This is a genomic window from Roseateles sp. P2_H4 (assembly GCF_056403315.1).
This window is the reverse complement of sequence record NZ_JBFUFR010000021.1, coordinates 1-111533: the sequence shown is the minus strand read 5'-3', so window position 1 is coordinate 111533 and position 111533 is coordinate 1. Positions and strand designations below refer to the sequence as shown.

The following is a 111533-nucleotide window of genomic DNA, read 5'->3' as shown; positions in this document are numbered from 1 at the left end:
CATCTCGTCGCCCATGCCGCCGCGACCGAATCGCTGCCGGTGTTCAAGGCCATTCCCTGCGACGACGGCGTGACGCTGAACTGATGGCCAAGCGTCCATCACAAACCGTCTACGTCTTCCAGGGCGGCGGTGCCCTGGGCGCCTACCAGGCCGGTTTTGTCGAGGCGCTGGAGGATGCGAACCTGCCGCCGGACTGGCTGGTGGGCACGTCCATCGGCGCCATCAATGCCGCGCTGATTGCTGGCAACGCGCCCGCCGACCGGCTCAAGGCGATGCGCAGCTTCTGGGACCGCGTGACGCGGCCGGCCCTGTCCGCACACCTGCCGCCCAATCCCTTCATGGCGCTCTGGCAACAGGGCCTGCAGACCTGGCAGACGCTGACCAGCGGCGTGCCCGGTTTCTTCAAGCCGCGCGGCCCCCAGTCCTGGGACATGAGCCGCCGCGCGCCGCTGACCGAACTGGGTTTCTACGACACCGCGCCGTTGGCCGCGACGCTGCGCGAGCTGGTGGATTTCGAGCGCATTGCCAGAGCCGAGACGCGGCTGACGCTGTGCGCCGTCGATGTGCGCAGCGGCGCGCTGGCCCTGTTCGACAACCGCGACGGCAAGACTCGCATCGGCCCCGAGCATGTGATGGCCAGTGGCGCGCTGCCGCCCGGTTTCGCGCCGGTGCAGATCGGCAAGCAGGCCTATTGGGACGGGGGCATCTACTCCAACACGCCGCTGGACGTCGTGCTGGACGACAGCGAGCGCCGCGACACGCTGTGCTTCATGGTCGACCTGTGGGACGCCAGCGAGGCCGCGCCGCAGACCATGGCGCAGGTGCTGGCGCGCTACAAGGACATCCAGTACGCCAGCCGCATCTTCGAGCATTTGGGCGACCATGAGCGCCTGCAGAACCTGCGCCGCGCGCTGCGCCTCGTCGGCCGCAAGGTCGACGCCAGGACCGCCGCCGAGCCGGCCGTGAAGGAGCTACTGGCGCTGGGCTGCGACTCGCGCATCGACATCGTGCATCTCGTCATGCGCTCCCTGGAGGGCGAGGACTCCTGGCGCGACATCGACTTCAGCGACGCACGCCTGCGCGCCCGCTGGAGCACCGGCCTCAAGGATGGCCGGCGCATGCTGGCCAAGGCCCCCTGGAAGGAGCCCGCGCGCGAGCGCGTCGGCATGCGGGTGCACACGCTGGACGGCGCAGACTGAGCGTCAGGCCTGGGCGAGCGCGTTCAGCTTCTGGACGGTCGCCCAGTTGCGCGTCGTGCCGCGCTCGCCCAGCTTCTTCAGCAGTGCGACGGCGGCCTTGCTCTCGAGGATGCCGTTGCCGCACCACAGATAAGCCGCGTCGGCCGTCACGACGAATTGCTCGCCGCTGTCACCGGCGATATCGGCCACGGTTTGCAGCGCGGCGGCATCCTGCGTCATCGCAACGAGCAGGCGGCTGTGGTCGTCGGCTCCGTCAATGCCGTGCTCCGCAGCGATGGCGGCCCACTCGGTGGCCGTCTTCAGGATGACGGCGGCATCGACGCCGAGCTTGTCGAGCACCGCGGCGCGGATCTTGTCGGCGCCGAGCTTCTTCTTGCAGTCGAAGACCGCATTGCCGCTGTTCAGCAGCGTCGAGACATTCGTCGCACCCAGTTCGGTGAGCAGGACCTTGAGGTCGGCCATCGCCAGGCGCTTGGCCTTGCCGACGTTGATGCCGCGCCAGAGGGCGATGTAGCGCATGGTCAAGGCTCCCGAGTGAAGACGAGCTTGCCGCCGACCCAGGTCTGCCACACGCGGGTCTTCAGCAGCGCCGCGGGCGACGAGGTCAGCGGATCGCGGTCGACCAGGATGAAGTCGGCACGGTGGCCGGGCGTCAGCGAGCCGAGGTCCTTCTCCGCATGGGCGGCGAAGGCGGCGCCGCGCGTGAAGCAGTCCAGGGCCTGCACCGGGTTGAGCGCCTGCTGGCGGTACCAGCCGCCGATGGGCTTGCCGGCGGCGTCCTCGCGCGTGACGGCGGCATACAGGCCCGCCCATGCGCTGGGCTCCTCGACCGGAAAGTCCGAGCCGCAGGCCAGGCGGGCGCCGCTCTTGAGCAGGCGCTGCCAGGCATAGGCGCCCTGGATGCGCTGCGCACCGACGCGGTCCTCGGCCATGTTCATGTCGGACGTCGCATGCGTGGGCTGGATGGAGGCGATGACCTGGCCCTTGGCGAGGCGCGGGATGTCGGCCGGCGCAATGACCTGGGCGTGCTCGATGCGGTGGCGCATCTGCGTGCTGCGCGCGCCCATCTCCTTGGCCAGCGCCTCGAAGCCGGCCAGCACCTGGCGGTTGGCCGCGTCGCCGATGGCGTGGACGTTGACCTGGAAGCCCGCCTTGGCCGCAGCGCGCATCTGCGCCAGCAGCTCGGCGTCGGCGCGGAACAGCAGGCCGCGCGTCTGGGGCGCGTCGTTGTAGGGCGCGAGCAGGGCGGCACCGCGGCTACCGAGTGCGCCGTCGGCAAACAGCTTCACGGCACGCAAGGCGTAATGGCCGTCGCCCAGGTCCAGCAGCGGGCCACTGGCGCGCAGCCGCGTCATGAAGGCCTCGTCACTGCCGCGGGCCATGCCGTAGATGCGGAGCCTGAGCTGGCCGGCAGAGGCGCGCTGGCGCAGCAGTTGATCGGCGGCAGCGGAGACGCCGGCGTCATGGGTGCTGGTGATGCCCAGCGACAGCAGCTCGCGTTCGGCGCTTTCAAGGTTGGCTGCAAGTTCGGTTGCGTCCTCGGCCGGCACCTGGCGCTCGACCAGGCCCATGGCGGCATCGACGAGCACGCCGGTGGCCTCGCCGTGGGCATCGCGCTCAATACGGCCACCGGCCGGGTCGGGCGTGTCGCGCGTGATGCCGGCCAGTTGCAGTGCGCGGCTGTTGGCCCAGCCGGCGTGGCCGTCGACGCGGGAGAGGAAAACGGGGCGTTGGCTTTCGGCCGTCTCCAATTCGGCGGCGGTCGGAAAGCGGCCCAGCTTCCACGCGGCCTGGTTCCAGCCGCCGCCGGTGATCCAGGCGGCCTCGGGGCGGGCCTCGGCATGAGCCCGGACGGCGGCAAGCGCGGCGCCGAGATCGGCCGTGGCGCGCAACTGCAGGCTGCGCCGCGCGGCGCCCAGTGCCAGCACATGGCCGTGGGCATCGATGAGTCCGGGCATCAGCACGCGGCCGCCGGCATCCAGGCGCGCACCGTCGCCGCTAGGCAGCTCGTTGAGCTTGCCGATCGCCACCACGCGGCCATCAGCGCCGATCTGCATCGCGTCGAAGCGGATGACGCGGCCCTGCTCATCCAGGGTCAGGCCGCGGGCGTTGTGGACGAGAAGAGCCTGGGCGCAAACGGCGCCGCCGCCAAGCGAGAGCAGGGCGGCGGCAAAGAGAGAGTGAAGTCGCATGCCCGCAGTCTCGACGACCAGGGGCCGACGGGCATCAGTTCATGCCCGGAGCCGCGGCGGGCTCACTTGCCGAGGCAGCTGGCGTTGTAGGCCTCTTCGGCAGCGGCCTTGTTGAGGCGCTCGGTCTCGTTCTCGACGCGGCGGTTGCGCAGCGAATCGCGAATCGCGACGCACTTCTCGCGCAAGCGATCGGCATCCTGGCGCGCGCGCTCGGCCTCGTTGCGCACGGCCTGCTGGCCTTCACGCTCCTTGCGCCGGGCGTCGCTGGCCTGGCGGCGGGCGTACTGGTCGTCCTCGCTGCACTTCTGCTCGTACTCGCGGCGCAGGTCGTTGACCGTGGCGTAGCCGACGCCGCGCGAGGGCGCGGTGCGGATGGCATCGCTGATTTCGGCGCAGCGCTGGCTGAGGTAGCGGTGGTGTTCGGGCGCCTGCTCCATCGTGGGCGTGCGCGGCTGGTAGGACGCCGATGTCGTGCGGGCCGGCCCGATGGAGCCCATCGGCGGGGGGCTGGCGCCGACGCAGGGCTTGTCGGTCAGCACGACGCTGCCGCCCACTTCGCAACGGTAGGTCGCCGCGAAGGCGGCAGGCGTGACACAGAGAAGCGCGAACAGCGCCGGAAGGATTCGAAAGCTCATGGTTCAGTGGTCGTCCCTGAGCCTCGAATTGTCTCGGGCGGCGCGCGGCCCCAGCCACCCTCAAGCGGGTGGAATCCCATCGCCGCCACGCGAGCGTGCGACTTTTTTCGCGTTGTTCTCAGCTCATGCCTTGATGACGCAGCAGCGCGTCGATCTTGGGCTCGCGGCCGCGGAAGGCCTTGAAGTTGTCGATGGCATCGCGCGCGCCGCCTTGTTCCAGCACTTCGTTCAGAAAGCGCTTGCCGGTGGCGGCGTTGAACACGCCTTCCTCCTCGAAGGCGCTCCAGGCGTCGGCGCTCAGCAGTTCGGCCCATTTGTAGCTGTAGTAGCCGGCCGCATAGCCGCCCGCGAAGACGTGGGAGAAGCTGTGCTGGAAGCGGTTGAAGGCGGGCGGGATCAGCACGGCCACTTCGGCGCGCACCTCGGCGAGCACCCCGGCGATGTCCGAGCCGGGCTCGCCGTGGATGCGCATGTCGAACAGCGCGAACTCGATCTGGCGCAGCGTCATCAGGCCGCTCTGGAAGTTCTTGGCGGCCGTCATCTTGTCGAAGAGTTCGCGCGGCAGCGGCTCACCACTGTCGACATGGCCGCTCAACTGCTGCAGCACGGCCCATTCCCAGCAGAAGTTCTCCATGAACTGGCTGGGCAGTTCGACGGCATCCCATTCGACGCCGGAGATGCCGGACACGCCGAGGTCGTTGACCTGCGTCAGCATGTGGTGCAGGCCGTGGCCGAACTCGTGGAAGAGGGTGATGACGTCGTCGTGCGTCAGCAGCGCGGGCTTGTCGCCGACGGGCGACGCGAAGTTGCAGGTCAGCAGCGCGACCGGCGTCTGCTGTTCACCTGTAGGCTTGAGCCAGCGGCTGCGCACCTCGTCCATCCAGGCACCCGGGCGCTTGCCGGTGCGTGCATAGAGGTCGAGGTAGAACTGGGCGATCAACTGGCCGCCACGGCGCATCTCGTAGAACTTGACGGTCTCGTGCCAGACCGAGGCCTTGGCCTCGCTGATGGACACGTCGAACAGGCGCTCGATGATGGAGAACAGGCCGGGGACGACTTTCGTCGCCGTGAAGTACTGCTTCACCGTCTGGTCGCTGAAGGCGTAGCGGGCTTCCTTGAGTTTCTCGCTCCAGTAGGAGACGTCCCAGGATTCCAGCGGAGCGCCCTTGGCGAAGTCACGCAACTCGGCCAGATCCTTCTCGGCGAAGGGGCGTGCGCGCTTGGCGAGGTCGCGCAGGAAGGTCTTCACCTCATCCGGCGTCGAGGCCATCTTGGGCGCCAGCGACACCTCGGCGAAGCTCTTGTAGCCGAGCAGCTGGGCCTCTTCCTGGCGCAGCGCGACGATCTCGCGCATGGCGGCGGTGTTGTCCCACTCGGGCTTGCCCGACTCGCTGGCGCGGGTCACATAGGCGCGGTACAGCTTCTCGCGCAGCTCGCGGTTGTCGGCGTACTGCATGACGGGCAGATAGACCGGGAAATGCAGGCTCAGCTTGTGGCCGCCGTCGTCGAGGCGGGTGGCGTCCAGCACGTCCTGAGGCACGCCGGCCAGCTCTTCGGCCGTGGCGATATAGCTCCAGCCGTCGGTGGCATCCAGCACATGCTCGCTGAACTGCTGCTGCAGCTCGGCACTGCGCTCCTGGATGGCGGCGTAGCGCTCGCGGGCCGCACCCTGCAGCTCGGCGCCGGACAGCACGAAGTTGCGGATGGCGTGCTTGAGCACCTGCTGGCGTGGGGCGCTCAAGCTGGCGCCTTGAGCGGCGACCACGGCCTTGTACTTGGCAAACAGCGCCTCGTTGGCGCCCATGGCGGTGCTGAACTCGGTCACGGCCGGCAGCATGGCGTTGTAGGCCTCGCGCAGCGCGGGCGTGTCGGCCACGGCGTTCAGGTGGCCCACGGCACCCCAGGCGGCGCCCAGGTGCTCGGTGCTGGTGTCGAGGATGCGCGAGAGGACGTCGTAGTCGGCCGGCGTCTCGGGCTTGGTGGCTTCGTCGAGCGCCACCTGGGCCGCAGCGAGCAACTGCTCGATGGCGGGCTGCACATGCTCGGGCTGGATGGCCGCGAAGTCGGGCAGGGCGGCGGTGGAGAGCAGGGGATTCGTCATATCAGTTCGACTTGAGGCTGCGTTCGGCGGATTCAAGCGTGTTGACGAGCAACATGGCAATGGTCATAGGACCCACGCCGCCGGGAACCGGAGTGATCCAACCCGCCACGTCCTTGACGCCGTCGAAGTCCACGTCGCCGCAGAGCTTGCCCTCGTCGTTGCGGTTCATGCCCACGTCGATGACGACGGCGCCCGGCTTGACCATATCGGCCGTCAGCACATTGCGCTTGCCCACGGCAGCGACGATGACGTCGGCCTGGCGGGTCATCTCGCCCAGATTGGCCGTGCCGCTGTGGCAGATGGTGACCGTGGCGTTGGCAGCCAGCAGCATCATGGCCATGGGCTTGCCGACGATGTTGCTGCGGCCGATGACGACGGCGTGCTTGCCGCGCAAGTCCTTCATGCCGATGCTCTCCAGCATCTTCATGCAGCCATAGGGCGTGCAGGCCTTGAAGCCGGGCTCGCCGACCATCAATGCGCCGGCGCTGGCGACGTGGAAGCCGTCCACGTCCTTGGCCGGCGAGATGGACTCGATGACCTTGTGGTCGTCGATGTGCTTGGGCAGGGGCAGCTGGACCAGGATGCCGTGGATGCTGGGGTCGTTGTTCAGCGCGTCGACACGGGCCAGCAGCTCGGCTTCGGTCATCGTGGCGTCGTACTTTTCGAGCCGCGAATGGATGCCCGCTTCCTCGCAGGCCTTGACCTTGTTGCGCACATAGACCTGGCTGGCCGGGTTGTCGCCCACCAGCACGACGGCGAGGCCGGGTTGGTGGCCCTGGGCGGTCAGAGCGGCGGCGCGAGAAGCGGCTTCGCCGCGCAGTTGCTTGGAGAGGGCGAGGCCGTCGATCAGTTGGGCGGTCATGACAAGGCTGCTTTCTGCAATGCTGGAAATGCAAAAGGCCGCTGGAGTGCAGCGGCCTTTGAAAGGGAGTCGGGGATCAGGCCTTGGCGGTCGCGCCCAAGGCAATCTTGAGCAGGTCCGCCACCGTGTTGGCGTTGAGCTTTTCCATGATGTTGGCGCGGTGCGCCTCGACCGTCTTGATGCTGATGCCGAGGTCGTCGGCGATCTGCTTGTTCAGGCGGCCGGCGACGATGCGCTCCAGCACTTGCGCTTCGCGCGTCGTCAGGCGGGCCAGCAGGGCGTCGCGGCTGGCGGCTTCCTGGTGGCTGGAGAAGGCATCGCGGGCCTGGTCGAGCATGCGCTCCACCAGGGCCAGCAGCTCTTCTTCCTTGAAGGGCTTCTCGATGAAGTCCATCGCGCCCTTCTTCATCGTCTGCACGGCCATCGGCACGTCGCCGTGGCCGGTGATGAAGACGATGGGCAGGGGGCTCTTGCGCTCGATGAGGCGGTCCTGGAGTTCCAGGCCGGTCATGCCATCCATGCGGATGTCGGCAATCAGGCAGGCGACCTCGCGAGGGTCGTAGCGGGCCAGGAAGGATTCGGCCGAGTCAAAACACTTGACTCGGTAGTCCTTGCCTTCGAGAAGCCACTGCAGGGAGTCGCGGACCGCTTCGTCGTCATCGACAACGTAGACGTTGCCCTTCTTAGGGATCAAGCTCATGGTGCTGTGGGTTCTGTTCTCTGAGCGCTGCCGAGAATGCCCTGGGAGGCTTCCTGACGCAGGAGTTCTGAGGTGATGGTGACCGGAATCGTGAATGCAAATCGGCAGCCGACGACCAAGGAGCCATTGTAGAGGTTCTCGGCTTTTATCCGGCCCTGGTGGGACTCGACGATAGACCGGCATAACCCTAATCCGATGCCCAATCCGTCGGCTTTTGTCGAGAAAAACGCCTCATACATGCGGGCCAGCACTTCATCGGGCAAACCCGGCCCCATGTCGGTGACGGAGAACTCGATCTGGCCGCCCAGCTCGGCGCTGTGCTTGGGGATGACGCGCAGCTCGATGTGGCGGCGCGAGGTCGGCAGGGAGGCGTTGTCGATGGCCTCGGCGGCGTTCTTCAGCAGGTTCATCAGCACCTGCTCGATCAGGATGGGGTCCACCATCAGCTGCGGCAGGCGCTGGGCCACATAGGTGTGGATGGCCACGTTGCGGCGGCGCAGCTCGATGCCGGCCAGTTCCACCGCGTCCTCGACGATGTCCGCCGCGTTGGCGGGCTGGCGCTGCGGCTCGCTGCGCTTCACGAAGTTGCGGATGCGGTGAATGATCTGGCCGGCGCGTTCGGCCTGCTTGGCCGTCTTGGTCAGCGCGGCCATCAGCGCATCCTTGTCGATGCTGTCGTTGCGCACGCGGCTGACCATGCCGTTGCAGTAATTGGTGATGGCGGTCAGCGGCTGGTTCAGCTCGTGGGCGACGCTGGAGGCCATCTCGCCCATGGTCATCAGCCGGCTCGTGACCTGGGCCTTGTCGGCCTGCAGGGCGGCCTGGGCCTCGGCGTGGCGGCGCATGGTGATGTCGGTGGCGATCAGCATCTGCGCCAGGCGGCCGTCGGTCCACTGCAGATAGCGGGCGCGCACGTCGAACCACATGGCCAGGGACTCGACATAGACCTCGCGCGGGTCGGAGCCGGTCTCGGTCAGCGCCTCGGCGGGCAGGCCGGAGTAGTCGTCGACCTCGTCGACGCTATCGTCCAGGCCACCGCGGCGGCTGGTCGTGCCCAGCAGATGGCCACCGGCCAGCAGCGCGTGGCCGGCCGGGTCGGCACCGAACCAGAGGCGGTAGCTGCGGTTGGCGAACAGCAGCTCCGGTGGCTGCACGGACAGCACCGACACCGCCGCGTCCAGGCCTTCCAGCACGGTGGTGAAGCGCTCGTGCGAGGCCGAGAGCTGGTCGCGCACCCGCTTGGCCTCGGTGATGTTGGTCATCGAGGTCATCCAGCCGGTCTGCTTGCCCTTGGTGTCCACCAGCGGCGACACATAGACGCGGGCGTCGAACTGGCTGGCGTCCTTGCGCTGGATCTTCACTTCGACGCCACCCGAGGGGCTGCGGCCCTGCAGCTCCTGCTGCAGCAGGCGGGCGTTTTCCTCGCGCCGGTCGGCGGGCCAGAAGGGGTAGGGCGGCGTGCGGCCGATGAGGTCGGCTTCCGAGAAGCCCGTCATCGCGCAGAACGCCGGGTTCACATAGGTGATGCGCGTGTCCATGTCCATGGCGCGCATGCCGGTCAGCATGGAGTTCTCCATGGCACGGCGGAAATTGGTCTCCAGCGTCAGCGCGTTCTGGATCTGGGTGCGCCGGCGCATATGGCGCCAGGTGCCCAGCAGCATCCAGACTGTCATGCCGGCCAGGGCCAGCACCAGCCAGAACAGCGCGTTGTTGATGAGGCCGATGGAGGTGCGCCAGCCCTGGCCGCGCAGCACCAGGCCGTTCAGGGCCGGCGCCAGCGGCACGTCGTGCAGCAGGGAGGCGCGGCGCAGCACCTGGCCCGGCATGGGCGTGACGGTGCTGCTGACGATCTGGTCGCGCGCATCCAGCACGGCGATGCTGTGGCGGGTGGCGACCTCGCTGGGCACGTAATAGCGCAGCAGCGACTCGACGGTGTATTCGGCGATCAGCACGCCGGCAAAGCCGCCGCGGTCGATCAGCGGGATGTGCAGCTGGAAGACGGTGACGCCGTTGGCGTCGGAGAAGGGCGGCGAGTAGACCGGCTGGCGCCTTTCCTTGGCGGCCTCGAAGGCGATGGCCGCCGCGTTGGACTGGTTGACCATGGGCATGGACGGATCGTCACCGTCGGCCGACATCAGGCCGTCGGCCTGGAAGCCGGCGGCGCCCACGCTGCTGCGGCGCTCGCGCTTGGCGCTGAGCCAGGTCACATGCGTCAGCTCGGGCCGCTCGCGGGCGAAGGCCTGGGCCTGGGCGGAGAACTCGTGGGCGTCGATCTGCCGCGTGACGACCTCTCGCGCGATGCGCACCAGCTGCTCCTGGTTCTCGATCAGGCGCAGGCGGATCTGCTGCTGGGCGATCTCGGTGTCGCGCTTGACGGACTCGGTCTCGCGCTCGATTTCTTCGTTGCGCAGGTACCAGAAGGCCGAAATGATGGCCGCCAGGAAGAGCAGCACCGAGATCAGCGGCCCCAGCGTGGCCAGGCGGTCCTGGCGCGACGGCGATTGCCGGAACCACCAGGTCGCGACCAGGCGGCGCAGCGGCGCCAGCATGCGTTGGCCGCGGGAGCGGATCTCGGGAGCAGGGGAATCGGCGGACATCGGCAAATTATCCGGGTCGGACGGAAGTCGAATATTTCATATTAAGAAATCGATTCGCACCATTTGGGAATTGACTGGGCTTGTGAGACACTGCCGCCGCTCGCGGGCCAGCGCCTGCGCTTTGCACCTGTTAGAACAGCCACTTCCGCCCGCCAGAGGCGGATTTACCAGGAGACACGGCCATGTCAGCCCAGCCGCAAGAGTTTCTCGGCGCCGCCGCGAACGACCAAGACCCGCAGGAAACCCGTGAGTGGCTGGATGCCCTCTCGGCCGTCATCGATCGCGAAGGTGCCGAACGCGCGCACTTCCTGATCGAGGAGATGCTGGAGCACGCCCGCCACCACAGCATCGATCTGCCGTTCTCGGCCACGACGGGCTACGTCAACACCATCGAGTCTGACGCCGAAGCCCGTTGCCCCGGCAACATCCAGATCGAGAAGCGCCTGCGCGCCTATATGCGCTGGAACGCGATGGCCATGGTGGTGCGGGCCAACCGCCTGCACCCCGCCGATGGCGGCGACCTGGGTGGCCACATCGGCTCCTTCGCGTCGGTGGCCAGCATGTTCGGTGCCGGCTTCAACCACTTCTGGCATGCCGCCAGCGAAGACCACGGCGGCGACTGCCTCTACATCCAGGGCCACAGCGCGCCCGGCATCTATGCCCGCGCCTACCTGGAAGGCCGGCTCAGCGAGGAGCAGCTGGACAACTTCCGCCAGGAAGTCGACGGCAAGGGCCTGTCGAGCTACCCCCACCCGAAGCTGATGCCCAACTTCTGGCAGTTCCCGACCGTCAGCATGGGCCTCGGCCCGCTGATGGCGATCTACCAGGCGCGCTTCCTGAAGTATCTGCACGCCCGCGGCATCGCCAACACCGAGAACCGCAAGGTCTGGGCCTTCATGGGCGACGGCGAGATGGACGAGCCGGAAAGCCTGGGCGCCATCGGCCTGGCCGTGCGCGAGAACCTCGACAACCTCGTCTTCGTCGTCAACTGCAATCTGCAGCGTCTGGACGGTCCGGTGCGCGGCAACGGCAAGATCATCCAGGAGCTGGAAGGCGAGTTCCGCGGCGCGGGCTGGAACGTCATCAAGCTGATCTGGGGCAAGGGCTGGGACGAGCTGCTGGCGCGCGACAAGAGCGGCAAGTTGAAGCAGCTGATGATGGAGACGCTGGACGGCGACTACCAGGCCATGAAGGCCAACGACGGCGCCTTCGTCCGCAAGAACTTCTTCGGCAAATACCCCGAGACGGCCAAGCTCGTCGCCCACATGAGCGACGAGGAGATCTTCGAGTTGCGCCGCGGCGGCCACGAACCCGAGAAGGTCTACGCCGCGTTTGAGAAGGCCCACAACAACAAGACGGGCCAGCCCACCGTGCTGCTGGTCAAGACCGTCAAGGGCTATGGCATGGGCAAGGCCGGCGAAGGCAAGAACACCGTCCACCAGACCAAGAAGCTGACGGACGAGGACATCAAGTACATCCGCGACCGCTTCAACATCCCCATTCCCGACAGCGAGCTGGCCAAGATCCCCTACTACAAGCCGGCCGACGACACGCCGGAGATGCGCTATCTGCACGAGCGTCGCCAGGCGCTGGGCGGCTATCTGCCCAGCCGCCGCCCCAAGGCCGACGAGCAGTTCAAGGCGCCCGAGCTGGCCACCTTCCAGGCCGTGCTGGACCCGACCGCCGAAGGCCGCGAGATCTCGACGACCCAGGCCTATGTGCGCTTCCTGACGCAGCTGCTGCGTGACAAGGAAATCGGCCCGCGCGTCGTGCCCATCCTCGTCGACGAGGCCCGCACCTTCGGCATGGAAGGCCTGTTCCGCCAGATCGGCATCTACAACCCCAAGGGTCAGCTGTACACGCCGGTCGACAAGGACCAGGTCATGTACTACCGCGAGGACAAGGCCGGGCAGATCCTGCAGGAAGGCATCAACGAAGCGGGCGGCATGGCCAGCTGGATCGCCGCGGCGACGTCGTACTCGACGAACAACCGCGTCATGATTCCGTTCTACGTCTACTACTCGATGTTCGGCTTCCAGCGCATCGGCGACCTGGCCTGGGCGGCGGGTGACATGCAGGCCCGTGGCTTCCTGCTGGGCGGCACATCCGGCCGCACGACGCTGAACGGCGAAGGCCTGCAGCACGAGGACGGCCACAGCCACATCCTGGCCGGCACCATCCCCAACTGCATCAGCTACGACCCGACCTTCGCCCACGAAGTGGCGGTCATCATGCAGCGCGGCCTCAAGCGCATGGTCGAAGACCAGGAAAACGTCTTCTACTACATCACCCTGCTGAACGAGAACTACCCGATGCCCGGGCTCAAGGCCGGCACCGAGGAGCAGATCCTCAAGGGCATGTATCTGCTGGAAGAGGCGGATGCGTCCAAGCCCATCAGCGTCAACCTGCTGGGCTCGGGCACCATCCTGCGCGAAAGCCAGGTCGCCAAGATGCTGCTGGAGGAGGACTGGGGCGTGGGCGCCAATGTGTGGAGCTGCCCGAGCTTCAACGAGCTGGCCCGCGACGGCCAGAACGCCGAGCGCTGGAACCTGCTGCACCCGACCGAACTCGCCTGCGTGCCCTTCGTCACGCAGCAGCTCGGCCACACCAAGGGCCCGGTCATCGCGTCCACCGACTACATGAAGAACTACGCGGAGCAGATCCGCGCCTTCATCCCCAAGGGCCGTTCCTACAAGGTGCTGGGCACCGACGGCTTCGGCCGCAGTGACTTCCGCTCCAAGCTGCGCCAGCACTTCGAGATCAACCGCCACTACATCGTCGTGGCCGCGCTGAAGGCGCTGGCCGATGACGGCGCGGTGCCGATCGAGCGCGTGGCCGAGGCGATTGCCAAATACGGCATCGACGTCAACAAGATCAACCCGCTCTACGCCTGAGCCCCGGGGGAGACACAAACATGGCATTGGTTGAAGTCAAGGTTCCCGACATTGGCGATTTCGACGAGGTCGGCGTCATCGAGGTGCTGGTCAAGGTCGGCGACACCGTCAAGGTGGAGCAAAGCCTGATCACCGTCGAGAGCGACAAGGCATCGATGGAGATTCCGTCGTCGCAGGCCGGCGTCGTCAAGGAGATCAAGGTCGCCGTCGGCGACAAGGTCAAGGAAGGCAGCGTGCTGGTGATCGTCGAGGGCGAGGGCGCTGCTGCGCCGGCGCCTGCGGCCGCCGCCCCCGCGCCCGTTGCCGCTGCGCCGGCACCAGCAGCGCCTGCTCAGGCTGCTCCGGCCCCGGCCCAGAGCAGCGGCCCGGTCACCATCGAAGTCCCGGACATTGGCGACTTCGACGAGGTGGCCGTCATCGAGCTGCTCGTGAAGGTCGGCGACACCGTCAAGGTCGAGCAGAGCCTGGTCACCGTCGAGAGCGACAAGGCCTCGATGGAAATCCCGTCGTCGCATGCCGGCGTCGTCCAGGAGCTGCTGGTCAAGGTCGGCGACAAGGTCGCCAAGGGTTCGCCGCTGGCCCGCGTGGCCGCCACCGGTGGTGCACCCGCGCCCGCCGCGGCGCCCGCTCAGGCGCCGGCGCCTGCCGCGGCCGCACCTGCAGCCGCACCCGCCGAAGCCAAGGCCGCGGCACCCGCTGCCGCGCTGCCGGCCCACCAGCCGACCGCCCCGACAGGCCAACTGCCGCACGCCTCGCCCAGCATCCGTAAGCTCGCCCGCGAGCTCGGTGTGCCGCTGGCAGAAGTGAAGGGCAGTGGCGCCAAGGGCCGCATCGTCGAGAGCGACGTGCAGGGCTTCGTCAAGGCCGTCATGAGTGGCACGGTGCAGACCGCCGCGCAAAAGGCCGTTGCGCCTGCTGCTGCCGCTGGCGGCGGTACGGGTCTGAACCTGCTGGCCTGGCCCAAGGTCGACTTCGAGAAGTTCGGCCCCGTGGAGCGCAAGGAGCTGTCCCGCATCAAGAAGATCTCGGGCGCCAACCTGCATCGCAACTGGGTCGTCATCCCGCACGTCACCAACCACGACGATGCCGACATCACCGAGCTCGAAGCCTTCCGCGTCCAGCTGAACAAGGAAAACGAGAAGGCCGGCATCAAGGTCACGATGCTCGCCTTCATGATCAAGGCGGCCGTCGCGGCGCTGAAGAAGTTCCCCGAGTTCAACGCGTCGCTGGACGGTGACACGCTGGTGCTGAAGAACTACTTCCACATCGGCTTCGCGGCCGACACGCCCAACGGCTTGGTCGTGCCCGTCATCAAGGACGCCGACAAGAAGGGCATCTTCCAGATCGGCGCCGAGATGGGCGAACTGGCCAAGAAGGCCCGCGACGGCAAGCTGGGCCCGGCCGACATGAGCGGCGGCTGCTTCTCGATCTCGTCCCTGGGCGGTATCGGCGGCAAGTACTTCACGCCCATCATCAACGCACCGGAAGTGGCCATCATGGGCGTCTGCAAGAGCTCGATCGAGCCGGTGTGGGACGGCAAGGCCTTCCAGCCGCGCCTGATCCTGCCGCTGTCGCTGTCGTGGGACCACCGCGTCATCGACGGCGCGTCGGCTGCGCGCTTCAACGTCTACTTCGCGTCACTGCTGTCCGACTTCCGTCGGATTGCCCTGTAAGACCTTGCGGGACAGACCTCGCATAGCGAGCTCTGTCCCCAACTGATCAAACTGGAAAATTGCAATGGCAATCGTGGAAGTTCAAGTTCCGGATATTGGCGACTTCGACGAAGTCGGCGTCATCGAGGTGCTGGTCAAGGCCGGCGACGCAGTCAAGGTTGAGCAGAGCCTCATCACCGTCGAGAGCGACAAGGCGTCGATGGAGATCCCTTCGTCCGCCGCTGGCGTGGTCAAGGAGCTGCGCGTCAAGATCGGCGACAAGGTCGCCAAGGGCTCGGTCGTGCTGACGCTGGAGTCCGCTGAAGCTGCGGCCCCCGCGCCGGCTGCCGCAGCGCCTGCACCGGCACCTGTGGTCGCCGCCGCGCCGGCCCCTGCCGCCGCGACCTACTCGGGTAGCGCCGACCAGGCCTTCGACCTCGTCGTTCTCGGCGGCGGCCCCGGTGGCTATTCGGCTGCCTTCCGCGCCGCTGACCTGGGTCTGAAGGTTGCCATCGTCGAGCGTTACGCAACGCTGGGCGGCGTCTGCCTGAACGTGGGCTGCATCCCTTCCAAGGCGCTGCTGCACGTCGCGGCCGTCATGGACGAGGTCAGCCACATGGCCGACCTGGGTGTGGCCTTCGGCGAGCCGGAGGTCGACATCGACAAGCTGCGCGCCCACAAGAACAAGGTCACCGGCAAGCTGACCGGCGGCCTCGCGGCCATGGCCAAGATGCGCAAGGTGACCGTGCTGCGTGGCGTCGGCACGCTGCTGGATGCGCAGAACCTGAAGGTTGAAGCCACCGAGGGCGCTGTCGGCCAGGCCAAGACGGGTTCGTCGCAAACCGTCGCCTTCAAGCGCCTCATCATCGCGGCCGGCTCGCAGGCTGTGCGCCTGCCCTTCCTGCCCGAAGACCCGCGCATCGTCGACTCGACCGGCGCGCTGGAGATGCAGGTCGAGGCCGAGAAGATGCTCATCGTTGGCGGCGGCATCATCGGCCTGGAAATGGGCACGGTGTACTCCACGCTGGGCTCACGCCTGGACGTCGTCGAAATGCTGCCCACGCTGATGACAGGCGCCGACCGCGACCTCGTCAAGGTCTGGCAGAAGTTCAACGCCCACCGCTTCGACAACATCATGTTGAACACGAAGACGGTCGGTGCCGAGGCCAAGCCCGATGGCATCTGGGTCACCTTCGAAGGCGAGGGCGCGCCGAAGGAGCCGCAGCGCTACGACCTGGTGCTGCAGGCCGTGGGCCGCACGCCCAACGGCAAGAAGATCGGCGCCGAGAACGCGGGCGTCATCGTCGGCGACCGCGGCTTCATCCCGGTCGACGTGCAGATGCGCACCAATGTGCCCAGCGTGTTCGCCATCGGCGACATCGTCGGCCAGCCCATGCTGGCCCACAAGGCGGTGCATGAAGGCCATGTGGCGGCGGAAGTCATTGCCGGCGAACTGCTGGGCGACGACAAGCTCAAGAAGAGCCAGTTCGACGCCCGCGTGATCCCGAGCGTGGCCTACACCGACCCCGAGGTGGCCTGGGTGGGCATCACCGAAGACGAGGCCAAGGCCAAGGGCATCAAGTTCACCAAGGGGCTGTTCCCTTGGACGGCTTCGGGCCGCGCCATCGCCAATGGCCGCGACGAGGGCTTCACCAAGCTCATCTTCGACGACGAGAGCCACCGCATCATCGGCGGCGGCATCGTCGGCACGCATGCTGGCGACATGATCGGCGAGATCGCGCTGGCCATCGAGATGGGCGCGGACGCGGTGGACATCGGCAAGACCATCCACCCGCACCCGACGCTTGGCGAGTCCCTGGGCATGGCTGCGGAAGTGGCGCACGGCTCCTGCACGGACGTGCCGCCGGTGCGCAAGAAGTAAGCGCAGCGCGACCAGCAGATGGGCCGGCATTGCCGGCCCTTTTTCATGGCGATGAGGGACAAAGCCTAGACTGGCCCCTTCCCATCCGCCGGGAGTGCGTCGTGCCGCCCAGCCGCGAGATCCGTTTTTGCACCAGCGCCGATGGCGTCCAGATCGCCACGGCCGCCCAGGGTGAAGGGCCTCCACTGCTGCGTGCGGCCACCTGGTTGTCGCATTTGGATCGTGCTCCCGCCGGCATGTTGTATCCGGCGTTGACCGAGGTCTTCTCGGCCAGCCATCGCTACATCGAATACGACACCCGCGGCAGCGGCCTGTCGCAGCGCCGCGTCGACGAYATCTCCTTCGACGCCTGGGTGAGTGATCTGGAGGCCGTCGCGGACGCCCACGGGCTCGAACGCTTCGTGCTGCTGGCCTTCACCTGCGCAGCCGGCGTCGCCGTGGAATACGCCGCTCGCCATCCCGAGCGCGTCAGCCACCTGATTCTCTACGGCGGCTACGCGACCTCCTACTACAGCACCAGCCACCCCGACCCGGGCGTGCGCCGCGAGGGGGACATGCTCGCGCAGGTCGCCGAGGTCGGCTGGGGTGCGGCGAGCCCGGTGTTCCGTCAGGTCTTCGTTTCCAAATTCATGCCCGGCGCAACGCCCGAGCAGCAGCGCGTTTTCGGCCAGTTGCAGCGCGATTCGGCCACGCCGGAAGTCGCGGCGCGCTACCTGAGGGCGATGTATTGGCTCAACGTCAAGGCCGCCGCGGCGCGCGTGCGCTGCCCGACGCTGGTGCTGCATGCCCGTGGTGACCAGATGGTCCGCTTCGAGCAGGGGCGCCGGCTGGCGGCCTTGATTCCCGGTGCGGTTTTCGCGCCGCTGGACAGCGACAACCACGTGCCCTTCGCCTCCGAGCCTGCCTTCACGCAGATGGTGGACCGCATCCAGGGCTTCATCGGCACGCCGCTGCCGCGGCCGACGCTGACGCCCCGCCAGCTCACCGTGCTGCGTGCCGTGGCCGGTGGCCAGACCGACAAGCAGATCGCCCAGGCCCTACAGCTGAGTCCGCGCACCGTCGAGATGCATGTGTCGGGCGCGCTGCGCGCCCTGGGCTGCAAGACGCGGGCCGAGGCCGTGCATCACGCCGGCCAGCAGCGGCTGTTGCACTGAGACGGCACGGTCCCACTACCGTGTTCGCCGCTGCCCCGGGCCGTAGTTGGCCGAGATGCGCCGCGCGGCCTGGCGGGCCAGACTGGGCCATCGCTTTTTGGGGAGCCCACGATGGAAGCCGATCTCGACGACGGTCCCGCGCTGCAGGATGTGCTGCAGGTGCATTGCTATGGCTGCGGCGCGCTGAATGCGCGTGGCCTGCAGATCAAGAGCCGCTGGCTGGGGGACGAACTGGTCTGCCGCTGGCAGCCCGGGCCCCAGCACATCGGCTATCCGGGCTATGTCTTTGGCGGCACCATCGCCTCCGTCGTCGATTGCCATGCCGTCTGGGCGGCATTGGCCCGGTATTGCCGCGACAACGGCCATGACCTCGCAGCCGGCCCGCCGACCCAGACCTTCGTCACGGCCTCGCTGTCCATCAGTTTCCTGAAGCCGGCGCGCAGCAGTCAGGCGCTTGAGCTGCGCGCCTCGGTGCGCGAGGCCTCAGGCCGCAAGTACGCCGTCGTCTGCACGGTCGAGAGCGCAGGCCAGGTCTGCGCGCAGGCCGAAGTCCTTGTCGTGGCCGTGCCGGCGGAGAGGCTGCAGGCGGCCTAGGCGAAGCGCGCTGCTTCGCGTTCATCTGGCCTCTTGCAGCAACTCCTCGTGGCGACGCATTGCCGCGGCCAGCTCATGGTTGCCGTAGCGGGACAGGCCGGCATAGGCGTCGGCCCGCGCGTCGGCCGGATCACCCTGGCCCAGCTTGAACTGGGCGCGGGTGTCGAGGATGCGGGCACTGAAGGGCACGATGTACTGGGCCAGCTGTTCCAGCCGCGGCCCCATCTCGGCCGGCTGCCAGGGCTTGGGGAAGGGCGCTTCGACATGGGCGCTCAACAGATCCAGTGCACGCAGCAGTTGCTCCGGGCTGTCCTCGATGCGGACATCCAGCTCGAACTGGACGAATTCGTAGTTCCACGTCGGTGCATAGCGGCGGTTGCTCATCCAGCTGCTGGCGATATAGCCCTGCGCACCGGTGAAGCTGGCCAGCGCCCGCGGCTGGCGCTGCAGCATGGCGAACTGCGGGTTGCGGCGGGACAGATGGCCGATCAGATGGGCTTCGCCGCTGGCCGCATCGCGCTGCAGGATCAGCGGCAGCGGCGTGGCCAGCATGCGGCCTTCATCGGCGCTGACCAGGGTGGCCAGCGGAAAGTCGGCCACCACGCGGTCGATCTCGCCCGGGTTGGCGGGCTGGAAGGGCAGCTGTTCGTACATCGACATGGCGGGTTTTCTTGTGGTGCTGGGAAGGCCTTCAGTCTAGGAAGTGGCCGAGCCGTAAAAATGAGCAAATTTGCAAATCTTCATTGCAAAATTGCTGGCCATGACAGCCTCCGCCATCAACGACCTGAACTGGGACGACCTGCGCCTGTTGCAGCTGATTGCCCAGCACGGCGGCCTGGCCAAGGCGGCCGGTGCGGGCGGCTTGAGCCATGCCACGCTGTTCCGGCGGCTGCGCGCGCTGGAGCAGAAGCTGGACCTGCGGCTGTTCGAGCGCCTGCGCGGTGGCTATGTGGCCACGCGGGCCGGCGCCGAGCTGGTCGAGCTGTCGCGCCGCATGGGGCGTGAGCTGCATGTCGTGACCGAGAGCCTGCGCGGGCGCCAGGCCTGGCCGGGCGGGCTCTTGAGGGTGGGCGCGGCCGACACCTGGATGCAGGACCTGCTGCCGCCGCTGCTGGCCAGCTACCAGGCCCGGCATCAGGTCCAGCTGCAGGTGCGCAGCGGCAATGCGCTGCTGGACGTGCAGCAGGGCGAGACCGATGTCGCGCTGCGCTCCGGTGGTCCGCCGCCGGAGTCGCTGGTGGGGCGGCGCCTGGCGAAGGTCGAGGCGACGGTCTATGCGTCCCGCAGGCTGGGCGGGGTCAGCGCCGACACGCTGGACCTGCAGCCCTGGGTGGGCGTCGACGATGAGCTGGCCCACCTGGCCTCGGCGCGCTGGCTGGAAAGCCAGGGCCTGGGCCGCCAGGTGGCGGTGCGCACCAACAGCCTGGCCCAGGTGCGCCAGCTGGTGCGCGCCGGCATGGGCCTGGGCGCCTTGCCCTGCTATCTCGGCGATGCCGACCCCGAGCTGAAGCGCGTGTTCGACCCCCCGCGCGACTGGCGCAGCGAGCTGTGGCTGCTGACTCGCGTCGAGCTGCGCCAGGTGCCGCGCGTCAAGCAGCTGTTCGAGCATCTTTACCAAGGCACGCGCGCCCTGGTGCCGTTGATCGAGGGGCGCAACCCGCAACCTGGCTGACGCCACCCATGCCGTGTGTCACGGACGGGTTTTGCCTGCATGGGTTTTCCCGCCGTGACGAATCGCCGCGGGAGTCCAGCGGTGCGCCAATCGCGCCATGACGGCGCTGACCTCGAGACTGCAACGACTGGTGCTGCTGCGCCCTGGCGAGGGCCGCGCGCTGCTGTGGGCGGCCGGCTACTTCTTCTTCCTGCTGCTGAGCCTGTATCTGCTGCGGCCGGTGCGCGAGGCCATGGGCATTGCGCGCGGCGCCGACTGGCTGCCCTGGCTGATGACGACGACGCTGGTCGTCATGCTCGTCGTCAACCCGATCTATGCGGCCCTGGTGTCGCGCCTGCCGCGCAGACGCTTCATCCCCTTGGTGGCGCATTTCTTCGCGGTCAACCTGCTGGTGTTCGCCGCGCTCTTCCAGGCGCTGCCAGCGCATGGGGGCAGCCTGCTGGGATACGCGTTCTACGTGTGGCTGAGCGTGTTCAACCTCTTTGTGGTGTCGGTGTTCTGGAGCCTGATGGCCGACGTGTTCACCGAGGACCAGGGCAAGCGCCTGTTCGGCATGATCTCCATGGGCGGCACGCTGGGAGCGGTCGTCGGTGCTGCGGTGACCGAGGTGGCCAGCAGTGGCAGCTGGGGTTTCAAGCTGCCGGTCGCCGGCCTGATGCTGCTGGCCGTGCTGGGCCTGGAGCTGGCGGTGTTCTTCATGCTGCGCCTGGCCCGGCACTTCAAGCTGTCGTCGGGCGAAGGCCAGCAGGCGCGTGAACCGGGCCCGGACTTCAAGGCCGGGCTGAGCGCCATTGCCGGTTCACGCTATCTGCAGCTGATCTGCGCCTACATGCTGCTGTTCACCATCGCCTCGACCTTCCTCTATCTGATGCAAGGCGACATCGTGGCCAAGAGCTTTGCGAGCCCAGCCGAGCGCACGGCAGCCTTTGCCAAGCTGGACTTCTGGACCAATGTGCTGACACTGACCGTGCAGCTGCTGCTGACGAGCCGGCTGCTGCGCGGCATCGGCGTGTCCGGCGTGCTGCTGGTGCTGCCGCTGCTGACGACCGTGGGCTTCGGCGCGCTGGCGCTGTGGCCCAGCTTCCTGGCGCTGGCCCTGGTGCAGGTGCTGCGCCGCGGCATCCACTACGCCGTGGACCGGCCGGCGCGCGAGATCCTCTACATCCCGCTGGGGCCGGAGGAACGCTACAAGTCCAAGGCCTTCATCGACACCTTCGTCTTCCGCGGCGGCGACTTCCTCGGCGTCTGGGCGCCGACGCTGTTTGCCGCGCTGCTGGTGCCGGTCTCGCTCGCGGCGCTGGGCTGTGCCGGCGCCTGGGTCGCCATCGCGGGCTGGCTGGGCCGGCTCGTCAACCGTCGTCATCGCGAGCACGCCGAAGCCGCGCCGCTGCCCTTCCATCACAAGGAGACTCTCACATGAAGATCACCGTCTCACGCCGACAGGTCCTGCAGATGAGCACCACCCTGCTTCCCGGCGCCGCCTTCGCGGCGGCCGCGCCCGCGCCCAAGCGCATCCTCATCCTCGGCGGCACCGGCTTCCTCGGCCCGGCCATCGTCGAGGCGGCCGAGAAGCGCGGCCACACGCTGACGCTGTTCAACCGCGGCAAGACGCGGCCCGGCCTCTTCCCGCACATCGAGAAGCGCCAGGGCGACCGCGACCCGCTGAAGGGTGAAGGCATCAAGTCGCTGGAGACCGGCGAATGGGACGCCGTCATCGACGACTCGGGCTACTACCCGCGCATGGTCGGCGCCTCGGCCCAGCTGCTGGCGCCGCGGGTCAAGCAGTACATCTACATCTCCAGCATCAGCGCCTACAAGGAACCCAGCCCGATCAACGGCGACGAGAGCGCGCCGCTGGCCGTTCTGGCCGACCCCAAGGTCGAGGAGATGGGCAAGAACTTCGAGAACTACGGCGGGCTCAAGGCCGCCTGCGAAGCCGCCGCCGAAGCCGCGCTGCCCGGGCGTACGACGGTCGTGCGCCCGGGCTTCATCGTCGGCCCCGACGACCCGACGGGCCGCTTCACCTACTGGCCAGCGCGCTTCGACAAGGGCGGCGAGGTCGCCGTGCCCGGCGCGCCGACCGACCCGCTGCAGCTCATCGACGTGCGCGACCTGGCCGAGTGGCTGGTGCTGATGGTGGAGAACCGCACCATCGGCAGCTTCAACGGCCTCGGGCCCGAGAAGGCGATGACCTGGGGGCGGGTCATCGCCGCTTGCCAGAAGGCCACGCCCAATCCCAGCACCATCACCTGGATCCCGGGTGAGTTCGTCGCCAAGCAGGAGGGCATCGATTTCCCGATCTGGGCGCCCTATGCGGGTGACACCAAGGGCTTCCACACCTGGCAGAACGGCCGCGCCGTGAAGGCCGGCCTGCGCTTCCGGCCCGTCGAGCAGACGGTGGCAGAGACCCTGGCCTGGTACCAGGGCCAGCTGAAGGAGGAGAAGGGCCGCACCCGCATGGCCTTCACGCCCGAGCAGGAAGCCGAGATGCTGAAGCGCTGGAAGGCGGCCAAGGCCGGCTGACGGCCTGCGGGCTAACGTCAATCCTTGCGGGTGGAGGCTGTCGCGACAATGGCGGCATGACCTTTTTCTACTGGTTCATGGCGCTCGTGATGGCTGCCACCCTGTTCCCTTCGGCCCTCTACATGGGCATCTACGTCTTTACCGGGGCCGACGAGGCCCTGCATCGCGCGCGCAAGTTCTGGACCTTCCTGCGCCTCTTCACGCTGCTGGGCTTCAACCTGATGCTCTGGGGCCACGTCGTCGTCGCGGCCTGGCAGCTGTTCCACTGACGCCCGCAGTCGCGGCCCGTCAGAAGCGCGACGGATACATGCCCGGGCAGTTGGCCGTGCCGAAGCGGTCCACCGGCATGCGAAAACGCATGCCCACGCGCAACTGCTTCCAGTGCTCGGGGTCGAGGCGGCAGACCCAGGCGTGGTCCTCGCGGTCGCGCAGTTCGATCTCGAAGTAGGCCTCGCGCTGGCCCAGGCGCTCGCTGCCGGGCTGGCCGGGTGGGGCCATGCGCAGCGGCGGCCGCGGCCAGTCGGGGCGGTCGTCCGGGCCGCCCTCGTTCTTGATGATCCAGCTGCGGCGCCAGGCGAGCAGGTTGTAGCGGCAATGCTCGCTGGGCTCTGCGCGCTTGCCGGTCGGGTCGGCGATGGTGCGGCGGCTGATGTCGAAGGCGCCCTCGGGCAGCTCGTCGCACCAGTCGGAGCCGCTCTCGGAGCGCAGCCGCTCGACGATGATTTCCATGCGCCAGCTGCGCTTGGTCAGCTCGACGGCGACGCCGGAGGGGCCGAACACCCACCAGGCCAGCGTCAGCGCCGTCCCCACCACCATGATGGCGAGGACGACGACGCGCAGGCGGAGGGCTTTCACGCGGCGTCGAACTGCGCGGTGATGGCCTCTTCCCACTGGGCCAGCTCGTCCCAGCCGATGTGCAGCCAAGCCATCGCGGCCTGGTGGTGGCCGGCCCAGTCGGCGTCCTCGGGCAGGCCCTCGTGGCGGCGCATCAAGTGCTCGGCAATGAGACCAGCCGCCATCAGTGTGTGGATCTCGGGCTCGATGCCGTCGTGGCCCAGGGCCGTGAAGTCGTGGTGCAGGCGGATGGCGGCCATCAGCGGCGCCGGCAGGTTCCAGACCCGCACGACCAGGGCGCCGACGACGGCATGGTCGGTCTTGTGATTGGCGTTCTCGGTGGCGATATAGGGGCGGTCGATGCGCGCGCCGGCCTCCACCATGGTGGCCGCATAGCCGCGCACGCTTTGCATCAGCACGGGCATGCCGACATGCAGGAAGAGGCCGAAGCTGTGCGCCAGGTCGGGCGACAACCCCGGCAACTGCTGGGCAATGATGGCCATGGCGATGGCGCGCTTGGTGCTGCGTTCCCAGAAGCGCGCCAGCTGCGGCGCGTTGACGGGGATGGCGTGCTGGGCCAGGAAGCCCGTCATGACGRCCACGCTCTCGCGCAGGCCGATGCGCGTCATGGCCTGGCCGACGGTGGTGCAGGGCAGGCCGACGGGCTTGAACAAGGGGCCGTTGGCGATGCGCAGCAGCGTGGCAGCCATGGCCACGTCGCTGGAGGCGATGCGGCCGACGAGGTTGAGGTCGGGCTCGGGCTGGCTCATGGCCTGCTGGAGCTGGGCCAGCAGTTCGGGGCAGGGCGGGATCTGGATCTGCTGCAGGGGACCACGGCGGCGCGACTGGTCGAGGTCGTCGCGGATCTGCTGCGCCCGTGCGACGGGAGCGCGCGGGGCGTGGGAAGGTGCCGGGTTCTGCATAGCCAAAAATCTTAGAGGCGCTTCGGGCGCGTGCCGGCCGGGTACAGTGAATTCAATCGCAGCCCGCCGTCAATCTTGCCCACTTCCCCGCCCCGTGTCGCTTTTGCCCCCCGCCCGCGCCGGTGGTGGCTGGCCGCCCTGGTGGCGGGCCCGGTGCTGGCCTTGGCGGCCTATGACGCGTCCCGCGTGCTGGAAGCCGCAGCCGCCCGCGGCCCCCGCGTCGTCGAGCAGGCCCAGGCCCTGGTGCAGCAGATCGAGCGCAGTGGCACGGCCGAGGAGCTGCAGCGGCTCAAGGACATCAACGATTTCTTCAACCGCCGTCTGGCCTTCAAGGACGATGCCGTCGTCTGGAACCTGCCGGACTACTGGGCCTCGCCGCTGGAAAGCCTGGAAAAGCGCGCCGGCGACTGCGAGGACTACGCCATCGCCAAATACTTCGGCCTGGCGGCCACGGGCGTGCCGACGGCCAAGCTGCGCATGGTCTATGTGCGGGCGCGGCTGCAGGGCCAGTCGCTGGCGCACATGGTGCTGGCCTACTATGCCCAGCCGGGCGCCGAGCCGCTGATTTTGGACAACCTGCGGCCCGAGGTGCTGCCCGCGTCGCAGCGGACCGACCTGACGCCAGTGTTCAGTTTCAATACCGAGGGCTTGTGGCAGGGCGTGGGCCAGGTGACGGCGGGCGACCCGCTGGCACGGCTGTCGCTGTGGCGCGAACTGGTGGCCAAGGTCAGGGCAGAAGGGTTTCTGTAATGGGGAGTGAGACATGTCGTTGATGCGGCAGATCGCCTGGCTGGTGCTGGGCGTGGTGCTGGCCGCGCTGGTGGGCGCGGTCGGCCTGTCCGCGGTCTCGGCGCGCCAGCTGATGCTCACCCAGCTGGAGCTGAAGAACGCCGACAACGCGCAGGCGCTGGCGCTGGCGCTGTCTCAACAGCGGGGTGACCGTGAGCTCATCAAGCTGCTGGTGTCGGCCCAGTTCGACACCGGCGCCTACGAGTTCGTGCGCTGGCGCAGTGCCACAGGCGAGACCCTGTTCGAGCGCGCCGAGGCGCCGCGCCCCGGCCAGGCGCCGGCCTGGTTCCGCGCCATGCTGCCCATCGAAGCCGCGGCCGGCGTGGCCCAGCTGTCCAACGGCTGGAATGCCATCGGCGCCGTCGAGCTGAAGAGCCATTCCAGCTATGCCCATGACACGCTGTGGATCACCTCGCGTCGGCTGCTGGCGTGGTTGCTCATCGTCGGCATCGTGGCGGYCGTACTGGCCTGGGCGGGCCTCAGGCGCATCCGCCGCCCGCTGGACGCCGCCGTGGCCCAGGCCGAGGGCGTGCTGTCGGGCAGCTATGGCCAGGTCGTCGAGCCGCGCGTGCCCGAGCTGCAGCGCCTCACCCGCGCCATGAACGCCATGGTGCAGCGCGTGCGCGATCTCTTCGAAGCCCAGGCCGGCCAGCTGCTGGTGCTGCGCGAGCAGGTCCACCACGACCCGCTGACCGGCGTGTCCACCCGCAAGCATTTCCTGGCCGAGCTGGACGCCGCGCTGCGCCGCGACGACGGCCCGGCCGTGGCTGGTCTCGTGCTCGTGCGCCTGCGTGATCTGTCCGGCCTGAACGCCCGCCTGGGCCGTGGCGCCGTCGACGACGTGCTGTTGACCGTTGTGTCGGCCTTGCAGGCCTATCCGGAGTCTGTCGCTGGCTGCCGCGTTGGCCGAATGAACGGTGGCGACTTCGCCTTGTGGCTGCCGGCCGAGGGCGTGGCCGCCGAGACGGCCCACGCCTTGGCTGACGCGCTGCGCGCCAGCCTGCCGGCCTTCGGGCCCGGCGTGCAGGTGGCCCTGGGTGCCATCGAGCTGCCGCGCGAACGGCCGAGCAGCGTCTGGCTGGGCGAGGCCGATGCGGCCCTGGCCCGCGCCGAACACCAGAGCGAGGCGCGTGGCGGCTTCGTCGTCGAGATCGTGGCCGACCCTGGCGTCGGTCGCGAGCAGGGCGAAGGCCTGTGGCGGGCCCAGCTGCAGGAGGCTGTCAGCCAGCAGCGTGGTCGCTTGATCGAATTCCCGGTGCGCGACCGGGGCGGCCGTGTGCTGCATCTGGAATGTCCGTTGCAGCTTAAGCTCGATGAAGACTTCCAGCCGGCCGCGGCCTGGCTGCCTTTCGCGGTGCGTGCACGCATGACGGCCCAGGTCGACTTGCTCGCCGTGGATCTGGCCCTGCGGGCGATCGCGGCCGATGGCCAGGCGCGCTGCATCAATGTGGCGCCCGTGTCGCTGGCCGATGCTGCGTTTCTGCCGCAGTTGCGTGAGCTGCTGGCGCAATGGCCGCAGCCTGCGCGTGCCCTGCTGCTGGACCTGGCCGAGGCGGCGGCGACCGAGCATTTCGAGCGGCTGCTGGAGTTTGGGCGTCAGCTGAGGCCGCTCGGCGTCAAGCTGGGGCTGGAGCATGCCGGGGCTGGGTTGGCGCAGGTCGAGAAGCTCTATCAGGCCGGGCTGGACTACGTGAAGCTGGACGCCTCGGTGCTGCTGGGCGTGGCCGGCGAGGCGGGGCGGGCGGCGTTTGTGCGGGGCATGGTGATCATGCTGAGGAGCCTGGCGCTGAAGGTCTACGGCGAGGGCGTGGTCGACGAGATGGATGCGCAGGCGTTGTGGGACTGTGAGCTGGATGGGCTGACGGGGCCGTGGGTGACTTCGAGTTTGGGCTGATTGGTGATTGGGTTGGTTGCCTTTGCGTAGAGCGTGTCTGCTCGATGCATTGCCGGGAGTCCGTCCCGGCGGCCGGGTAACTTTCTTCTGCGGGGCCAGAAGAAAGTCACCAAAGAAGAGGCCCTGAACCGCACACGACCGCGACGCCGCGAAGAGCGGCTCGCGAAAACAGCCAGCGGCATTGCGACAAGAAGCGAACCGCTGCGCTCTCGCACACGACTTGTGACGAGCCCGATGTATCGCACCAGCACCCCGTTCGACGCGCGGCTGCACGCCGGGCTCATCAGGAAATACCGAACAGCCGCGTCGCTCGGGCGACGCTGCATTGGGCTGTYYTGATGAGCMCGGCGTGCAGCCGGCGTTAACTGGCCTGAAGGTCCGATCGCTKGCGYTCTTCACAAGTCGTGTGCGAGAGCGCAGCGGTTCGCTTGTAGGCCCGSGGCTACTCCGAGCTTGCGAGCGCCTGATCCCGCTCGAGTGCGGATTGCATTAGCGCTCCTCTTTTGGTGACTTTTCTCTGGCGCGTCAGAGAAAAGTTACCCGCCCTCGCGGGGCGGATTCCCGCGGCACTGCACGCGAGTCATGAGGACCGCGGCAAAAGCAACCCAGCCTCAAATCTTCATCTCCCACCGCAGTTGCCACTGCGTATAGCTCGGCCCCCCACTGCGCGACGTGATCACCTGATCCCCAGTCGCGATGACCGTGCCATTGAAGTAGTCCATCGCCGACAGATTCGTCGCCGACAGTCGCAGTGACTGCTCGGTGTTGATGGCCCACAGTGCGAAGGCGTCCACCACCGCCTTGCGGCTGGCCGTGGTCTCGGTGATCAGCGTCTGCTGGATGGTGGTCGATGGCGTCCAGTTCAACGAGGCGCCCAGCGTCAGTGGCAAAGACCGCAGCCGGTAGTCAGCCCCCAGGTTGGCCGTCCCTTTGGGCTGGCCGTCGATGTGGTTGTTCGGCCCCGGAATGCCTTCCACCTTCGACGTGAAGACGCTGAAGTTGCTGCGCACATTGATGGGCAGCGCGTCCTCGAAATACTCATCCAGGCGGAAGCGCGCTTCCAGCTCGACGCCGGCGGTGGAGGCCTTGCCGATGTTCTGCGGCCGCGCCACCCAGCGTTGGGTGGCGGCCCAGGGCACGGTCTCCAGCGCCGTCACGGTGCGCATCAGGTTGCTGATGCGACGGGCGAAGAAATTGGCGCTGAGCAGGCCGCCCTTGACCAGGTAGTGCTCATAGCCAATCTCGAAGCCGGTCGCCAGTTCGGGCTTGAGGTCGGGGTTGCCGGCGCGGTCGGGCGTGTTGGCCTGGTGGGGCACCTGGCTGTTGATCGTCGGCCGCGCGATCAGGTCCTGCAGCTGCGGGCTGCGATAGCTGCGCGTGAGACTCGCGCGGATCATGTCGCGGCCCTTGTCGTCGAGCTTGTAGCGGGCATGCGCCAGCGGCGTGAAGACGCTGGACTTGTTGCGCGCGTCATAGCTCGCCGCGCTGGACTTGGTGGTGATGCCTTCCCAGCGCAGGCCGGCGTAGAAGTCCCATTGCTTGCCGACATTCCACTCGTCCTGGGCATAGGCGGCGACGCGCGTGGACGAGGCATCGAGGTCGTCGCCGAAATCGTCCAGCCCAGGTTGAGGCAAGCCGTTGACCAGCGTGACGCGGTTGGTGTGCCGCGTCGTGCCTTCGCCCTCGATGCCGGAGACCAGGCTGTGGTCGCCGCCGAGGTTGTGCGACAGCTTGGCCAGTGCGCTCCAGCTGCTGTCGCGGCTGGTGTTGTCGTCCTGCTGCAGCCGCGAGGCCGCGCCGGCCAGACTTTCCTGGCGCAGGCTGTGGCTCTCGCCACGGGCACGGCCGAGGCCACCGCGCGCTTCGACGCGGGTGTCGGCGCTGAGCTTGCTTTGCCACTGGGCGTTCAGCCGTGCCATCGTGAAGCGGTTGTCGCCGTCGGTGTCGGCCTGGTCGAAGAAGCCGGGCGGCTTGACGGCAGGCGTGGGTGTCGTCGTCTGCAGCAGCTGGGAGTTGCTGCTGGACTTGGTCGACACGATGAAGGGCTGGATGGCCAGGCTGTCGGTCGCGTTGAGCTTGAACTGCACTCGGCCGGTCAGGTTCAGCGCCGTGCGCTCATCAGAAGTCCGCCCGCGCGAGGTCAGCAGACTGTCGCTGTTGGTGGCGACCGTGTGCGTCAGCGTGTCGTTGATGATGTTGTCGATGCGCTCGCCATGCAGGGCATTGACGGTCAGGTTGTAGGCGTGACCCTCGCCGAAGTTGTCGTTGCGCGTCCAGCTGATGCCGGGGCTGATCTTGCCGCGCTCGGTCGCGAAGCCGGCGCGGAACTCGTTGAGGCGTTTTTTGAGCGCCTCGCGCAGCACGACGTTGATGGTGCCGGCCACGGCGCGCGTGCCGTATTCGGCGGTGGGTGCGCGCAGCACCTCGATGCGCTCGACCTGCTCGGGCGGAAGCTGGTCCAGCGAGAAGCCGGGCGGCATGCGCTCGCCGTTGACGAGGATCTGCGTGTAGCCGCCGCCCATGCCGCGCATGCGGATGTCGCCACCGCGGCCGGGACGGCCGCCGGTCGTCACGCCGGGCAGGCGCTTGATCATCTCGCCCAGCGTCGAGTCACCGTATTTCTCGATCTCCTCGCGCGTGATGACGATCTTGCTGGCCGTCGAGGCCTTGCGGATGGATTCATCACTGGCGGTGCCGCTGATCTCGACGCGCTTGAGCTGCTCGGACTTGGCGGCAGGTTTGGTCGCAGGCGCGGAGGCTGCTGCTTCGGGCGGGGCGGGGCGAGTCTGGGCGACGGCGGCGAAGCTGCCGCAGGCCACCAGCATGGCGGCCGCGGAAACACGGGTGAGTTGCATGGCCGGCAGTTTGCCGCGCCACCCGGGCTGGCTTGTGGCCGAGTCGTTAACGAAAGCTTTCTTTACCGAGACTGCTGCGAATCACTCACCGACGTGACGATTTCGCGGTGCATGGGCGCCAGGCGCGCCAGCATGCCGTTCTGCGCGCTGAAGGGAATGCCCTTGGCGTCCATGGCCTGCTGCAGGATTTCCACCAGCGCATTGAAGTCGCGCCGGGCGATGTCCAGGTCCTGGTGCACCAGCTTCATCGGTGCGCCCTTGTAGACACAGGGGCCACCGGCTTCCTGGCAGAGCTGCTCGGTGAGTTGCGTGGCCAGGTTCTCGCGGTTGGTGGTCTTGAAGAAGGGGGCCGTGCGCGGGTCGGCGACCAGCCGCGGCACGAAGTCGTCCATGACGGCGCGGATGCCGGCCTTGCCGCCCCAGGCCTGGTAGATGCTGTCGTTGGCTGGTGGCGTCTGCGCAAAGGCGCAAACGCTGGCAAGCAGCAGGAAGGCAAGGGCGACAGGGCGCATGGTGATTCCTTCAGAGCGCAAATTGCGCCGACAGATAGCTGCCCGTCTGGCGCCTGGGCTGCACGGCCGGCGCGATGCGGCCCAGGTCCACCCAGGCCGCGGTCAGCGAGAAGTGCTTGCTGGGCGCCCAGGCGATGAAGACGTCCTTCCAGTCGTCTTCCTTCAGCGCGCCGGCGCCGAGGATGGAGTTGTTCAGGTTGTTGGGCTTGGCGCGGAACTCGACCCCGATGGCGAGGTCCTTGCGCAGCAGCTTGGCGATCGAGAACTCCGGCTGCAGCCGCAAGCCCTTGCCCTGGGCGCCGCCAAAGCCGAGCAGGCCGTTCTGGTTGGCCTTGGTGGCGCGCAGCGTCAGGTTGACGAGCACGCCGTCGGCCAGGAACAGCTTGGTGGCGCTGGCGTAGAAATCGGTGCCCGAGTCTTTGGCGCCCAGCGGGCCGAAGAGGGTGGGGCCGAGGTTGCCGGCATGGGTCCTCTTGTGTTCCAGGCCAATGGCGATCTGAGGCATCAGCGTGTCGCTGTCCAGCACGGCGTCGCCGGCGATGCGGACCTTGACGCCCAGGATGTCCTGTTTCAGGTGCAGGCCGTCCAGCCCCAGGGGGGCGAGGTTGCTCTCGGTGTCGAAGTCCTGCTTGGCCAGCGAGATCTCGACGCGGTCATGGAAGGCGACGGCCGCGCCATAGGTCAGCAGGCCGTAGTTGCCGGTCTTGGCGCGGGTGATGAAGGCGGTGGCGCCGACCTCGCCCGCCGTGGCGTAGCTGCCGGTCACCGCCCAGGGCGTCAGGCCACCGCCGGCCGCACCGTCGATGCTGGACACGCCGCCGGTCAGCAGCAGCTTGCCATTGGACTGGGCCAGGGCAGGGGCGCTGAGCAGGACAGTGGCAAGCAAAAGAACGGGACGGCGCATGAAATCTCCAACGGCAGTGCGAGGCCGCTTCACTCTACGCACAAACCCCGCCAACTGGATGCAAAAGCGCCGGCAGCTAGACTGCGCGCCCTGTTTCAGTGAACTCCTGCCGCCCATGACCGCGATCTCCGAAGCCACGCTGCGACCCCTGTTGCAAGCCGTCGTCGACCCCGGAACCGGCCGCGACCTGGGCGCGGCCAAAGCCATCAGGGCCGTTCAGGTCCAGGGCAGCGACGTCGCCGTCGAAGTCGAACTGGGCTATCCGGCGGCCAGCCAGCACCCGGCGTTACGTGCGGCCCTGGTGGCAGCGGCCAAGAGCCTGCCAGGCGTCGGCAATGTCAGCGTCGCCATCACGACCCAGGTCGTTGCCCATGCGGTGCAGCGCGGCGTGCAGCTGCTGCCGGGCGTCAAGAACATCATTGCCGTCGCCTCCGGCAAGGGCGGGGTGGGCAAGAGCACSACGGCCGCCAACCTGGCCCTGGCCCTGCATGCCGAAGGCGCCCGCGTCGGCGTGCTGGATGCCGACGTCTACGGCCCCAGCCAGCCGCTGATGCTGGGCGTCAGCGGCCGCCCCGAGACGCTCGACGGCAAGAACATGGAGCCGCATATCGCCCACGGCCTGCAGGTCAACTCCATCGGCTTCCTTGTCGAGGACGATCAGGCCATGATCTGGCGCGGCCCCATGGCCACGCAGGCCCTGGAGCAGTTGCTGCGCCAGACCCGCTGGCAGGAGCTGGACTACCTCGTCATCGACCTGCCGCCCGGCACCGGCGACATCCAGCTGACGCTGTCGCAGCGCGTGCCCGTCACCGGCGCCGTCATCGTCACGACACCCCAGGACATCGCGCTGATCGACGCCAAGAAGGGCCTGAAGATGTTCGAGAAGGTGGGCATTCCCATCCTCGGCATCGTCGAGAACATGGCCGTGCATATCTGCTCGAACTGCGGCCATGCCGAACATATCTTCGGGGCCGACGGCGGCCAGAAGATGGCGGCGCAGTACGGCACCGAGCTGCTCGCCGCGCTGCCGCTGGCCATGAGCATCCGCGCCCAGGCTGACTCCGGCACGCCGACCGTCGCCGCCGAGCCGGACGGCGAGGTGGCCGGGCTTTACAAGGCCCTGGCCCGCAAGGTCGCGGCCAAGATCGCCGCCCAGGGCAAGGACTACTCGGCCAAGTTCCCGAGCATCTCCATTTCCAAGACAACCTGATACCCGACTGATCCAGTCCACCAGGGTTGCCCTCCCTGGACAAGGGCTCTCCTTTGTGAAGAAATCACAGTGCGGTGGCCAACGATGGCTGCCCGTGTGATTCGTTCCTGCACAAGAGCGGGCGGTGCCCGCAGGAGACAGCCGAATGGACATGAACCGGAGGCAGTTCTTCCGGGTGAGCGGCGCGGGGCTGGCAGCGTCCAGCCTGGTGGCCCTGGGGTTCTCGCCGACGGCCGCCCTGGCCGAGGCGCGCAACTTCAAGCTCGCCCGGGCAACCGAGACCCGCAACACCTGCCCCTACTGCTCGGTGGGCTGCGGCGTCATCATGTATTCCCTGGGCGACAAGGCGAAGAACGTCACGTCGTCCATCATCCACATCGAGGGCGACCCTGACCACCCGGTCAACCGCGGCACCCTCTGCCCCAAGGGCGCCGGCCTGCTGGACTTCGTGCACAGCCCCAACCGGCTCAAGCACCCCGAGATTCGCGAGCCGGGCAGCAAGGAGTGGAAGCGCGTCGGCTGGGACGAGGCCATGGACCGCCTCGTCAAGTTGATGAAGGCCGACCGCGATGCCAACTTCGTCGCCCAGAACGCCGACGGCAAGACGGTGAACCGCTGGCTGACCACCGGCATGCTGTGTGCATCAGCCTCCTCCAACGAATCGGGCTACATCACCCACAAGGCGATGCGCTCGATGGGGATGCTGGTCTTCGACAACCAGGCGCGCGTTTGACACGCCCCGACGGTGGCCAGTCTGGCCCCGACGTTTGGGCGCGGTGCGATGACCAACCACTGGGTGGACATCAAGAACGCCGACCTCGTGCTCATCATGGGCGGCAATGCCGCCGAGGCCCACCCCTGCGGCTTCAAGTGGGTCATCGAGGCCAAGCACCACAACAAGGCCAAGCTCATCGTCGTCGACCCGCGCTTCACGCGCTCGGCCGCCATGAGCGACTACTACGCGCCCATTCGCGCGGGCGCTGACATCGCCTTCCTGGGTGGCGTCATCAACTATTTGCTGACCAACAACAAGATCCAGACCGAGTACGTCAAGGCCTACACCAACGCCAGTTTCATCGTCGGCGAGGACTACAAGTTCGAGGCCGGCATCTTCAGCGGCTACGACGAGGCCAAGCGCCGCTACGACAACAAGAGCTGGGGCTACGAGCTCGACGACAAGGGCTTTGCCAAGGTCGACCCGACGTTGGAACACCCGCGCTGCGTGCTCAACGTGATGAAGGCGCATTACTCGCGCTATTCGCCCGAGCAGGTCAGCAAGATCACCGGCACGCCCAAGGACAAGTTCCTCAAGGTCTGCGAAATGATCGCGGAGACCTCCAAGCCCAACAAGGTCATGACCATCATGTACGCCCTGGGCTGGACACAGCACAGCCAGGGCTCGCAGATGATCCGCACCGGCGCCCTCGTGCAGCTGCTGCTGGGCAATATCGGCCTGCCGGGCGGCGGCATGAATGCGCTGCGCGGCCACTCCAACATCCAGGGCCTGACCGACCTGGGCCTGCTCTCCACCTCGCTGACCGGCTATATGAGCCTGGCCCGCGACAGCGAGCAGGACCTCGAGACCTACTACAAGACCCGGGCGCTGAAGCCCCTGCGGCCAGGCCAGATGAGCTTCTGGCAGAACTACCCCAAGTTCTTCGTCAGCCAGCAAAAGGCCTGGTGGGGCAAGGCCGCCACGGCCGACAACGAATGGGCCTTCCACTACCTGCCCAAGTGGGACAAGGCCTATGACGTGCTGCAGGCCTTCGAGCTGATGGCCCAGGGCAAGCTCAACGGCTATATCTGCCAGGGCTTCAACCCGGTCGGCTCCTTCCCGAACAAGAAGAAGATCGTCGGTGGCCTGTCCAAGCTGAAGTACCTCGTCGTCATCGACCCGCTCAACACCGAGACGGCCGAGTTCTGGAAGAACTACGGCGAGCACAACGACGTGAGGAGCGAGGACATCCAGACAACGGTGTTCCGCTTCCCCAGCACCTGCTTCGCCGAGGAGGACGGGTCGCTGACCAACTCCGGCCGCTGGCTGCAATGGCACTGGAAGGGCGCCGAGCCCCCGGGCGAGGCCAAGGGCGACCCCGAGATCATTGCCCAGCTCTACACGCGCATGAAGGCGGCGTATGTGAAGGAGGGCGGCGCCTTCCCTGACGCCATCGTCAATCTGACCTGGCCCTATCTGCAGCCCACCAACCCCTCGGCCGAGGAGCTGGCCAAGGAGTACAACGGCAAGGCCCTGGCCGACGTCACCGACCCCAAGGACGCGACCAAGGTGCTGGCCAAGGCGGGCGAGCAGCTCAGCGGCTTCGGCCTGCTGCGCGATGACGGCAGCACGTCCAGCGGCTGCTGGATCTACGCCGGCGCCTGGACGCAGGCCGGCAACCAGATGGCCCGGCGCGACAACGCAGACCCCTATGGCATCGGCCAGACGCTGAACTGGGCCTGGGCCTGGCCGGCCAACCGGCGCGTGCTCTACAACGCCGCCTCCTGCGACCCGACCGGCAAGCCCTGGAACCCCAAGCGCAAGCTCGTCACCTGGAACGGCGAGCGCTGGGGCGGCTCCGACGTGCCCGACATCCGCCCCGACGCCAACCCGACGGATGCCGACGCGGTGCGGCCCTTCATCATGACGTCCGAGGGCGTGGCCCGCCTCTTCGCGCCCACCGGCATGGTGGACGGCCCGCTGCCCGAGCACTACGAGCCCTTCGAGACGCCGCTGGCCGCCAACCCCATGCATCCGGGCAACGCCAAGGCCAAGTCCAACCCGGCCGCGCGCGTCTTCAAGGGCGACATGGAGGCCTTCGGCACGCCCAAGGACTTCCCGTACGTGGCCACCAGCTACCGACTGACCGAGCACTTCCACTACTGGACCAAGAACGTGCTGACCTCGGCCGTGCTGCAGCCGCAGCAGTTCGTCGAGATCGGCGAGGAACTCGGCAAGGAGAAGGGCATCGCCAACGGCGACTGGGTCAAGGTGAGCAGCAACCGCGGCTTCATCAAGGCCGTGGCCGTCGTCACCAAGCGCATCGCGTCGCTGGACGTGGACGGCAAGCGCATCCACACCGTGGGCCTGCCCAACCACTGGGGCTTTGTCGGCGTGGCCAAGCCCGGCTATCTCGTCAACACGCTGACCCCCTTCGTGGGCGACGCGAACACGCAGACGCCGGAGTTCAAGAGCTTCACGGTCAATATCGAGAGGGCCTGAAATGTCATCACTTCAATCTCTCGATATCGCCAAGCGCTCCGCGACGACGACGCCGTCGACCCAGGCCCGCAAGCACGTCGCCGAGGTCGCCAAGCTCATCGACGTGTCCTCCTGCATAGGCTGCAAGGCCTGCCAGGTGGCCTGCATGCAGTGGAACGACCTGCGCGACGATGTCGGCGACAACCACGGCACCTACGACAACCCGCGCGACCTGACGCCCCAGAGCTGGACCGTCATGCGCTTCTCCGAGGTGGAGGTCGAGAAAGACAAGCTGGAATGGCTGATCCGCAAGGACGGCTGCATGCACTGCGAGGACCCGGGCTGCCTGAAGAGCTGCCCGGCGCCAGGCGCCATCGTCAAGTACACCAATGGCATCGTCGACTTCATCTCCGAGCACTGCATCGGCTGCGGCAACTGCGTGACCGGCTGCCCCTTCGATGTGCCGCGCATCAGCCAGGTCGACAGCAAGGCCTACAAGTGCAGCTTGTGCTCCGACCGCGTCGGCGTGGGCCTGGAACCGGCCTGCGCCAAGGCCTGCCCGACCGGCGCCATCCGCTTCGGCACCAAGGAGGACATGCTGGACTACGGCGCCGAGCGCATCGTCGACCTCAAGGAGCGCGGCTACGCCAACGCGGGCGTCTACGACCCGCCGGGCGTGGGCGGCACCCATGTCGTCTACGTGCTGCAGCATGCCGACAAGCCCGAGCTGTATCACGGCCTGCCGGCCGACCCCAAGATCAGCCCGCTGGTGTCGCTGTGGAAGGGCGTGGCCAAGCCGCTGGCCGTGGCGGCCATGATCGGCGCGGCGGTGGCCGGCTTCTTCCACTACACGCGTGTGGGACCCATCGAAGACCCGGACGATCCCGAAGCGGACCGCAACCTCGCCCGCAGCGATGCCCGCGACGATGTCGACCGCCCCACCGCCTGACAGGAGTGCACCATGGGAACCCGCCTTCTGCAGCGCTACAACGCTGGCGAGCGCACCAACCACTGGTTGATCGTGCTGTTCTTCCTCGGTGCCGGCCTGTCGGGCCTGGCCTTCTTCCACCCGGCCTTCTACTTCCTGACCGCTTTGTTCGGCGGTGGCACCTGGGCGCGCATCCTGCACCCCTTCATGGGCCTGGTGATGGCGCTGTGCTTCGTCGTCATGTTCATGAAGCTGTGGCGTCACAACCGCATGACGGACCTCGACAAGGAATGGATGAAGCACAGCGGCGACATGCTGCGCGGCGACAAGAGCCGCATGCCTCCGGTCGGCCGCTACAACGCGGGCCAGAAGGCGGTGTTCTGGGCCATGGCCATCAGCCTGTTTGTGCTGGTGCTGACCGGCTTCATCTTCTGGCAGCCCTGGTTCGCCAACAGCTTCCCCATCATTGCGCGGCGCATCGCCGTCGTGCTGCACGCGCTGTCGGCCACGGTGCTGATCCTGACCGTCATCGTGCACGTCTACGCGGCCATCTGGGTCAGGGGCACGCTGCGGGCGATGACGCGCGGCACGGTCACCGAGGGCTGGGCGCGTCAGAATCACGCGCTGTGGCATCGCGAAATGACCAATGACCGTCAGTAGCACCCAGAAGATCCTCAGCCCGGAAGAGATCGCCGTTCGCGCCGGCGAGCAACTGAGCTTTCTGCACCTGCCCGAGCCCGGCGTGTTTGCCGATCGCGCGCTGCGCCTGCGTGCGCTGGCCGACGGGCATGCCATGGGCGACTTCCTGCGCTTCGTCGCCGAGCTGGCCGACGCCCAGCACCGCGCACTGTCGGCCAAGGTCGCCGTGCCCCTGCCCACGCCGGACGACATCGACGCCGCCGCGCGTGACGGCGCGCCGCTGCTGCCGGCGGAAACCTGGCCGCGCGCCGCCGTCTGGCGCGACTCGCTGCGCGCCCTGCTGACCGACCTGGCCCGTGGCCTCGCTGACGGCCCCGCCAAGGCTGCCGCGCTGCAGCTCGCCGCCGCCAGCGATGAGCACCTGGAGACCCAGGCCGGCCGCCTGCTGTCCGGCGTCATGCTGGGGCTGGACCTGGCCAGCGCGCCCCTGATCGCTGCCGGCCTGCAGCTGCATTTCACGCGCCTCGTGCGGCAGACCTATGCCGAACACGCCGGCGCGCCCGTGCCGCCTTTCGGCCGCACCGACGACCCCACGCTCTGCCCCTGCTGCGGCTCCCACCCGGTCGCGTCGCTGGAGCGCCTGGGCGCCGAGGGTGCCCGCTACCTCGCCTGCGGCCTGTGCGCCACGCAATGGCATTACGTGCGCATCAAGTGCACGCATTGCCAGAGCACCAAGGGCATCTCACTGCAAAGCCTGGTCGCGGCCGACGACGCCTCGACCACCGCCGACGCCGTCGTGCAGGCCGAGTGCTGCAGCGAGTGCGGCCACTACCTGAAGCTCATGCACCCGGCACGCGACAACGGCGTCGAACCCGTCGCCGACGACCTCGCCAGCCTGACGCTGGATCTGCTGGTGGGCGAGGCCGGCCTGCACCCCCACGGCGTCAACCTGCTGCTGCTGCTCGGCGAGCCGGACGAGGCACCACCACCCGGACGAGAGCACTGATGGCCGCGCCCGACGAATCCGTGGTCCACGGTTCCAAGGCAAGTCCCAAAGACCTCCCGGCCCTGGACAGATTGCTGCGCGAAGCCGCGCCGCTGGTGGCCGAGCATGGCCACACGCTGGTGGCCAAGGAGGCGAGGGCGCTGCTTGAAGCGCTGCGCACCCAGGCCCTGGCCGGCGCGTTGACCCGCTCAGACCTGGACGGCCTGCCCGCCGCACTCGCCGCCCGCGTGCAGGCGCGCATGCAGCCCGCCATGCGCGCCGTGCTCAACCTGACCGGCACCGTCATCCACACCAACCTCGGCCGCTCCCTGCTGGCCGACGCTGCGCTGCAGCAGGTGCTGGCGCTGATGGGTTCGCCCAACAACCTCGAATTCGACCTCGCCGCGGGTGCCCGCGGTGACCGCGACGAGCTGATCGAAGGCCTGCTATGCGAGTTGACCGGCGCCGAGGCCGCCACCGTCGTCAACAACAACGCGGCCGCAGTGCTGCTGGGCATTGCGGCGCTGGCTGGCGGCAAGGAGGCCATCGTGTCGCGCGGCGAACTGGTCGAGATTGGCGGCGCCTTCCGCATGCCCGACGTCATGAGTGCGGCCGGCGCGACGCTCGTGGAAGTGGGCACCACCAACCGCACCCATCCACGCGACTACGAGCAGGCCATCACGCCGCGCACCGGTCTCATCGTCAAGGTGCACACCAGCAACTACCAGGTGCAGGGTTTCACGGCGTCGGTGGATGAGGCGACGCTGGCACCCATTGCGCACGCGGCCGGCCTGCCGCTGATGACCGACCTCGGCAGCGGCGCGCTGGTGGACCTGGCCGCCTACGGCCTGCCCGCCGAGCCGCTGCCCCAGGCCATGCTCGCGGCCGGCTGCGATGTCGTGACCTTCAGCGGCGACAAGCTGCTGGGCGGCCCGCAGGCCGGCCTCATCGTCGGCAGCCGCGCGGCGGTCGGCAGGATCCGCAAGTTCCCGATGAAGCGCGCGCTGCGCCTGTCCAAGCTGCCCTTCGCGGCACTGGAGGCCACGCTGCGGCTCTATCTGCGGCCCGAAAGGCTGGCGCAGGACCTGCCCACACTGCGCCTGTTGACGAGGTCCCGGGAACAGATTGCCATGCTGGCCCAACGCCTGCTGCCCGAGGTCGCCGCCGCCGTGGCGCCGCGCTTCACTGTCGAGACCATGGCGCTGCAAAGCCAGATCGGCTCCGGCTCACTCCCTGTCGAGCGTCTGCCCTCGGCCGGCCTGGCAATCAGCGCGGTCGACGGCCGCGGCCGCACGCTTGAAGCGCTGGCCACCGCGCTGCGCGAGCTGCCCCGCCCGCTCATCGGCCGCGTGCAAGACAACCGCATGGTGCTGGACCTGCGCTGCCTCGAAGAACCCGCGCTGCTGACCTCGCAGCTGGCCGTGTTGAAGGAGTCCTTGGCTTGATTGTCGGAACCGCCGGCCATATCGACCACGGCAAGACCACGCTCGTGCGTGCGCTGACGGGCGTGGACACGGACCGCCTGCCCGAGGAAAAGGCGCGTGGCATCAGCATCGAGCTGGGCTATGCCTATCTCGATGTGCCGAACCACGATGAACGGATTGGCTTCATCGACGTGCCCGGACACGAGAAGCTGGTGCACACCATGCTGGCCGGCGCCAGCGGCATCGACTTCGCTTTGCTGCTGGTCGCGGCCGATGACGGTGTCATGCCGCAGACGCGTGAGCACCTGGCCGTGTTGAGCTTGCTCGGCCTGACCCGCGGCGCCGTCGTCATCACCAAGGCCGACCGCGCCGAGTCTGCCCGTATCGCGGCGCTGCAGGAGGAGGTGAGGGCGTTGCTTGCCGGCACGGGCCTGGACGCCGCGCCCATCCTGGCCGTGTCCGCGCCCACAGGCCAGGGCCTGGCTGAACTGCGCGAGCTGCTGTTCAGCGCCGCCCGCCAACTGCCGGCGCGCGCCTCGCAACCCCTCGCTTCCCGCCTCGCCGTGGACCGCGCCTTCAGCCTCGACGGCGTCGGCACCGTCGTCACCGGCACGCTGCACGCCGGCGAGATCGCCGTCGGCGACGAACTCGTCATCCAGGGTCACCGCGCCCGCGTGCGCAGCCTGCATGCGCAGAACCAGGCCGTCGAGCGCGCCCAGGCCGGCCAGCGCTGCGCCGTCGCCCTTGCCGGACTGGCCAAGGAAGATGCGCCGCGTGGCCAGTGGCTGACCGCGCCGGCCGTGGCGCTGGCCACCGAACGCCTCGACGCGCGGCTGACGCTGTGGCCCGGCGAGGCCAAGCCGTTGCGCTCGGGCACGCGCGTGCACATGCACCTGGGCGCTCAGGCCGTCATGGCCAGCGTGGCCGTGCTGGACGGCGAAGCCATCGCGCCCGGCGGCTCGGCCCGCGTGCAGCTCATCTGCCATGCGCCCGTCGGTGCCTGGCGCGGCGACCGCCTGGTGCTGCGCGACGCCGGCGCCAGCCGCACCATCGCCGGTGGCATCGTGCTCGATCCCTTTGCGCCCGTGCGCTACCGCCGCACGCCCGAGCGGCTTGCCGAACTCGCGGCCTGCGAGCTGCCTACCGCCGGGCAACGCCGCGAGCGGCTGCTGGCGTTGTCGTCCCTCGGGCTGGACCTGGCCCGCTTTGCGCAGGCTGAAGGCCTGGCCGAGCCGCTGGACGGCTGGGCCCTGGGCAGCGAGGCCAGCGCGGCGCTGACGAGCAGGCTGCTCATCGCGCTGGCCGACTTCCATTTGAAGTCGCCCGACGAACTCGGCCCCGACGCTGCCCGCCTGCGCCGCCTCGTCGCGCCGCGCCTCGCCGAGCCCCTGTGGCGCCAGCTGCTGGCCGAGCTGCGCGCCGGCGGCCGCATCGCCCAGCGCGGCGCCTTCGTGCATCTGCCCGAGCATGGCGTGCAGCTATCCGCTATCGAGGAGCGCATCGCGCAGAAGATCGCGCCTCGCCTGGCCGCCGCCGGCGCGGAAGGCGCCTGGGCCCGCGACCTTGCCAAGGACTGCGCCGAGCCCGAGCCGCTGGTGCGCGCCACCCTTGCCCGCCTTGCCCAGCAGGGCGAGTTGCATCAGGTGGTGAAGGACCTCTACTGCGACACCGCGACGATGACGCGCCTTGCCGGCATCGCCCGCGACCTCGGCGCCGGGCAGGGCATGGTCACCGCCGCGGCCTTCCGCGACGCGACCGGCCTGGGCCGCAAGCGGGCCATCCAGCATCTGGAACATTTCGATCGCGTCGGCCTGCTGCGCCGCGTGGGTGACGAGCATCGGCTCCGGGCGGACAGCGGGCTGTTCGCCGAGGCGACGCACACATGAACATGGAAAGAGAACGACACCGGTGTGTCGGCCGGGCTTCAAACCCGGTGGGTGGCGCCACGCGCCGCCGGGTGGGTTCGACTCCCTCCTCTTTCCGCCATTGGGCCTGGCCATGCTGATCGCCGGCACCGAGATGCCCGAGGCGTTCTGGTACTGGGCGGCAGACCAGACCTGGGCCGAGCCGCTGCCCGGTGGCCATGTCCGCATCGGCATCACGGCGCTGGGCCTCAAGGCCTCGGGCGAGATCTATATGTGCCGGCCCAAGCCGGTTGGCAGCGAGGTCGAGCAGGGTCATTCCATCGCCGTCGTCGAACTGGCCAAGTCCATCTTGTCGGTGAAGTCGCCGCTGTCCGGTGTCGTCACCCGTGTGAACGAGGCACTGGATGAGCGCCCCGAGCTCATCCACCAATCGCCCTACGACCAGGGCTGGCTGGTCGAGCTGGCGCCCTCTCGGCTCGCCGAGGAGAAGGCCCGCCTCGCCATCGGCGCGGACGCCATCCGCGCGGCCCTGCAGCACTGGGCGTGGCTCAACCAGCTGGAGACTGGCCCATGAAGCGCGCCGGCCTGGCCATCCTGCTCTGGGCCGCGGACCCCGACGATCCGGTGCGGCTCGCCACGCCCTTCGCCCACGCCGCCGCTGCCGCCGCGCTGGAGCTGCAGGTCGAGGTCTATTTCTCGGCGCGAGCCGTGTTGCTGCTCAAGACCGGCGTGGCCGAGCAGCTGCGCGCCTCGGAGCGTTTCGACAAGACCATCGCCGACTGGATGAAGGACGCGCTGGACCACGGCGCGCGCTTCTACGCCTGCTCCGACGCCCTCGCGGCCCATGGCCTGACGCATGCCGACCTGATCCCCGCCGGCCGCCATCACGGCGGTGCTGTCCAATACGCCTCCCGCGCCGCCCACTCCGCGTGGGCCACCCTCGTGTTCTAACCCTCTCAGGAGATTCAATATGGCCCTCTCTCGTGTCGTCGCCAGTCTGGCGCGCGGTGTGGTGATGTCCTTGGCGCTGGCCGGCGTGGCCGCCCAGGCCCAGCAGGTGCTGCGCGTGACCGCCATCCCCGACGAGTCACCCACCGAACTCGCGCGCAAGTTCGCGCCGCTGGGGGCCTACCTGGAGAGCAAGCTCGGCATGAAGGTCGAGTGGACGCCGGTGACCGACTACGCCGCGGCCGTCGAGACGGTGGTCAACAAGAAGATCGACCTGGCCTGGTTCGGCGGCTTCACCTTCGTGCAGGCCAATGTGCGCAGCAACGGCAAGATCGTCCCGCTGGTGCAACGCGAGGAGGACGAGAAGTTCCGCTCTGTCTTCATCACCGATGCCAAGAGCGGCATCGCCAAGCTGGAAGACCTGAAGGGCAAGACGCTGAGCTTCGGTTCGCAGAGCAGCACCTCCGGCCACCTGATGCCGCGCAGCTATCTGCTGGCCGCCAAGATCAACCCCGACGTGGACTTGAAGCGCGTGGCTTTCAGCGGCGCGCATGACGCCACCATCGCCGCCGTGGCCAGCGGCAAGGTGGACGCTGGCGCGCTGAACATCTCGGTCTGGGAAAAGTTCGTCGCCGACAAGAAGGTCGACCCGACGCAGGTCAAGGTCTTCTACACGACGCCGGCCTACTACGACTACAACTGGTCGGTCCACGCCGACATGCCGCAGGCCCTGCAGGAAAAGATCAAGGCCGCCTTCCTCGCGCTGGACCCGAACACGCCGCAAGGCAAGGAGATCCTCGGCCTGCAGCGCGCGACGAAGTTCGTGGTGACCAAGCCGGAGAACTATGTCGGCATCAAGGCTGCAGCCGAGAACGCTGGCCTGCTGAAGTGATTGCAATCAGCGGCATCGACGCCGCGGCGCTCGGTGGAACAACGCCCGTGCTGCGCGGCGTCAGCTTCGCGCTGGCCGCGGGCGAGCAGGTCGCCGTCATCGGTGCCTCGGGCGCGGGCAAGACGACGCTGCTGAACCTGCTGGCGCTGATGCAATGCCCGCTGAGTGGGCGCTTCACGCTGAACGGCGCTGACCCCTGGGCGTTGGGCCGCGCAGAGCGCCAGCGCCTGCGGGCGGACATCGCGCTGGCGCCGCAGCAGCCGCCTTTGCCGCCACGCCAGCGCGTAGCGGTGGCCGTGCTGGCCGCGCGCCTGCCGCGCATGTCGCTGGCGCGCAGCCTGCGCACGCTGTGGAGCCCGCCGGATGCGCCACTGGCCCAGGCCGCGCTGGCGCAGCTGGATCTGGCCGACAAGCTCTGGCTGCGTGTGGACCGGCTCTCCGGCGGCGAGCGCCAACGCGTTGGCCTGGCGCGCTTGCTGGTGTCCGATGCCCGCCTGTGGCTGGCCGACGAGCCCCTGGCCGCGCTGGACCCGACCCGTGCCGGGCTGGCCCTCGCAACGCTGCAGCGCAACGCCAGCGAGCGCGGCGCGGCCCTGGTCTGCAGCCTGCACCAGGTCGATCTGGCGCTGAAGCACTTCCCCCGCGTCGTCGCGCTGCGCGCCGGCCGGGTCGTCTACGACGGCGCGCCGGGCGGCCTCGATGAAGAGCTGCTGGACGAGCTCTACCGCAGCCAGAACGAGGCACCGCCCGAGATCGCGCCGCTGCCTCAGGCCGTACCGTTGCCGCAGGCCATGTGCCGATGACGCTGCGTGACCCCGCCGTCGGCCAGCGCTGGGCCACGCTGCTGATCGCCCTGGTGCTGGCCTGGCCGCTGCTGGTGCTGGCCGAGTTCAAGCCCTGGGCGCTGTTCGATGAGCGCAGCCTGCGCGCGACCGGGCGTTTTCTGGCCCAGTTCATCACGCCGCGCGCCGATGCCGAGTTCCTGGGCCTGCTGGGGCGCGACACCTGGCGCACGGTGGCCATCGCGACGGCGGGCATGAGCCTGGCGCTGCTGCTGGCCGTGCCGCTGGCTTTGGTGTCGACGGCGCGGCTGTCGGCCAGCACGCTGGAGGGCCGCCCCGGCCCGGCGCGCTGGCTGCGCCGCGCGGTGCGTGCGCTGCTGGTGCTGCTGCGCTCCATCCCGGAGCTGGTCTGGGCCCTGGTCTTTGTCCGCGTCGTCGGCCTCGGTGCCACGGCCGGCGTGCTGGCCATTGCGATTGCCTACGGCGGCATGCTGGGCAAGGTCTATGCGGAGATCCTGGAGAGCGCCGACGCCGCGCCCACCCAGGCCCTGCTGCGCTCGGGCAGCGGCCGGCTGCAGGCCCTGCTGTTCGGCGCGCTGCCGAGCTGCCTGCCCGAGCTGCTCAGCTACACGGTCTACCGCTGGGAATGCGCGGTGCGCTCCTCCGTCGTGCTCGGCTTCGTCGGCGCCGGCGGCCTGGGCCAGCAGCTGGACAACGCGTCCAAGATGTTCGCCGGCAACGAGGTCAGCGCCATCCTGCTGGTGTTCATCGCACTGGTGATGGCCAGCGATGCGTTCAGCCGCTGGCTGCGCGGGAGGCTCGCATGAGGCTGTCTACCGCCGCCGTGCTGGCGGGCCTGCTGGCTCTCGTCATCGCCAGCTTCTGGTCGCTGGACCTGCAATGGGCCGCCTTCCTCGGCCCCGAGGCCCTGGCCAGCATGGGCCGCTTCGGGCTGAGCTTCTTCCCGCCCGAGACCGCGCCGGCCTTCCTGGCCAGGACCGGCTGGGCGCTGCTGGAGACGCTGGCCATGTCGGCCATCGGCACGGCTCTGGCCGTGGTCGGCGGCCTGCTGCTGGCCTTGCCGGCGGCCGGTTCGGGCGCGGCGCGTGTGGCGGCCCGCCTGGTGCTGAACGCGCTGCGCAGCGTGCCGGAGCTGGTCTGGGCCTCGCTGCTGCTCATCCTGGCGGGCCTCGGGCCGCTGCCGGGCACGCTGGCCCTGGCCTTGCATACCAGCGGCGTGCTGGGCCGGCTGTTTGCCGAGAGCTTCGAGAACGCTTCGCCCGAGGTGGCCCTGGCACTGCGCCAGCGCGGCGTGGGCGCAGGTCGCGTGTGGCTGTTCGCCACCTTGCCGCAGACCCTGCCCCAGCTCGTCAGCTACACCCTCTACCGTTGGGAGAACAACATCCGCGCGGCCAGCGTGCTGGGTGTCGTCGGCGCCGGCGGCCTGGGCCAGATGCTGAGCTACCACCTGGGCCTCTTCCAGATGCACGAGACCTGCACGGTGCTGATGGCGATGATCGCGTTGGTGGGCCTGGTGGACGCACTGTCCTGGGCCGCCCGAAGGATGTTGACGCAATGATGGAAGAGACCCTGCTGCAGGCCCTGCTGACCCGCTATTCGGTCGGCCCCAAGCACCTCGTCGAGCCCGGGCCGAGCGACGCGCAACTCGCGCTGATGGTGCAGGCCGCGCTGCGCGCACCCGATCACGCCGAATTGGTGCCTTATCGCTTCAAGCTGGTGCGTGGTGCCGCAAAAGAGGGCATGGCCGCCCTGTTTGCCGACGCGGCCCTGGCTGCCGGCAAGGGCGAGGAGGGCGCGGCGCTGGACGCCGAGCGCGCGCTGAAGCCGCCGCTGACGGTCGCCGTCGTCGCCCGCATCGACCTCGGCCACCCGCAGGTGCCCGCGCACGAGCAGTGGGCGGCCGTGGGCGGCGCCATCGCCAACTTCCTGACGGCGGCCCACGCCCTGGGCTTTGGCGGCAAGATGCTCAGCGGCGCCAAGGTGCGCAACCCGGCCATCGCTGCGGCCTTCTGCGAGCCGGGCGAGACGCTGGTCGGCTGGATCGCGCTGGGCACGCCCGCGCGCCGCCCTGCGGGGCCGGCGCGCAAGCCGGCCGCCGATCAGGTGCTCGTGGAGTGGCAGCCGCTCACACCAGACCGGTGAACTTCAACACGTTCCAGAAGCTGATCTCCTTGCCGATCATCGGCACCCAGCCCGCCGGCGCGGCATTGCGGAAGGAGCGTGGGTCGGCGTCGACGATGCCGTTGAATACCTCCATCAGGATGCGCCCGCCCACCGGGCCGAGCTGCGAGACCGAGCAGGGGCCGGTGGCAAAGTCGTCATCGTTCAAATCACGCTTGCCCGCCTCGCGCCAATAGGTCAGCACCGGCACCTGAGCTTCGGCCAGGATGTAGAACCACAGCGGCGTTTCGGTCAGGAAGCGCAGATCGGCGCTGGCGATGCTCTTGAAGGTGAAGCCGTTGGCGCCTTCGGCACGCACCATCAGCTCGTCCTCGCCCAGCGGCTTTTCGCGCAGCTTGGCGGCAAAGGCCTGGCCGGTGGCGATGGCATAGCTGGGCAGGTTGCCGCGCTTGAGGTTCAGGCTCGCCAGCGAGGCGCCGTTGCCCACGCTGGGCGGCAACTTGGCGAGCGGGTCCACCAGCGAGGGGTCGATCTTGTAGGCCCATTGCAGGCGCACGGCCGGGTTGTTCTCCACCGGCTCGGGGCCGTTTTTGACGGGGATGCCGAAGCTCGGCGTGAAGAAGCGGCCCCAGTCGTCGATGACATGGTTTTCCGGCAGTGGCTGAAAGCCGATCAGGCTGTCGGCGGTCAGGTCGCCGCCGTCGAAGATGAGCTTCTTGGTCGCGGTGTTGAGGCGGTAGCCGCGCCTCACCATCGAATGGCCGTAGCGGTAGGCCGCACCAACGAATTCCTTGGGCAGCTGGGTGCGCAGCGTCGGCACGTAGAGGTCGTAGGCGGCATCGCCGAGGGCCGCGCGGCGCTGGGTGAAGAAGTCGTAGGTGTGGGTGTTGACGATGCGCAGCAGATAGTCTTCCAGCACGACGCGTTGGTAGGTCCAGGTGACCTCGGCGCGGGCGCGCTCGAAGAGGTTGCCGGTATCGCCGCTGGCGGTCAGCTTGGCCACGACGGCGTTGTGGAACTTGATCATCGCCAGCTGGATCTGGCAGACGATGGAGTTCTCGTCGTTGCGCTTGTCGCCAATGATGGCGCGGCCGTTCACCGGCTGGCGCATCAGGTCCTTGCCGCTGGCGTCGATCAGCAGCGTGGCGCCGTCGGCGGCGTACATATAGGGCTGGTCCTGGGGCCCGGCGCCGTAGACGCAGTCCAGGTCCATGGCCGGCGTGCGCAGGTTGGAGGCGGCGTCCGTGGGCCTGGAGAAGGACGAAGTCGTGTCCAGCGTCAGGTCATGGTCGATGAACTGGCCGAAGTAGGTGTAGCCGGCAGGGACCTTCAGGTTCTCCTCGGCGTCGGCCCCGTCGTTGAGCTCGTCGTCCGGGACGATCATCAGCGCGGCCAGGGCGTCGAGGCTGGCGTCGCTGAAGGGCTTGTGGTTCTCGGGCAGCAGGCGGGTGAACTTCTGTTCGCGCGTGCCGAGCAGGCCGTGGCCGTTGTTGGGGGTAGTCATGGCAGTCTCCTGAATGCGCCAAGCGGAAAGGCATCGTGGACCTGTGGCAGCGCAGGTGAATCCCCAGGCTTGCGGAAAAATCACCTCTGGCATGCTTCAAGCTAGGGGTTAGGTAGCGCCCATTGCCCTGAAGCTGTCGGCAGGCCAACATGGAGCTGACTTCCCATGCTTGGCGACCAAGCTGACCAACAAGTGAAGAGTGATGGAACTCACTCCCCGAGTTCGGCCGGCATCTGCGGCCGCACGTGCTGACTGACAAGGATCGAGCGAAGCAAGATGGAATTGACTCCACGTGAGAAAGACAAGTTATTGCTCTTCACCGCGGCGCTGCTGGCCGAACGCCGCCGTGCGCGGGGACTGAAGCTCAACTACCCGGAGGCCGTCGCCTTCATCAGCGCCGCCATCCTCGAAGGCGCACGCGACGGCAAGACGGTCGCCCAACTGATGAGCGAGGGCCGCGAGATCCTGACCCGGGACGATGTCATGGACGGCATCGCCGAGATGATTCCCGAGATCCAGGTCGAGGCCACCTTCCCGGACGGCACCAAGCTCGTCACCGTTCACCAACCCATCGTCTGAACCCCATGCGCGCACTCCTGCTTGCCCTGCTGAGCGCCCCGGCGCTTGCCCACGACGGCCATGGCGCGCCGTCCGCCCATCTGCACGGTTGGGACGGCGTCGGCATGACGGCCCTCATCGCCGCGGCCGGCGTCGCGGTCTGGTGGTTGACCAAGGGCCGCAAGTGATGGTGCCGGGCGAACTGATCACCGCCGAGGGCGAGCACGAACTCAACCCCGGCCGCCGCACGCTGACACTGAAGGTCGCCAACACCGGCACCCGGCCCATCCAGGTCGGCTCCCACTACCACTTCGCCGAGACCAATGCGGCTCTCGGCTTCGACCGCGAGGCCGCGCGCGGCATGCGGCTCAACATCTGCAGCGGCACGGCCGTGCGCTTCGAGCCGGGACAGACGCGCACCGTCGAGCTGGTGGATCTCGCCGGTGACCGCACCGTCTGGGGCTTTCGTGGCCTGGTGCAGGGCAAGCTATGAAGATCAATCGACGCGCCTATGCCGAGATGCTCGGCCCCACCGTCGGCGACAGGCTGCGCCTGGCCGACACCGCCCTCGTCATCGAGATCGAGCAGGACCTGACGCTGCGCTCCGGCGGCTACGGCGAGGAAGTGAAATTCGGCGGCGGCAAGACCGTGCGCGACGGCATGGGCCAGTCCCAGCGCATCAACGGCCCCGGCCCGGGTGACGCGGTCGACACTGTCATCACCAACGTCGTCATCCTCGACCACTGGGGCATCGTCAAGGCCGACATCGGCTTGCGCGGCTGCCGCATCGCCGCCATCGGCAAGGCCGGCAACCCCGACGTGCAGCCGGGCGTGGACATCGTCATCGGCCCCGGCACCGAAATCATCGCCGGCGAGGGCTTCATCGTCACGCCTGGCGCCATCGACACCCACATCCACTTCATCTGCCCTCAGCAGATCGAAGAGGCGCTGATGAGCGGCGTGACCACCATGATCGGCGGCGGCACCGGCCCCGCCACCGGCACGTTGGCCACCACCTGCACGCCCGGCCCCCACCACATCGCGACGATGCTGAAGGCCGCCGAGGCCTTTCCGATGAACCTCGGCTTCATGGGCAAGGGCAATGCCTCGCGCCCCGAAGGCCTGATGCAGCAGATCGACGCCGGCGCCATCGGCCTGAAGCTGCACGAGGACTGGGGCACCACGCCCGCGGCCATCGACAACTGCCTGAACGTGGCCGAGCTGACCGACACCCAGGTCGCCATCCACACGGACACGCTCAACGAAAGCGGCTTCGTCGAAGACACGATTGCCGCTTTCAAGGGCCGCACCATCCACAGCTTCCACACCGAGGGCGCGGGCGGCGGCCATGCGCCGGACATCATGAAGGTGGTGGGCGAGGCCAATGTGCTGCCCAGTTCCACCAACCCGACGCGGCCGTTCACCGTCAACACGCTGGACGAGCACCTCGACATGCTGATGGTCTGCCATCACCTGGACGCCGGCATCGCCGAGGACCTGGCTTTTGCCGAAAGCCGCATTCGCCGCGAGACCATCGCCGCCGAAGACATCCTGCACGACCTGGGCGCGATCAGCATGTTCTCGTCCGACTCCCAGGCCATGGGCCGCGTGGGCGAGGTTTCCTTACGCTGCTGGCAGACGGCGCACAAGATGAAGGTGCAGCGTGGTGCGCTGCCTGGGGACGGCGCCGGCAACGACAACGCCCGCGTGAAGCGCTACCTCGCCAAGCTCGCCATCAACCCCGCGCTGGCCCACGGCATCAGCCACGAGGTGGGGTCGATCGAGGTCGGCAAATGGGCCGACCTGGTGCTGTGGAAGCCCGCCTTCTTTGGCGTGAAGCCCGCGCTGATCCTGAAGGGCGGCTTCATCGCTGCCGCTGCGATGGGCGACCCCAATGCCTCCATCCCGACGCCGCAGCCGGTGCACTACCGGCCGATGTTCGGTTCCTTCGGCGCTGCGCTGGCCCAGGGCTCGCTGACCTTCGTCAGCCAGGCAGGGCAGGGCAASGTCGAGAAGCTGGGCCTGGCCAAGACCCTGGTGCCCGTGAAGGGCTGCCGCTCGGTCAAGAAGGCCGACATGCTGCTGAACAACTACCTGCCGACGATGGAGATCGATGCGCAGACCTATGAGGTGAGGGCGGACGGCGTGCTGCTGACCTGCGAGCCGGCCAAGGAGTTGCCGATGGCGCAGCGGTATTTCCTGTTCTAGAAACGCCACGTCTCGAGAGGCCAGGCAAGGCATTGGAAAAGAGGCATTGACGCTGGTTTGCGCTGTTTGCCAGGCGAGTGCTCATCTTCTGCTTCAGGACCACAGCGATCGGCCATTGACGTCCCTGCGAGCACCGCTGACAGCAGGCATACAGGTCGGGAGAGAATCGCTGTCTGGACTGCCCCTGGTCGGCCAGGCAGCCTGCCCCTCTCTACTGCTGGTGCCGTCAGACCGCTCATGACCGACGCTCAATACACGAACTTGCCGCAGTGGCCCAACGCTTGTCCGGCCAGCGGCGCCAACGCCACGCTGAAATTCCTCAACGAAGACTTCATCGTGACCGAGCTGCCGCTGCAGCTRCCCTCCGGTGAGGGCGAACACATCTGGCTGGACATCGAAAAGAACGGCGCCAACACCGTCTTCGTCGCCCAGCAACTGGCCGAGGCCGCCGGCGTGCAGGAAAGGGACGTGGGCTATGCCGGCCTCAAGGACCGCTACGCCATCACCCGTCAGTGGTTCAGCATCTACCTGCCCAAGGGAGAGACGCCCGACCTGACCGGGCTTCAGCACCCGGAATTCAAGGTGCTGAGCCAGAGCCGCCACGTGAAAAAGCTGCGCCGCGGTGATCTGCAGGGCAACCGATTCCGCATCGTGCTGCGTGACGTGACCGGCGACCGCGACGCCATCGAGGCCAATCTCAAGGCCGTGGCGTCATATGGCGCGCCCAACTACTTCGGTGCTCAGCGTTTTGGCTTTGAGGGCGGCAACGTCGAACAGGGCCGCGCCATGCTGGCGCGCGAAATCCGCGTGCGCAACCCGAAGAAGAAGGGCATCTACCTGTCGGCGGTGCGCTCCTTCGTCTTCAATGAAGTGCTGGCGCTGCGAATTCAGCAGGGGCTCTGGGGCAAGACCCTGCCCGGTGACGTGATGGACGAGGCGGGCCGGCCCACCGGGCCGCTCTGGGGACGGGGCCGCGTGCTCACCACCGATCAAGCGCAGGCCCTCGAAAACGGCGTGGCTGAACGTCACGCCACCTTGTGCGACGGCATGGAACACGCCGGTCTGGATCAGGAGCGCCGCACCCTGGTGGCGAGCCCGGCRGACATGGCATGGGAATGGCCGCAAGCCCATCAACTGGTGCTCACGTTCTCTTTGCCCGCCGGGAATTACGCCACTTCCGTTCTGAACGAAATCCTCCGCACCACGGAGCCTGACCGGCACACGGAGAACGAGTCTGCGGCTGTCGATTGACGGTGTCCTCACCTCGGGCTGAAGGGTGCAGACCCTGTTTCTCGCGGATGTCGGTTCAGGCCGTGAAAAGCTGCACCTGGCTCCGCTGCAGTCCATGGACTTGTGGCGTTACATTCCCTGCCAACAGTTCAGGGAGACCAGGGTGCCGCAGCCAAGGACTGAATCGCCGCCACCGCGCAATGCAGGGCAAGGTCAGCAGGCGCCGCCTGGCCCATTGAGGTTCTCATTGGAGCGGGCACTCCTTACCTGGCTGGTCGCGCTGGGCGTGGGCGTGGCGCTGACGCTGGTGGTCATGGGCTTTCGGGCTCTGCCGAGCAGCGTCATCAGCGAGGGCGGCGATTTCGCCCTCGGTACGCTGATCGGCATCCTCGGGGCACTGGTGGCCATCCTCAGCACGCTGCCGCTGGCCTTCGTTGTCAACGCCGGCGACCATATCGAATACCTCATCCTGCCCAACCTCGCCCTGGTGGGCCTGGTGATTGCGGGAATCCGCGGCTGGACACGCGACGCCGGGAAAGAGTCCTGAGGCATAGAAGCGTTCGGGCGGCCGAGTGGCCGATTGGCCGATTGGCCGATTGGCCGAGTGGCCGTACGCCGCAAATGCGACGCCTTCGTCGTACTGACGTATTTCGAACCCGCCAGGGATCAGCCGGTTTTAGGGGCTGACGTCCGCGGGGTGGGCGCGTAGCGTTGGGTCACCGCACAAGGAGCCCGACATGCGCCATCGCCTCGCCCTGCTGCCCCTCGCCCTGGCTTGCCTGCCTGCCTTCGCCGCCGAATTGAGCCAACAGAATCTCGGTGCCACAGGCGTTCTCGTGTCCAGTTGCGCCGGCCTGGCCACCGGCGCCTTCCCGACCGAGGGCAATCTGTTCGATTGGCGGCCGGGCCTGTCCAGTTGCAACGCTGCCTCGACCACCACACCGGGTCAGCAGCTGGCAACCAGCGCCACCTACGACCAGGCGACGCCTGCCATTCAGGCGGACTCGCATGGCAGTGCCACCTACGGTTCGGTCGGGATGTACGCACATTTCCGCGCCAATGCCAGCGCCGGCTTCGCGGCGGCCGAGAGCACGGTCGGATGGACCGACACCTGGACACTGATGCCGGCCAACTCGGCCCAGATCGGCCAGAACGCCGTGCTGAGCTTCAGCATCCATCTCGACGGCGTGCTAGACGGCCTGCCCATCGGCAACAGCTATACCCGGATCGGCAGCCAGGTCTGGCTCAACAACGCGGCGGTTGCGGGGCAGAGTTTTCGCCGCCAGGGGCAAGGCCAGGGCGGCTTTCCCTTCCACCAGGTGATCGACCAGGACGTCAGCTTCAGCGTCACGGTCAAGCTGGGCACGCCTTTCGAGCTGGGCATCTTCTCGCGCGCGTCCGCGGGCACGGCCGGTGCCGGGCCGAACTGGTTCAGCGAGGCCACCAGCGACTTCGCCAGCACGCTGACCTGGCAAGGCGTCAGCGGCGTCAGCGTGGCCGGCAATGCGATTGCCTACACGCTCAGCAGCCAGAGCGGTATCGACTGGAACACACCTTATGCACCGGTGCCCGAGCCCTCGGTGGCATTGCTGCTGGGTGGCGGCCTGCTCGCGCTGGCACTGCGTCGGCGCCGCTGACGGCGCGCGACCGGTCGTTGTTCTGCTCGTTGATCGGATCGGTTCAGGCCTCTCGGGCAGGGTTCGGATCAACTGGTCGCCGTCTGGTAGCGGTTCGCGAAAAACGCCCCCATGCGCTCGATGGGCGGGTTGTTGACGGTCAGTCGGTTCGCCACGACGTTGAGACCGCTCATGCCTCGGCTGTTGTCGTCCAAAGTGATGCGCTTGGAATCAAAGATGAGATCCGAGTCTTGCAGCAGCGCGCGAAAGGAGAGCTTGTCCGAAAGCTGCTCGGCGACGTTGGAGAAATCATAGGTCTCCATGCGTCGTGACAGGTAGTTGTAGTCGACATGCGCCGGCGTCAACTCGGTTGTTTCCAGCGCGGCGACGGCCGTCGAAATAAACGACTTGGCCGCATCAACGAGCTTGTGGTTTGCGTTCAACTTGCTCTCCAGCCACTTGGCATCGTCTTCGTCGAGGCCCGAGACTTCAAACCGGCCGTCGACCAGCTTGAAGTCCCAATGGGCAGCGGCAATTTCGGGTCGACGCCTGGCAAGCATGGCGCCAACCTTGTCCAGCTCCTTCTCGATGACGTTCATGCTGCGCCCAGCGGCATCGTTGTGAGCAATCTGCGTTTCCCTGAAGGCACGCTGGCTTGTCAGCGGCTCAGGAATCTGGACGATCGTCGCGGCACCCAAGGCCGGGTCTTCGTACGTGCCGCCGTTCTCACGGGCTTTCGCCAGGCGGGTCGCGAGGACTTCCTCTGAGTCGATCGTTGGGCGCTGCCCTGTTGTGAGCGCCAGGGGCGCCTGCGAGACTGTTGTGATCACGTCACCCTCCACTTCATCGAGCAATTAGGCGAACGGCCGAACGCTGGCGATGCTTGACCCTGGTTTGTCGGCGCTAAGGCGCGGAACTTAAGCCGAGTACACGACGGTGAGCTCGGCCAAAGGGCTGGAGGGAATCCGCGGCTGGACGTGCGAGGCCGAGGCGGTGCCCTGAGGCGTGCAAGCGTTCGCCACCCATCCGCGCTCCGGGTTTGCCCGATGTCACTTCGGTCAGTACGCCCATCCGGAACGACACTGCGCGATTCCGTACACCCCAACCCTTGCTCCCATGAAGCGTCTGCCCCTTCCCCGCGCCCTCGTCCTCTGCCTCGGCCTGGCCCTGGGCGGCCAGGCTCTGCATGCCGAGCCCCTGCCCGCCGTCTGGGACCTGAGTCCTCTCTTCGCCAGCGACAGCGACTGGGAAGCCGCCCGCAAGGCGGTGCAGGCCGACCTGCCCAAGCTGGCGGCCCTGAAGGGCACGCTGGGCAAGAGCGCCAAGAGCCTGCGCGCCGGGCTGGACACCATCAGCGCCGCCAACCTGCGCATGGACCGCTTGCGCGTCTACGCCAGCATGAAGCAGTCCACGGACAACCGCGATTCCAAGAACCAGGAGCGCAGCGGCCTGACGGCGCAACTGGACGGCGAATACGGCAGCACCATTGCCTGGCTGGAGCCCGAGATCCAGTCGCTGGGCGAGGCCAAGGTCAAGGCCTTCCTGAAGGCCGAGCCGGGACTGAAGAAGCATGCCGAACACCTGCGCAACAGCCTGCGCCAGGCCAGGCACACGTTGAGCGCCGAAAGCGAAGCCGTCATCGCGGCGCTGGGGCCGGTGCGCAGCGCCACGGGCGAGGTGCGCACGCTGCTGTTCAACGCCAACACCAAGTGGCCCGAGCTGATGGTCGACGGCAAGACAGAGAAGGTGACCGACACCCGATACGGGCTGCTGCGCCAGCACCCGGACCGCGCGGTGCGCAAGCAGGTGTTCGACACCTTCTTCGGTGCCATCGGCCAGTATGAGGACACCTACGGCGTGACGCTGGGCAATGTGGTGCAGGACGACACCACCATGGCCAAGCTGCGCCACCACCCCAGCGCCGTGGCCATGAGCCTGGGCGCTGAGGAAGTGCCCGAGGCCGTCTACCGCACACTGGTGGCCGAGGTGCACAAGGGCCTGCCCACGCTGCACCGCTACTTCAAGCTGCGCCAGAAGATGCTGGGTCTGCCGGACCTGCACTACTACGACATCTACCCGGCCCTGGTCACGCAGAACAAGCAGTACAGCCTGGACGATGCCGCCGCGCTGACGCTCGCGGCGACAAAGCCGCTTGGCGACGACTACCAGGCCCTGCTGAAGACCGGCTTCAAGGCCAACACCATGCATGCCCTGCCGGCGCCCGGCAAGCGCGGCGGCGCCTACCAGGATGGCGTCTACGGCGCGCCGCCCTTTGTGTTCCTGAACCACCAGGGTGAGTTCGAGTCGGTCAGCACCTTCGCGCACGAGTGGGGCCACGCCATGCACACGGCCATGGCCAACCGCGCCCAGCCGTATGAGACGGCGAACTATTCGCTCTTCATCGCCGAGATCGCGTCCACCGCCAACGAGGTGCTGCTCAGCAACTACATGCGCGGCCAGGCCGGCAGCAAGGAAGAGAAGCTCTACCAACTGGGCTACGCGCTGGAACGTCTGCGTGGCACCTTCTTCCGCCAGGCCATGTTCGGCGAGTTCGAGCTCAACACCCACGACGCCGCTGCCAAGGGCGAGGCGCTCAACGGCAAGCGCATGACGGAGATCTACTGCAAGCTGCTGAAGGACTATCACGGCGACGCCGCCGGCGTGATGAAGATCGACCCGGCGTATTGCCAGGAGTGGGCCTTCATCCCGCACTTCTACCGGCCGTTCTATGTGTACCAGTACGCGACGTCGGTCACCGCGGCCCTGCACTTCGCAGAGGACATCCTGGCGGCCAAGCCGGGCGCCCGCGACAACTACCTGAAGCTGCTTGCCGGCGGTGGCTCGGTGGCGCCTTACCAGGCGCTGAAGAACGCGGGCCTCGACATGGCGACCCCGGCGCCCTACCAGGCCGTGGTCAAGCGCATGGACAGCATCATGGACGAGATGGAGGCGCTGCTGGCGAAACCCTGAGGGGCCAGCACCTCCGCCGGAGCAGCGTCGGCGTCGGGCGCGGCCAGAATCGCGCCATGCAAGTCCGCCAACTCAGACTTCTCGCCCTCACGCGGCGCCACCCTTCCGCCATCCTGCTGGTCGTGCAGCTGGTCGGCCTGCTGCTCTATCCGGTCCTCGAGGCGTCACGCGCCGGTCCGGTGGCGCTGAGTGCCTTCGGCATCACCGTGCTGATCTTCACGACCGGCATGGTGCGCCGCACGCCTGGCCTGACCTGGCTGAGCGTCTGCCTGGCCCTGCCGGCCATTGCCATGCTGGTGCTGCAGGCGGTGTGGGAGCTGCACTGGCTGCAGCCCTGGTCCGCCGCGCTGGAAGCGCTGTTCTATTTCTACGCCGCAGGCAGCCTGGTCGCCTACATGATGAGCGACATGCACGCGACGAGCGACGAGCTGTTCGCGGCCGGTGCCACCTTCACGCTGCTGGCCTGGGGCTTCGCCTACACCTTCGTGGTGCTGCAGGCCGTGCAGCCGGGCAGCTTCTCGGCTGCCGTCAACGCCGAACAGCCGCGCACCTGGTCCGAGCTGATGTTCCTGAGCTTTGCGCTGCTGTCCAGCACGGGCATCGGCGACGTCATCCCGGTGCGGCCGCTGGCGCGCGCGCTGACCAGCCTGGAGATGTTCGTCGGCGTGGGCTACCTGGCGGCCGTGGTGTCGCGGCTGATCGGGTTGACGCTGCTGCGCCGCTGAGGGCGCCTGGGGCATCCCATGCCGATGGCCCCATGCGCTTTGCGACCGCCGGGGTTGCTCCTCAGTTGCAGCCGTTGGCCGTCAGGAAATCCGTACCGCGCAGGCGTTCGCTGGTGCCGCTCGTGCCGCCGCCGTCCACGTTGGTGAAGTGCAGCGTGACCTTGGCGCCGTTGCTCTGGCGGGTGATCGTCATCGTGAAGGACGATGGGATGAGGGTGGAGCTGCTGGGGTAGCCGACGTCGATGCTGTAGCGCATGGCGCCGGTGGCCAGCACACCGCACTTGGCCATCTTGTTCTCGAGCTGGGCCCAGTTGCCGCGGTTGAAGTTGGCGTCCTGCGGCACGATGTTGGCGCGGCCGCCCCAGCCGCCGAGCTGCGAGCCGATCAGATGGCCGCCGTCGTAGTCGTTGCTGGGGTTCTCGGCGTCGCCCCACTGCCCGATGCTGGTCTGGCAGCTGTCCTGGCGGGCCTCGGCCTTGATGGGCGGCAGGTCGGCGTAGGCCTTGTTGGGGCGGCCGGAGCTGTCGATGTAGTAGTACTCCCCGTTGAAGTTGTGCCACTTGGTGCGGTCGGCGGTGGGGAAGAACTTGGCGCAGTCGGTGATGGCCTGCGGGTGGGCTTGCTGGATCTTGGCCAGCTCGGGCCCGTGCACCTCGTAGCCGATGCCGTAGCGCGCCAGCTCGGCGGTGATCTCGGGCTCGCTGTGGCTGTCGAAGAACTGCCTCAGCCCATCGGCGCCGCCGTGCTCGGCCTCCAGCCGGCCGGCCATGTCGGGCGAGTCGTTGATGTCGCCACCACCGCCGCAGCCGCTCAACAGTTGCAGCGCCAGTGCCAGGGCCAGCGTGGCGCGCAGGGCGGCAGCGGAAGGAATTCGCGTCGTCGTCATGAGAATCTCCGTTGCGCATCCACGCGCGGCGGGATTCTTGGGCCCGGCGCGCCTCGCCGAGCTCCGTACTTTCCTGGGATGGCGTGGTGTGCCCGACGGCTGCTGGCGACAAGTGACAGCCGGCCGCCCAAGGCGCCGCGGCTCAGATGCGGTGCCATGCCCGGGTGCGAGCATCGAGGGCGTCTTTCAGGTAAGGTCGCTGCCGGTTTGAGTCGCCCTTGCCTGAACATCATCGAGGTCTATGACCGACATCATCACTTCGTCAATCACCGTCTGGGATCAAGACATCGCAGCAAGCGAGCAGGAACTTGCAGTCGATGCGCTCGAACGAGGCGGCGTGCTGTTCTTCCCTCAGCTCAGCTTCGCGTTGCAAGACGACGAAAAGCAGCTTCTGTCACCGGCAGTCGCCGGGGATGGCAAGAATGTGAGTCTGGATCCCATCACGGGATCGCTTCGCGGCAGCAGCGCCGTCGACGCCGATCTGCAGCGGCTGAAGAACGTGATGGCGCGCTTTGCCACCTCGAGCAGAAGCTTGGTCCGCAATTTGTTGCCCGGTTACGAAACCGGCTTGCAGCAGGCCCGCACCAGCTATCGGCCCATGGAGATCGCTGGGCGGCAGACCTCGTGGCGAAAGGACGATACGCGTCTGCACGTCGACAGCTTCCCGTCCTCGCCCACCCAGGGAAGGCGAGTGCTGCGCGTCTTCACCAATATCAATCCGCAGGGTGGGAGCCGCAATTGGCGCCTCGGGGATTCGTTTGAAAACGTGGCGCGCCACTACCTGCCTTCGCTGCCGGGCCCGGTATGGGGCTCCAGCCGCATGCTGCACCTGCTCGGCATCACGAAAAGCCGACGCTCTGCCTATGACCACTACATGCTGCAACTGCATGACCGGATGAAGGCGGACCTGGCCTACCAGGCGCAGGCCGCTCAGCGCACCTACGCTTTTCCGGCCGGGAGCACATGGATGGTCTTCACCGACGTCGTGTCGCATGCAGCAACCAGCGGGCAATACGCGCTGGAACAGACCTATCACCTGCCGATCAACGCCATGCAGGACCCGACCAGGGCGCCGCTGCGCATTCTCGAGAGTCTGCTGGGGCGTGAACTGGCGACAGCCGGTTAAGCCTCGCTCAGTTCTTCCGATATTGCGCCGTGATGGCGTCGATCAGGGCCTGTCGGGTCATGGCCGACTGGGGGTCGGTGGCACCGGGCCAGGCGCTGTGCGTGACCACGACGAGATGGAGCTCGGGATCGATCCAGATGCCCTGGCCGAAGATGCCCGAAGCCCGGTAAGCCCTGCCGCGCGTCGTCCACCACTGGAGCCCGTAGCCGCCGCGGCCCTGCAGGCCCTCGGTGGCTTCGTGCGTCGTGGTGGTGGCCTGCTCCACCCAGCCGTCCGGCACCACCTGTTGCCCATTGGCCAGGCGGGCCCCGCGCATGAAAAACAGCGCGAAGCGGCCATAGTCGCGCAGCGTGGCCGACAGACAGCAGCCTGCGATCTCTGCGCCGGACCTGTCGAGCATCCAGTAGGCGTCGCCTTCCATGCCCAGCGGCTGCCACAGCTTCTCGGACAGGTAGTCGGACAGGGTCCTGCCCGTCGCCGCTCGCACCAGCGAACCGACCAGGTTGGTCTCGCCCGTCTTGTAGACCCACTTGCTGCCCGGCGCGGCTTCGCGCGGCAGCCGGGCCATATAGGTCACGACGGGATCTGAGCCTTTGACGCTGGGCTCGTTGGCGAAGCGGGCGACGTCGGAGTTGGGGTCGCCATAGTCTTCGTTCCAGCGGACGCCGGACGTCATGTTGAGGATCTGCCGGACGGTGACGCCCTCGTAGGCTGAGCCCTTGAGGCCGGCCAGGTAGGTGGTGATGGGGTCGTCGAGACTCTTGATCCGCCCGTCCCGGATGGCGGCGCCGACGAGCGTCGATGAGAAGGACTTGGCGACGGAGAAGCTGGTCCAGCGCATTTGCGGGGTCTGGCCCAGGCCGTAACGCTCCAGCACCACCTCGCCGTCCTTCAGCACCAGCAGGCCTGCGGCACGGTTGCGCGTCATGTAGTCGTCGACGGTCCAGGTCTGGCCCGCGACCTTGAACGTCACGTCCAGCGGCTTTTCCGCCACCGGCAACGGCGCCACTGTCGTGCCGCGCTTGACGAGCCGGGTGGGGAACTGGTCCTCCATGTGGGGGTAGCCGGCCTTCTGCTGCTCGAAAGTCCAGAACAACACGCTGCTGCCGGCAGGTGCAGGGGCCGTGGCGGCGGCCGCTGGCGCAGCGCTGGTGTCCGCAGACTGCGCCGGCTGGAAGAGCGATGCCAGCAGCGCGGCGATGGCGGCTGCCCGCGCCCACGGCAGCATGGGCCTGTCCTCCAAGGCTGAAAGGCGCTGCGTGGTGGTGGTGGAGTTCTTCATGGCGTGGACCTCGGATGGGCCGGCGCGGCGCAGACAAGGGCGCGGGCGAGCACGGGGCATCGTCGCAAATGGGCGTGGCGTTTCATAGCTGGCGCCCACCCGGGTTCTCCAGCGCGCCATCCGGGTCCTGTCTGCGTATGCTGCCGCGACCCGTCACCGCGCCGCCTGGCCAGCCAGCAGTCCTGATACTGAAGCGGGCAGCGGACGAGAACCAGAAGGCCTCTCATGTCCATGCGCTTGCCTCTGCTGCTTCTGAGTCTCGTCTGTCTGCTGTCGGCCTGCGGCGGTGGCGGCGGGGCCAGCGAACCGACGCCGACGCCGACGCCGCCGGTGGTGATCACGCCCGACTATGTCTACGTGGGCATGGTGGAGCGCAACAAGTCCATCACGTCCAAGATCACCGGCATCACCTACCCCTTTCACGTCTACCTGCCGCAGAACTACGCAGCGTCAGGCAATAGCTACGCCGTGATGTACGCGACCGACGGGCAGTGGAGTTTCAACTCGTTCTCGCAGATGCTGGACAAGCGCCGCAAGCCGATGATCCTGGTGAGCATCGAGCAGGGCCCCGGTGACCGGCGGGCCATCGACTACACCGTCAACGGTGCGCCGGCCTATGCCCGCTTCCTGAAGGAGGAGCTGACGCCGCTGATCGAGGCCAGCTACCGCACGACGGCGGTCCGCAGCTTCACGGGCACGTCCTATGGCGGGCTGCTGGGTTCCCTGATGCTGAGCAATGAAGCCGTGGCGACGCCCTTCTTCAGGAACTATCTGCTGTTCGACGGCTCCTTCTGGGCGCTGACGGCCCAGAACATCCAGGACGAGCAAGCCCGCTTCACGGCCAGCAACCGCCTGCCCGTGCACCTGATCCTGACGAGCGCCAACGCGCCCGGCAACGTGAACGATGTGGTCGCCTATGAGGCGCGCTACAAGGGCCGGGGCTATGTGGACCTGCAGATCCAGCGCAAGGACTTCAACATCGCGCACAACGATGTGGGTGATCCGTCCTTCGACTGGGCCATCGACCAGATCGAGTAGCGCGGCCAGTCAGCACCAGGAACTGGCCCGGTGCTCAGTCGCGGAAGGTTGGCGTGCCCTTGCCGGCCATCATGGCCGTGGTCAGGTCCTCGCTCATCAACATCGCCGCGTTCCATGTCGCGATGTAGTTGAGGCCATCGGCCACCGAGTGGTCACGCGCGTAGTTCAGCTGCTCCTTGGTGCCACGGATGGACAGCGGTGACTTGGAGGCGATCGCCGCGGCGATCTCGCGCACGCCGGCTTGCAATGCCTCGCGGCTGTCGAACACGCGGTTGACGAGGCCGATCTCGCGCGCCTCGGCCGCTTCAACGCGCCGGCCCGTGTAGGCCAGTTCGCGCACCAGGCCCTGCGAGCCGACGATCTTGGGCAGGCGCTGCAGCGTGCCGACGTCGGCCACCATGCCGATGTCGATCTCCTTGATGGAGAAGTAGGCGTCGGCGCTGCAATAGCGCATGTCGGCGGCGCAGACCAGGTCGATGCCGCCGCCCACGCAGGCGCCATGGATGGCCGCCAGCACAGGCTTGCGGCAGCGCTCCAGGCTGGTGAGGGTGTCCTGCATGTCCAGGATGACGCGGCGCAGGCTCTCGCGCATGCGGCCGTCGCAGGGGTCCTGGATCTGCGGGGCGATGCCCATCATCATCTGCAGGTCGATGCCGGCGGTGAAGTGCCTGCCTTCACCTTCCAGCACCGCCACGCGGGCTTCGGGCTGGGCGTCGACCCAATCGAAAGCGCGGCGGATGTCATGCCACATGGCCGCGTTCATCGCATTGGCCTTGTCGGGGCGGTTCAGGCGGACGGTGGCGATGTGGTCCTGCAGGKAGATGGTGAGGGTTTCGAGTGTGGGCGCGGTCATTGGGGAGTCAAGGTGTTGGAACGGAGTCGGGCTGCGGCTCGGTCATTGCAGCATCGGCCCGCGTAAGCAGGATGCCAGTGGGCGTCTCGGTCAGCAGCAGGGCGTCACCTGCTGCGAGATTCAGGCGCGCCGGCACGGCGTCGGGAAGCACAAAGCCGAGGGAGTCTTGCGCCTCTACCAGTTGAACGATGTCCATGCTTGCTGCTCCTGAGGTGACCGCGTCGACAATACTAACCAGCTGCTCTCCAAACCCATCATGCACACCTTCTCCAAACGCCTCCCTCAAGGCGGTGGCCTCGCCGCCGTGCTGCTCAAGCGCTCGCCCGCTCTCGAACTCGACTGGGACATCCGCAGCAAGAGTCGATTTGGCGCGACCGACAGCTCCGGTCGTGAAGTGGCGGTGGTGCTGCCCCGCGGCACGGCGCTGCGCGGTGGGGATGTACTTGTGGGCGAAGACGGTTCCCTGCTGCGCGTCATCGCCGCCCCCCAGCCCGTACTGCAGGTGCGCCATTGCGCCGAGCATGGCTCGCCCTTCGATCTGCTGCGCGCCGCCTACCACCTGGGCAACCGCCATGTGCCGCTGGAGCTGCAGCCCGAGCTGTTGCAGTTCGAGCCTGACGCCGTGCTGGCCGACATGTTGCGCCGCCAGCATCTGATCGTCACCGAGGCCCAGGCGGCCTTCGAGCCCGAGGGTGGGGCTTACGGCGAAGGCGCCGGTCATGGTCATCATCACCATGGGCATGACCACGATGCACATGGTCACGACCATGGCCATGCGCATGAGCACGCAGCTGCGCCCGCGCCGGCCCGCAAGCCGCTGGCCATCCCCGTCAAGGCGCATGACGACGGCCACGTGCACGGCCCCGGCTGCGGGCATGACCACGGCCATGACCACAAGCACTGATCCTGCGCTGCTGCATCTGCTCTGGCTGGCCAGCCCCGCGCTGCCGGTCGGCGGCTTCAGCTATTCCGAAGGCCTGGAGGCGGTGGTCGATGCCGGCGTCGTGCATGACGAGGCCAGCGTCGGTGACTGGCTGCTGAACCAGCTCGAACTCGTGCAGGCCCGTGCCGAGCTGCCCGTCGCGGCCGCGGCCCATGCGGCCACGCTGGCGCTCGACGGCGCGCGGCTGGCCGAACTCAATGCCTGGGTGCTGCAGACCCGCGAGACCAGCGAGAGCCTGCAACAGGCCAGCCAGATGGGCCGCAGCCTGCTGGCCTGGATGCAAGGGCTGATGCCGGACGCACCCGTCCTGCCGCTGCTGCGTACGCTGAAACCGGCGCCCAGCTGGCCCGTCGTCATGGGCGCCGCTGCCGCGTCGCGGGGTGCCGCGCTGGAGCCGGCCCTGCAGGCCATCGCCTTCGGCTGGGCCGAGAACCTGATGCAGGCTGCCGTACGCTGCGTGCCCTTGGGCCAGACCTCGGGCCAGCGGCTGCTGGCACGCCTCGTGCAAGCCATTCCGCAGGCCGTGGCGACAGCCATGGCCGCGCCCGAGCCCATGGCCTTTGCGCCCCTGCTCGGCGTCTTTGGCGCCCGCCACGAAACCCAGTACTCACGACTGTTCCGCTCATGACTTCAGCTCCCTTGCACGCCATCCCCAATCGCACCAAGAAGCTGCCGCCGCTGAGAGTCGGCGTCGGCGGCCCGGTGGGCTCGGGCAAGACCACCCTTGTCGAGATGCTGTGCAAGACCATGCGCGAGCGCTGGGACCTGGTCGTCGTCACCAACGACATCTACACCAAGGAAGACCAGCGCCTGCTGACCGTGGCCGGCGCGCTGGCGCCCGAACGCATCATGGGCGTGGAGACGGGCGGCTGCCCGCACACCGCCATCCGTGAGGACTGCTCCATCAACCTCGAGGCCGTGGACCGCATGCTGGAGAAGTTCCCCGAGGCCGACATCGTGTTTGTCGAGAGCGGCGGCGACAACCTCGCGGCCACCTTCAGCCCCGAGCTCTCCGACCTGACCATCTACGTCATCGACGTGGCCGCCGGCGAGAAGATCCCGCGCAAGGGCGGCCCGGGCATCACCAAGAGCGATCTCTTCGTCATCAACAAGACCGACCTCGCGCCGCATGTGGGCGCCGACCTGGACGTCATGCGCAGCGACACCGCGCGCATGCGGCCGGTGAAGCCCTGGGTCATGACCAACCTCAAGACCCGGGACGGCCTGGACGAAGTGGTGCGCTTCATCGAGACCAAGGGCCTGCTTGTCGGCTGATCCCATCCGCTGGCCCGCGCGGCTGACGCTGAGCGCGGCGCGCGATGGCGGCGGCGCCACCCGCGTGCATGCGCGCCACGACGGCCCGCTGCGCCTGCTGAAGACGCTCTACCCCGAGGGCAGCGCCATCGCACATGCGGTGCTCGTGCACCCGCCCGGCGGTCTCGTCGGCGGTGATCGCCTCGACATCCACATCGACGTGCAGGCCGGTGCCCATCTGCTTGTCACGACGCCGGCCGCGACGCGCTTCTACCGCTCCAACGCGGGTGAGGCTGCCCAGGTCGTGCAGGCCGCGGTGGGCGAGGGCGGGCGGCTGGAGTGGCTGCCGCAGGAGACTTTGGCCTACCCCGGCTGCCTCGCCCGCAACGAGGTGAAGTTGAGCCTGGCGCCTGGCGCGAGCCTGTTCGCGACCGAGGTGCTGGGCCTGGGCTTGCCCGCCGCGTCGCAACCCTTTGAGCATGGCCGGTTGCTGCAGCACCTGGAGATCGCCGGCCAATGGCTGGACCGCGGCTGGCTCGATGCGACGGACAAAGCCCTGCTCGATGGGCCCTGCGGCCTGGCCGGCCATCGCGTGCTGGGCACGCTGGTCTATGCGCAGACCGGCGCGCTGGGGGATGTGGACGCGCTGCTGACCCACAGCCGCGCCCTGCTGGACGGGGTGGCGCGCAGCGGCGTCTCCCATCTGGCCGGCCCGCGCGGCAGCGTCCTGCTGACCCGCGTCGTCGGTGACGAAGTCGAGACCGTGACGGTGGCGCTGCGGCGGGTGCGGGCCCTGTGGCGCGAGCAGCTGTGGGCGCTGTCGGCCAGTGATCCACGCATCTGGGCCACCTGAATCAGGCTCAGCGCGTTACAGCGCCCGCCATGTCGGGATGCAGTGACGCGCCAGCGCCGTGACCCAATCGGGCTCGCCCGGCACGAAGGCGATGCCGAAGGCGGGGCTGACGAGGAAGCCGGCGCGCTCGAAGGCGTCGGCGTCCTGGGCGAGCACAAAGCCGGCGAGGGCGCTGAAGGGGATGGCCACGGTGTCCAGCTGCAGCACCGGCGCGCGCTTGGTGATCTCTTCCAGCCGGCCGTTGTGCTGGAAGCGCAGCACGCTGTGGCCGTAGTCGTAGGCGTTCAACTCGGCCGCGTTGCGCGACTGCTGCGCTGGCGGCCCGAGGCGGGCGAGCAGCGCTTCGACGCCGAGGCTGAAGGGGATGTCGTCGAAGGCGACAAAGGGCTCCAGCCGCAGTGTCGTCATAGTGAGCGCCGGCGCATGTCGGCACAGGCTGCTGCGATCAATGCGGCCAGGGCCGCTGCGTCGACGGGCTCGCCGGGCTTGAGCTTGACGTGGCGCATGGCCTTGCCGGTGCCTTGCAACAGGCCGGCGGGGTCGGCAGTTCGGCACCCTTGAAGAAGCCGACATTGACGTGGGATGTGAAGGCATTGACATAGCCGAAGGCCGCATCGCCGGCGCAGGCGGTGGGGTGGCCGTCGTGCAGCAGTTCGCGCACGTCGGCGCCGCAGCCGCGCATGACGTCGAACCACTTGCGGGCGATGTCGCCCAGCTCACCGGCGTGTGCGTCCATCCAGGCCGCGACGCCGGCATCGTGGTGGACGGCGGCTGGGAAACGGAACAGTTTCTCCATGACCGCCGATCATCACCTAGTCGCCCGAGCTGCCCGGAATCTGCTGGCGCAGCTTGACCTTGCTGGCCGACTTGCGGCGCATCTTGATGTTCATCATTTCGACACCCAGCGAGAAGGCCATCGCGAAGTAGATATAGCCCTTGGGCACATGGTGGCCGAAGCCTTCGGCGACGAGCACGACGCCGACGACGACGAGGAAGCTCAGGGCCAGCATCTTGATGGTCGGGTGGTTGGACACGAAGCGGCCGATGGGGCCGGCGAACAGCATCATCAGGCCGACCGATGCGATGACGGCGCCGATCATGATGCGCACGTCGTCCACCATGCCGACGGCCGTGATGATGGAGTCCAGCGAGAACACCAGGTCGATGATCATGATCTGCAGGATGACGGCGCCGAAAGCCGCCTTGGCCTTGCCGCCGCCATGGGCCTCTTCCTCGCCTTCGAGGGAGCCGTGGATCTCGCCGGTGCTCYTCCAGATCAGGAACAGGCCGCCGCCGATCAGGATGAGGTCACGCCCCGAGATGCCCCGCTCCAGGAAGGGCAGGTTGAACAGCGGCTCCACCATGCCGACGATCCAGGCCAGCACCATCAGCAGGCCGATGCGCATGAACATCGCCGCGAACAGGCCCAGGCGGCGCGCCACTTCCTGGCGTTCCTTGGGCAGCTTGTCCACCAGGATGCTGATGAAGATGATGTTGTCGATGCCCAGCACCAGCTCCAGCGCGGTCAGCGTGGCGAGGGCGATCCAGGTCTGCGGGTCGGAAAGCAGTTCGAGCATGGCAGGCGTCCGTGGTCAGCCGGCGATTGTCTCCAGCGCCCGGCGGATCACGGACAGCTTCAGGTTGAACGAAGCTTCGGTTTTTCTGCGGGTTTCGGAGCGCGATCAAGTTATTTCAGCACCGGCGCATGTCCCGGGGGTGACTGTCGCGTCCGCGCATGTGCACCGATGGCGGTTGCGCCGGAATTGGCCTACAACGAGGCCATGCCAACCGCCGCCACCGTCAGTGCCGAGCACCCGCTGCAGGGCGCCGAGGTCGAGGCCGCTTTAGGCAATTCCCGCCTGGTGGCTCTCTGCGAGACGAGCAACCCTGACGAAGCCCATGCCGTGCTCAGCGGCCTTTACGGCCCTCATGCGCTGCGCGTTGGCAACGAAAACAACCTGGCTCTGCGGCTGCGCGGCGCCGAGTTCGCGCGCCTGCATCTCGGCGAAGTTCGCTACGGCACCTCCACGCGCATGGCCATGCCCCATTCGCACGGTCACTGGGTGTTCTCCTATCTGCGCCAGGGCGAGGTGTGGCGCGGCGGCCAGCGCGACCTGTACGGCGCGGGCGACGCCGGCGTCATCGCGCCCGACGAGGTGCAGGGCCTGGAGATGTCGGGCGACATGGAGCTGCTGAACCTGCGCGTGGCCGACGCCGACATGGGCAGTGCCTGCCGCGCGCTGCTGGGCTCGGACATGGCCCATGCGCTGCGCTTCGAGGACCGCGCCCAGGCCGGCGGCGCCCCTGTAGCGGCGCTGCTGCGCGTGCTGGGGCATCTGGCCGCCACGCCGGCCTACCCGCACGCGGCCGCCGCGCGACTGGAGGACGGCCTGCGCGACGCGGCCCTGTTCGAGCTGCTGCTGGCCTGGCCCAACAACTACACCCGCGGCCTGGACGCGCCGGCCGCGCTGCCAGCCTCCACGCGGCGCGCCCGCGACTACATCCACGCCCATGCGGCCGAGGTGCCCTCGGTGGCCGACATCGCCCGGGCCGCCGGCGTCGGCGTGCGCGCCCTGGCCAGCGGTTTCGAGCGCCACTTCGGCCTGTCGCCGCAGCGCTATCTGCAGCAGTACCGGCTGGACCGCGTGCGCGAGGAGCTGCACTCGGCGGCCCCCGGCGTCACGGTGACCTCGGTCGCCGCGCAATGGGGCTTCTGGCAACTCGGCAGCTTTGCCGCACGCTACCGCGAGCGCTTTGGCGAGTCGCCGAGCCAGACGCTCAAAAACTGAGAAGTTCCGCTGAGGTTCCGATTCGGCACGTCCGGCTGCCGATTCGCCATAGCCTGCTGAAGCCGGGCTCGCGACCATGCTCCCACGCCGCCACCCAGACGCGGCGACCGGAGACAGAGCATGAGACTCAGCCCCATCGCGCTGGCCGTGGCGTCCACCTTGGCCGCCGCCCAAACCGCACCCGAGACCACCCAGATCGAACGCGTCGTCATTACCGCCGAGCGCCGCGTGACGGTGCTGGACACCACGCCCGCGGCCATCACCGCCTTGAACGGCGCCCGCCTCGCCGAGCGCGGCGACACCGGGCTGGCCGACCTCGTCATGCTCAGCCCCAACACCTCGTTCACCAATGGGCAGGGTGCCAGCCAGATCTTTGTGCGCGGCATCGGCAATGTCTTCATCCTGGCGGGCGGCGACCCCGGCGTGGCCCTCTACCAGGACGGTGCCTATGTGTCCGACCAGACCAGCTCCAACATGGCCCTGTTCGACACCCAGCGCGTCGAGATCCTGCGCGGGCCGCAGGGCGCCCTCTATGGCCGCAATGCCACCGGCGGCGCCGTCAACGTCATCTCGGCGCTGCCGACCAGCAGCTTCCAGGCGCGCCTGGGCCTGCTGCTGGGCAGCGACAGGCGGCGCGAGAGCGAGGGCTTCGTCTCCGGGCCGCTGACACAAGGCTTGGAGGGCCGGCTGTCCTACCAGGTCAAGGAAGCCGACGGCTACACCCGCAACCCGCTGGCCGAGGGGCCGCGGCGCCTGGACGACCAGTCCAGCCGCGCTTTCCGCGCTCAGCTGCAATCGGGCCTGGGCGGCAGCGGCACGCTGCGCTTCGTGGCCGGCCACTACCGCGAGCGCGATGCCGGCATGAGCGTGCCGGTACTGCCCGACCCCGTGTCCATCCCGGTGCTGCTCTATGGCGTCACGCAGAGCAGCGACCCGCGCCTCGTCAAGAGCCAGGGCTCGAGCAACCGCGTCGAGGTCAACACGGCCCAGGCGCTGCTGGAGCTGCCCCTCGGAGGCAACACGCTGAGCGCCAGCCTGAACTGGCGCCGCAGCAAGGTGGACCGGCTGTGGGACAGCGACACCACCGAGGCGGCGGTCACGACCTCGGGCTTCGCAACCGGTAGCACCGACAAGAGCCTGGACATTCACCTCGCCTCCGACGAAGCCAGTCCCCTGCAATGGCTGGTTGGCGTCACGGCCCTGCAGTTCGACCAGCGCCAGGACGTCAGCATCCTGACCCAGGTGCCGCTGGGCTTCATCGTGCCGGGCGCGCCCATGACCGTGCCCCTGCCCGGTGGCGTCGGCTTCCTGCTCGGCGGCACCGTGCACACGCGCTCGAGCGCCGCCTATGCCGACCTGCGCTACACGCTGAACCCGCAGTGGTCGCTGCTGGCCGGCCTACGCGTCAACCACGACAGCAAGCGCGTCGACGAGTACCAGAACATCGCCGCCTTCGGCCTGGCCGGCACCGGCCACCCGGGCGACGGCTGGACGAGCACGCCGGGCAGCGTCGGCGTCGAGTACAAGCCCGCCACTGGCACGCTGGCCTATGTGCGCTGGGCCCATGGCTTCAAGTCGGGCGCGGTCAACCTCGGCGCGCTGCAGCCCGATCTCGTCAAGCCCGAGAAGGTCAGCAGCATCGAGCTGGGCTTCAAGACCGAGTTCCTGGATCGCCGCGGCGTGTTCAGCGCGGCCGTCTTCAGCAGCCGCTACAAGGACATGCAGGTGTCCCAGGTCGGCCAGGCCACGACGCTGCTCGCCAATGCGTCGGCCGCGCGCATCGATGGCGCCGAGATCGAGGCCGCGGTCAAGCCCGTCGCGCCGCTGACGCTGTCCATCGGCCTCGGCCTGATGGATCCCAAGTACACGGACTTCACCAACGTCGACCTGCGCAATGCGCCGACAACGCCGGTCAATGTGCGCGGCCGCCAGCTGGCCCAGGCCTCCAAGCAGCAACTCACCCTCGGCGCCGAATGGGCCGGCAGCCTGGGCGAGATGCGCACCACGCTGCGGGCCGATTACAGCTGGCGTGGCCGCTTCTACTTCACCGAGTTCAACACGCCGGATGCCATGCAGGGCGCCTACGGCCTGCTCAACCTGAGCGCCACGCTGCGCCCGGCCGCCGGCCGCTGGAAGCTCTGGGCGAATGTGCGCAACGTGGCCGACACGACGGCCTACACCAGCATGAGCATCGCCTCACCGCTGCTGGGCGCGGCCCGCCAGGTCACCTACACGCCGCCGCGCCAGTTCGCCCTCGGCGCCAGCTACGACTTCTGAATCGCGAGGAGGAGAACACCATGAAGCATCTGCTCGGCCACCACCAGCCGCAGTGGGAACCGCTCGCCCATGCCTTCGACGCGCTGTTCGAGCGCGGCGACGACCTGGGTGCTTCGCTGGCCCTGACCGTCGAGGGCGAACTCGTGCTCGACCACTGGGGCGGCTGGTGCGACGAGGCGCGCAGCAAGCCTTGGGACCGCAACACGCTGACCCATGTCTGGTCCACCACCAAGACCATGACCTCGCTGTGCGCGCTGCTGCTGGCCGACCGCGGCGAGCTGGACCTGGACGCGCCGGTGGCCGCCTACTGGCCCGAGTTCGCGGCCAACGGCAAGAGCGGCATCCTGGTGCGCGACGTGCTGGGCCACACCTCGGGTGTCAGCGGCTGGGAGCAGCCCATGGGCATGGGCGACCTGTGCGACTGGGAGCGCAGCACGGCCTTGCTGGCGGCGCAGTCGCCCTGGTGGACGCCGGGCAGCGCCTCGGGCTATCACGCACTGAACTACGGCCATCTCGTCGGCGAGTTGATCCGCCGCATCACGGGTCAGAAGACCGGCGCCTTCCTGGCCAGCGAGCTGGCCGGGCCGCTGGGCGCGGACTTTCATATCGGCCTGCCGCCCGAACACGATGCCCGTGTGGCCCGCGTCGTGCCGCCACCGCCGGCGCCGGTCGACTTCTCGGYCATCCCGCCCGACAGCCCGATGCTGCGCACCCTGGGCAACCCCGCGCCCGATGCGGCCTACAGCCACCGCGAGGACTGGCGCCGTGCCGACATCGGCGCCGCCAACGGCCATGGCAACGCGCGCTCGGTGGCGCGCTTGCAGTCCATCGTCGCCTGCGAGGGCCTGCTTGCGGGTCGGCGCTGGCTCAAGCCGCAAACGGTGGATCGCATCTTCGACGTGCAGGCGCGCGGCATTGACCTCGTGCTCGGCGTGCCGCTGTGCATGGGCATTGGCTATGGTCTGCCCGAGCCGGCCACGCTGCCCTTCATCCCCGAGCAGCGCATCTGCTTCTGGGGCGGCTGGGGCGGGTCGCTGGTGCTGGTGGACGTGGAGCGGCGCCTCTGCCTCGCCTACATGATGAACCGCATGGCGCCGGGTGTCGTCGGCGGGCCGAACGCGGCCGTCCTCGTGCAGGCGCTGTACGCCTGTTGCGACCAGGCTCTCACTTGAGCATCGCGGTGGTGTCGACGATGTCTACGCCCTGCATCTGGCCCAGCCAGTGGTCGAACCAGGACTTGTGGGAGGCGCCCACGATGGACAGCACGCGCGCGCCGGGCCGCTCACGGAAGGTCTCGCGGATATTGGCGACCATGCGCAGATTGCGGACCTCCCAGCCGGCCACCCACATCTGCGGGTAGCCGTCCTTGGCCTTGGCCTGCAGCGTTGCCTTGACGTTCACGTCCGCCATCGCCTGCTGGTAGCCGGGCGCGTTCACATGGCGGTAGAGCGGCAGCAGGTCGGCGGCCTGCTTGAGCGTGGCCGTCTGCTTCTCGAGTTCGTCCAGTCCCGCCGTGCCAGTCTTCCAGGCGGCCTGCACTTCGCGGCCGAAGGCTTCCTCGTCCTTGACCCTGACGTTGTCGCCGGTGTGGTTGTCGGTGGCGTAGACGCGCGGCAGGCCCAGCTTGGCGGCCAGGCGCGAGGCGATCATGTAGTTCTCGTTGCGGCGCGTGGCGATCTGCGCCAGCAACGCCACCAGCGCGGCGTCCAGGCCGTCGCCGGCCTTGCGTTCTGCCTCGGGCAGTTGCAACCACTGGGCATAGGCCGAGGCGCGATCGTTGGCCGCCAGCAGGCGCGAAGCCAGGTACCTTCGTTGCGCGGCCGTGGGTGCAGCGGGCCAGTCCGCCAGCAGTTTCTCGGCTTCGGCGATGGCAGCCGGCACCTCCAGCCCGGTGGACTTGCGGGCCACCTCGGTGCTGGGGCAGTAGTCGCTGCCGTAGCGCGTGGGGTGGCGTGCGGCGAGATCGCACTCCTCGCCCGTCATCGCCTCGATGGTGATGAGGTCGGGTTTGAAGGCGGCCAGCCTGTCCATCACGCCCTGCAGCCGGACCGGATCAAAACCGTCCGGCAGTTCGCTCAGGTGCACCGTGCCCAGCACCAGCACCTGGGCACGCGGCCCCGTCATGCCGCGGTCCAGCTTCAGGTCGACCTGGGCCTGCGCCGTCAGCGGCAAGGCCAGGGCCAGGCTCCACAGCCATGTTCTTGATTGATGCATTCAACGATCTCCCTGTGTTGTTGGCAAAAGAAAACCCGCCAGCGGCGGGTGGGGTGACTGACGGCAGCGCGACGCTCAGACGATAAAGACCGGCGCCTGGGCGGCGGCGACCGTCGTGGTGTCGCGGCGGCCTTCGATGACGACGCGCGGCAGCTGGGCGATGACCGCCGTGTCCGCACGCTTGCCCACGATGACCACGCGCTCCAGCTTCACGATCTCGGTGGCCGGTGCTGCCGTGCGGTTGGCCAGGCCCACGCCGGTGGCGGCTGCGGCGGCGACGGAAGCGATGGCGACGATGAAGGTCTTGGCTGCGGTGTTCATGGTGGGCTCCAGTGAGGGGTTGGCTGTGTCAGTGATTGCAGTTTCGTCAGGGACCCTGGGCACCGCGAGCACCAGGCGATGGATTGCCGGCGCGGCCGGATGAACTGCAATTCCGAGGGACGAACCGGGACCGCAGAACCGGCGTTAGCGCCGAGCGCCGGACGGCGTGCCGGGCCAGCCCACCGCGGTCCAGGCGCGGCGCAGCTGCAGTTCGGAGTTGAAGCCCGCGGTCTCGCTGGCCGCGGCCACGCTGGCGCCGGCCTCCAGCGAGCGCTTGGCCACCGCCAGGCGCACGCCGCGCAGATAGGCCTGGGGGCTGGTGCCGGCATGCTGGGCKAACAGGCGGCTCAGCGTGCGCGGCGTCGTCGCGGCGAGGTCGGCCATGCGCTCCAGCGGCCAGTCCTCGGCGGGGGCGACGCTCAGCGCATCCTGCACGCGGTGCAGGCGCGCGTTCAGGTGCTGGCGGTGCGCCAGCAGCGGCGACAGCTCGGGGTCGGCCGGGCCGCGCCTCAGTGCCACGGCCATCTGCTCGGCGACACGGGCTGCCACCAGCTCGCCGGCATGCGCGGCGATCAGGTGCAGGGCCAGGTCGATGCCGGCCGTCACGCCGGCGCTGGTGAAAACCTCGCCGTCCTGCACGAAGACGCGGTCCTGCTGCACGGTGCAGCTGGGCGCGAGGCGGGCCAGGTCGTCCAGGTGCTGATGGTGGGTGGTGGCGCGGCGGCCGTCGAGCAGGCCAGCCCGGGCGGCGAGCAGGGCGCCGGAGCAGACGGTGACCAGGCGCAGGCCCGGCCGGCCCGGCGCGAGACGGGACAGCCAGGCGATCAACTCGCGCCGTGAGGCCTGCGACTTCGCCTCGGCCGCCGAGGTGCGGCCCACCAGCACGATCCAGCTGCCGTCGGGCAGGCCGTCCGGCAGCGGCTCGAGGGCCTGCAGCTGGATGCCGACCGAACCGATGGAGTCGCTGCGCGTGCCGGCGAAGCGCAGCGCAAAGGGTGCGACGTCCAGTTGCAGCGCGACGATCTCCAGGCTGGCCAGGCGCAGGGCCTCGGCTGGGCYGGCCCAGTCGAGGACGAGGCTGTCGTCCTGCAGGACGAACAGCACCGGTAGAGGTTCAGGCAATCGCAGCTTCCTTGTCGGTGACGGCCTGCAGCGCGGCTTCGGCATCCATCACGCGGGCGAAGCGGCCGTCCAGCACGGCGGCCGTGCGGGCGCGGAGCTGGGCGGGCGTCAGGGGCGAGCCGTCGGGGTGCTGCATCGTGAAGGTGAGTGTCGCCTCGGGCACGTAGATGACATCCCAGCCGAGGTCCGACGCGTGGCGCGTCGTGGTCTCGCAGCATTGCTCGGTGCGGATGCCGCTGATGACGAGCTGGCGGATGCCGTGGCTGGTCAGCCAGACGTCCAGGCCGCTGGCGACCAGGGCGCTGTGGCGGGTCTTGTGGACGGTCAGGTCGGCCTTGAAGTCACGCAGACCTGCCAGCGGGCGCACATGGCCACTCTCCAGGCTGAAGGGGTCGGCGCCGGTCGCGTCGGGCTGCACATGGAAGACGCGCACGATGGGCAGGCCCGCGGCTTCAAAGCCCTCGATGAGGCGGTTCTGCGCGGCGAGATAAGCAGGCAGGCCGTCGGTCTCGAAGCTGGGACGCTGGGTGAAGGAGTGCTGCACGTCGATGACGATGAGGGCGGTGGTCATGCGGGGCCTCGTGGTGTTGTTGAGGCCTCCAGTGTTCCGCCATCATGCATCCGTCGCCACGCACTGGCAGACGGAGATGGATCAATTCAGGACAAGCCGAGGGCGCGCAGCAATTCGGTCGGCGAGTAGGGGTGCCGGCGCCGCGGCCAGTCGTTCACCAGGCCTTGCATGCGCTGGTTGAGCGGCGCACCGCGGCCCTGGGCGCGGGCCAGGCGAACCACTTCGCCGCAGAGGGCGTCGATCTCGGTCGTGCGGCCCTGGGTCAGGTCGTCGGCCATGCTGGAGCGGGCCTTGGCGTCGATGCGCAGCATGCGCGCGGCGGCGAGGCGGAAGACAAAGGTCGGCATGCGCAGCAGCATCAGCAGCCGGCGCGGTGGCAGCGGCGTGAGCTGGGCGACGGGACGGTGGCCGGCCTCGAGCAGGTTCAGCGCTTCTTCCTGCAGCGCCGCCAGCGCGCGCCGGTAGCCGCGCTGCAGCAGCTCATCGCGCAGCGGTTGGCCGGACAGCGCGTTGACCGGGTTGTTCAGATTCAGCAGCAGCTTGCCCCATTGCACCGGCGCGAGGTCGGCGTACAGATCCAGCTGCATGCCCACGCGTGCCAGCGCGGTCTGCCAGGCCGCCAGGGCCAGGTCTTCCGAAGACCCTTCCGCCGCGAGCGCGCCGCCGGTGCCGCGGTGGTAGCGGCCGGGGGCAATCTCGGCGATGTTGTAGGGCACCATGCCCGCATGCCAGTGCAGTTGCGGTGCGGCCTGGCGGGCCGCGTCGGCGTTGGCGATGCCGTTCTGCAGGCTGACGACGGGGGTGCCCAGCGGCAGCGTCAGGCCCAGCGCCGTGGCGGCTTCGACGGTGGCGCCGGACTTCACGCACAGCAGCACCAGGTCGGGCTTGAGGCCGGTCGGTGGCTCCTCGTGCAGGCGCAGGTCCAGCGGCCGGATGTGACGGTCCATGCCGTCCTGGTCGGTCAGGCGCAGGCCCTGCTTGCGCAGATTGGCCAGCACGCGCGGGCGACCGACGAAGTGCACCGGCACGCCGGCCAGCTGGGTCAGGCCGCCGACAAAGCAACCGACGGAGCCGGCGCCCATGACAAGAACGCCGGTCATCGCGTCAACGCGCCGCGAGTGGGTTTTGCGGGCCGAGCGCCGGGCCGCTCCCAAGCCGGCCCGCCGTTGGCGATGTGCGTGCGGCTCGATGCCGCATGCATCGCCGTCCCCTCGGGGGACCGGCCAAGGTAGTCCTTGGACGAGGGGCTCACTAAACGGGGTGGGCGAGGTCGCGCAGGTGGGTGGGACCGACGCGGCGTTCGATCTCGGCCAGCAGCGGGCGGCCCCAGCCGAGCATGAACATGCCCTCGCCGACGACGAACATCGGGCCGACGAGCAGGCCGACGAGATCATCGACAAAGGCGGGCTTCTTGCCTTCGTAGTAGTGGCCGATGAACTGGAAGACCCAGCCGACGACGAAACTGCCGACGCCGATGAGCAGCCAGCTCGCCGTCGAGCCCTGGGCGGCCGTCATGGCCAGCGCCGTCAGCACGCCGTTGACGATGGCCGTCGCGGCGCCGAGCACGAGGTTGCCGCGGGTGAGGTACCAGAGCGCGCTGATGGCCCAGAGCACGATGGCGGCGTTCATGGGCGCGTTGCCCACGTTGAACTCGGCGCGCGCCAGCAGCACGCTGATGGCGAAGACGATGAGGGGAATGCCGACGAAGTGGGTCGCGATGTTGCGACGGTCACGGTGGTAGGCGGCGTACTGCGCCATCAGGTCGAGGGCGGGGCGGAACAGACTGGCCATGTGGGGGCTCCGTTGAGGAGGATGGTGGCTATGCTAGTCCAGCATGGCGCCCGGGCGCTGTGCCCAGGTTGACAAAACACTCCAGGAAACCCCCGAATTGAGCGTGCTTACGACGTCTGGCCGACGCCTGTTGCTGGCCTTGGCACTTGCCGGCCTGGCCAGTTGCGCCAGCGCTCCGCCTCCAGCCGCGCGGTCCGAGGCTGCGGCTGCGGCTGGCAGCGCGCTGCGCATCCTGGTTTTTCGGGGCGGCACGGCGGCGCGGCTCGGGCACAACCATGTGCTGGGCGCCGCGGATCTGCGTGTGGACTGGCCGGCGGCCGGCCCGGTGCTGAGTTTCCGGCTCGATGCGCTGGACATCGACCCGCCCGCCCTGCGCGCGGCCCTCGGCACGGCGTTCTCGAGCGCCGTGGACGACGAGGCCCGGGCCGGCACTCGGGCCAATCTGCTGAAGGCGCTGGACGGCGCGGCTCGGCCCGAGGTCGTCGTGCGCACGCTGCAGCAACTGGGCGAGGGCAGCCGGCGCGCCGTCGAGGTCGAGATCACGCTGCATGGCGTCACGCGGCGGCAGTGGTTTGTGGCCGAGGTGGCGGCCAAACGGGCGCGTGGTGAGGTCGTCATCCGCCAGAGCGACTTCGGCATCCAGCCCTTCACGGTGCTGGGCGGGCTGCTGGCGGTGCAGGACGCGCTGGTGGTGCAGTTCGAGCTAGTCGAGCCGTAAAACCATCAAGTCCTTGGCCAGCCTGCGCCCGTCGGGCAGGCGTATCGCGTCCGCCAAACATCCGTACCGCACGAAGCCCTGACTCTCGTAGAGGCCGATGGCACCGCGGTTGGTGGACGTCACGCTCAGCGTGACCTGGGCCAGGCCGGGCGTGGCCTTGAGCTTGGCGATGGCCGCGACAAGCAAGGTTCGCCCGATGCCGCGGCCGCGATGCGTGTCAGCCACCATCATGCCGATCAGGTGGGCGATGTGCTGCACCTTCAGGCGCGGCGAGCGCTCGCAGGTGAGGGCGCCGACGAGGCGGGCGTCGTCCAGGGCCACCAAGGTGAACAGGGTTTCGCCGTTGCTGCCACCGGACAGGCGGTTGCGGTAGCTCGACAGGTCGCGTTGGCCCTCGGTCTCGGCATCCGACGTGAAGGCTTCGGGGTGGCCGGCCAGCATCGCGTCGCGCAGCGCCTTGTAGGCGAGCAGGTCGGGCTCGAGCATGGGACGGATATGGGCGGCGCCCGGCCGCCCGTAGCCGCCGGCGCGCCCCCCCGGGGGGCAGCTCGCATCGCGAGCGTGGGGGCCAGTGTCATTAATCATGCAGATCGGCGAGGTGGTTCAGGTTGGCGAAGGCGGTCTCGTCGCCGAAGTGTGCGACGCCGTGGGGTTGGCTGCGCATCCAGCCGAGCACGGCCCGACCGGCGGCGGCCAGATGGGCCCTCAACGGTTCGCGCAGGCGGGCATGCAGCAGCGCGTGGGTGGGGTGCTCGCGCGCGGCGCGGGCGAAGGCGAGGCCGTGGGGCTCGGCCGCGGCGAGCAGGCGCTGGGCCAGGTCCAGGGGCAGGCGAGGGCAGTCGCAGGGGGAGGTCAGCAGCCAGGCGTCGTCGGGGATGGCGTCGAGGCCGGCCAGCATGCCGGCCAGCGGACCGGCGAACTCGAGGCCGGGCGGGTCGGCCAGCACCTCGTGGCCGAGGGCGGCATAGGTGTCGAGATTGCGGTTGGCACTGATGCGCAGGACGCTGGCCTGCGGGGCCAGGCGTTCGAGGACGTGGGCCACGAGAGGCCGGCCGTCCAGCATCTGCAAGCCTTTGTCCAAGCCCCCCATGCGGCTGCCGCGGCCGCCAGCCAGCACCAGGGCGTGAAGCTCAGCCACCGATGTAGTGCATTTCGACGCGACGCTCGTCAGTCGGCGTGGTCTGGCCGCTGCCGCGCAGCTGTGAGTAGCGGTCCGTGCGCCCCGTCCACACGCCGGCGACGGCGCTGGCGAGCTGGCCGTCGTCGACCGGCTCGGCCCCGCGCAGCAGGCCGCGCAAATCATGCCCGCGGTGGGCAAACAGGCAGGTGTAGAGCCGCCCCTCGGTCGACAGCCGCGCGCGGTTGCAGTCGCCGCAGAAGGCCTGGGTGACCGAGGAGATGAAACCGACTTCGCCGCTGCCGTCGGCATAGGCCCAGCGCTCGGCGGTCTCGCCCGCTGCGCTGTGCGACAGCGGCGTCAGCGGCAACTCCGCGGCGATGCGGCGCTGCACCTCGCTGCTCGGCAGCACCTGGTCCATGCGCCAGCCGTTGGTGGCGCCGACATCCATGTATTCGATAAAGCGGAGCACGACACCCGTGCCCTTGAAGTGGCGGGCCATCGGCAGGATCTGGTCGTCGTTGACGCCGCGCTGCACCACCATATTGACCTTGATCGGCCCCAGGCCCGCCGCCTGCGCGGCGTGGATGCCGTCCAGCACATCCGCCACCGGGAAGCCGACGTCGTTCATGCGCTGGAAGACGGCATCATCCAGGCCGTCCAGGCTGACCGTCAGGCGCTTCAGCCCGGCGGCCTTCAGCGTGGCCGCCTTCTTCACCAGCGTCGAGCCGTTGGTCGTCAGCGTCAGGTCCAGTTCGCGGCCATCGGGCGTGCGCAGCTCGGCCAGCATGGCGATGAGGGTTTCCAGCCCGCGGCGCAGCGTCGGCTCGCCGCCGGTGATGCGCAGCTTCTCGACGCCCAGGCCGACGAAGGCCCGCGCCAGGCGCTCGATCTCTTCAAAACTGAGCAGCTGGGCATGGGGCAGGAATTCGTGGTGCTTGTCGAAGACCTGCTTGGGCATGCAGTAGCTGCAGCGGAAATTGCAGCGGTCGGTCACCGAGATGCGCAGATCGCGCAGGGGCCGGCCCAGCGTGTCCACCAGCGGCCCCTCCGCCCGCGGATGCGGCGCCTTCAGCCGCGCCAGCGGCGGGCTGAAGACGAGGGGGGCTTCACGCACATTCATGGGCGGATTTTGGCCCGTTATGAGCACCCCCAGGCATGCAAGGGCTCAGAGCCGGAAGCGGCTGACCGTTTTGGACAGGCTTTCCGCCTGCTGGCGCAGCGATTCCGCCGCCGCCAGCGCTTCTTCCACCAGCGCCGAGTTCTGCTGCGTGCTGCGGTCCATCTCCGCAACGGTCAGGTTGACCTGGGCGATGCCGGCGCCCTGTTCGCTGCTGGCGGTGCTGATCTCGCCGATCATGGTGCTGACGCGCTGCACGCTGCTGACCACCTCGCGGATCGTGATGCCGGCCTGCTCGACCTGGGCGGAACCGGTGCTGACCTTGGCGACGGAGTCGTCGATCAGGCCCTTGATTTCCCGCGCCGCCGCGGCGCTGCGCTGGGCGAGGGAGCGCACCTCGGCGGCCACGACGGCAAAGCCGCGGCCCTGCTCGCCGGCCCGTGCGGCTTCCACTGCGGCGTTCAGGGCCAGGATGTTGGTCTGGAAGGCGATGCCGTCGATGGTGCCGATGATGTCGACGATCTTGCGCGACGAGGCCTCGATGCTGCCCATGGTGCCCACCACCTGCTCGACGACGGCGCCACCCTTGCGGGCCACCTCGGACGTGCCGCGCGCCAGCTGATCGGCCTGGGCGGCGTTCTGGGCGTTCTGCTGCACCGTCGAGGTCAGCTCCTCCATGGATGCGGCGGTTTCCTCCAGCGATGCGGCCTGGGCCTCGGTGCGGGCAGACAGGTCGCCGTTGCCGGCGGCGATCTGCGCCGACGCGGTGCTGATGGAGTCGCTGGCCTGGCGAACCTGGCCGACGAGCGAGGCCAGGTTGTCGCGCATGGCGCGGATGGCGTGCAGCACGCTGGCTTGGTCGCCCGGCCGCACGTTCACCTCGGTGCCCAGGTTGCCCTCGGCGATGCGGCCCACCACTTCGGCCGCGTACTGGGGCTCACCGCCCAGTTGGCGAAACAGCTGCGTCACCGTCGTCCAGACCAGGCCGGCCACGATGGCCATCAGCACCGCGGCGATGGCCAGCAGGATGGCGGTATTGCGCCAGAAGGATTGCTCGATGTCGTCGATGTAGTCGCCGAAGCCGATGGTCCAGTCCCAGGGGGCGAACTTGATGACGGCGTAGAGCTTCTCGACCTCGTCCTTGCTGCCCGGGCGCGTGCCCTGGGCGACGACGGTGCCGATGGTCTTGCCCTGCAGGGCGGCGCGGTAGCGCTCGCCAGCCTCCTTGCCGCCCTTGGCGTCGACGATGCCGACGCGCTTGGGGTTGGGATGCACGAGGTTGACGTCGTCCGTGTAGCCGCGCACGAAGAAGTAGAGATCGTCGCGGTGGAAACTGGCGATGGCGCGCTTGACCTCGGCCTGCGCATCTTCCCGGCTCATCTTGCCGGCCTGCTCCAGCGCATGGCCCTTCTCGGCCGCCGCATGGGCCAGCGTCACCAGCGTGGACAGCTGCGCCACGCGGTCGGCCATCATCGAGCTGCGCAGCGTCGACAGGGCCACGCCGGCGAGGATCAGCATGCCCAGCAGCGTGACGGCGCACAGCATCATCATGCGGGTACGAAGCTTCATGGAACCTCCTCGGCTGTTTTGTCCATCCTAAGCAGTCGGGACGCTTCTTCCCCCTGGGGCTTGCCAGCGCTCGTGCGGCCCGGTTGAATCAACATATGAGCGCCGTGATGCATCCCGACCTGCCGCATTTCGTCGCCTTTGGCGAGGCCCTGACCGATTTGATCCGCACGGGCCCGGACCGCTGGCGCAGCGCCTGTGGCGGTTCGCCCTGGAATGTGGCGGTGGCGATGTCGGCCCTGGGCCAGTTGAGCGCCTTTGCCGGCGCCATCAGCCAGGACCCCTTTGGCGCCGAGATCTGGCAGTGCAGCCAGGAAGCCAATCTCGACATGCGCTTCATCCAGCAACTGCCGCGGCCGCCGCTGCTGGCGGTCGTGCACGAGGTCGATCCGCCGCGCTACTTCTTCATCGGCCAGGACAGCGCGGATCTTCATTTCCGCCCCGAGGGCCTGCCCATGGGCTGGACGCGCTCGCTGCGCTGGGCCCATTTCGGCAGCCTGGGCCTGGTGCGCCAGCCGCTGGCGGGGCGGCTGCTGTCGCTGGCGGAAGCCCTGAAGGCCGAAGGGCGGCTGATCAGCTATGACCCCAACTTCCGCGCGCCGCCCATGGACGCCAGCTATGACGACACGCTGGAGCAGATGTGCCGGCTGGCCGACGTCATCAAGGTGTCCGACGAGGACTTGCGCGGCCTGTTTCGCCTGCCCGACCACCGCTCCGGCCTGGCCCAGATCGCCGCCTGGAACCCCGGCGCCTGGCTGCTGCTGACGCGCGGCGGGGAGGGGGCGACGCTGTATCACGGGGTGGAGGAAGCCACCGGCCTGCCACCGCGGGTGGACGTGGTCGACACCGTGGGTGCCGGCGACACCGCCCTCGCGGGCCTGCTGGACAGCCTGATGCGAGACGCCGGCGCGCCGGCCGAGGTGCATCTGCGCTGGGCCCTGGCCGCCGGGGCCGCGGCCTGCACCGCGCCCGGCTTCGCGCCGCCGCGGCCGGGCCTGGTGGCAGCCCTGGCCGATGACGTCGAAATCATCAAAGACTAGGGTTTTCCCGCGCATGACTTGATCCGGATCAAGCTCGCTTCTACGATTAACCGACCGGTCGGTAGAGAAATTCCATGTCCGAACACCTGATCCAGATTGAACAGCATGGCGCCGTGCGCCTGCTGCGCCTGAACCGCCCCGAGGCGCTGAATGCGTTCACGGCCGCCATGCTGGGCCAGCTCCGCCAGGCGCTGGAAGCGGTGGCCGAGGATGGCGGCACGCGCTGCGTGCTGATCACGGGCGCCGGCCGCGCCTTCAGCGCCGGCCAGGACCTGGCCGACCCGCATGTGGCGCCCAGCCGCGAGGCCGGTGCGGCTCCGAAGGACATCGGCCACATGCTGGACCACTACTACATCCCGCTGGCGCTGCGGCTGCGCAGCATGCCGGTGCCGGTGGTTGCCGCCGTCAACGGCGTGGCGGCCGGCGCCGGCGCCAACATGGCCTTCGGCTGCGACCTGGTGCTGGCCGGCGAGAGTGCCAGCTTCATCCAGGCGTTTGCCAAGATCGGCCTGCTGCCGGACTGCGGCGGCACCTGGCTGCTGCCGCGCCTTGTCGGCCGTGCCAAGGCGCTGGAGCTGGCCCTGCTGGGCGACAAGCTGAAGGCCGTGGATGCCGAGCGCTTTGGCCTGATCTCGCGCGTCGTGCCCGATGCCGAGTTGCCGGACACGGCCATGGCCACCGCGCAGAAGCTGGCCGGCATGCCGACCCGTGCGCTGGTCGAGACGCGCCGGGCGCTGGACGAGGCGCTGAAGCTCGACTTCGAGCCGGCGCTCAAGCGCGAAGCCACGCTGCAGAGCCAGCTCGGCTTTGCCTACGACTACCAGGAAGGCGTGGCGGCCTTCATGGACAAGCGCAAGCCCGAGTTCAAGGATCGCTGATGGATGCGCAAGCCGTTGCCGAGAAAGTGCGTGACGTCATGCTGGCCGACGATGCGGCGAGCAAGATGCTGGGCATGCAGATCACCGAGGTCGCGGCGGGCCGCGCCGTCGCCACGATGACGGTGCGCGCCGACATGCTGAACGGCTTTGCCATCTGCCATGGCGGCCTGATCGCGACGTTGGCGGATTCGGCCTTCGCTTTCGCCTGCAACGCCCGCAATGCGCTGACGGTGGCGTCGGGTTTCGGCATCGACATCCTGAAGTCGGCCAAGCTCGGCGACGTGCTGACCGCCACGGCCGAGGAAACCTCGCTGGCGGGTCGCACCGGCCTGTACGACATTGCAGTGAAGAACCAGAACGGCGACCTGATCGCCATGTTCCGTGGCCGCTCCTACCGGCTGGGCGACAGAAAGGTGTTCGAAGCATGACTGTCAAAAGCCCACGCCCCGGTGAGCTCGAAGCCATCGAGACCGCCAGCCGCGACGAACTGGCCGCGCTGCAACTTGACCGCCTGCGCTGGAGCCTGCAGCACGCCTACGACAACGTGCCGCACTACAAGGCCAAGTTCAGCGAAGCCGGCGTGCATCCGTCCGACCTGAAGACGCTGGCCGACCTGGCCAAATTCCCCTTCACGACCAAGCACGACCTGCGCGCCCAATACCCCTTCGGCCTGTTCGCGATGCCGCGCGAGAAGCTGGCACGCATCCACGCGTCATCCGGTACCACGGGCAAGCCCACGGTGGTTGGCTACACGCTGAAGGACATCGACAACTGGGCCAACCTCGTCGCGCGCTCCATCCGCGCCGCGGGTGGTCGCGCGGGCGACCTGGTGCACGTGGCCTACGGCTACGGCCTCTTCACCGGCGGCCTGGGCGCGCACTACGGCGCCGAGCGCCTGGGCTGCACCGTCATCCCGATGAGCGGCGGCCAGACCGAGAAGCAGGTGCAGCTCATCACCGACTTCAAGCCCGACATCATCATGGTCACGCCCAGCTATATGCAGGTGCTGATCGAGGAGTTCGCCCGCCAGGGGCTGGATGCCAAGGCCTCGTCGCTGAAGGTCGGCATCTTTGGCGCCGAGCCCTGGACCGAGGCCATGCGCAAGGAGATCGAGGCCGGCGCCGGCATCGACGCCGTCGACATCTACGGCCTGTCCGAAGTGATGGGCCCGGGCGTGGCCAGCGAGTGCATCGAAAGCAAGGACGGCCCGGTCATCTGGGAAGACCATTTCTATCCCGAGATCATCGACCCGGCCACCGGCGAAGTGCTGCCCGACGGCAGCGAAGGCGAACTGGTGTTCACGTCGCTGTCCAAGGAAGCGATGCCCGTCATCCGCTACCGCACGCGCGACCTGACGCGGCTGCTGCCGCCCACCTCGCGCAGCATGCGCCGCATGGGCAAGATCGTCGGCCGCAGCGACGACATGCTGATCATCCGCGGCGTCAACCTGTTCCCGACCCAGGTCGAGGAGCTGGTGCTGCAGGAGAAGGGCCTGGGCGGGCAATACCAGCTCGTCGTCACGCGCAACGGGCCGCTGGACGAACTGCTGATCCGCTGCGAGCTGGCGCTGGGCGCCACCGATGACGGTATTGGTCGCAGGCTGTCCGAGCGCATCAAGAACCTGATCGGGGTGACCGCCACGATCAGCGTCGAGCCGAACAATTCCATCGAACGCACGCTGGTCGGCAAGGCCCGGCGCGTCGTGGACCAACGCAAGAAGTAAGGAGCGAGCGATGTACACGCAAGCGATGGACCTGATGGCCCGCGAGGCCAAGGTGAAAGTGGTGAAGTCCGCTGAGGACCTGGCCCGCGAGGAAGCTTTCGAAGCCCGCATAGCCGCCGGTGAGTTCATCGAGGCCAAGGACTGGATGCCCGACCACTACCGCAAGACGCTGGTGCGCCAGATCAGCCAGCATGCACACAGCGAGATCGTCGGCATGCTGCCCGAGGGCAACTGGATCACGCGCGCGCCCACACTCAAGCGCAAGGCGATTCTTCTCGCCAAGGTGCAGGACGAGGGCGGCCACGGGCTCTATCTCTACGCCGCCGCCGAGACCCTGGGCACCAGCCGCGACGAGATGACCGAGGCGCTGCTGTCGGGCAAGGCCAAGTACAGCTCCATCTTCAACTACCCCACGCTGACCTGGGCCGACATCGGCGTCATCGGCTGGCTGGTGGATGGCGCGGCCATCATGAACCAGGTGCCGCTGTGCAGGTGCTCGTATGCGCCGTATGCACGGGCCATGATCCGCGTCTGCCGCGAGGAAAGCTTCCACCAGCGCCAGGGCTATGAGAGCCTGCTGACCATGATGACCCACGGCAACGCCGCGCAGAAGGCCATGGTGCAGGACGCTGTGAACCGCTGGTGGTGGCCGTCGCTGATGATGTTCGGCCCGGCGGACAAGGACTCGCCCAACTCCGAGCAGAGCATGCGCTGGGGCATCAAGCGCGTCACCAACGACCAGCTGCGCCAGAAGTTCGTCGACGCGACGATTCCGCAGGCCGACATCCTCGGCGTGACCGTGCCGGACCCGGCGCTGAAGTGGAATGCCGAACGCGACGCGTATGACTTCGGCGAGATCGACTGGGCCGAGTTCTGGCGCGTCGTCGGCGGCGAAGGCCCCTGCAACCGCGAGCGCCTGGCCGCCCGCAACAAGGCCTGGGACGACGGCGCCTGGGTGCGCGACGCCGCACTGGCGCATGCCCGCAAGCAAGCCGTTAAACAAGAGGCAGCGTGATGAGCAATCCGAAAAACGAATGGCCGCTGTGGGAAGTGTTTGTCCGCAACAAGGCGGGCCTGGACCACAAGCATTGCGGCAGCCTGCATGCGCCCGACTCGGCCATGGCCATCCAGATGGCGCGCGACGTCTACACGCGCCGCCAGGAAGGCACCAGCATCTGGGTCGTGCGCTCCGAGCAGATCGTCGCCAGCGACCCGACCGAGAAGGGCAGCCTGTTCGACCCGGCCGACGACAAGGTCTACCGCCATCCGACGTTCTATGAACTGCCGGACGAACTGAACCACATGTGATGGACGCCAAGCTCACCTACGTGCTCCGCTTGGCGGACACCTGCCTCATCCACAGCCAGCGGCTGTCCGAATGGGCCGGCCACGCGCCGGTGCTGGAGGAAGACCTGGCCCTGCCCAATATCGCGCTGGACTTGCTGGGCCAGGCGCGTGCGCTGCTGACCTACGCCGGTCAGCTCGAAGGCGCCGGCCGCGATGAAGACCAGCTCGCCTTCCTGCGCGAGGAGCGCGACTACCGCAACATCATCCTCGTCGAACTGCCCAATGCGGCGGCCAGCCCGAGCGATGGCGGCGGCGGGCGCGACTTTGCGCTGACCGTGCTGCGCAACACGGCCGTGGCGATCTGGCTGGAGCTGCTGTACGAGCGCCTGCAGACCAGCCTCGACACCGAGCTGGCGGGCATCGCTGCCAAGTCGATCAAGGAAGTGCGCTACCACCGCCAGCACTCCGGCGACTGGGTCGTGCGCCTGGGCGACGGCACGGTCGAGTCGCAGGCGCGCATGCAGGCCGCGCTCAACCTGCTGTGGCCCTATTTCAACGAGCTGTTCGCGGCTGATGGCGTCGATGGCGTCGGCCCCGCATGGAACGAGCTGGAGCCCGGATGGCGCGCCCGCTGGGCCACGCTGATGGCGGAAGCCACGTTGACGCTGCCGCGCGAAAGTGCCATGCAGCCGCGCGGCATCGACGGCATCCACAGCGAGCACATGGGCCACATGCTGGGGACGATGCAGCACTTGCAGCGCAGCTACCCCGGCGGAGTCTGGTGATGAATCTCACCGCCGCGCGCGCCAAGCTCAATGCCGTGCCCGACCCCGAGATCCCGGCGGTCAGCCTGGTGGAGCTGGGCATCGTGCGCGAGCTGCGCGAGACGGCGTCGGGCGTCGAGGTGGTGCTGACGCCGACCTACAGCGGTTGCCCGGCCACCGAGCTGATCGCCGACGACGTGCGTGCGGCGCTTGCCGAGTTCGGCGACGTGACCGTGACGATGCAGCGTGCGCCGGCCTGGAGCACCGACTGGATCACGCCCGAGGGCCGCGAGAAGTTGCAGCAATACGGCATCGTGCCCCCACAGTGCAGTGGCGAGCAGGCGATCCGCATCGTGCCGCGGCTGCGCTGCCCGCGTTGCGACAGCGGCCGCACCGAACAACTCTCCCGCTTCGGCTCCACCGCCTGCAAGTCCACGTGGCGCTGCATCGAGTGCCTGGAACCTTTCGAATACTTCAAGCCGATCTGAGATGGCACTCCACTTCCACCCCCTGCGCGTGACCTCCGTCGAGCGCGACACCGATGACGCCATGGTCGTCGGCTTCGAGGCGCCCGCCGACGGCTTCGGTTTCGAGCCCGGCCAGTACCTGACACTGCGCGCCAGCGTCGGCGGCCAGGAGCTGCGTCGCAGCTATTCCATCTGCTCGGATCACCGCCTGCAGGTCGGCATCCGCCGCGTCGATGGCGGCGCCTTCTCGACCTGGGTGCATGAGCAGCTCAAGGCCGGCGACGTCATCGAGTCCTATCCGCCTCAGGGCCGCTTCGTGCTGTCCCAAGCCGGCGAAAGCCGCCATGTGCTTTTCATCGCCGGCGGCTCGGGCATCACGCCCATCATCGCCATCCTGACCGCGCTGCTGGAGCGCGAGCCGACGGCCCGCGCGACGCTGATCTATTCGAACCGCCGCACCGCGTCGACGATGTTCAAGGAAGAACTCGAAGACCTGAAGAACCGCTTCATGACGCGGCTGTCGCTGCACCTGGTCTTCAGCCGCGAGGTGGTCGACGCGCCGCTGTACGGCGGTCGACTCGATGCCGGCAAGCTCAGCGCCTTCCTGGCTGGCCCGGTGCCGGCGGGCAGCGTGGACGAGGTCTTCATCTGCGGCCCGTTCGAGATGAATGACCAGGCCGAGGCCGCGCTGCTCGGCTCGGGCATCCCGGCCGAGCGCATTCACATCGAGCGCTTCGGCACGCCGGAGACGCTGTCCGGCAAACCCGTGCCCCACGAGGTCAAGCCGGGCGATGCGCCCCAGGCCCGCGTCACCGTCATCCGCGACGGCCTGTCTCGAGAAATAGAGTTCCACTCCACCGACCCCAGCTTGCTCGACGCCGCCGCGCGCGAAGGCATGGACGTGCCCTTCTCCTGCAAGAGTGGCGTCTGCTCTACCTGCCGCTGCAAGCTCATCGAGGGCGAGGTGCGCATGGACAAGAACTTCGCGCTGGACAAGGCCGAGGTTGCCGCGGGCTTCATCCTCAGCTGCCAGGCCCATCCCTTGACGGAGCGGGTCGTGATCTCTTTCGACGAACGCTGATGGCCAGAAAAAGAGCCCCCGGTTTTGAAGCCCAGCGCGAGGACATCCTCGCCGCCGCCGCCCGCCTGTTTGCCGAGCAGGGCTTCAGCGCCACGTCCATGAACCAGGTCGCCGAGGCCTGTGGCGTGGCCAAGCCGACGCTGTACCACTACTTCCAGGACAAGCAGGAGCTGCTCGCGCAGATCTGCGACAACCATGTGCATGCGCTGCTGGCCCTGGTCGAGGAGATCAAGGCCCAGCAATTGCCGCCCGATGCGCAACTGCGCGCCCTCATCGAGCGCTTCACGCGCTCCTATGCCGATGCCCAGGCCCAGCACCGCGTGCTGACCAGCGAGATCAAGTTCCTGGCCGATGCCGAGCGCGAGCGCCTGCTGGACGTGGAGCGCCGCGTCGTGAGCGAATTTGCGGCGGCTGTCAGCCTGGTGCGGCCGGAGTTGCGCGAGGCCAATCTGCACAAGCCGCTGACCATGCTGCTTTTTGGCATGATCAACTGGACTTTCACGTGGCTGCGTCCCGACGGCGAGTTGTCGCACGAGGCGCTCGCGGCCCTGGTCAGCGATCTGTTCTTTGGCGGTCTGGGCGCCGTGCAACTGCGCCAGCCCGCCTTCATCCCATAACCCCGATGACATCCCGAGGAGACGACCCCATGAAGCCATTCAAGCAACTCGCCCTGGCCCTGGCCGCCACGCTGAGCCTGGCGGCCCAGGCCGACATCAATGTCGGCGTCACACTGTCGGCCACCGGCCCGGCCGCTTCGCTCGGGATTCCGGAGAAGAACACCTTCGCGCTGATGCCGCAGACGATTGGCGGCCAGAAGGTCAACTACATCGTGCTGGACGACGCCTCCGACACGACGACGGCCGTCGCCAACACGCGCAAGCTCATCACCGACAGCAAGGTCGACATCGTCATCGGCTCCACCGTCACGCCCAACTCGCTGGCGATGATCGACGCGGTGTCGGAAGCCGGCACGCCCATGATCTCCATGGCCGCCTCGGCCCGCATCGTCGAGCCGCTGGACGCCAAGAAGCGCTGGGTCTTCAAGACGCCGCAGAACGACATCATGATGGCCCTGGCCATCGTGACCCACATGGTGGACAACGGCATCAAGACGGCCGGCTTCATCGGCTTTGCCGACGCCTATGGCGAGGGCTGGTGGGGCGAGTTCAACAAGATCGCCGCAACCAAGAAGCTCAACATCGTCGCCAGCGAACGCTACAACCGCACGGACACCTCCGTCACCGGCCAGGTGCTCAAGCTCGTCGCGGCCAAGCCCGACGCCATCCTGATCGCCGGTTCGGGCACGCCCGCCGCGCTGCCGCAGAAGGCGCTGAAGGAGCGTGGCTACGCCGGCAAGATCTACCAGACCCACGGCATCGCCAACAACGACTTCCTGCGCGTCGGCGGCAAGGACGTGGAAGGCACGCTGCTGCCGGCCGGCCCGGTGCTGGTCGCGGCCCAGCTACCGGCCGACCACCCGGTGAAGAAGAGCGCGCAGGACTACATCGCCAAGTACGAAGCGGCCAACGGCAAGGGCAGCGTGTCCACCTTCGGCGGCCACGCCTGGGATGCCGGCCTGCTGCTCGCTGCCGCTGCCCCGGAGGCACTGAAGAAGGCCCAGCCGGGCACGCCCGCCTTCCGCGCAGCCCTGCGCGATGCGCTGGAGAACGTCAAGAACCTGGCCGGCGCGCATGGCGTCTACAACATGTCCTCGGGTGACCACCTGGGCCTGGACCAGCGCGCCCGCGTGATGGTCCAGATCAAGGACGGCCAATGGGTGCTGCTGAAGTGAGCACGCTGCAGAGTTACATCGCCGGGCGCTGGGTCGGCGCCAAGGCCGCCAAGCCGCTGACGAGCGCGATCAATGGTCGCGTCGTCGCTCACACGCATGAAGAGGGCCTGGACTTCGCCGAAGCCATGGCCTTCGCGCGCGGCACGGCGCTGCCGTCGCTGCTGCGCACCCACTTCCAGGACCGCGCCCGCGTGCTGAAGGCGCTGGCCGCCTATCTGATGGAGCGCAAGGAAGAGCTCTACGCGATCAGCGCCCACACGGGCGCGACGCGCAGCGACTCCTGGATCGACATCGAAGGCGGCATCGGTACCTTGTTCGCCTACGCCTCCATCGGCGGCAAGGACCTGCCGAGCAGCAATGTGCTGCACGAGGGCCCGCCCATGCGCCTGGGCCCCAACAACCACTTCATCGGCAGCCATGTGATGGTCCCGAAGCGAGGTGTGGCCCTGCACATCAATGCCTTCAACTTCCCGATGTGGGGCATGTTGGAGAAGTTCGCGCCCAGCTTCCTGGCCGGCATGCCCTGCCTGCAGAAGCCCGCGACGGCGACCAGCTATGTCGCCGAGGCCTGCGTGCGCCTCATCGTCGAGTCGGGCCTGGTTCCGGTCGGCGCGCTGCAGCTCATCATTGGCGGCACGGGCGACCTGTTCGAGCGCCTCGATGAAGCCGACGTGGTCACCTTCACCGGCAGCGCCGACACAGCGCTGATGCTGAAGGCCCACCCCAATCTGCTGAAGAAGAGCATCCCCTTCAACGCCGAGGCCGACAGCCTGAACTGCGCCATCCTCGCGCCCGATGTGACACCGGATGACCCGGAGTTCGACCTCTTCATCAAGGAGGTGGCGCGCGAGATGACGGCCAAGGCCGGCCAGAAGTGCACGGCCATCCGCCGCACCATCGTGCCTGCCAAGCTCGTCGATGCCGTCGCGACGGCGCTGAAGGCGCGCCTGTCCAAGACGGTGGTGGGTGACCCCGCCGTCGAAGGCGTGCGCATGGGGGCGCTGGCGAGCAAGGCCCAGCAGGCCGACGTCAGCGAACGTGTGGCCCAACTGGCCCAGAACTGCGAACTGCTGCTGAGCGCGCGTGACGGCTTTGCGCCCAAGGGCGAGGGCGTCGGCGAAGGCGCCTTCTTCGCGCCGACACTGCTGCTGGCGCGCGACTCGTCATCGAGCGACGCCCATCACCTCGAAGCCTTTGGCCCGGTGACGACGCTGCTGCCCTACGGTGATTTTGAAGAGGCCCTGCACCTGGCAACGATGGGCCGTGGCAGTCTCGTCGGCACCATCTGCACCAAGACGCCCGCGCTTGCTGCGCAAGCCGTGCCGACCTTTGCAGCCTGGCATGGCCGCATGCTGGTGCTGGACCGCGAAGCCGCACTGGAGAACACAGGCCACGGCTCGCCCCTCCCTAAGCTCAAGCATGGCGGCCCCGGCCGCGCGGGCGGCGGTGAGGAACTGGGCGGCTTGCGCGCGGTGAAGCACTATCTGCAGCGCTGCGCGGTGCAGGGCTCGCCGACGATGATGAGCGCCGTCACCGGCGAGTACCAGCGCGGTGGCACCGTCACCGAGAGCGACATCCACCCCTTCCGTCGCTACTTCGAGGACGTCGAAGTCGGCATGAGCCTGCTGACGCACCGCCGCACGGTGGGCGAGGCCGACATCGTGGCCTTTGGCGGCCTGTCGGGCGACTACTTCTATATGCACTTCGACGAGGTCGCGGCCAAGGAATCGCCCTTCGGCAAGCGCATCGCCCATGGCTACTTCGTGCTGTCGGCGGCGGCGGGCCTCTTCGTCAGCCCGGCACCGGGCCCGGTGCTGGCCAACTACGGCCTGGAGAACCTGCGCTTCGTCACGCCGGTCGCCATTGGCGACACCATCCAGGCGCGCCTGACCGCCAAGCGCAAGATCGACCGTCCGCCGCGTGACGACCAGCCCGCCCAGGGCGTCATCGGCTGGGACGTGGCCGTGACCAACCAGCGCGACGAGCTTTGCGCGAGCTACGAGATCCTGACGCTGGTTGCCAAACGCATCGCCGGATGAACGCTGATCAGGCCCGAGCACTTGCCTTGGGCCTGCCAGGCGCGGTCGAGAAGCCGCATCACGAGCTGACGTCTTTCCGCTTGCCCGGCGCCAAGGGCAGGATCTTCGCGACGATGACGCCGGACGGTGCCGAGCTGCGCGTCCTCATCAAGGACGACGCGGCGCGGGATGCGTGGATTGCGCGCGAGGCCGGTGTCGTCGAGCCGCTGTTCTGGGGCGCCAAACGCTGTGGCGTGAAGCTGCTGCTCGCGAAGGCCAGGCCGGCCTGGGTCAAGGAGCTGCTCGCGCAGTCCTGGCGCGAGAACGCCTGAATCAGCGCGTGACCGGGCCTTCGGCCGCCGCGGCCTTCAGGTCCGCGCGGCGCGCGCCCGTGAAGCGCTTGGCCCAGTAGGAGTCGCGCATGTCCTCCACGCGCACGGCGCTGCCGGTGCGGGGGGCATGGATGAACTTGCCTTCGCCAACGTAGATGCCCACGTGGCTGAAGGTGCGCTTCATCGTGTTGAAGAACACCAGGTCGCCGGGCTTGAGTTCGCTCTGGACTATGGGCAGCAGGCTGCTGTCCTTGGCCTGCTCGTCGGCACGCCGCGGCAGCACCAGGCCCACGCTCATCTCGAAGATGTGGCGGGTGAAGCCGCTGCAGTCAAAACCGTTCTCGACCGAATTGCCGCCCCGCGTGTAGCGCACGCCGAGGAAGTTCATGGCCGACAGCACCAGGTCCGACGCGGTGTCGCGCACGCTGGCCAGCAAGCGAGATGACCCGCCATGTTCGGCGCTGGCCAGCAGGCCGCGTTCGCTGAGGAAGCGGCTGACGGCGTCTTGGGCCGTAGCGGGCTTGGTGGCGGCTGCCGGTTGTGCGGTGGCCTTGTCCGCCGCGGCCTGCTGCTGTTGCAGACTCTGGCCATAGGCGCCCGTCATGGTGCCCGGCGGCGGCGTCAACGTCGCGGCCTGGGCCACGCCCTGCGCATGCGCGGCAGCGCAACCGATGACCAGCAGGCCAGCGGCAGCAATGCGACTCAGCAGAGCGGTGGAGAAAACCAGGGGCATTCGCGAGAGAGAAACCGGGGCGGACCGCAGGCGGTCGCGATAGCGGAGTGGGACAGCGGCGCGGAGGTTAGGGGGGGCACCCCGGCACCGTCAATCGAAGCGGACGTAAAGCGGGCGATTTTCAGGGCAAACCCCGGCTTGGCCGACGACGAACCCCGTAAAAACCCTGAAATTCATCACGCCAAGGTGTTGCGAAAGGTCAGATTGTCGTCAGTGCTGCGGATTCACACTCAGCCCATGACCAAGTCCTATGCCGAATTCCACCAACGCTCGCTGACCGAGAGAGACGCTTTCTGGGGCGAGCAGGCCAAGCGCATCGATTGGCAGACGCCGCCGCAGCAGATCTGCGATGCGAGCAAGCCGCCTTTCGCTCGCTGGTTCGTCGGTGGCACGACCAACCTCTGCCACAACGCGGTGGACCGCCACGCGGCCACGCGGCCCGAGGACCGCGCGCTAATCTGGGTGTCCACCGAGGTGGGGCAGGAACTGGTCTTCAGCTTTGCCGAGTTGCAGGTGGAAGTAGAGGCGATGGCCGCGATGCTGGTGGCGCAAGGCGTGGGGCAGGGCGACCGTGTGCTGATCTATATGCCCATGATTCCCGAGGCCGCGTTCGCGATGCTGGCCTGCGCGCGCATCGGTGCCATCCACTCGGTCGTCTTCGGTGGCTTTGCGTCGGTGAGCCTGGCCAGCCGCATCGAGGACGCGACGCCGAAGCTCATCGTCAGCGCCGATGCCGGCAGCCGCGCCGGCAAGCGCATCGCCTACAAGCCGCTGCTGGACGAAGCGATCCAGTTGTCCGCGCACAAGCCAGCCAGCGTGCTGATGGTGGACCGCGGCCTCGTGCCCTTCGAGCGCATGGCGGGGCGTGACCTGGACTACGCCGAACTGCGCCGTCAGCACTGGGGCGAGCGTGTGCCCTGCGCCTGGCTGGAGTCCAACACGCCGAGCTACACGCTGTACACCAGCGGTACGACGGGAAGACCGAAGGGCGTGCAGCGCGACGTCGGCGGCTATGCGGTGGCGCTGGCGGCCAGCATGGACTGGATCTTCGGCGGCAAGCCCGGCGAGACCTATTTCTCCACCAGCGACATCGGTTGGGTCGTGGGTCACAGCTATATCGTCTATGGCCCGCTCATCCACGGCATGGCGACGCTGATGTACGAGGGCACGCCGGTCAACCCGGACGCCGCCGTGCTGTGGAGCCTGGTCGAGAAGTACCAGGTGACGGTGATGTTCAGCGCCCCCACGGCGGTGCGCGTGCTGAAGAAACATGACGCTGCGCTGTTGAAGCGCCACGACCTGTCGTCCTTGCGCGCGCTCTTCCTCGCCGGCGAACCGCTGGACGAACCCACCGCAAGTTGGATTGCCGAGGCCTTGGGCGTGCCCATCATCGACAACTACTGGCAGACCGAGACCGGCTGGCCGCTGCTGACCGTGGCCCACCACATCCCCGGTGTCGAGGCCGTGCCGACGCGGCTGGGATCGCCCGGCGTGGCCATGTATGGCTATGACGTCAAGCTGCTGGACGAGGCCACGGGCGCGACGTTGGAGGGTCCTGACCAGAAGGGTGTTCTCGTCATCGCGCACCCGCTGCCGCCGGGTACTTTGCAGACGGTCTGGCGCGATGACGAACGCTTCGTCAACACCTACTGGGGCAGCGTGCCGGATCAGCAGGTCTATTCGACCTTCGACTGGGCCACACGCGACGCCGACGGCTACACCTTCATCCTCGGCCGCACCGACGACGTCATCAACGTCGCCGGCCACAGGCTGGGCACTCGAGAAATAGAGGAATGCATCTCCGGCCATGCGGCGATCGCCGAGGTCGCCGTCGTCGGCGTGGCCGATCAGCTCAAGGGCCAGGTCGCCATCGCCTTTGCCGTGCTGCGCGACCCGGGCCAGGCAACGCTGGCCCTGGAAGGCGAGGTCATGAAGCATGTCGACAGCCAACTGGGTGCGGTGGCGCGGCCGGCGCGCGTGCACTTCGTGACGCTGTTGCCCAAGACCCGCTCCGGCAAGCTGCTGCGCCGCGCGCTGCAGGCTGTCGCCGAAGGGCGGGACCCGGGCGACCTGACGACCTTGGACGACCCCACGGCGCTCGCACAGGTAAAAACCCTGCTCCAGAAATAGGGGAGTGCCCAACGGCTGAGGCCGCGCAGGCAAAGAGAATCGCGCCCTTCCCACAAGGAGACGCGATGAAACCCGTCCTGACCACGCTCGCCGCATTGGCGCTGATCGCCACCGCGCACGCTCAACCCAAGCTGCCGGCCCCTAATTTCCCGACCTTTGGCAGCGTTGCCGACGTGCAGAACCGCTGCGACACCGGCCTCAAGGGCGCCAAGCAGCGCGTGGCGCAGCTTGAGAAGCGCAAGGTCGATGCCGGCTGGCTGGCGGCCTATGACGACCTGACCGTCTACCTCGAGGACAACCAGGGCCCCAATGACTTCGTCCTCAACGTGCACCCAACCAAGGCCGTGCGCGACGCCGCCCAGGCCTGCTCGCTGCGCTGGGCCGATTTCGGCTCCAGCCTGGGCCAGAACGAGAAGGTCTACCGCGCTTTGCAGAAGGCGCCCAAGAAGGACGGCATCGACGCCGAGCTGGTGCGCCTGGCCTCGGGCCAGTTCGAGGACAGCGGCGTGGCACTGCCCGCGGCCAAGCGTGAGCGTGCCAAGCAGATCCTGGACAAGCTGACCGAGCTCGACCAGCAGTTCAACAAGACCATCCGCGACGCCGGTACCCGCGTGGCCTTCACCGAGGCCGAGCTCAAGGGCGTGCCCGCCAGCGTGTGGGAAAAGGCCAAGCGCGACGACCAGGGCCGCATCCTGCTCGGCGTGGACTACCCGAGCTATGTGCCCGTCATGCGCAGCGCCGAGAGCGGCGAGGCGCGCCAGCGCATGTGGCTGGCCAAGACCAACGAGGGCGGCCAGTCCAACCTCGACCTGCTGGCCCAGATCGTCACGCTGCGCGGCGAATACGCCAAGCTGTTCGGCTTCGACAACTATGTCGACTTCAACCTGCGCCGCCAGATGGCCAAGGACGGTGCGACCGCGACCCGCTTCCTTGACTCGGTGACCGGTGCCGTCAATGCGCGCGAGGCCACCGAGTTGCAGGAGCTGCGCGCCGACAAGGCCAAGCATCTCGGCACGCCGCTGGAGCAGACCAAGGTCGAGCGCTGGGACGCCACCTTCTACAGCGAGCGCGTCAAGCTGCAGAAGTTCAGCGTCGACCAGAACGCCTTCCGCCCCTACTTCCCGCCCCAGGCCAGCCTGGAATTCTCGATGCACATCATCGAGAAGTTGATGGGCGTGAAGTACACGCGCATCGCCAACAAGCTCTGGCATGACGAAGCCCAGACCTATGTCGTCAGCGATGCCGCCAGCGGCAAGCCCATCTCGCAGCTGTATGTGGACCTCTATCCGCGCGACGGCAAGTACAACCACGCCGCGGTCTGGCCGCTGCGCGGAAGCGCCACGCGCATTCACCGCACGCCGGTGGCGGCCCTGGTCGTCAACTTCGACCGCAACGGCCTGACGCTGGACGAGGTCGAGACCCTGCTGCACGAGTTGGGCCATGCGGTGCACGTGGACCTGTCCAACACCCGCTATGCGGCCACCGCCGGTACGTCGGTCATGCACGACTTCGTCGAGGCACCGTCGCAGATGCTGGAGGACTGGGTCTATGACAAGAAGGTGCTCAAGCTGATGCAGGAGGTCTGCCCGACGTGCAAGCCGGTGCCGGACGCGATGGTGGACCAGGCCCAGGCCGCCAAGCATTACGGCAAGGGTGGCCAGTTCGGCCGCCAGCATCTGTATGCCAGCTATGACATCACGCTGCACCAGCAGCCTAGGCCCGAGCCGATGCCGCTGTGGGCCAAGATGGAAGGCGCCACGCCGCTGGGCCATGTGCCCGGCACGATGTTCCCGGCCGGCTTCGCCCACATCGCCGGCGGCTATGGCGCGGGCTACTACGGCTATCTGTGGAGCCTCGTCGTCGCCATGGACCTGCGCACCGCGTTTTCGGCCGACAAGCTGAGCCCGGACGTCGGCAAGCGCTATCGCGACCTCGTGCTGGGCCAGGGCGCGCAGAAGCCCGCGCCTGAGCTGGTCAAGGACTTCCTAGGCCGCGAGTCCAACTCGCAGGCTTTCTTCGACTACCTGAAGAAGTAATCAGGCGCAGCCACCGCCCGAGCCACAGCTGTGGCTCGCGGCGGCTTCAGTCGCCGTCTCACGGCATTCACCCGTCACCGGGTCGAAGCCGCGCTGCTCCATCGTGAAGACCAGGGCCGCGTCCATCATCTCGGCGTGCTGCGGGAACCACCCCGCCAGCTCGGTGCGCAGGATGTTCAGCGGCTCGCGGTCGTTCAGCTCGTTGGCATAGCGCAGCGCTTCGCGCATCACGTTCAGCACCATGGCGTGCTGGCTGGCGTGGCAGTTCTGCGCCTCGAAGCCGCAGCGCGCCATCCAGTCCTCTTCCATCGCGAAATGGGCTTCGGTGTGGGCGAGCAGCGCCTGGTAGGCGGGCAGGGCGTCCACGCCGCCGTCCAAGGCTGCGCCGAAATCATTCAGCAGTCCGACGAACTCTTCGTGGGTCGTGTCCAGCGTCGGCTGGTTCAGCACCAGCTTGTCGCTCCATGCCAGCGTGCTCATGCCAAGCGCGTCCGATGGCGGGCGACCTGGGCGCGCACCTGGGCCGGCGCCGTGCCACCCAGCACATTGCGCGCGTTCAGCGAGCCTTCCAGCGACAGCACGTCGAACACATCGGCCTCGATGCGGGCATCGAAGGCCTTCAGCTCGTCGAGCGTCAGCGCGGCCAGGTCCACGCCCTTGGCCGTTGCCGTCTTCACCGCATGGGCCACGACCTCGTGGGCATCGCGGAAAGCCACGCCCTTCTTGACGAGGTAGTCGGCCAGGTCGGTCGCCGTCGCATGGCCCTTCAGCGCCGCGGCGCGCATGGCTTCGGGCTTGGCCGTCAGGCCGGCCAGCATGTCGGCAAAGATGCGCAGCGTGTCCTTCAAGGTGTCGACCGTGTCGAACAAGGGTTCCTTGTCCTCCTGGTTGTCCTTGTTGTAGGCCAGCGGCTGGCCCTTCATCAGCGTGACGAGGCCGACGAGATGGCCGACGACACGGCCGGTCTTGCCGCGCGCCAGTTCGGGCACGTCGGGGTTCTTCTTCTGCGGCATGATCGACGAGCCGGTGCAGAAGGCATCGGGCAGGGCGATGAAGCCGAAGTTCTGGCTCATCCACAGGATCAGTTCCTCGGACAGCCGCGAGATGTGCAGCATCACCAGCGAAGCCGCCGCCGTGAACTCGATGGCGAAATCGCGGTCGCTGACGGCGTCCAGGCTGTTCTGGCACACGCCTTCCATGCCCAGGGTCCTGGCCACGCGTTCGCGGTCCAGCGGGTAGCTGGTGCCGGCCAGGGCCGCGGCGCCCAGCGGCAGGCGGTTGACGCGGCTGCGGGTGTCGGCCATGCGCTCGGCATCGCGGGCGAACATCTCGACATAGGCCAGCAGGTGGTGGCCGAAGCTGACCGGCTGGGCCACCTGCAGGTGGGTGAAGCCCGGCAGGATGACGTCGGCATGCGCGCCGGCCTTCTCGACCATGACGCGCTGCAGGGCGACCAGCAGCCCGACGATCTCGTCGATCTCGCCGCGCAGCCACAGCCGCACGTCGGTGGCGACCTGGTCGTTGCGGCTGCGGCCGGTGTGCAGGCGCTTGCCGGCGATGCCGACGCGCTCGGTCAGGCGGGCCTCGATGTTGAGGTGCACGTCCTCCAGGTCCAGCTTCCACTCGAACTGGCCGGCCTCGATCTCGGTGGCGATCTCGTTCAGGCCGCGTTCGATGGCGCCGTGGTCCTCGGTGCTCAGGATGCCCTGGGCGGTCAGCATCTCGGCATGGGCCAGGCTGCCCGTGATGTCGGCGCGCCACAGGCGCTGGTCGAAGCCGACGCTGGCCGTGTAGCGCTTGACCAGGTCGCTCATCGGTTCGGAGAAGAGAGCGGACCAGGCTTGGGATTTGTTGGCGAGTTGGTTGTCTGACATGGGGCCGGCGGTGGAAATCAGCGCGCAAAATGCACGCGCAGCCCGGGATTATCGAGCCCCTCGTCCAAGGAGTACCTTGGCCGGTCCCCCGAGGGGACGACGATGCTTGCGGCATTGAGCCGCAAGCACATCGCCCAAGGCGGGCCGGCTAGGGAGCGGCCCGGCGCTCGGCCCGCAGTTTGAAGCGTCTAATTCATAACGCCATGCCCTTCTTCAAGCGCCGCGCACCAGCGCACCACAGCGTCTGGCACGAGTCCATGCAGCTCAGCCAGTGGCTGGGCTTCGCGGCCACTGAACTGCCGGAACTGCCCGAACTCAACAAGGCGCCGCTGCTGGACCCGACGCGCGCCTTTGACGTCTGCCATGTCGGCCTCGTGCTGCGCGCCGTGCTCGGCGTGCAGCTGCTGCTGGCCCTTGGCGTGGCCGTCGTCGCGCGCGACGCCACGCAGTGGCTGACGCTGACGGCCAACGGGACGGTGGTGACCATGTTCGCCGTGCTGTCCTGGCTGCTCATCGTCTGCGCGGCCAAGCGCCTGTGGCCGCGCCTGCCCGAGCCGGTGCAGTGGGTGTCGCTGATGCTGCTGGGTGTTGTCAGCGCGCTGGCGGGCTTTGGCCTGCTGAGCCTGACGAGCGAGGAACCGGCCACCACCTGGCGCATTGCCAGCGTTGCCGCCTGCGGTGCCAGCGGTGCGGCCCTGCTGCTGGCCTGGCTCAAGCTGCGCGAGCACACCCAGCGCCCGGCGGACGCCCTGGCCCAGCTCGTCGAACTGCAGTCGCGCATCCGCCCCCACTTCCTGTTCAACACCCTGAACAGTGCCATCGCCCTGGTGCAGATCGACCCGGCGCGCGCCGAAAGCGTGCTGGAGGACCTGGCCGAGCTCTTTCGCGTCGCCCTGGCCGATGCCAGCGCCTCGGTCACGCTGGCCGAGGAGGTCGAGCTGGCGCGCCGCTATCTGGCCATCGAGCAGATCCGCTTCGGCAAGCGCCTGCGCATCGTCTGGCATCTGGACCCCGAGGCGAACGATGTCCGCGTGCCGCCGCTGCTGCTGCAGCCGCTGGTCGAGAACGCCGTGCGCCATGGCGTCGAGCCCAATGACGAGGGCGGCGAGCTGGAGGTGAGCACGCTGCGCCGCGGCGCCGAGGTGGAGATCCGCATCGTCAACACCGTCGGTGCGCCGGCCCGCGTCGCCGGCCATGGTCTGGCCCTGCGCAATGTGCGCCAGCGTCTGAAGCTGATGCACGATGTCGCGGCGCGCTTCGACATCGAATCCAGCGAGAAGCGGTTCGCGCTGCATATCCTCGTGCCCCTATGACCACAGCCCTGCGCGTCCTTCTCGTCGACGACGAACCCCTGGCCCGGCTGCGTCTGCGTGGCCTGGTCGATGCCATCCCGGAGCCGCGCTGCGAGGTCGTCGCCGAGGCCGCCACCGGCTCCCAGGCGGCGACCTGGCTGCGCGATCACGGCTGCGACATCGTGCTGCTGGATGTGCAGATGCCCGGCGCCGACGGCCTGCAGCTCGCCGACAGCCTGGCCCAGCGCCAGGCCGACCAGCCCGGCCTGCCGGCGCCACTGATCATCTTCGTGACGGCACACGCCGTGCATGCGCTGCGTGCCTTCGAACTCGACGCCCTCGACTACCTGACCAAGCCCGTGCGCCGCGAGCGCCTGCAGGCGGCCCTGGCCCGTGCCGCCCAGCGCATGGCCGAGCGCGGTGCGGCCCAGGCCCAGCAACCCCTGGAGACACCCAGCGCGCCCGACACGGCCGACTTCGTCACGCTGACCGACCGGGGCCGCCTGCTGCGCGTGCCGATCGCGGAGGTGCTGTATTTCAAGGCCGAGCTGAAATACCTGACGCTTCGCACCGCGAGCGATAGCCATGTGATGGACGGGGCCCTGTCCGACCTTGAACAACGCTTCGGCGAGCGCTTCCTGCGCGTGCACCGCAATGCGCTGGTGGCCCGCTGGGCCGTGCGCGAACTCGAACGCCACGCACCGACCTCCTTCGGCGAGCTGGACGGGGCCGAGTCCGCCGAGGTGGCCGACAGCTGGGCGGTGCGCATCGTCCATGTCGACGAATGGCTGGCCGTGTCGCGCCGCCAGGTGGCGGCCGTGCGGGAAGCCTTGGCGGGGCAGAAGAGTTGATGCGAGGCGCGCTGCGGCTGCTGCGCTGGTGGCCACTGGGCGTGGTGCTGGCGGCGGCCAGCAGCGGCGCCCAGCTGGCTGAACGCTGCGCGCAGCTGCCCGCCCAGGCGCAGGCCAAGCCCGCGCCGGCCGCAGTCGCCCTCTTGCAGGCGCGCCGCGACGAGCGCTCCCTGGCCCTGGCCGACTATCTGCTCGCTGCCGCGGGGACCGCACAGGCCAGCGCGGCGCGTGCCCGCCTGCAGGACCGCGCCCGCTCCTCCACCGACCCGATGCTGACGGTGATGGCCCTGCACATGCCCTGCCTGCAGCCGGGCTGCCGCAATATCGAAGCCTCGCAGTGGTCGCGGCTGGAGCCGGAAAACCTGCTGGCCTGGCTGACCCTGCCGGCCAAGGGAGTGGCGGACGGGCGCTATCTGCTGGATGAAATCGCCAGGCATGTGCGCTATTCGCGCAACTACCAGCAGGAGGCCGCGGCGCTGCTGAGCGAATTGCCGCCGAGCGGGCTGGAGCTGCGCCAGCCCTGGGGTGTGCTCAATCTCCGTGCGCTGGCCGGCAGTTGCCGTGGTGTGACTGACACCACCACGGCCGAGCGCTGCGAGGCCGTGGCGGAACTGCTCTGGGCCGACGGTGGCGCCACCGAAAGGCTGGTCGCCCTGGTCCTTGCCCGACCCGCTCATGATTTGCTGCCGCAGCGCCGCGCCGTCTGGGGACCGCGGTTGCAGGAGCTGCAGCCGGTGCTGCGGGCCGGGGTGAAGGCGCGGCCAACGCGGGCGCGCCTCTGCGAGGCCATCGCGCTGACCCGTTCGGGCGAAAGCGCAGCGCTCAGCGACGCCGAGCGCGTGCGCATGCTGGAGGAGACCGCCGATCTGCGCTTCTGGGAGCTGGATCTGCGGTCGGGAGCCGCTGCGATGAGGACGCCGCCTTGAGCAAAGGCTGGCGCTGGGTGGGCTTGAGTTTGCTGCTGGTGGCCATGGCGGTGGGCCTGCTGGGCTGGCAGGCGAGGCGGCCGGAGCAGGGCGCCGTGGCGGCGCCGGCGTCGGCACCTGCTGTCGGGGCTTTCGCAGTCGCATCCCCGGCGCAGCCCGGTCAGGCCTCGGCACCGGCACGAGCCATGGTCGGTGCGGCGTCGCGCCCGCCCAAGGTCGATGCAGCCAAGGAATTCATCGAGGTCTGCGGCGTGGGGCAAGTCCGGCGCAGCGAGCTGGAGCCCGGTGAGGGCCAGCCGGAACCGGCGTGGTCGCGCGAGTTCAGCCGGCTGAGCGAACAAGGGCTGCCGGACATGTTGAAGCGGCTCGACGCTGGCTCGCCGAGGCAGCGGGTGGCGGCTGCCGCGATGCGGGGTGACGCCCAGGTGGCGGCCCAGCTGGCGGCGTCGACCGACGACGTCCGGACTTACCGTCTCGCGCTGAGGGCTTGCCGCAAGGATGGCGCCTACCGGGCCTACTACCCGGTCGCCGTGCAGCAGCGGGCGCGCATGGCGGCGTCGGCCGCCAGCGGCTTCGAGATGCCCGAGATGGCGGCGCCCGGCCCCTTGCCGAGCGCCTGCGCCGCGCTCAACCTCGAAAGGCTGGAGCTGCTCGACCCGGGTGACGCCTGGCCTGCGCTGCTGCGGCTGCATGACGCCTTCACGCGGGGCGATGAAGCCGGGGTGACGCAGGCGCTTTATCAGGTCGCCCAAAAATCGCGACTCTCGGCCAATGGGCGCGCCCTGAGTGCCGTCATGGCCGACGTCGTGGGCAGCGAGCCGACGCCGGGCGAGTCCTGGGCCCTGGTCTCCGCCATCGGCATCGATGCGGCGGCGTTCATCGACGGATCGCTGCTCAGCCTCGGGCGCCCCTGCCGCGCCGACGCGCTGAAGGACGCCAACCGGCGGCAGCTCTGCGAGCAGGTCGCGCGTCGCATGCCCGGCATGGTTGCGGAGTCGACCGATGCGCGTGCCCTGCATGCGCTGGAGGAACGCCTGGGCCTGCCGCACAGCCCGCAGGCGCTGTCGCGCGAGGAAGTGGAGCGCGGGCTCAAGGCCATGACCGAGGAGGGCAGCCGCTGGATGGCGGAGCCGACCTGTGCCCACTTCAGCAAGATGGGGCAGCAGATGGTGAAGCTGGCCCGTGAAGGCGAGCTCGCCTGGATACGGGCCTATCTGAAAGCCACGCCGGCCTCAGCCCCGCGCTGACCTCAGACCACCGGCACGCGCTGCATGCTGGCCAGGCTTTCCAGGATCAGGGCGTTGACCCGCGTCGCGTCCGCGATCGGCGCCATATGCCCGGCGCCCTCCAGCATTTTCATCTTCACCAGCGGCAGCCGCACCGACAGGCTCTGGGCGACGCGGCGGGCACTGGCGCGGGTGGCTGTGCCGCAGATCAACTGCACCGGCATGCGCAGCAGGTCCAGCAGGCTGTCGCTCCATTGCGCGGCGAACAGGGCCTCGAAGTGGCGGCGCACGGTGGGCATGGCCTCGGCCAGGCGCATGTGCTGCGCGAAATCCATCTCCGGCCAGACGTCCCGGCCCTGCCAGTAGGCGCAGAAGCCGCGCGCGGCGCCGAAGTCGTTGCCGTGATCCAGGGCGTCGCCCAGTGCCGCAGCGACTTCGCGGATCTCTTCCCATTCCGGCTCGTTGGGCCCCAGCGCCGGAAGCACGCCGAAGGCGACGGGTTCGTACAGCGTCAGCGACAGCACGCGCTGCGGTTGTTGCAAAGCCATCTGCAGCGCGACGGCACCGCCGTAGCTGTGGCCGACGAGGTGGAAGCCTTCTGAGGCGTTGAAGGGCAGGCCGGCCAGCACGCCGTTGGCTTCAACGGACAGCTGGCTGGGCATCAGCTCGGGCCAGTCGGGACGGCCGCCGTGGCCATAGAGGTCGGGGGTGTGCCATTGCCAGCTGTCGCCACCGTCGGCCGCCAGGCGGCGCCATTGGCGGCCGCTGGCGGCGCTGGAGTGCAGGCAGACGACGGGGGTGGCGGTGTGGGGCATGGGCGTCTTTCGGGTGTGTGCCGGCCATCCTCCGGGGCCTGCGTTTCAAGCGGACTGCAGCGCACCTCCTGTTTGTTTCAATCGTTTCAGGCTGGGCTGCGGTCTGTCGGGCCGGATCATTGCGGTGCGGGCAACTGCGAGGCGGGGAAGATTCACGCGGCCACCCAGATGAGGGTGACCTGTAGGCCGCGACCTACCAGCGACCGGGCCGCAAACCGACGCTTCAACATGCTCCGCCCCCCTAGGCTGAGGATTCATTCATATTCAGGAGCGCCGCATGAAGCACTCGATGCAAATCTCGGCCACGGCTCTGGCCTGTGCGCTGGTGGCCGGTTCGCCGTTCTGGGCCGCACCCGCCGAGGCGCAGCAGCGCAGCAACCGCACGGCCTACGCACCGCTGCGTGTCACCAGTTTCGACGTCGAACAGGTGGATCGCCTGGAGCCGGGTGCGGAGCTGAACTTCACCGTCTGGGGCACGCCGGGGGCGGCGGTACTGCTGCAGATCGACGGCAGCCGGCGCACGGTGCGGCTGGACGAGACCAGCGCGGGCCGCTACCAGGGCAGCTACATCATCAGCCGCTCGGACCGCATCGGGCCGGACGCCCGCGTGCATGCCAATCTGCGCCGCGACAACCGTGTCGCGACGGCCCTGCTGGGCGAGGCCCTGCAGGTTGGTTGGGCAGCGCCCGGGCAGGCGGCCGTGCTGCCGGAGATCCAGTCGGCCGGCGTCGTGCGCGAGCGCGGCCGCGTCGAGGCGCTGCGCTACACGGTGCGCGGCACGCCCGGCGGCCAGGCCTCGGTGCTGCTGCAGGGCAGTGAGGTGCGCAACATCATCCTCGAGGAAGTGCGCCCCGGTGAATATGCCGGGACCTATGTGCTGCCGCGTGGCGCCTGGGTGGATACCGAGCGCCCCCTGACCGCCCAGTTGCGCCTGGGTGACCGCACCGTGCGCAGCAGCGTGCCCAATGCCTATGCGGGCCTGAATGTGCCGTCCCGCCGCGCCGACGTGGCCTGCTATGACTGCGCCACCGTGCAGTCCGTGAATGCCGTGCAGGTCGACGGTGACGGCCGCGTGCTCGGCACCGTGGCCGGCGGCGTGCTGGGCGCGGTGGTGGGCAGCCAGTTCGGCAAGGGCGATGGCCGCACCGCGGCTGGCGTGGCCGGCGCTGTGGGCGGTGCCTTGCTGGGCCGCGAGATCCAGAAGCGCCACAACGAGCGCACGCAGTACGAGGTGCTGGTGCGCATGAACGACGGCCAGCAGCGCACGGTGGTCTATGCCGACCCGCCGCCCTTCCGCGCGGGTGACACGGTGCGCGTCGTAGGCGACACGCTGGCGGCCTACCAGCGCTAGCGCCTCAGTCGGGCGAGGGTCCCTCCGCGATGACGCGGTTGCGGCCCTCGGCCTTGGCGCGGTAGAGGGCGGCGTCCGCGGCGGCGAAGAGCTGGTCCAGCGGGCGCTCGCTGTTCATGGCCGCGACGCCGAAGCTGGCGGTGATGTTCAGGCCGTCGCCGAAGTCCTGCTCGGCCACCAGCGCGCGCAGCTTCTCGGCGATGGCCAGGGCCTGGTTCAGGCCGGTGTCGCGGCAGACCAGCAGGAATTCCTCGCCGCCCCAGCGGCCCAGCAGGTCCTGGCCGCGCACATGGGTGCGCACGAGTTCGGCCAGGCGGCTGAGCACACGGTCGCCGGCCTGATGGCCACGGGTGTCATTGACGGCCTTGAAGTGGTCGATGTCGATGAGCACCAGGCCCAGCGGGTGGTGATGCTCCCGCCAGTCGGCCACGGCCTGCTGCAGCACCTCCTCCAGCCCCTTGCGGTTGAAGGCGCCGGTCAGCGCGTCGGTCGTGGCGATCTGCACCAGCTCTTCGCTGCGCGTCTGCAGGCGCACCAGCCGTATCAGCAGATAGAGCAGGGCCAGGCCCAGCCAGATGCTCATGATGACGAGGTACCAGTGCTCGGTGGACAGGGATTGCACGTCGTACTCGACGCGTCTGAGCACGAAGCGGTAGTCGCCCATCGGTGCTTCGGTGCCGGTCGTCACCTCCAGCGTGATGACGTTGTCGAACTCGGGCCGGCCCAGATGCGGTGCGATGTGGTACTGCTGCATCCACCAGTTGGCGACGACGAAGTTGCGCAGGTCCAGCTCGACCACGCCGCCCTGGATGGAAGCGGCGTTGACCTCGATGTGGTTGTACTTGGCGGCGTCTTCCAGGTTCTGCGGGATGCCATAGGCCGGGCTGGCATTGCGCAACTGGATCTTGACCGTGCTGGCGGGGCCTTCGTAGTCCAGCCACAGGCGCATGCGGCGCACCTCGCTGAGGTCGACGCCCTTGACGAGCTGGGGGTCGAAGCGCAGCGCCAGGCCGCAATAGGGATAGCGGAAGCGCTCATGCAGCGTGCACAGCAGCTCGAAGCCGCCCTTGCCAGGGCCACGGCTGACCTCCGTGTTGCCGCCATTGCGCTGGTCGGACATCGGCTCCACGCGCACGGGCGCGTCCGGCGTGACGACCCTCACCTGCTGCAGCAGCGCGTCTGAGAACCGGATCGCCGCCACGCTGAGCAGCAACAGCAGCAGCAGGCTGTACTCGGAACGCCACTTGAACCCCATGCTGCAATTGTTTGCGCTACCGCAGCCGCTGCGGCAGCCGGGGGAACCCGGGCGATGGGGTCAGGGCGTGCGCTTTAACCGGTATTGCGCAGGCCCGCGGCGATGCCGTTGATGGACAGGTGGATGCCGCGCTGCACGCGCTCCATGGCCGGGTCGTCCGCCAGCGTGCGGCGGTAGCGGCGCATCAGCTCGACCTGCAGGTGGTTGAGCGGGTCGATGTAGGGGAAGCGGTGCTCGATGGAGCGCGCCAGCGACGGGTTGGCCGCCAGGCGCTTGTCGTCGCCGGTGATGAGGCTGAGTGCCGCCTGGGTGCGCTCGAACTCCTCGCGGATGGCCGCGAAGATGCGCTTGCCCAGCTTCTTGTCCTCCACCAGCTCGACATAGCGCTCGGCCAGTGCCAGGTCGGCCTTGGCCAGCACCATGTCGAGGTTGGACAGCACGGCGCGGAAGAAGGGCCAGCCCTTCAGCATGCGCTTGAGCAGGGCCAGGTTCTTGGCGCGCTGGCCCGGCTCTTCGCCGAGGAAGGCCTCGACGCCGGAGCCGAAGCCACACCAGCCCGGCAGGGCCACGCGGGCCTGGCCCCAGGAGAAGCCCCAGGGGATGGCGCGCAGGTCCTCGATGGCGCGCGTGGCCTTGCGCGAGGCCGGGCGCGAGCCGATGTTGAGCTCGGCGATCTCGCGGATGGGCGTGGAGGCGAAGAAGTAGTCGGCAAAGCCGGGCGTGCCATAGACCAGGCCGCGGTAGGCCGCGAAGCTCGCGTCAGACAGCGCCTGGGCCGCCTGCAGAAAGCCCTTGGGGGCGCTCTGCGTCGGGTGCAGCAGCGTGGCCTCCAGCGTGGCCGCCACCAGCGTCTCCAGGTTGCGCCGGCCGATCTCCGGGTGGGCGTATTTGGAGGCGATGACTTCGCCCTGTTCGGTCAGGCGGATCTGGCCGTTCACGGTGCCGGGGGGCTGGGCCAGGATGGCCTGGTAGCTCGGGCCACCGCCACGGCCGACGGTGCCGCCGCGGCCGTGGAAGAGGCGCAGCGTGATGGGGCCGACGCGCTTCAATTCGTCGAACAGCTCGACCAGCGCGATCTCGGCGCGGTAGAGCTCCCAGGACGAGGTGAACATGCCGCCGTCCTTGTTGCTGTCCGAGTAACCCAGCATGATGTCCTGCTCGCCGCCCGAGCGGTCCACCAGGCCGCGCACGCCGGGCAGGGCGTAGAACTCGCGCATGATGTCCGGCGCCACGCGCAGGTCGCCGATGGTCTCGAACAGCGGCACGATGATGAGGTCGCTGCTCGCATAGCCGTCCAGCGTGCCGCGCAGCAGGCCGGTCTCCTTCAGCAGCAGGGCCACTTCCAGCAGGTCGCTGACCGACTCGGTGTGCGAAATGATGTAGTGGCGCAGCGCCTCGCGGCCGAAGCGGGCCAGGGCCTCGCGGGCGGCCTCGAAGGTGGCGAGCTCGAACTGGGCCTTGTCGGTGTAGCTGGCGCCGATGACGCGCAGCGGACGGGCGTCGTTCAGCAGCTTCAGCAGCAGCTCGCGCTTGGCGGCCTCGTCGAGAGCGGAGTAGTCGTTCTCGATGCGGGCCGTGGCCAGCAGCTCGGCCAGCACCGCCTCGTGCTGGTCGCTGCTCTGGCGCAGGTCCATCGTCGCGAGGTGGAAGCCGAAAACCTGCACGGCGCGCATCAGCGGTGCCAGGCGCGGCGCGATCAGCGCCTCGGCATGGTGGGTCTTCAGCGAGGCCTCGATGGTGCGCAGGTCGGCCAGCAGCTCTTCGGGCGAACGGTAGGGGTCCTGGGGCGCGACGGCATGGCGCAGGGCCTCGGTGCCGGTCAGCGTGTGCAGGGTGGCCGCCAGGCGGGCATACATGCCGGTTAGCGCACGCCGGTAGGGCTCGTCCATGCGGTGGGCGTTCTGGTCGGGGCTGCGCTCGGCCAGGGCCTGCATCTGCGGCGACACGCCGGTCAGGCGCAGCGAGATGGACAGCTCGGCACCCAGCTCATGCAGTTCGGTCAGGTAGTGGCGCAGGGCCACCTCGCCCTGGCGCTGCATGGCGCGCTTCAGCGTCGCGGCGCCGACATTGGGGTTGCCGTCGCGGTCGCCGCCGATCCAGTGACCCATGCGCAGGAAGCTCGGCAGCTGTTCGCCGGGCAGATGCTCCTCGAGCTCGGCATAGAGCTTGGGAATCTGGCGCAGGAAGGTCGACTGGTAGTAGGACAGCGCGTTCTCGATCTCGTCGGCCACCGTCAGCTTGGAGTAGCGCAGCATGCGCGTCTGCCAGAGCTGGGTGATGCGGGCGCGCAGCAGGCTCTCGGTGTCGCGCAGCTCGCGCTCCGTGCCTGCACGGTCGCGCGCTTCCAGCAGGCCGGCCACGGCGCGCTCGGCATCCAGGATGCTCTTGCGCTGCACTTCGGTCGGGTGGGCCGTCAGCACCGGCGAGATGAAGCCGCGCTTGAGCACCTCGGCGATCTCGCTCGGGCGGATGCCGGCCTCGTGCAGATGCTCCAGGCAGTAGGCCAGCGAGCCGGGCTGCAGGCTGCCGGCGCGCTCATGCACGTCGCGGCGGCGGATGTGGTGGCGGTCCTCGGCGATGTTGGCCAGGTGCGAGAAATAGCTGAAGGCGCGGATGACGCTGACGGCCTGCTCGCCCGACAGACCCTTGAGCAGCTTGTCGAAGCGCTTGCCAGCCTCCTTGTCGTGCTTGTGACGATAGGCCACGGCCAGCTGGCGGATGCGCTCGACCAGCTCATAGGCCTCGCGGCCCTCCTGCTCGCGGATGACGTCACCGAGGATGCGCCCGAGCAGCCGGATGTCGGCCACCAGGGGTTCGTTCTTGTCGGCTTCGGTGCGGGCGGAGGCGGCTCGTGGAGGCATGGCGGGTCGTCCGAGAAGAAATTGCTATAGGAGAAGTAACCAAGTTACTTCTCCTTAACTCTAGCAGTTTCTTCTGCGGAACGGAGCCCCGCTACTGCGCGGCCGGTGCTGTCGTGAAGCCGTCGCTGAGCGTGCGCAGGAAGGCGACGACGTCGCTCACATCCTGGGCCGTGAGCGCCGGCGGCTGGCCCGCGCGGCGGAACGGTGCGCCTTGCTGCACATTGGTGCGGTAGACGGCCGGCAGGTCGTTGTAGAGCTGGACCTGGCCGTTGATGGTGGGGTACCAGCGCGCGGGATCGATGTCGCGGGTGGCGTAGAAGGCGACGACGTCTTCGAGCGTGGCGAAGCGGGCGTTGTGGAAGTACGGTCCCGTCAAAGCGACGTTGCGCAGCGTCGGCGTGCGGAACATGCCGCAGAGGTCGCGCCGGCCGGTGAGGTCGCCGCGCTGCGGTCCGCACAGGCCAAGGTCGAAGAAAGCCGGGTCGGCCGTGGCCTGGCTCTGGTTGCGTGGCACGCCGAGGGCGTGATAGCTGAAGTTGGTGAAGAGGGCGCGGTTCAGGCCTGGCTGGATTTGAGCGGGACGGCTGTCATGGCAGCTGGCGCAGTTGCCGCGCTGTGGGTCGTTGAAGAGGTTGAGGCCGCGCTGCTCCTGGGCGGTGAAGCTGGCGCGGCCGTCCTGTACGGCGTCGAACTTGCTGGTGAAGGGGTGGAAGCTGGCGTCGTCGGCCTGGTAGCGGGCGATGGCCGTGATGGCGGCGTCGACGAGCTGGTCGTCGGTGGCCGCCGCCGGCAGATTGGCCGCGGCGCGCAGGTCGGCGGCATAGGGCAGGGCGCGCAGCTTGCTCGCCAGCGTGGCGACGTCGGCATTGGCCATCTCGTCCGCATTGAAGAGCGGGCCGCGTGCCTGTTCGATGCGGGTGTTGGCGCGGCCGTCCCAGAACAGGCCGCCGCGCGGCCGGCCCTGGGCGTCGAAGCCAAAGGCGCCGGCCTGGTCGAGATAACGCGCGCTGGGGGAACTGCGCAGGCCCTGGTGGCTGCCATCGGCGCCGCCCAGTGGCAGGAAAGTGCCAGCGGCGTCGGCATGGCCGCGGGCTTCGACGTGGCAACTGGCGCAGGCGAGCTTGCCGCTGGCCGACAGACTGGTCTCCTCGAACAGTCGGTCGCCGACCTGGGCCAGCGTCGGCGCAGGGACGGGCGCAGGGACGGGGGCCGGCACCGGCGGTCGGGGCGGCCGCAGGGCGGCCGCATCGGCGCTGGCGTCGTCGGCCGCGGCGGTCGCCGTGGCGCCACCGCCGCCACCGCAGCCGGCGAGCAGGCAGATCAGCAGTGCAGGGATCGAGTGTCTGAGGGCGGGCATCGCGGTCTCCCTTGTTGGCATGCCGTCAGCATCCCGGCTGAGCGTGGGCCCAGCATGGAGAAACTGTGGAGGCCACCTCCACAGTTGCCCGGCAAGATGCGCGCATGCGTCTCGTCCATCAGCTGTCGCTGCTTCTCATCACCATCGCGCTGGCGGCCGTCGCCGCGGTGGCCGGCCTCGTCGTCTGGAATCTGCGTGCCGGTTTCTCGGACTATCTGCAGGCCCAGGACGGCGAGCACCTGACACGGTTGATGGAGGCCGCCGAGCGCGACCTGGCGCGGCGTGGCGGCCTGCCGCAGGACTTGAGGCCGGCGCTGCGTGAATGGCTGGATGCGGTGCGCGTGGTGACGGCGCGTGGCGGGCCGGGCGAGGGGCCGCCGGGCGGCCCGCCGGACGATCCGCCGCCGCCGGAG

Annotated in this window: 106 protein-coding genes and 1 tRNA gene (1 of these 107 running past the window's edge); 68 read left to right on the top strand and 39 right to left on the bottom strand. The window is 68.4% G+C overall.

The window, feature by feature from the left end; all coding sequences use genetic code 11:
• On the top strand, positions 1-84 hold the 3' end of the coding sequence (locus AC1DW3_RS17075) for a glutathione S-transferase (protein ID WP_477933020.1). Its footprint begins 543 nt before the window's first position; the window shows 84 of its 627 coding nt (coding positions 544-627); its start codon lies beyond the left edge, outside the window; its stop codon occupies positions 82-84.
• The gene (locus AC1DW3_RS17070; protein WP_477933018.1) at positions 84-1199 is read left to right on the top strand and encodes a patatin-like phospholipase family protein; all 1116 of its coding nucleotides are present in this window, start codon (positions 84-86) and stop codon (positions 1197-1199) included. Before AC1DW3_RS17075 ends, AC1DW3_RS17070 begins: the two co-directional genes overlap by 1 nt.
• A 3-nt stretch (positions 1200-1202) precedes the next feature.
• On the opposite strand, the gene AC1DW3_RS17065 is transcribed toward AC1DW3_RS17070, so the two are convergent.
• The 7 genes from AC1DW3_RS17065 to AC1DW3_RS17035 form a co-directional block, all read right to left on the bottom strand.
• The gene (locus AC1DW3_RS17065) at positions 1203-1718 is read right to left on the bottom strand and encodes a DUF1697 domain-containing protein (RefSeq protein ID WP_477933016.1); all 516 of its coding nucleotides are present in this window, start codon (positions 1716-1718) and stop codon (positions 1203-1205) included.
• Between the two features lie 2 nt (positions 1719-1720).
• Positions 1721-3391, bottom strand: coding sequence for an amidohydrolase (locus AC1DW3_RS17060; RefSeq protein WP_477933014.1), 1671 nt, complete (start codon positions 3389-3391; stop codon positions 1721-1723).
• A 62-nt stretch (positions 3392-3453) separates the two neighbouring features.
• Complete coding sequence (locus AC1DW3_RS17055) at positions 3454-4026, bottom strand: BAR domain-containing protein (protein ID WP_477933012.1); 573 nt, start codon at positions 4024-4026, stop codon at positions 3454-3456.
• Positions 4027-4144: 118 nt separating this feature from the next.
• Positions 4145-6127 (bottom strand): M3 family metallopeptidase, encoded by a 1983-nt coding sequence (locus AC1DW3_RS17050; RefSeq protein ID WP_477933010.1) that lies wholly within the window; start codon positions 6125-6127, stop codon positions 4145-4147.
• Between the two features lies 1 nt (position 6128).
• Positions 6129-6989, bottom strand: coding sequence for a bifunctional methylenetetrahydrofolate dehydrogenase/methenyltetrahydrofolate cyclohydrolase FolD (folD, locus tag AC1DW3_RS17045; protein ID WP_477933008.1), 861 nt, complete (start codon positions 6987-6989; stop codon positions 6129-6131).
• A 76-nt stretch (positions 6990-7065) separates the two neighbouring features.
• A complete protein-coding gene (locus tag AC1DW3_RS17040) occupies positions 7066-7689 on the bottom strand; it encodes a response regulator transcription factor (protein WP_088483486.1) in 624 nt (207 codons plus the stop codon).
• A complete protein-coding gene (locus AC1DW3_RS17035; RefSeq protein ID WP_477933006.1) occupies positions 7686-10286 on the bottom strand; it encodes a PAS domain S-box protein in 2601 nt (866 codons plus the stop codon). Before AC1DW3_RS17035 ends, AC1DW3_RS17040 begins: the two co-directional genes overlap by 4 nt.
• Positions 10287-10468: 182 nt before the next feature.
• Here AC1DW3_RS17035 and aceE point away from each other — a divergent pair, with 182 nt between their 5' ends.
• The 5 genes from aceE (at position 10469) to AC1DW3_RS17010 (ending at position 18462) form a co-directional block, all read left to right on the top strand.
• Positions 10469-13180 carry a pyruvate dehydrogenase (acetyl-transferring), homodimeric type gene (gene aceE, locus AC1DW3_RS17030; RefSeq protein ID WP_477933004.1) on the top strand — a complete coding sequence of 904 codons (2712 nt, stop codon included), beginning with the start codon at positions 10469-10471 and terminating at the stop codon, positions 13178-13180.
• A gap of 20 nt (positions 13181-13200) precedes the next feature.
• Positions 13201-14853, top strand: coding sequence for a dihydrolipoyllysine-residue acetyltransferase (aceF, locus tag AC1DW3_RS17025; RefSeq protein WP_477933002.1), 1653 nt, complete (start codon positions 13201-13203; stop codon positions 14851-14853).
• Between the two features lie 64 nt (positions 14854-14917).
• Entirely contained in the window at positions 14918-16714 is a 1797-nt protein-coding gene (gene lpdA / locus AC1DW3_RS17020) for a dihydrolipoyl dehydrogenase (protein WP_477933000.1), read from the top strand.
• A 101-nt stretch (positions 16715-16815) separates the two neighbouring features.
• Positions 16816-17868 carry an alpha/beta fold hydrolase gene (locus AC1DW3_RS17015; protein WP_477932997.1) on the top strand — a complete coding sequence of 351 codons (1053 nt, stop codon included), beginning with the start codon at positions 16816-16818 and terminating at the stop codon, positions 17866-17868.
• Positions 17869-17979: 111 nt separating this feature from the next.
• Positions 17980-18462, top strand: coding sequence for a PaaI family thioesterase (locus AC1DW3_RS17010; RefSeq protein ID WP_477932995.1), 483 nt, complete (start codon positions 17980-17982; stop codon positions 18460-18462).
• A gap of 21 nt (positions 18463-18483) precedes the next feature.
• Here the strand turns inward: AC1DW3_RS17010 and AC1DW3_RS17005 are convergent, their stop codons facing one another.
• Positions 18484-19122: an FMN-binding negative transcriptional regulator gene (locus AC1DW3_RS17005; protein WP_477932993.1), complete on the bottom strand. Its 639-nt coding sequence runs from the start codon at positions 19120-19122 to the stop codon at positions 18484-18486.
• A 100-nt stretch (positions 19123-19222) separates the two neighbouring features.
• Between AC1DW3_RS17005 and AC1DW3_RS17000 the strand changes: the two genes are divergently transcribed.
• The 4 genes from AC1DW3_RS17000 to AC1DW3_RS16985 all read left to right on the top strand — a co-directional run bounded on the left by AC1DW3_RS17000 (position 19223) and on the right by AC1DW3_RS16985 (position 22926).
• The gene (locus AC1DW3_RS17000) at positions 19223-20134 is read left to right on the top strand and encodes a LysR family transcriptional regulator (RefSeq protein ID WP_477932991.1); all 912 of its coding nucleotides are present in this window, start codon (positions 19223-19225) and stop codon (positions 20132-20134) included.
• A gap of 97 nt (positions 20135-20231) precedes the next feature.
• A complete protein-coding gene (locus AC1DW3_RS16995) occupies positions 20232-21554 on the top strand; it encodes an NTP/NDP exchange transporter (protein ID WP_477932989.1) in 1323 nt (440 codons plus the stop codon).
• A complete protein-coding gene (locus AC1DW3_RS16990; protein ID WP_477932988.1) occupies positions 21551-22657 on the top strand; it encodes an NAD-dependent epimerase/dehydratase family protein in 1107 nt (368 codons plus the stop codon). Before AC1DW3_RS16995 ends, AC1DW3_RS16990 begins: the two co-directional genes overlap by 4 nt.
• A 56-nt stretch (positions 22658-22713) precedes the next feature.
• Positions 22714-22926 carry a hypothetical protein gene (locus AC1DW3_RS16985; RefSeq protein ID WP_477932986.1) on the top strand — a complete coding sequence of 71 codons (213 nt, stop codon included), beginning with the start codon at positions 22714-22716 and terminating at the stop codon, positions 22924-22926.
• A gap of 19 nt (positions 22927-22945) precedes the next feature.
• On the opposite strand, the gene AC1DW3_RS16980 is transcribed toward AC1DW3_RS16985, so the two are convergent.
• A complete protein-coding gene (locus AC1DW3_RS16980; protein ID WP_477932984.1) occupies positions 22946-23512 on the bottom strand; it encodes a hypothetical protein in 567 nt (188 codons plus the stop codon).
• The gene (locus AC1DW3_RS16975; RefSeq protein WP_477932982.1) at positions 23509-24414 is read right to left on the bottom strand and encodes an HDOD domain-containing protein; all 906 of its coding nucleotides are present in this window, start codon (positions 24412-24414) and stop codon (positions 23509-23511) included. Before AC1DW3_RS16975 ends, AC1DW3_RS16980 begins: the two co-directional genes overlap by 4 nt.
• A 75-nt stretch (positions 24415-24489) precedes the next feature.
• Between AC1DW3_RS16975 and AC1DW3_RS16970 the strand changes: the two genes are divergently transcribed.
• Positions 24490-25164, top strand: coding sequence for a transglutaminase-like cysteine peptidase (locus tag AC1DW3_RS16970; protein WP_477932980.1), 675 nt, complete (start codon positions 24490-24492; stop codon positions 25162-25164).
• A 13-nt stretch (positions 25165-25177) separates the two neighbouring features.
• Positions 25178-27097, top strand: a complete 1920-nt coding sequence (locus tag AC1DW3_RS16965) for an EAL domain-containing protein (protein ID WP_477932978.1) — start codon at positions 25178-25180, stop codon at positions 27095-27097.
• Between the two features lie 611 nt (positions 27098-27708).
• On the opposite strand, the gene AC1DW3_RS16960 is transcribed toward AC1DW3_RS16965, so the two are convergent.
• The 3 genes from AC1DW3_RS16960 to AC1DW3_RS16950 form a co-directional block, all read right to left on the bottom strand.
• A complete protein-coding gene (locus tag AC1DW3_RS16960) occupies positions 27709-29952 on the bottom strand; it encodes a TonB-dependent receptor plug domain-containing protein (RefSeq protein ID WP_477932976.1) in 2244 nt (747 codons plus the stop codon).
• A gap of 62 nt (positions 29953-30014) precedes the next feature.
• Complete coding sequence (locus tag AC1DW3_RS16955) at positions 30015-30464, bottom strand: group I truncated hemoglobin (RefSeq protein WP_477932974.1); 450 nt, start codon at positions 30462-30464, stop codon at positions 30015-30017.
• 10 nt (positions 30465-30474) lie between these two features.
• Complete coding sequence (locus AC1DW3_RS16950; protein ID WP_477932972.1) at positions 30475-31368, bottom strand: DUF3034 family protein; 894 nt, start codon at positions 31366-31368, stop codon at positions 30475-30477.
• A 115-nt stretch (positions 31369-31483) separates the two neighbouring features.
• Here AC1DW3_RS16950 and apbC point away from each other — a divergent pair, with 115 nt between their 5' ends.
• The 15 genes from apbC to AC1DW3_RS16875 all read left to right on the top strand — a co-directional run bounded on the left by apbC (position 31484) and on the right by AC1DW3_RS16875 (position 46400).
• Positions 31484-32578: an iron-sulfur cluster carrier protein ApbC gene (gene apbC, locus AC1DW3_RS16945; protein WP_477932970.1), complete on the top strand. Its 1095-nt coding sequence runs from the start codon at positions 31484-31486 to the stop codon at positions 32576-32578.
• A gap of 145 nt (positions 32579-32723) precedes the next feature.
• A complete protein-coding gene (fdnG, locus tag AC1DW3_RS16940; RefSeq protein ID WP_477932968.1) occupies positions 32724-35795 on the top strand; it encodes a formate dehydrogenase-N subunit alpha in 3072 nt (1023 codons plus the stop codon).
• Position 35796: 1 nt separating this feature from the next.
• Positions 35797-36723, top strand: a complete 927-nt coding sequence (fdxH, locus tag AC1DW3_RS16935; protein WP_477932966.1) for a formate dehydrogenase subunit beta — start codon at positions 35797-35799, stop codon at positions 36721-36723.
• 12 nt (positions 36724-36735) lie between these two features.
• Entirely contained in the window at positions 36736-37362 is a 627-nt protein-coding gene (locus AC1DW3_RS16930; RefSeq protein WP_477932964.1) for a formate dehydrogenase subunit gamma, read from the top strand.
• Positions 37349-38347, top strand: a complete 999-nt coding sequence (gene fdhE, locus AC1DW3_RS16925; RefSeq protein ID WP_477932963.1) for a formate dehydrogenase accessory protein FdhE — start codon at positions 37349-37351, stop codon at positions 38345-38347. Before AC1DW3_RS16930 ends, fdhE begins: the two co-directional genes overlap by 14 nt.
• Positions 38347-39771 (top strand): L-seryl-tRNA(Sec) selenium transferase, encoded by a 1425-nt coding sequence (selA, locus tag AC1DW3_RS16920; RefSeq protein ID WP_477932961.1) that lies wholly within the window; start codon positions 38347-38349, stop codon positions 39769-39771. The genes fdhE and selA overlap by 1 nt, the downstream gene beginning before the upstream one ends.
• Positions 39768-41636 (top strand): selenocysteine-specific translation elongation factor, encoded by a 1869-nt coding sequence (selB, locus tag AC1DW3_RS16915; RefSeq protein ID WP_477932959.1) that lies wholly within the window; start codon positions 39768-39770, stop codon positions 41634-41636. Before selA ends, selB begins: the two co-directional genes overlap by 4 nt.
• A gap of 4 nt (positions 41637-41640) precedes the next feature.
• Positions 41641-41736 (top strand) — tRNA-Sec (locus AC1DW3_RS16910).
• Positions 41737-41748: 12 nt separating this feature from the next.
• Positions 41749-42189, top strand: coding sequence for a glycine cleavage system protein H (locus tag AC1DW3_RS16905; RefSeq protein ID WP_477932957.1), 441 nt, complete (start codon positions 41749-41751; stop codon positions 42187-42189).
• Positions 42186-42566 carry a DsrE family protein gene (locus tag AC1DW3_RS16900; protein WP_477932955.1) on the top strand — a complete coding sequence of 127 codons (381 nt, stop codon included), beginning with the start codon at positions 42186-42188 and terminating at the stop codon, positions 42564-42566. Before AC1DW3_RS16905 ends, AC1DW3_RS16900 begins: the two co-directional genes overlap by 4 nt.
• Before the next feature lie 19 nt (positions 42567-42585).
• Entirely contained in the window at positions 42586-43455 is an 870-nt protein-coding gene (locus tag AC1DW3_RS16895; protein WP_477932953.1) for a putative selenate ABC transporter substrate-binding protein, read from the top strand.
• Complete coding sequence (locus AC1DW3_RS16890) at positions 43452-44258, top strand: phosphonate ABC transporter ATP-binding protein (RefSeq protein WP_477932951.1); 807 nt, start codon at positions 43452-43454, stop codon at positions 44256-44258. Before AC1DW3_RS16895 ends, AC1DW3_RS16890 begins: the two co-directional genes overlap by 4 nt.
• Positions 44255-45064: a phosphonate ABC transporter, permease protein PhnE gene (gene phnE / locus AC1DW3_RS16885; protein WP_477932949.1), complete on the top strand. Its 810-nt coding sequence runs from the start codon at positions 44255-44257 to the stop codon at positions 45062-45064. Before AC1DW3_RS16890 ends, phnE (AC1DW3_RS16885) begins: the two co-directional genes overlap by 4 nt.
• Entirely contained in the window at positions 45061-45816 is a 756-nt protein-coding gene (phnE, locus tag AC1DW3_RS16880) for a phosphonate ABC transporter, permease protein PhnE (RefSeq protein ID WP_477932947.1), read from the top strand. Before phnE (AC1DW3_RS16885) ends, phnE (AC1DW3_RS16880) begins: the two co-directional genes overlap by 4 nt.
• A complete protein-coding gene (locus tag AC1DW3_RS16875; RefSeq protein ID WP_477932945.1) occupies positions 45813-46400 on the top strand; it encodes a nitroreductase family protein in 588 nt (195 codons plus the stop codon). Before phnE (AC1DW3_RS16880) ends, AC1DW3_RS16875 begins: the two co-directional genes overlap by 4 nt.
• Here AC1DW3_RS16875 and AC1DW3_RS16870 read toward each other — a convergent pair.
• Positions 46384-47883, bottom strand: a complete 1500-nt coding sequence (locus AC1DW3_RS16870) for a peroxidase family protein (RefSeq protein WP_477932943.1) — start codon at positions 47881-47883, stop codon at positions 46384-46386. The two genes, AC1DW3_RS16875 and AC1DW3_RS16870, sit on opposite strands and share 17 nt — an antisense overlap.
• A 276-nt stretch (positions 47884-48159) precedes the next feature.
• On the opposite strand from AC1DW3_RS16870, the gene AC1DW3_RS16865 reads away from it, so the two are divergent.
• From AC1DW3_RS16865 to AC1DW3_RS16835, 7 genes are all read left to right on the top strand, one after another.
• The gene (locus tag AC1DW3_RS16865) at positions 48160-48462 is read left to right on the top strand and encodes an urease subunit gamma (protein ID WP_477932941.1); all 303 of its coding nucleotides are present in this window, start codon (positions 48160-48162) and stop codon (positions 48460-48462) included.
• Between the two features lie 5 nt (positions 48463-48467).
• Complete coding sequence (locus tag AC1DW3_RS16860) at positions 48468-48629, top strand: hypothetical protein (protein ID WP_477932939.1); 162 nt, start codon at positions 48468-48470, stop codon at positions 48627-48629.
• Positions 48629-48934, top strand: coding sequence for an urease subunit beta (locus AC1DW3_RS16855; RefSeq protein WP_477932937.1), 306 nt, complete (start codon positions 48629-48631; stop codon positions 48932-48934). Before AC1DW3_RS16860 ends, AC1DW3_RS16855 begins: the two co-directional genes overlap by 1 nt.
• The gene (ureC, locus tag AC1DW3_RS16850; RefSeq protein ID WP_477932935.1) at positions 48931-50649 is read left to right on the top strand and encodes an urease subunit alpha; all 1719 of its coding nucleotides are present in this window, start codon (positions 48931-48933) and stop codon (positions 50647-50649) included. Before AC1DW3_RS16855 ends, ureC begins: the two co-directional genes overlap by 4 nt.
• A 237-nt stretch (positions 50650-50886) precedes the next feature.
• Positions 50887-51900, top strand: a complete 1014-nt coding sequence (gene truD / locus AC1DW3_RS16845) for a tRNA pseudouridine(13) synthase TruD (RefSeq protein WP_477932933.1) — start codon at positions 50887-50889, stop codon at positions 51898-51900.
• Positions 51901-52114: 214 nt separating this feature from the next.
• Positions 52115-52426: a hypothetical protein gene (locus AC1DW3_RS16840; RefSeq protein WP_477932931.1), complete on the top strand. Its 312-nt coding sequence runs from the start codon at positions 52115-52117 to the stop codon at positions 52424-52426.
• Between the two features lie 190 nt (positions 52427-52616).
• The gene (locus tag AC1DW3_RS16835; protein ID WP_477932929.1) at positions 52617-53516 is read left to right on the top strand and encodes a PEP-CTERM sorting domain-containing protein; all 900 of its coding nucleotides are present in this window, start codon (positions 52617-52619) and stop codon (positions 53514-53516) included.
• 68 nt (positions 53517-53584) lie between these two features.
• Here the strand turns inward: AC1DW3_RS16835 and AC1DW3_RS16830 are convergent, their stop codons facing one another.
• The gene (locus AC1DW3_RS16830; protein ID WP_477932927.1) at positions 53585-54325 is read right to left on the bottom strand and encodes a hypothetical protein; all 741 of its coding nucleotides are present in this window, start codon (positions 54323-54325) and stop codon (positions 53585-53587) included.
• Positions 54326-54611: 286 nt separating this feature from the next.
• Between AC1DW3_RS16830 and pepF the strand changes: the two genes are divergently transcribed.
• Both pepF and AC1DW3_RS16820 read left to right on the top strand, forming a co-directional pair.
• A complete protein-coding gene (gene pepF, locus AC1DW3_RS16825; protein WP_477932925.1) occupies positions 54612-56465 on the top strand; it encodes an oligoendopeptidase F in 1854 nt (617 codons plus the stop codon).
• Positions 56466-56521: 56 nt separating this feature from the next.
• Positions 56522-57190, top strand: a complete 669-nt coding sequence (locus tag AC1DW3_RS16820; RefSeq protein WP_477932923.1) for an ion channel — start codon at positions 56522-56524, stop codon at positions 57188-57190.
• 61 nt (positions 57191-57251) lie between these two features.
• Here AC1DW3_RS16820 and AC1DW3_RS16815 read toward each other — a convergent pair whose 3' ends face one another.
• A complete protein-coding gene (locus AC1DW3_RS16815) occupies positions 57252-58076 on the bottom strand; it encodes a DNA/RNA non-specific endonuclease (RefSeq protein WP_477932921.1) in 825 nt (274 codons plus the stop codon).
• A 241-nt stretch (positions 58077-58317) separates the two neighbouring features.
• Between AC1DW3_RS16815 and AC1DW3_RS16810 the strand changes: the two genes are divergently transcribed.
• A complete protein-coding gene (locus tag AC1DW3_RS16810; protein ID WP_477932919.1) occupies positions 58318-59202 on the top strand; it encodes a Kdo hydroxylase family protein in 885 nt (294 codons plus the stop codon).
• Between the two features lie 7 nt (positions 59203-59209).
• Here AC1DW3_RS16810 and AC1DW3_RS16805 read toward each other — a convergent pair whose 3' ends face one another.
• Positions 59210-60484, bottom strand: coding sequence for a serine hydrolase domain-containing protein (locus tag AC1DW3_RS16805; RefSeq protein WP_477932917.1), 1275 nt, complete (start codon positions 60482-60484; stop codon positions 59210-59212).
• A 225-nt stretch (positions 60485-60709) separates the two neighbouring features.
• Here AC1DW3_RS16805 and AC1DW3_RS16800 point away from each other — a divergent pair, with 225 nt between their 5' ends.
• Positions 60710-61522 carry an alpha/beta hydrolase gene (locus AC1DW3_RS16800; protein WP_477932915.1) on the top strand — a complete coding sequence of 271 codons (813 nt, stop codon included), beginning with the start codon at positions 60710-60712 and terminating at the stop codon, positions 61520-61522.
• Positions 61523-61556: 34 nt separating this feature from the next.
• Here the strand turns inward: AC1DW3_RS16800 and AC1DW3_RS16795 are convergent, their stop codons facing one another.
• Both AC1DW3_RS16795 and AC1DW3_RS16790 read right to left on the bottom strand, forming a co-directional pair.
• Positions 61557-62375 (bottom strand): crotonase/enoyl-CoA hydratase family protein, encoded by an 819-nt coding sequence (locus AC1DW3_RS16795; protein ID WP_477932913.1) that lies wholly within the window; start codon positions 62373-62375, stop codon positions 61557-61559.
• Between the two features lie 7 nt (positions 62376-62382).
• On the bottom strand, positions 62383-62571 hold the full coding sequence (locus AC1DW3_RS16790) for an AbrB/MazE/SpoVT family DNA-binding domain-containing protein (protein ID WP_477932911.1): 189 nt from the start codon (positions 62569-62571) through the stop codon (positions 62383-62385).
• A gap of 60 nt (positions 62572-62631) precedes the next feature.
• On the opposite strand from AC1DW3_RS16790, the gene ureE reads away from it, so the two are divergent.
• From ureE to AC1DW3_RS16770, 4 genes are read left to right on the top strand one after another with little or no spacing between them, the layout of a single operon-like run.
• Entirely contained in the window at positions 62632-63279 is a 648-nt protein-coding gene (ureE, locus tag AC1DW3_RS16785; protein ID WP_477932909.1) for an urease accessory protein UreE, read from the top strand.
• Positions 63263-63946, top strand: coding sequence for an urease accessory protein UreF (locus AC1DW3_RS16780; RefSeq protein WP_477932907.1), 684 nt, complete (start codon positions 63263-63265; stop codon positions 63944-63946). The genes ureE and AC1DW3_RS16780 overlap by 17 nt, the downstream gene beginning before the upstream one ends.
• Positions 63943-64593, top strand: coding sequence for an urease accessory protein UreG (gene ureG / locus AC1DW3_RS16775; RefSeq protein ID WP_477932905.1), 651 nt, complete (start codon positions 63943-63945; stop codon positions 64591-64593). The genes AC1DW3_RS16780 and ureG overlap by 4 nt, the downstream gene beginning before the upstream one ends.
• On the top strand, positions 64583-65425 hold the full coding sequence (locus AC1DW3_RS16770; RefSeq protein ID WP_477932903.1) for an urease accessory protein UreD: 843 nt from the start codon (positions 64583-64585) through the stop codon (positions 65423-65425). The genes ureG and AC1DW3_RS16770 overlap by 11 nt, the downstream gene beginning before the upstream one ends.
• 15 nt (positions 65426-65440) lie before the next feature.
• Here AC1DW3_RS16770 and AC1DW3_RS16765 read toward each other — a convergent pair whose 3' ends face one another.
• From AC1DW3_RS16765 to AC1DW3_RS16755, 3 genes are read right to left on the bottom strand one after another with little or no spacing between them, the layout of a single operon-like run.
• Positions 65441-65833: a hypothetical protein gene (locus AC1DW3_RS16765; protein ID WP_477932901.1), complete on the bottom strand. Its 393-nt coding sequence runs from the start codon at positions 65831-65833 to the stop codon at positions 65441-65443.
• Positions 65834-65870: 37 nt separating this feature from the next.
• Positions 65871-66221, bottom strand: a complete 351-nt coding sequence (locus tag AC1DW3_RS16760; RefSeq protein ID WP_477932899.1) for a hypothetical protein — start codon at positions 66219-66221, stop codon at positions 65871-65873.
• A gap of 16 nt (positions 66222-66237) precedes the next feature.
• The gene (locus AC1DW3_RS16755) at positions 66238-67002 is read right to left on the bottom strand and encodes a TerC family protein (protein ID WP_477932897.1); all 765 of its coding nucleotides are present in this window, start codon (positions 67000-67002) and stop codon (positions 66238-66240) included.
• 204 nt (positions 67003-67206) lie between these two features.
• On the opposite strand from AC1DW3_RS16755, the gene AC1DW3_RS16750 reads away from it, so the two are divergent.
• From AC1DW3_RS16750 to AC1DW3_RS16740, 3 genes are all read left to right on the top strand, one after another.
• Complete coding sequence (locus AC1DW3_RS16750; protein ID WP_477932895.1) at positions 67207-68214, top strand: helix-turn-helix transcriptional regulator; 1008 nt, start codon at positions 67207-67209, stop codon at positions 68212-68214.
• 120 nt (positions 68215-68334) lie between these two features.
• Positions 68335-70491, top strand: coding sequence for a TonB-dependent receptor (locus AC1DW3_RS16745; RefSeq protein ID WP_477932893.1), 2157 nt, complete (start codon positions 68335-68337; stop codon positions 70489-70491).
• A 20-nt stretch (positions 70492-70511) separates the two neighbouring features.
• Positions 70512-71663: a serine hydrolase domain-containing protein gene (locus AC1DW3_RS16740; protein WP_477932891.1), complete on the top strand. Its 1152-nt coding sequence runs from the start codon at positions 70512-70514 to the stop codon at positions 71661-71663.
• On the opposite strand, the gene AC1DW3_RS16735 is transcribed toward AC1DW3_RS16740, so the two are convergent.
• The 6 genes from AC1DW3_RS16735 to AC1DW3_RS16710 form a co-directional block, all read right to left on the bottom strand.
• Entirely contained in the window at positions 71656-72705 is a 1050-nt protein-coding gene (locus tag AC1DW3_RS16735) for a DUF5694 domain-containing protein (protein WP_477932889.1), read from the bottom strand. The two genes, AC1DW3_RS16740 and AC1DW3_RS16735, sit on opposite strands and share 8 nt — an antisense overlap.
• 75 nt (positions 72706-72780) lie before the next feature.
• On the bottom strand, positions 72781-73026 hold the full coding sequence (locus tag AC1DW3_RS16730; protein ID WP_477932887.1) for a hypothetical protein: 246 nt from the start codon (positions 73024-73026) through the stop codon (positions 72781-72783).
• A gap of 144 nt (positions 73027-73170) precedes the next feature.
• Positions 73171-74148, bottom strand: a complete 978-nt coding sequence (locus AC1DW3_RS16725; protein WP_477932885.1) for a GlxA family transcriptional regulator — start codon at positions 74146-74148, stop codon at positions 73171-73173.
• A complete protein-coding gene (locus tag AC1DW3_RS16720; protein WP_477932883.1) occupies positions 74141-74719 on the bottom strand; it encodes a cysteine hydrolase family protein in 579 nt (192 codons plus the stop codon). The genes AC1DW3_RS16725 and AC1DW3_RS16720 overlap by 8 nt, the downstream gene beginning before the upstream one ends.
• An 86-nt stretch (positions 74720-74805) precedes the next feature.
• A complete protein-coding gene (locus AC1DW3_RS16715; RefSeq protein WP_477932881.1) occupies positions 74806-75819 on the bottom strand; it encodes a 2-dehydropantoate 2-reductase in 1014 nt (337 codons plus the stop codon).
• A gap of 151 nt (positions 75820-75970) precedes the next feature.
• Positions 75971-76510: an Mpo1 family 2-hydroxy fatty acid dioxygenase gene (locus tag AC1DW3_RS16710; RefSeq protein WP_477932880.1), complete on the bottom strand. Its 540-nt coding sequence runs from the start codon at positions 76508-76510 to the stop codon at positions 75971-75973.
• Positions 76511-76613: 103 nt separating this feature from the next.
• Here AC1DW3_RS16710 and AC1DW3_RS16705 point away from each other — a divergent pair, with 103 nt between their 5' ends.
• Positions 76614-77228 carry a YceI family protein gene (locus tag AC1DW3_RS16705; RefSeq protein ID WP_477932878.1) on the top strand — a complete coding sequence of 205 codons (615 nt, stop codon included), beginning with the start codon at positions 76614-76616 and terminating at the stop codon, positions 77226-77228.
• Here AC1DW3_RS16705 and AC1DW3_RS16700 read toward each other — a convergent pair.
• From AC1DW3_RS16700 to AC1DW3_RS16685, 4 genes are all read right to left on the bottom strand, one after another.
• Positions 77214-77714, bottom strand: coding sequence for an N-acetyltransferase family protein (locus AC1DW3_RS16700; RefSeq protein WP_477932876.1), 501 nt, complete (start codon positions 77712-77714; stop codon positions 77214-77216). The two genes, AC1DW3_RS16705 and AC1DW3_RS16700, sit on opposite strands and share 15 nt — an antisense overlap.
• 91 nt (positions 77715-77805) lie before the next feature.
• Complete coding sequence (gene mobA / locus AC1DW3_RS16695) at positions 77806-78366, bottom strand: molybdenum cofactor guanylyltransferase MobA (RefSeq protein ID WP_477932874.1); 561 nt, start codon at positions 78364-78366, stop codon at positions 77806-77808.
• Positions 78359-79468 carry a GTP 3',8-cyclase MoaA gene (moaA, locus tag AC1DW3_RS16690; RefSeq protein WP_477932872.1) on the bottom strand — a complete coding sequence of 370 codons (1110 nt, stop codon included), beginning with the start codon at positions 79466-79468 and terminating at the stop codon, positions 78359-78361. The genes mobA and moaA overlap by 8 nt, the downstream gene beginning before the upstream one ends.
• Before the next feature lie 45 nt (positions 79469-79513).
• Positions 79514-81034, bottom strand: coding sequence for a methyl-accepting chemotaxis protein (locus AC1DW3_RS16685; protein ID WP_477932870.1), 1521 nt, complete (start codon positions 81032-81034; stop codon positions 79514-79516).
• Between the two features lie 107 nt (positions 81035-81141).
• Here AC1DW3_RS16685 and AC1DW3_RS16680 point away from each other — a divergent pair, with 107 nt between their 5' ends.
• The 13 genes from AC1DW3_RS16680 to AC1DW3_RS16620 all read left to right on the top strand — a co-directional run bounded on the left by AC1DW3_RS16680 (position 81142) and on the right by AC1DW3_RS16620 (position 92413).
• Complete coding sequence (locus AC1DW3_RS16680; RefSeq protein WP_477932868.1) at positions 81142-82071, top strand: carbohydrate kinase family protein; 930 nt, start codon at positions 81142-81144, stop codon at positions 82069-82071.
• A gap of 74 nt (positions 82072-82145) precedes the next feature.
• The gene (locus tag AC1DW3_RS16675; RefSeq protein WP_477932866.1) at positions 82146-82949 is read left to right on the top strand and encodes an enoyl-CoA hydratase-related protein; all 804 of its coding nucleotides are present in this window, start codon (positions 82146-82148) and stop codon (positions 82947-82949) included.
• A complete protein-coding gene (gene paaI / locus AC1DW3_RS16670; protein WP_477932864.1) occupies positions 82949-83377 on the top strand; it encodes a hydroxyphenylacetyl-CoA thioesterase PaaI in 429 nt (142 codons plus the stop codon). The genes AC1DW3_RS16675 and paaI overlap by 1 nt, the downstream gene beginning before the upstream one ends.
• Positions 83374-84672 carry a phenylacetate--CoA ligase PaaK gene (gene paaK / locus AC1DW3_RS16665; RefSeq protein ID WP_477932862.1) on the top strand — a complete coding sequence of 433 codons (1299 nt, stop codon included), beginning with the start codon at positions 83374-83376 and terminating at the stop codon, positions 84670-84672. Before paaI ends, paaK begins: the two co-directional genes overlap by 4 nt.
• 10 nt (positions 84673-84682) lie before the next feature.
• Positions 84683-85687, top strand: a complete 1005-nt coding sequence (paaA, locus tag AC1DW3_RS16660) for a 1,2-phenylacetyl-CoA epoxidase subunit PaaA (protein WP_477932860.1) — start codon at positions 84683-84685, stop codon at positions 85685-85687.
• Positions 85687-85980 (top strand): 1,2-phenylacetyl-CoA epoxidase subunit PaaB, encoded by a 294-nt coding sequence (gene paaB / locus AC1DW3_RS16655; RefSeq protein WP_119042409.1) that lies wholly within the window; start codon positions 85687-85689, stop codon positions 85978-85980. Before paaA ends, paaB begins: the two co-directional genes overlap by 1 nt.
• Positions 85980-86744, top strand: a complete 765-nt coding sequence (paaC, locus tag AC1DW3_RS16650) for a 1,2-phenylacetyl-CoA epoxidase subunit PaaC (protein WP_477932858.1) — start codon at positions 85980-85982, stop codon at positions 86742-86744. Before paaB ends, paaC begins: the two co-directional genes overlap by 1 nt.
• The gene (gene paaD, locus AC1DW3_RS16645; protein ID WP_477932856.1) at positions 86744-87211 is read left to right on the top strand and encodes a 1,2-phenylacetyl-CoA epoxidase subunit PaaD; all 468 of its coding nucleotides are present in this window, start codon (positions 86744-86746) and stop codon (positions 87209-87211) included. The genes paaC and paaD overlap by 1 nt, the downstream gene beginning before the upstream one ends.
• A 1-nt stretch (position 87212) precedes the next feature.
• Positions 87213-88271, top strand: a complete 1059-nt coding sequence (gene paaE, locus AC1DW3_RS16640; protein WP_477932854.1) for a 1,2-phenylacetyl-CoA epoxidase subunit PaaE — start codon at positions 87213-87215, stop codon at positions 88269-88271.
• Positions 88271-88888: a TetR/AcrR family transcriptional regulator gene (locus AC1DW3_RS16635; RefSeq protein ID WP_477932852.1), complete on the top strand. Its 618-nt coding sequence runs from the start codon at positions 88271-88273 to the stop codon at positions 88886-88888. Before paaE ends, AC1DW3_RS16635 begins: the two co-directional genes overlap by 1 nt.
• A 29-nt stretch (positions 88889-88917) precedes the next feature.
• On the top strand, positions 88918-90063 hold the full coding sequence (locus AC1DW3_RS16630) for an ABC transporter substrate-binding protein (RefSeq protein ID WP_477932850.1): 1146 nt from the start codon (positions 88918-88920) through the stop codon (positions 90061-90063).
• A complete protein-coding gene (gene paaZ, locus AC1DW3_RS16625; protein WP_477932848.1) occupies positions 90045-92102 on the top strand; it encodes a phenylacetic acid degradation bifunctional protein PaaZ in 2058 nt (685 codons plus the stop codon). Before AC1DW3_RS16630 ends, paaZ begins: the two co-directional genes overlap by 19 nt.
• Complete coding sequence (locus AC1DW3_RS16620; protein ID WP_477932846.1) at positions 92099-92413, top strand: MmcQ/YjbR family DNA-binding protein; 315 nt, start codon at positions 92099-92101, stop codon at positions 92411-92413. The genes paaZ and AC1DW3_RS16620 overlap by 4 nt, the downstream gene beginning before the upstream one ends.
• A gap of 1 nt (position 92414) precedes the next feature.
• On the opposite strand, the gene AC1DW3_RS16615 is transcribed toward AC1DW3_RS16620, so the two are convergent.
• Positions 92415-93146 carry a C40 family peptidase gene (locus tag AC1DW3_RS16615; RefSeq protein WP_477932844.1) on the bottom strand — a complete coding sequence of 244 codons (732 nt, stop codon included), beginning with the start codon at positions 93144-93146 and terminating at the stop codon, positions 92415-92417.
• A gap of 237 nt (positions 93147-93383) precedes the next feature.
• Between AC1DW3_RS16615 and AC1DW3_RS16610 the strand changes: the two genes are divergently transcribed.
• Together AC1DW3_RS16610 and AC1DW3_RS16605 are read left to right on the top strand one after the other, a co-directional pair.
• Positions 93384-95276, top strand: coding sequence for a propionate--CoA ligase (locus AC1DW3_RS16610; RefSeq protein WP_477932842.1), 1893 nt, complete (start codon positions 93384-93386; stop codon positions 95274-95276).
• Between the two features lie 65 nt (positions 95277-95341).
• Positions 95342-97312, top strand: coding sequence for a M3 family metallopeptidase (locus AC1DW3_RS16605; RefSeq protein ID WP_477932840.1), 1971 nt, complete (start codon positions 95342-95344; stop codon positions 97310-97312).
• On the opposite strand, the gene AC1DW3_RS16600 is transcribed toward AC1DW3_RS16605, so the two are convergent.
• Together AC1DW3_RS16600 and argH are read right to left on the bottom strand one after the other, a co-directional pair.
• On the bottom strand, positions 97313-97792 hold the full coding sequence (locus AC1DW3_RS16600; RefSeq protein WP_477932838.1) for a hemerythrin domain-containing protein: 480 nt from the start codon (positions 97790-97792) through the stop codon (positions 97313-97315).
• A complete protein-coding gene (argH, locus tag AC1DW3_RS16595; protein WP_477932836.1) occupies positions 97789-99186 on the bottom strand; it encodes an argininosuccinate lyase in 1398 nt (465 codons plus the stop codon). Before argH ends, AC1DW3_RS16600 begins: the two co-directional genes overlap by 4 nt.
• A gap of 203 nt (positions 99187-99389) precedes the next feature.
• Here argH and AC1DW3_RS16590 point away from each other — a divergent pair, with 203 nt between their 5' ends.
• Genes AC1DW3_RS16590 through AC1DW3_RS16575 form a run of 4 tightly spaced genes read left to right on the top strand, consistent with a single transcriptional unit; the run spans position 99390 to position 103502 of the window.
• A complete protein-coding gene (locus AC1DW3_RS16590) occupies positions 99390-100499 on the top strand; it encodes a sensor histidine kinase (protein ID WP_477932834.1) in 1110 nt (369 codons plus the stop codon).
• Complete coding sequence (locus tag AC1DW3_RS16585; RefSeq protein ID WP_477932832.1) at positions 100496-101329, top strand: LytR/AlgR family response regulator transcription factor; 834 nt, start codon at positions 100496-100498, stop codon at positions 101327-101329. Before AC1DW3_RS16590 ends, AC1DW3_RS16585 begins: the two co-directional genes overlap by 4 nt.
• Positions 101329-102255 carry a hypothetical protein gene (locus AC1DW3_RS16580; protein ID WP_477932830.1) on the top strand — a complete coding sequence of 309 codons (927 nt, stop codon included), beginning with the start codon at positions 101329-101331 and terminating at the stop codon, positions 102253-102255. Before AC1DW3_RS16585 ends, AC1DW3_RS16580 begins: the two co-directional genes overlap by 1 nt.
• Positions 102252-103502, top strand: a complete 1251-nt coding sequence (locus AC1DW3_RS16575) for a hypothetical protein (RefSeq protein WP_477932828.1) — start codon at positions 102252-102254, stop codon at positions 103500-103502. The genes AC1DW3_RS16580 and AC1DW3_RS16575 overlap by 4 nt, the downstream gene beginning before the upstream one ends.
• Positions 103503-103504: 2 nt before the next feature.
• Here the strand turns inward: AC1DW3_RS16575 and AC1DW3_RS16570 are convergent, their stop codons facing one another.
• A complete protein-coding gene (locus tag AC1DW3_RS16570; protein ID WP_477932826.1) occupies positions 103505-104296 on the bottom strand; it encodes an alpha/beta fold hydrolase in 792 nt (263 codons plus the stop codon).
• Positions 104297-104573: 277 nt separating this feature from the next.
• On the opposite strand from AC1DW3_RS16570, the gene AC1DW3_RS16565 reads away from it, so the two are divergent.
• Positions 104574-105647, top strand: coding sequence for an outer membrane lipoprotein (locus tag AC1DW3_RS16565; protein WP_477932824.1), 1074 nt, complete (start codon positions 104574-104576; stop codon positions 105645-105647).
• Between the two features lie 4 nt (positions 105648-105651).
• On the opposite strand, the gene AC1DW3_RS16560 is transcribed toward AC1DW3_RS16565, so the two are convergent.
• The 3 genes from AC1DW3_RS16560 to AC1DW3_RS16550 form a co-directional block, all read right to left on the bottom strand.
• A complete protein-coding gene (locus AC1DW3_RS16560; protein ID WP_477932822.1) occupies positions 105652-106902 on the bottom strand; it encodes a GGDEF domain-containing protein in 1251 nt (416 codons plus the stop codon).
• Between the two features lie 74 nt (positions 106903-106976).
• The gene (gene ppc / locus AC1DW3_RS16555; protein ID WP_477932820.1) at positions 106977-109763 is read right to left on the bottom strand and encodes a phosphoenolpyruvate carboxylase; all 2787 of its coding nucleotides are present in this window, start codon (positions 109761-109763) and stop codon (positions 106977-106979) included.
• 91 nt (positions 109764-109854) lie between these two features.
• Positions 109855-111120: a cytochrome-c peroxidase gene (locus tag AC1DW3_RS16550; protein WP_477932818.1), complete on the bottom strand. Its 1266-nt coding sequence runs from the start codon at positions 111118-111120 to the stop codon at positions 109855-109857.
• A gap of 104 nt (positions 111121-111224) precedes the next feature.
• On the opposite strand from AC1DW3_RS16550, the gene AC1DW3_RS16545 reads away from it, so the two are divergent.
• Positions 111225-111533: hypothetical protein (locus AC1DW3_RS16545; RefSeq protein ID WP_477932817.1), on the top strand; the 309-nt coding region annotated here is incomplete at its 3' end.

Bases quoted from the DNA above. Each gene is read 5' to 3' on its own strand.
- AC1DW3_RS17070 (WP_477933018.1), top strand. From the start codon at position 84: ATGGCCAAGCGTCCATCACAAACCGTCTACGTCTTCCAGGGCGGCGGT.
- AC1DW3_RS17065 (WP_477933016.1), bottom strand. From the start codon at position 1,718: ATGCGCTACATCGCCCTCTGGCGCGGCATCAACGTCGGCAAGGCCAAG.
- AC1DW3_RS17060 (WP_477933014.1), bottom strand. From the start codon at position 3,391: ATGCGACTTCACTCTCTCTTTGCCGCCGCCCTGCTCTCGCTTGGCGGC.
- AC1DW3_RS17055 (WP_477933012.1), bottom strand. From the start codon at position 4,026: ATGAGCTTTCGAATCCTTCCGGCGCTGTTCGCGCTTCTCTGTGTCACG.
- AC1DW3_RS17050 (WP_477933010.1), bottom strand. From the start codon at position 6,127: ATGACGAATCCCCTGCTCTCCACCGCCGCCCTGCCCGACTTCGCGGCC.
- folD (WP_477933008.1), bottom strand. From the start codon at position 6,989: ATGACCGCCCAACTGATCGACGGCCTCGCCCTCTCCAAGCAACTGCGC.
- AC1DW3_RS17040 (WP_088483486.1), bottom strand. From the start codon at position 7,689: ATGAGCTTGATCCCTAAGAAGGGCAACGTCTACGTTGTCGATGACGAC.
- AC1DW3_RS17035 (WP_477933006.1), bottom strand. From the start codon at position 10,286: ATGTCCGCCGATTCCCCTGCTCCCGAGATCCGCTCCCGCGGCCAACGC.
- aceE (WP_477933004.1), top strand. From the start codon at position 10,469: ATGTCAGCCCAGCCGCAAGAGTTTCTCGGCGCCGCCGCGAACGACCAA.
- aceF (WP_477933002.1), top strand. From the start codon at position 13,201: ATGGCATTGGTTGAAGTCAAGGTTCCCGACATTGGCGATTTCGACGAG.
- lpdA (WP_477933000.1), top strand. From the start codon at position 14,918: ATGGCAATCGTGGAAGTTCAAGTTCCGGATATTGGCGACTTCGACGAA.
- AC1DW3_RS17010 (WP_477932995.1), top strand. From the start codon at position 17,980: ATGGAAGCCGATCTCGACGACGGTCCCGCGCTGCAGGATGTGCTGCAG.
- AC1DW3_RS17005 (WP_477932993.1), bottom strand. From the start codon at position 19,122: ATGTCGATGTACGAACAGCTGCCCTTCCAGCCCGCCAACCCGGGCGAG.
- AC1DW3_RS17000 (WP_477932991.1), top strand. From the start codon at position 19,223: ATGACAGCCTCCGCCATCAACGACCTGAACTGGGACGACCTGCGCCTG.
- AC1DW3_RS16995 (WP_477932989.1), top strand. From the start codon at position 20,232: ATGACGGCGCTGACCTCGAGACTGCAACGACTGGTGCTGCTGCGCCCT.
- AC1DW3_RS16990 (WP_477932988.1), top strand. From the start codon at position 21,551: ATGAAGATCACCGTCTCACGCCGACAGGTCCTGCAGATGAGCACCACC.
- AC1DW3_RS16985 (WP_477932986.1), top strand. From the start codon at position 22,714: ATGACCTTTTTCTACTGGTTCATGGCGCTCGTGATGGCTGCCACCCTG.
- AC1DW3_RS16960 (WP_477932976.1), bottom strand. From the start codon at position 29,952: ATGCAACTCACCCGTGTTTCCGCGGCCGCCATGCTGGTGGCCTGCGGC.
- AC1DW3_RS16955 (WP_477932974.1), bottom strand. From the start codon at position 30,464: ATGCGCCCTGTCGCCCTTGCCTTCCTGCTGCTTGCCAGCGTTTGCGCC.
- AC1DW3_RS16950 (WP_477932972.1), bottom strand. From the start codon at position 31,368: ATGCGCCGTCCCGTTCTTTTGCTTGCCACTGTCCTGCTCAGCGCCCCT.
- fdxH (WP_477932966.1), top strand. From the start codon at position 35,797: ATGTCATCACTTCAATCTCTCGATATCGCCAAGCGCTCCGCGACGACG.
- AC1DW3_RS16930 (WP_477932964.1), top strand. From the start codon at position 36,736: ATGGGAACCCGCCTTCTGCAGCGCTACAACGCTGGCGAGCGCACCAAC.
- fdhE (WP_477932963.1), top strand. From the start codon at position 37,349: ATGACCGTCAGTAGCACCCAGAAGATCCTCAGCCCGGAAGAGATCGCC.
- selA (WP_477932961.1), top strand. From the start codon at position 38,347: ATGGCCGCGCCCGACGAATCCGTGGTCCACGGTTCCAAGGCAAGTCCC.
- AC1DW3_RS16905 (WP_477932957.1), top strand. From the start codon at position 41,749: ATGCTGATCGCCGGCACCGAGATGCCCGAGGCGTTCTGGTACTGGGCG.
- AC1DW3_RS16900 (WP_477932955.1), top strand. From the start codon at position 42,186: ATGAAGCGCGCCGGCCTGGCCATCCTGCTCTGGGCCGCGGACCCCGAC.
- AC1DW3_RS16895 (WP_477932953.1), top strand. From the start codon at position 42,586: ATGGCCCTCTCTCGTGTCGTCGCCAGTCTGGCGCGCGGTGTGGTGATG.
- phnE (WP_477932949.1), top strand. From the start codon at position 44,255: ATGACGCTGCGTGACCCCGCCGTCGGCCAGCGCTGGGCCACGCTGCTG.
- phnE (WP_477932947.1), top strand. From the start codon at position 45,061: ATGAGGCTGTCTACCGCCGCCGTGCTGGCGGGCCTGCTGGCTCTCGTC.
- AC1DW3_RS16875 (WP_477932945.1), top strand. From the start codon at position 45,813: ATGATGGAAGAGACCCTGCTGCAGGCCCTGCTGACCCGCTATTCGGTC.
- AC1DW3_RS16870 (WP_477932943.1), bottom strand. From the start codon at position 47,883: ATGACTACCCCCAACAACGGCCACGGCCTGCTCGGCACGCGCGAACAG.
- AC1DW3_RS16865 (WP_477932941.1), top strand. From the start codon at position 48,160: ATGGAATTGACTCCACGTGAGAAAGACAAGTTATTGCTCTTCACCGCG.
- AC1DW3_RS16860 (WP_477932939.1), top strand. From the start codon at position 48,468: ATGCGCGCACTCCTGCTTGCCCTGCTGAGCGCCCCGGCGCTTGCCCAC.
- AC1DW3_RS16855 (WP_477932937.1), top strand. From the start codon at position 48,629: ATGGTGCCGGGCGAACTGATCACCGCCGAGGGCGAGCACGAACTCAAC.
- AC1DW3_RS16835 (WP_477932929.1), top strand. From the start codon at position 52,617: ATGCGCCATCGCCTCGCCCTGCTGCCCCTCGCCCTGGCTTGCCTGCCT.
- pepF (WP_477932925.1), top strand. From the start codon at position 54,612: ATGAAGCGTCTGCCCCTTCCCCGCGCCCTCGTCCTCTGCCTCGGCCTG.
- AC1DW3_RS16820 (WP_477932923.1), top strand. From the start codon at position 56,522: ATGCAAGTCCGCCAACTCAGACTTCTCGCCCTCACGCGGCGCCACCCT.
- AC1DW3_RS16815 (WP_477932921.1), bottom strand. From the start codon at position 58,076: ATGACGACGACGCGAATTCCTTCCGCTGCCGCCCTGCGCGCCACGCTG.
- AC1DW3_RS16810 (WP_477932919.1), top strand. From the start codon at position 58,318: ATGACCGACATCATCACTTCGTCAATCACCGTCTGGGATCAAGACATC.
- AC1DW3_RS16805 (WP_477932917.1), bottom strand. From the start codon at position 60,484: ATGAAGAACTCCACCACCACCACGCAGCGCCTTTCAGCCTTGGAGGAC.
- AC1DW3_RS16800 (WP_477932915.1), top strand. From the start codon at position 60,710: ATGTCCATGCGCTTGCCTCTGCTGCTTCTGAGTCTCGTCTGTCTGCTG.
- AC1DW3_RS16790 (WP_477932911.1), bottom strand. From the start codon at position 62,571: ATGGACATCGTTCAACTGGTAGAGGCGCAAGACTCCCTCGGCTTTGTG.
- ureE (WP_477932909.1), top strand. From the start codon at position 62,632: ATGCACACCTTCTCCAAACGCCTCCCTCAAGGCGGTGGCCTCGCCGCC.
- AC1DW3_RS16780 (WP_477932907.1), top strand. From the start codon at position 63,263: ATGACCACAAGCACTGATCCTGCGCTGCTGCATCTGCTCTGGCTGGCC.
- ureG (WP_477932905.1), top strand. From the start codon at position 63,943: ATGACTTCAGCTCCCTTGCACGCCATCCCCAATCGCACCAAGAAGCTG.
- AC1DW3_RS16765 (WP_477932901.1), bottom strand. From the start codon at position 65,833: ATGACGACACTGCGGCTGGAGCCCTTTGTCGCCTTCGACGACATCCCC.
- AC1DW3_RS16760 (WP_477932899.1), bottom strand. From the start codon at position 66,221: ATGGAGAAACTGTTCCGTTTCCCAGCCGCCGTCCACCACGATGCCGGC.
- AC1DW3_RS16750 (WP_477932895.1), top strand. From the start codon at position 67,207: ATGCCAACCGCCGCCACCGTCAGTGCCGAGCACCCGCTGCAGGGCGCC.
- AC1DW3_RS16745 (WP_477932893.1), top strand. From the start codon at position 68,335: ATGAGACTCAGCCCCATCGCGCTGGCCGTGGCGTCCACCTTGGCCGCC.
- AC1DW3_RS16735 (WP_477932889.1), bottom strand. From the start codon at position 72,705: ATGCATCAATCAAGAACATGGCTGTGGAGCCTGGCCCTGGCCTTGCCG.
- AC1DW3_RS16730 (WP_477932887.1), bottom strand. From the start codon at position 73,026: ATGAACACCGCAGCCAAGACCTTCATCGTCGCCATCGCTTCCGTCGCC.
- AC1DW3_RS16720 (WP_477932883.1), bottom strand. From the start codon at position 74,719: ATGACCACCGCCCTCATCGTCATCGACGTGCAGCACTCCTTCACCCAG.
- AC1DW3_RS16715 (WP_477932881.1), bottom strand. From the start codon at position 75,819: ATGACCGGCGTTCTTGTCATGGGCGCCGGCTCCGTCGGTTGCTTTGTC.
- AC1DW3_RS16710 (WP_477932880.1), bottom strand. From the start codon at position 76,510: ATGGCCAGTCTGTTCCGCCCCGCCCTCGACCTGATGGCGCAGTACGCC.
- AC1DW3_RS16700 (WP_477932876.1), bottom strand. From the start codon at position 77,714: ATGCTCGAGCCCGACCTGCTCGCCTACAAGGCGCTGCGCGACGCGATG.
- moaA (WP_477932872.1), bottom strand. From the start codon at position 79,468: ATGAATGTGCGTGAAGCCCCCCTCGTCTTCAGCCCGCCGCTGGCGCGG.
- AC1DW3_RS16685 (WP_477932870.1), bottom strand. From the start codon at position 81,034: ATGAAGCTTCGTACCCGCATGATGATGCTGTGCGCCGTCACGCTGCTG.
- AC1DW3_RS16680 (WP_477932868.1), top strand. From the start codon at position 81,142: ATGCATCCCGACCTGCCGCATTTCGTCGCCTTTGGCGAGGCCCTGACC.
- AC1DW3_RS16675 (WP_477932866.1), top strand. From the start codon at position 82,146: ATGTCCGAACACCTGATCCAGATTGAACAGCATGGCGCCGTGCGCCTG.
- paaI (WP_477932864.1), top strand. From the start codon at position 82,949: ATGGATGCGCAAGCCGTTGCCGAGAAAGTGCGTGACGTCATGCTGGCC.
- paaK (WP_477932862.1), top strand. From the start codon at position 83,374: ATGACTGTCAAAAGCCCACGCCCCGGTGAGCTCGAAGCCATCGAGACC.
- paaA (WP_477932860.1), top strand. From the start codon at position 84,683: ATGTACACGCAAGCGATGGACCTGATGGCCCGCGAGGCCAAGGTGAAA.
- paaB (WP_119042409.1), top strand. From the start codon at position 85,687: ATGAGCAATCCGAAAAACGAATGGCCGCTGTGGGAAGTGTTTGTCCGC.
- paaC (WP_477932858.1), top strand. From the start codon at position 85,980: ATGGACGCCAAGCTCACCTACGTGCTCCGCTTGGCGGACACCTGCCTC.
- paaD (WP_477932856.1), top strand. From the start codon at position 86,744: ATGAATCTCACCGCCGCGCGCGCCAAGCTCAATGCCGTGCCCGACCCC.
- paaE (WP_477932854.1), top strand. From the start codon at position 87,213: ATGGCACTCCACTTCCACCCCCTGCGCGTGACCTCCGTCGAGCGCGAC.
- AC1DW3_RS16635 (WP_477932852.1), top strand. From the start codon at position 88,271: ATGGCCAGAAAAAGAGCCCCCGGTTTTGAAGCCCAGCGCGAGGACATC.
- AC1DW3_RS16630 (WP_477932850.1), top strand. From the start codon at position 88,918: ATGAAGCCATTCAAGCAACTCGCCCTGGCCCTGGCCGCCACGCTGAGC.
- paaZ (WP_477932848.1), top strand. From the start codon at position 90,045: ATGGGTGCTGCTGAAGTGAGCACGCTGCAGAGTTACATCGCCGGGCGC.
- AC1DW3_RS16620 (WP_477932846.1), top strand. From the start codon at position 92,099: ATGAACGCTGATCAGGCCCGAGCACTTGCCTTGGGCCTGCCAGGCGCG.
- AC1DW3_RS16615 (WP_477932844.1), bottom strand. From the start codon at position 93,146: ATGCCCCTGGTTTTCTCCACCGCTCTGCTGAGTCGCATTGCTGCCGCT.
- AC1DW3_RS16610 (WP_477932842.1), top strand. From the start codon at position 93,384: ATGACCAAGTCCTATGCCGAATTCCACCAACGCTCGCTGACCGAGAGA.
- AC1DW3_RS16605 (WP_477932840.1), top strand. From the start codon at position 95,342: ATGAAACCCGTCCTGACCACGCTCGCCGCATTGGCGCTGATCGCCACC.
- AC1DW3_RS16600 (WP_477932838.1), bottom strand. From the start codon at position 97,792: ATGAGCACGCTGGCATGGAGCGACAAGCTGGTGCTGAACCAGCCGACG.
- argH (WP_477932836.1), bottom strand. From the start codon at position 99,186: ATGTCAGACAACCAACTCGCCAACAAATCCCAAGCCTGGTCCGCTCTC.
- AC1DW3_RS16590 (WP_477932834.1), top strand. From the start codon at position 99,390: ATGCCCTTCTTCAAGCGCCGCGCACCAGCGCACCACAGCGTCTGGCAC.
- AC1DW3_RS16585 (WP_477932832.1), top strand. From the start codon at position 100,496: ATGACCACAGCCCTGCGCGTCCTTCTCGTCGACGACGAACCCCTGGCC.
- AC1DW3_RS16580 (WP_477932830.1), top strand. From the start codon at position 101,329: ATGCGAGGCGCGCTGCGGCTGCTGCGCTGGTGGCCACTGGGCGTGGTG.
- AC1DW3_RS16570 (WP_477932826.1), bottom strand. From the start codon at position 104,296: ATGCCCCACACCGCCACCCCCGTCGTCTGCCTGCACTCCAGCGCCGCC.
- AC1DW3_RS16565 (WP_477932824.1), top strand. From the start codon at position 104,574: ATGAAGCACTCGATGCAAATCTCGGCCACGGCTCTGGCCTGTGCGCTG.
- AC1DW3_RS16560 (WP_477932822.1), bottom strand. From the start codon at position 106,902: ATGGGGTTCAAGTGGCGTTCCGAGTACAGCCTGCTGCTGCTGTTGCTG.
- ppc (WP_477932820.1), bottom strand. From the start codon at position 109,763: ATGCCTCCACGAGCCGCCTCCGCCCGCACCGAAGCCGACAAGAACGAA.
- AC1DW3_RS16550 (WP_477932818.1), bottom strand. From the start codon at position 111,120: ATGCCCGCCCTCAGACACTCGATCCCTGCACTGCTGATCTGCCTGCTC.